Source organism: Microbispora hainanensis (assembly GCF_006874475.1).
Classification (GTDB): domain Bacteria; phylum Actinomycetota; class Actinomycetes; order Streptosporangiales; family Streptosporangiaceae; genus Microbispora; species Microbispora hainanensis.
Genome location: NZ_VIRM01000018.1, coordinates 1 through 110,708 on the forward strand (window position 1 = coordinate 1; position 110,708 = coordinate 110,708).

A 110,708-nucleotide genomic window follows, 5' to 3' on the forward strand; every position below is an offset into this window, starting at 1 on the left:
TAGCAGCCGCCTCTCAATCCAGCAACTCAGGACGGCGAGCGCTCAGGGCACGGCGGGCAGTCACATAGCGATCGTGGAACTCCTCGGCGAGGGCCTCTCTGCGATAGCGCTGGCGTAGGACGCGGTCGAGGTCTCCGACTCGGTTGACGAGGTCGGTGAGGGATTTACGTTCGATGTCGAATGCGGCCATGCCTTGCTCGACGGCGGCATCAAGGTCTCCGCGTCGGGCGTGGACGATTCCGAGGTCTATGTGAGCGTCGGCGACTCGCATGGGGGCGTTTGAGGTGCCGTCTGGGCGGGTGTGCATCTGGATCGTTTCCAGTGCGTGTTCCTCGGCCCGGTCGTTGTCCTCTAGCCAGGTGTATGCGGTGGCGGCGTAGAAGACCCACTTGGCGTGGTCGAACACGAAGTGGTGGTCCGGGTTTTCGGGGATCGGCAGTTTGGCGAGGATGTCGGCTCCGCGTGAGAGCGCCTTGTCGGCTTCGCGGCGGTCACCGATGCGGGCCAAGCCGCGGGCTTCCTGCAAGGTGAGCTGAACCTGTGCGCTGGATTGGCCGGCGAGGGCCTGGCCTTGGCGGGCGGCCGTGACAACGTCCTCGTATCGGCCTTCGACGAGGGCGAACCATGCGGACATCTCGTGTGCCCAGCCCATGAGTTCGCCATGTCCGACCTGGCGGCCCATCTCGTAGGCGGCCTGGCGGGCCGTCTCGGCTTCCTCGCGCTCGCCCAGGTCGTAGTGGACGCAGCCGAGCAGGGCGGTGAGCCATCCGGTGATGACGAGTAATTCGCGGTGCTGGTCGAGTGTGATCCTGCCGGACAGGAGCCGGGTCACCTGAGCGAGGCGCTTTTGTGTCCGGTCCCGCAATGTCGCGGCGGGGACAACCGGGTAGGCGCGGCACAGCAGGTCGACGGCCTCGGCGAGGGCTTCGAGAGTGCCGGTGCCGACATCGGACGCCTGGAGCTGCTGCGCGAGTTCCATCGTGCCGTACAGGTCGGCCTCGGCCCGCAGCGCGTCGACCGGCATGACGTGTGCCTCGATGAGGCGGCTATTGCCGTTGACTCTCTTTGTGGGGGAGAAGCCGAGATCTTCGGGCTGTAGTCCGGTGGCTTGAGCCAGCGCGAGCCGGAATGGTGCGCGAGGCCAGGAGACTTCGCCGGCCTCCCATCGCCTGATGCGTTCTTCATCGACGGCGAGGCGTTCCTTGATGCCCACAGGAGTGCGGTTGATCCGTTCGGCGAATTCGGCGCGGGTGAGCTGTTGCGCGTTGCGCCATGCGCGGAGTTGGACATTCGGGATGCTGTCTGGCATCTCGGGGTCTTCCTCCCGTCGGGGGGTCATCAGGGGGTTAAGAGGGGGCTTTTCGGGGGTCCTATCGCGCTCGCTTTGCCGGTGGACTTGCCATCAACCAACCACGGTACGTCAAGCGGCTTCCCGCCACAGGGAACGCCGGATGAACGAGGAGATGGCGACGGTGACCCGGCCAGACGAGAACAGCGAGGCAAGACCCTGTCCTTCGTGTCGGGGGCGTGGCACCAAGCGGTGCCATTCACGCCGTCAGCTCGTCGTCGGCGGCGACACCAGTGACGATCGCAACTCGGGTGGGGAGCGGGAGTGCCTCGACTGCCTCGGAAACGGCCGGGCCGAAGGGAGCGGAACATGAACCCGATCGAGGTTGCGGCGGTGGACTACATGAACCGAAGCGACGAGGCGGACAAGCTCATCCGACTGCGTGACGCGCTGACCCGGCTCAGCATCAACGCCGAGCTGCGCGACAACAACACGGCGCTGATGGTCAACCCGCCAAGTGGGCGGGGCATGCCGGTGTGGGTCTTCGTCGGCTACGGCGGCCAGTACTACTCATGGAACTCGGCAGGCAGGCGGCACCCGGTGTCCGATCTGGAGGGCGCCGCGAAGGCGATAGCCGCCTACATCTGCCGCTGAAGCGGGCGCGGCGAGGCAGTGAGCCGACGACGGGTCGGCAGCCATCAATCCCTGCCTCGTCGCGCCCTTTGATCTCCGGCAGGGCCACAGTGACTCGCCCCCGTGTCCCCCGTGTGGCCCTGCCGGTCCCCTCCTCCCGGACTGCGAGTGCAGCCGAACGAGGTGACAGAAGCATCGAGCCGGTCTAGGCTCAAACTTGGTAAAACAACCTGTCGGCTGCTGGACGGTCGTGATGTCTCTAGAGTCCGTGCCTCCGAAGTATGCACAGCTTGTGCAGACGCTTCAGCGGCGTATCGAAGCGGGGGACTACCCTCCCGGAACCCTCCTGCCGAGCGAGAATCAGCTCATCAATGAGTTCGGCGTCTCCCGTCCGACCGTCGTGGCGGCCCTGCGCGTGCTCCGGGAACAGGGCTGGATCGAGTCCCAGCAGGGCAAGGGCCGTTTCGTGCGGGGCCGCCCTGCCCTCGCCTCGCTCGAACAACCCCGGCCCGGCCACGCCTACCTCACCAGCGCCGAGACGCCCTCGGCCGAACTGCTGGAAGTCGGGGCGGTAGCCGTACCGAACAGGATCGCCGCTCTGCTCGACCTATCGCCCAAGAGTAAGGCGTTCCTTCGTCGCCGACTGGTCTCGCGCGGTGATGAGCCTTCGGAGATCGTCTCGTTGTGGCTGCCCCTGGACCTGTCGGAGGGGACGAACCTCACGAGCGCCGAGCCGCTGGCCCAGGGCGTCCGCGAGCATATCCAGGCGCGTAAGGGCGTGCGGTTCGATCACGTCATTGAGCAGATCACGGCACGGATGCCTACTTCTGACGAGGTCAAGCGGCTCGGCATGCCCAAGAACACGCCGGTCCTCGATGTCTATGCGGCTGTACGTGACCCTGGTGGCCGGCCCCTTGCCGTGCTGGTTGTCGTGCTGCCTGCCGATCGTCACGAGCTGGAGGATGCCTATCCCATCGGGTAGGGACGCCTCACCTTCGGAGCCCACTTAGCTTAGGCACTTGACCTAGCAAGTGGGCTCTCTTATGCTCAAGGCACTCGATAGGTTAAGTGCCTATCAGTCGAGAGAGGAGGATGCCCGATGGCTCTACAAGGTCCGATCCCCGTCAGCTTCGACATGGTCTTCCCGCACGGCTGCTACCTCGTCGGTGAGGTGGAGGCGGTCAAGGACTTCGACGCCTCGACCAACGGCCGATTCGTGCAGGCGCGGGACAAGCAGAGCGGCGAACTGGTCTGGCAGATCGCCGTCATGGACGCCGACCCCCAGGTCAAGCCCGCTCAGAAGACCGTCGCCGTAAAGATCATCGCGCCCGTCCAGCCGGTGCCTCCGGCCCCGGTCGCGGGCCTGCCCTTCACGCCGGTCGAGTTCGACGGCGTCACCGTCACCCCGTACGTCAACGGAAACGGCCGCCTGGCCTACTCCATCCGCGTTCGGGAGATGCGTTCGCCTCGGACGGGTGGGGCCAAGGCCGGACACGCGGGCGGCAAGGAGGCGGCGGCGTGAACTGGCGGCCGTACACGCACCTATCGATGTCGATCGACCCCGGCGAGCGTCCCCGTATCGGGATCTCGTTCTACGCCTCGATCACTCGGGCGCGGGCTCGGGTGCTGGAGTCCGGGCGGCCGTACCTGGTCCTGGAGTCCGACGAGGCGGACGTGACGGTCTCGACCACCGGGGCTGCCGGACCGGTGACCGCGGAAGACCTGGACATCGCGCGGCAGATCTTCAACGCCGCCGCGCGGTACCTGGCCGACTGCGAGCGCCTGCACGCCGAACACGCCCAGGCCACCGACTCGGCGGCCTGACACAAGGACGGGGCCGCTGGAACTGGCATTCCAGCGGCCCCCGGATCTCTCACACACGCCAATGCCTGAGAGGACACCAAGCCTAATGTTCAAGAAACTTCCCGGCGACGAGGCGCGAAACCTCGTCTCCACCACCCCAGACACGGCCGTGGTCTTCCGCCCGGCCGTCATGCAGACTCCCGCCATCGTCACCCTGGTGATCTGGCTGTCCCGGCTCGTCGCGGGCCTGGTCCGCCTGGTCGTGCGGCATCCGGTCGCCGTGGCCGTCCCGGTCGGCCTCGGGGTCATCTGGACCCTGTACGGCTGGCGCCTGGCCCTCGTGATGGCCGGGTTCCTGCCCTCGGCCGGACTGTCCTGGCTGCTGCTGGATCGCGCCTCGTTCCTGCGGCTGGTCGGCTGGCCGTTGCTGGCCTGGTGGCGGTTGGTCGCCGTCTACCGGCGGCACTGGCAACCCGTCATGGTCGTCTCCGGCCTCGGACGGCACATCCGAGGCCGCGACTACCTGCCCCGCCTGATCCGGGTCGAGTGCGACGGCTGGGCCGACCGCGTCAGCGTGAAGATGCTCAACGGCCAGGCCGTCACCGACTGGGCCGACCGCATCGAGCACCTGGCCCACGGCTTCGGCGCCCCCTCCTGCCGGGTGGCGGTCGCGCGGGCCGGGCGGCTCGTGCTCACCTTCCCCCGGCGCGACCCCCTCGCCGAACCCCTGCCCGCCGTCCCTGTCCCCGAGACACCTTCGGTGGGGCCGGTCGAGATCGGCCGGTGCGAGGACGGTACGCCGCTGCGGCTCAAGGTCCACGGCACCCACGTGCTGATCGCCGGGGCCACGGGTGCGGGCAAAGGCTCCTACCTGTGGTCGACAATCCGCGGCTTGCTTCCCGCGATGCGGGCGGGCCTGGTGCAGGTGTGGGCGCTCGACCCCAAGCGGATGGAACTGTCCTTCGGCCGTCCCCTCTTCGGCAGTCGGTACGCGGCCGATCCGAAAGAGTGCGCCGACCTGCTCGACGAGGCGGTCTCGGTGATGCAGGAGCGGGCCGACCGGTTCGCCGGCCTCCAGCGCTCCCACACTCCAACCGTGGCCGACCCGTTCGTCCTGGTGCTCGTGGACGAGGTGGCGTTCCTGACCGCCTACCAGCCCGATAAGGGCCTTCGTCAGCGCATCACGGCGGCCCTGGCGACCCTGACCACGCAGGGCCGGGCGGTGGGCGTCGGGGTCATGGCCGCGCTTCAGGACCCGCGCAAGGAGGTCATGAACATCCGCAACCTGTTCCCCGACAAGATCGCCCTCCGGCTGGACGAGTCGGAACAGGTGGACATGGTCCTCGGCGACGGCGCCCGCGACCGGGGCGCACTCGCCGACCACATCTCACCCGTCCCCGAACGCGGCGCGGGCGTCGGCTACATCCGGCTCGAAACCTCGCCTGATCCGGTGCGGGTGCGTGCGGCCTACGTCTCCGACGCCCACATCCGGGCGATGGTCGCCGAGTTCGCGGGGGTGGGCCGATGATGCGCCTGGCTCACATCCTCGACGGACTGCGCTGCTCGGGCTGCGGGGCGCTCGATGTGCTGTGGCTCGACCCGGTGCGCGGCATCGTCGAGTGCCACGAGTGCGGCGAAAAGGCTGCGGTGATCGTCGATGGCCTCGGCCCGGCGGACCTCCTCGACCCCGTCGGCGTCTGGGACGGTGACCGGTGACTAACCCGCAGGATCGCTCCACCCCCCGTGCTGTGCGGATGGCTCAACCGCTGGCCCGTGAGGTCGTGGAAGAGATCGCCAAGCAGTACGGGGTGTGTATCCGCCCGGTCCCGCTGCGGCGGCAGGACATCCTCACCGGACAGGTTGAGGTCATCGACGTCCCGTGCGGAGCGACGCTGGAGAGCAAGTGCCCGCCGTGCGCCAAGCGCAACCGGCAGCTTCGGCGGGCGCAGTGCCGGGAGGGCTGGCACCTCGACCACGAACCCGTGAACCTGCCTGACAACGCTGATGAGTATCAGCGTCACCTCGTGGAGCTGCGGGCCGATGCTCAGGCGTGGCGGGATAAGGTCGAAAAGGCCGGCGGCGACACCACCGACCTGGACGCCGCCATCGAGGACCTGGACGAGGAGATCAACCGCGCGGGCATGCGCGGCAACGTCCTCGGCCGCACCTCCGGCAAGCGCACGCGCTCGACCAAACGGCGGCAGGACGCCCCGGACCTGCCCAAGCGGCAGATGACCAAGACCACCCTCGGGCGGACCTTCACCGGCTCGGACGGCAAGACCTACCGGCCGTCGATGTTCGTCACCCTCACGCTCCCGTCGTATGGGCGGGTGCTCGACGGGGCGCCCCTCGACCCGGACCGGTACGACTACACGCGGGCGGCCCGCGACGCGCTGCACTTCTCCAAGCTCGTGGACCGCTTCGTGCAGAACCTCCGCCGGGTGGCGGGCTATGACGTGCAGTACTTCGCCACGGTCGAACCACAAAAGCGGCTCGCGCCGCACCTGCACATGGCGATCCGCGGCACCCTGCCCCGCGCGGAACTGCGGCAGATCATCGCCGCGACCTATCACCAGGTGTGGTGGCCCTCGACTGATGACGTGCGGTTCGACGGTGACCACCTGCCGGTCTGGGAGGACGGGGCCGGCTACCTCGACCCAACCACCGGGGAAGTCCTGCCGACCTGGGAACAGGCCCTCGACGCTCTCGACGCCGACGAGGACGCCGAACCCTCGCACGTGCTCCGCTTCGGCGACCAGCTCGACATACAGAGCGTCCTCGCCGGAACCCCGGACGCCGACCAGCTCATCCAGTACCTGTCCAAGTACCTCACCAAGAGCCTCGGCGACGCCCTCGGCACCGACGACCCACGCCGCAAAGCACACGCCGAATGGCTGCTCGACGCCCTGCGGTTCGAGCCGTGCGCGCCAACCTGCCCGAACTGGCTCCGCTACGGCGTCCAGCCCAAGGGCGCCAAGCCCGGCATGGCTCCCGGCCGGTGCAGGGGCAAGGCACACAAGCCTGACCACCTCGGCTACGCGGGCCGCCGTGTCCTCGTCTCGCGCAAGTGGTCCAACAAGACCCTCACCGAGCACAAGCAGGACCGGCGTACCTGGGTCCTGGAAGCGCTCGGCCTGCCTGACGAGCCAGTCGGCCCTCACCGCTACATCTGGCGGCCCGTCAAGCCGGGAGATCCCGACCTGGCCCCCATCGGCGTCCGGCTCCTGCGCTCGGTCCATGAACGGCAGCGCTGGCGTAACCACCTGGCCCGGCTGGAAGCCGAGGCAGACGGACAAGTTCTTTCGGCAACTGAAGGGAGGGCGGCATGAGGAAAGACGACAAGTTGATGACGGTCCCCGAAATCCTCGACGAGCTCGGCGGCATCTCCCGCCGGACCTTCTACCGGTGGCGTGAGACCGGTAAGGCTCCCGAGGGCCTCAAGCTCCCCAACGGCGAGATCCGCATTTACCGCAGTGAGTTCGACGCCTGGCTTGAGAGCCTGCGGGAGGCTGCGTGAACGCCTCCTATGACGTGAAGTTCTTCGAGACCTACCGGAACAAGTCGAGCAAGACGCCGTCCTACGTCGTTCGATGGCAGGTGGCCGGCAAGCGGTCTTCGAAGACCTACCGGACCAAGGCTCTCGCTGAGAGCTTCCTGTCGGACCTGCGCCAGGCGGCCAAGCGGGGAGAGCCATTCGACGTCGACAGCGGTCTACCCGCCTCCATGATCAAGGCCAAGAGCGCGCGGACCGTCTTCGACTTCGTCCGGGCCTACATGGATATGAAGTGGCCCCACGCTGCGGCGAAGACGCGCGACAGCATCTCTGACGCGCTCTCCACCGCGCTCCCCGCCCTAACCAAGGATCGTCCGGGCCGACCTGACGCCGAGACCCTACGGACCGCGCTCCGTAAGTGCGCCCTCATCCCGGCGGACAAGAGGCCGGAGCCATCCCCGGAGATGGCGCGGGCGGTCCGCTGGCTCGAAGGTGCGTCCTTCGACCTGGCCGACCTGAACGAGACGAAAACCGTGCGACTTGCCCTCGACGCGCTCGCGCTTCGCCTCGACGGCCAGGCCGCTAGCGCGAACACCATCAGGCGGAAGCGGGCCGTCCTCCATGCGGTCCTGGAGTACGCGGTTGAGCTGGAAGAGCTGCCGTCCAATCCACTGCACAAGATCAAGTGGAAGCCCCCGAAGACGACCGAGACCGTAGACCCTCGCGTCGTCGTGAATCCGCGGCAGGCCGAGGAACTGTTGACCGCTGTGACCTACGTGGGCAAGCGCGGCCGGGGCCGACGGCTAATGGCCCTGTTCGCCTGCATGTACTACGCCGCGCTTCGGCCCGGCGAGACGGTCGCCCTCCGACAGCAGGACTGCCATCTTCCGGCAACTGGCTGGGGCCGTCTTCTCGTCGACGTGTCGCGTCCCGAGGTCAATACGCAGTGGACTGACAGCGGCGACGCTCACGAGGAACGCGGGCTCAAGCATCGAGGCCGGGACGACGTACGGCCGGTGCCCATCCCCCCGGCCCTGGTGAAGATCCTTCGGCAACACATCGAAGAGTTCGGGGTCGGCTCGGACGGGCGGATCTTCCGCAGTGAGCGCGGCGGGGTCGTCGCCTCGACGGCCTACACGGAGGTGTGGCAGGAAGCCCGCAAGCTTGCCTTCACCCCTGCCCAGGTCTCCTCTCCCCTGGCTCGTCGGCCGTACGACCTCCGGCACGCGGCCGTCTCTCTGTGGCTCAACGCGGGCGTCTCTGCCCCCGACGTAGCCGAGCGGGCCGGGCACAGCGTTGACGTCCTCCTGCGGGTCTACGCGAAGTGCCTCGACGGCCAACAGGACATCGCCAATCGGAGAATCGATGACGCCCTTGTGGCGTGACGCCTGATCGTGCACGGTGGGGCCCCTCGGGGCCCCTTCGCATCTACAGGCGCGGGTCTGGGGAGCCTCTTGATGAAGCTCAGACGCTGCCAACCCAGGCCGTAGCACTGGGATGCAGCTCCTCGCCTAGATGCCGCCACACCGTCCCAGCCACTGCCGCCCTGCGCTTGAGGTAGTCTTTGCAATACGACTCGGCGCACCATATGCCGATAGATCACCCCACGCAGCACCGGAGCCAACTACGTATAACTGACCACCGCGCCAATCCTTGACTTTTTAGCGTGATCTTTTACTAACTGATTTTTATTTATTCAGTCATAGTTTGAGATCATTTTTTCTAAGTCAAGCGGGCGTTGTCCGTCTCCACGCTCGTGGACGGCGGTAGGTCACCAGGGAAGCGATCCCTGGTCGGTGCGAGGAAGACATGCAATGTCGCAATTCCCCCTATGGCTTCGCGTGATGGTTGCGGCCCTGATCGCATTGCCTCTGCTGGTAGTGGTGCTGGCTTTCGCCCCCGCTCTACTGATCTCGGTGGCCCTGCCCCTGGAGCGGCGCAACTGGTTACTCCAAGTACTGGACCGCTTCGTGGCATGGGTCAAGGCGATCTTCTCGGGCGGAATCGAGGATGACGAGAAAGAAGAGCCGGAGGCATAGCATGACTGAGCCCTGCAACTATGGGGCTCCTACCTTCACATTCAGCCACAATGACGCGGGAAGATCTTTATCCGATGTGTGGCACTCCCGCGCCGGCGAGGTAATGGCCAATACGCAGGACCATCGAGCGGTCCATGCACAGGGCCTCGACCGCTTTTCGGGGCACCCAGCGAACCTCTGGCGCCTCGCTGCTCGGGGTGGGCTTGCCGGCTATGGCGCGGGCGGTCAGCACGATGGAGAACTCCTGCCGGGCCTCGCCGTTACTGGTGTAGAGGATCACGTGCCTGGGGTCGGTGTAGATGCCAACCAGGCCCGTGATCTCGCACAACACGCCGGTCTCCTCGTGGGTCTCCCTCACTGCGGCTTGTGGGAGGGACTCGCCGAGGTCGATCGCGCCGCCGGGGACGGCCCAGTTGCCGTTGTCGCTTCGGCGGATCAAGAGGATGTCGCCCGCCTCGTTGGTGACGACGACATTGACGGACGGCACCAGGCTGTTCGGAGCAGGTGCTTGGGGGTCGTCGTAGAAGTCGATCCGGCGCGCCATGGTCACGACGCTACCGATACAGGAGCCCTCCCACCCCGGAAGGCTGTACAGGTAGACGCTCGCCGCGTCCTCCCGGCTCATCGGTAAGCCTCGCGCATGCTTGCTGCGAAAGAGCGCGCGCGACCTGCGGAAACGCCGCCAAGATCATTGCACGTATATTGGTGGACCGGCGACAGACGGGGGCTCAGAGTGGCCTACGGCTGCACAGGGCCGGAAAGCAGAAGAGGCCCCGGAGGGCCTCTGAGCTGCTGTTCTGCTGGTGGCAGGTCCAGGGTTCGAACCTGGGTAGGCTGAGCCGACGGTTTTACAGACCGCTCCCTTTGGCCACTCGGGCAACCTGCCTTGTCTTCCGCTCGTCGCGGCGACAGGTAGAAGAATAGCGGACTTCCCGGGTGCACGTGACATGGGTTTCGCCTCGCCCCTCGCGTGGCCGGCGGAGGGTCCCGGAAACCCGGAAGCGGGCGCGGCGGTGCACCGGCCATAGTGGGACGGTGATCAGACAGGCCGAGCCGGCGGACCTCGCGGCCCTGGCGGAGATCGAGAGAGCGGCGGACGGGATGTTCGTGCCGCTCGGCATCGTCTTCCCGCCGGGCACCACGGTGATCGAGGAGTGCGACGATCCCAGGCGTGTCATCGTGGCCGGTCGGCCGCCGGTGGGATTCGCCCTGCTGGGGGTGGTCGACGGCCTGACCCACCTCGACCAGATCGCCGTACATCCCGATCATGGCAACCAGGGCATCGGAACCCGGCTTCTCGACGCCGTCTGCGCGGCGGCCACCAGGGCCGGCAGCGCCGCGGTGACGCTGACGACCTTCCGGGACGTGCCGTGGAACGCCCCCTGGTACGCCCGGCGGGGCTTCCGCGTCGTACGACCTCACGAGTGGGGGCCGGAGCTCACGGCGCTGATCGAGCACGAGCGGGCCCTCGGCATAGAGGTGGCTCCTCGCGTCGTCATGAGGAAAGACCTCTGATCACATCGGGGGCCACTAATCTCGAAGGGCAACGGAGAGAGGACACGGACACCGATGGCCGACAGCAGTTTCGACGTGGTGAGCAAGATCGACCGGCAGGAGGTCGACAACGCCCTGAACCAGACGGTCAAGGAGGTCGGGCACCGCTTCGACTTCAAGGGCACGGGCGCGAGCATCTCCTGGTCGGGGCAGAAGGACATCGAGATCAAGGCGAACAGCGAGGAGCGGGCGAACGCGGTTCTCGACGTCTTCAAGGAGAAGATCGTCAAGCGCAACCTGTCCCTCAAGATCCTTGACGCGGGCGAGCCGAAGCTGTCGGGCAAGGAGTATCGCCTGATGGTGTCCCTCAAGGAGGGCATCGACCAGGAGAACGCCAAGAAGATCTCCAAGCTCATCCGGGACGAGGGCCCGAAGGGCGTGAAGGCGCAAATCCAGGGCGAGGAGCTCCGGGTCAGCTCCAAGAAGAAGGACGACCTCCAGCAGGTCATCTCGCTGCTCAAGGGCAAGGACCTCGACATCGCCCTTCAGTTCGTCAACTACCGGTGAGACGCGTCACAGCGCGACACTGACGGAAAGGCCCTGACCTGCGGGTTCAGGGCCTTCGTCGTTTCCGCGCACCGCCCGGCCATGACTACTTGGTTGCCCGAAGCAACGATCAACATATGATTGCTTAGGGAAACTAAGTTTGATCAACACGGGGAAGGACTTCGATGGCGACAGCGAAGACGAGGGAGACGCCGCCGGGCACGGCGGCCCCCGCGATGACGCACCGGGAGATCCTGGAGGCGCTCTCGGGGCTGATGCTGGGGTTGTTCGTCGCGATCCTGTCGTCGACCGTCGTGTCGAACGCGCTCCCCACGATCACGGCGGATCTGCACGCGAACGAGACCACCTACACGTGGGTGATCACGGCGACCCTGCTCGCCACGACGGTGTCCACCCCGATCTGGGGCAAGCTCGCCGACCTGATGAGCAAGAAGCTCCTCATCCAGCTCGGGCTGACCGTCTACGTCATCGGCTCGGCGATCGCCGGTCTGTCGCAGAATCCGACCATGCTGATCGCGGCACGTGTGATCCAGGGCCTCGGCGCCGGCGGCCTCACCGCGCTGACCCAGGTCATCATGGCGGCGATGATCTCGCCCCGGGAGCGCGGCCGCTACTCCGGCTACCTGGGCGCGGTGTTCGCCGTCGCCACGATCGGCGGCCCGCTCGTCGGCGGCCTCATCGTCGACACCTCGTGGCTCGGCTGGCGCTGGTGCTTCTACGTCGGCGTGCCGTTCGCGGTCCTCTCGCTGATCGTGCTGCAGAAGACCCTGCACCTGCCGGTCCTCAAGCGCGACGTACGCATCGACTGGGGCGGCGCGACGCTGATCACCGCCGCGGTCTCGCTGCTGCTGATCTGGGTCTCCTTCGCCGGCACCAAGTATGACTGGCTGTCGTGGCAGACCGGCGCGATGGTCGGCGGCGCGCTCCTGCTCGCGGTGCTCTTCCTCGTGGTCGAGTCGAAGGTGAGCGAGCCCATCGTCCCGCTGCGCCTGTTCCGGACCCGGACGGTCAGCCTCAGCGTGGTCGCCAGCGTGCTGGTCGGCGTCGCGATGTTCGGCGGCACGACCTTCCTCAGCCAGTATTTCCAGCTCGCCCGGGGCGAGACGCCCACGGTGGCCGGCCTGATGACGCTGCCGATGATCCTCGGCCTCGCGCTCTCCTCCACGGTCTCCGGGCAGATCATCACCCGCACCGGTCACTGGAAGGTCTTCCTGGTCTCCGGCACCTTCTTCCTCACCGCCGGGTTCGCCCTGATGGGCACGCTGCGGTACGACACCGACTATTGGCTCGTCGCGATCTTCATGTTCTTCGTCGGCATCGGCATCGGCATGAGCCAGCAGAACCTCGTCCTCGCGGTGCAGAACCAGGTGCGCGCGGAGGACCTGGGCGCGGGCAGCTCGGTGGTCTCGTTCTTCCGCTCCCTCGGCGGCGCGATCGGCGTCTCGGCCCTCGGCGCCCTTATGGGCGACCGCGTCAAGCACTACCTGGAGGACGCCCTGGCCGCGCTGGGCGTGCAGGGCGGCACCGGCCAGGAGAGCGGCGCGATTCCGAAGCTCTCCGCGCTGCCCGCCCCGATCCGCACGGCGGTGGAGAGCGCGTACGGCCACGGCATCGGCGACCTGTTCCTCTACGCGGCGCCGCTCTCCCTCCTCGCGCTGATCGCCGTGCTGTTCATCAAGGAGGTCCCGCTGCGGACCAGCGCGATCACCGTACGCGCCGACGCGGCGGAGACCGGCGAGACCCCCGAACCCGAGATCGCCCCCCAGCGGAACGGCGCCGTGACCGGACGCCACGCCCAGCGAGACAGGCAGCAGCACGACAGGCAGCGGCCGATCACGGTCGAGGCCGAGCCGGCGACGCCTAACGGCCACGCCGCCACGCAGCCCCAGAACGCACAGGCCCTGAACACACAGACCCTGAGTGCACAGCCCCTGAACGCACAGCTCCTCACCGCCACGCAGGCCCAGCCGTACGCCGTGCCGGCGATGGAGTCGCGCGAGCCGGGCGGTGTGGACATCCGCGGGTTCGTCAAGGGCCGGGACGGGGTGCCCGTGGGCCGCGCCACGCTCACGCTGATCGACGTGCGCGGCCACCAGCTCGGCCGTACGGTCACCCGGGACGACGGGGGCTACGCGCTCCAGGCGCCCGGCAGCGGGACGTACGTGCTGATCGCGTCGGCGGGCGACCGGGAGCCGCAGGTCGCGACGCTGGTCGTGGGCGATCAGCCGGTCGACTTCGACATGGTGCTCTCGGCCTCGGGCCGGCTCGTCGGCACCGTACGCGGGACGGACGGGACGCCGGTCGCCGAGGCGGTGGTCGTCGTGACCGACGTACGCGGCGAGGTCGTGGCCAGCAGCGCGACCGACGTCCAGGGCGGCTTCTCCTTCTCCGGCATCGTGGCCGGCACCTACACGCTCACGGTCAGCGGCGCGGCCTACCGTCCCTCCGCCGTGCCGATCGAGGTGCTGGGCACCGGCCAGACCCGGCACGACGTCGTGCTGCTGCCCGGCGCGCGGGTGCGGGGCACGGTCCGCGTCAAGGACGGCGTGCCGCTGGCCGACGCCAGGGTCACGCTGCTGGACGCCGCCGGCAACGTGGTCGGCGTGGCCACCACCGGCGAGGACGGCGAGTACGCCTTCACCGACCTGACCGGCGGGCAGTACACGATCGTCGCGAGCGGCTACCCGCCCGTGGCGAGCACGCTGAACCTGGGCGGCGAGGGCGACGAGCCGTACGACGTGTGGCTGGGGCACGAGCGATGAGCGTCTCCGAGACGGCGCCCAGGGGACTGCACGCCCTGGTCAGGAGCAAGGACGGCTGGGCCGTGCGGCACGCGGTCGTCACGGTGACGGACACGACCGGCCGGCAGGTGGCGCGGGCGGAGGCGGACGCCGACGGGCACGTCGCCACCGCACCGCTGCCGCCGGGGGTCTACACGGTGGTCGCGACCGCGATCGGGTACGCGCCCGCCGCGTCCACCGCGATCGCGACCGCCTCGGGAGCCGCCGAGGCCGGCACGCTGGTGCTGGCCCGGCAGGGCGGCACCGCGCTGCCGCCGCCCGGCGTGTGGACGATCGACCCCGAGCACTCGAAGATCTCGGCCACGGCCCGGCACCTCGGGCTGAGCAGCGTGCAGGGGCGGTTCACCGAGTTCTCCGGCCGGATCGAGATGGGCGCCACACCGGAGGAGTCGTCGGTGGCCGCCGAGATCGCCGCCGGCTCCATCGACACGGGCAGCCGCATGCGCGATGATCACCTGCGTTCCGCGGACTTCCTCGACGTCCCGGTGCACCCGGTGATCACCTACCGGAGCACCGGGCTGTCCCCGGCGGGCCCGGACCGGTGGACGGTGCACGGCGTGCTGACGCTGAGCGGCGTCAGCCGCCCGGTCGATCTCGACATGACCTACCTGGGCACAGGCCCGGACCTGTGGGGTGGCCTGCGGGCGGCGTTCCACGCGGTCACCGAGCTGCGCCGCGAAGAGTTCGCGATGACCTACAACCAGGTCGTCCAGGCGGGGATCTCGCTGATCGGGGCGACACTGAAAGTAGAGCTGGAAATCCAGGCGGTGCGCGGGTAAACCCCCTGCCACACGCAGTCAGGAGGAGGCAGGCCATGACGGAGGCGGAGATCGCTCCCCGACCGCCCACGGCCGGCGAACACGAGGCGTACTGCGCGGTCGAGCGGCAGCTCGCCATCCTGCTGCGGCGCGCGAACGCGTTCTCCGCCGGGATGGGGCGCAAGGTGCATCCCGAGCTGGACCCCGGCGCGTACGGCCTGCTGGTCCGCATCGAGCAGAGCTCGCCGATGCGGTCCAGCGACCTGGCCGCCTACCTTCGGGTCGGCCGGGCGACGATCAGCCGACAGCTCAAGGGGCTGGAGGAGCTCGGGCTGATCAGCCGCAGCCCCGACCCCGAGGACGGCCGGGCCCACCTGCTGGCCCTCACTCCCGAGGGCAGCAGGCGGCTCCACGACGCGCGGTCCGCCCGCGAGGGCCAGCTCCGCACGCTGCTGGCCGCCTGGCCGGAGGAGGACGTACGGCTGCTCGGCCGGATGCTCGAACGGTTCAACATGCTCACGGAAGGCCTGAATCTCTGACCTCACGTTTCACGTACGTTACGAGCAACAACCCATGTGGTGGCCAATCCGTCATAAGGGACGCTTAAACTGCGCCTCAGACGTTTTCGCACCACAGCAAGGAGGCCGGTGTGGCTCCCTGGTCCATTTATCGGAAAGCGGCGAGCATCGGGGCGGTGGCTCTGGCGGCGACGCTCACCGTCACCGCCTGCGGGAGCGACTCCGCCGACTCGGGCACGGCGACGGCCTCGGCCGCTCCCGGCGGTGTCGCCCTCGTGAACGCCGGAAAGATCACCACCTGCACGAACATCCCGTACGAGCCGTTCCAGTTCAACCAGGGCGACAAGGTCGTCGGGTTCGACGTGGACATCGTCGACCTGGTCGCGAAGAAGCTGGGCGTGACCCAGGACATCGTGGACATCGACTTCGCCGCGATCAAGAGCGGCGCCGCGCTGAACGCCCGCAAGTGCGACGTGGCCGCCGCCGGCATGACGATCACGCCGGAGCGTCAGCAGAACCTGTTGTTCTCCGAGCCGTACTTCGACGCCACCCAGGCGCTGATGGCCAAGAAGGGCAGCGGGATCACCTCGCTCGACGACGTCAAGGCCAAGAACCTCAAGCTGGGCGCGCAGGCGTCCACGACCGGCCTCGACTACGTCAAGAAGCAGGGCTTCGAGCCGATCGAGTTCGCCGACTCGCCCAAGGAGCTGCTCGGCCTGCAGACCGGCCAGGCGGACGTGATCGTGCAGGACCTCCCGGTCGTGCTGACCTGGCTGAAGAAGGCCGACGTCGGCGAGAAGTTCGAGCAGGTCGCCAGCCTCGACACCGGTGAGCAGTACGGCATCGGCATGAAGAAGGACAACACGGCGCTCAAGAAGGTCGTCGACGAGGTCCTCGCCACCGCCAAGTCCGACGGCACCTACAACGAGATCTACAAGAAGTGGTTCGGCACCGAGCCCGGCGGCGCGTCCGGCGGTGGTTCGGGCGCCGAGACCGGAACCGAGTCGCCCGCCGCCGGATCATGAGTGTTGTGACCGAGCATCAGGCGCCCTCCCCGGCTGAGCCCCGCAAGGGGCTCAGCCCGCGCAAGAAGCAGCGCATCAGCCGGGTCGTCCAGTACGCCGTGCTGGTGGTGGTCTTCGTCGTCCTGGTCGCGCTGGCCGACTGGAAGGCGATCGGCGAGTCGTTCCTCAACCTCGAGGTCGCCGGAAAGGGCCTGCCCGACCTGTTCACGGTGGCGTTGCGCAACACCGTGATCTACACGCTGTCGGGCTTCGCGCTCGGCTTCGTCGCGGGTCTGGTGCTGGCCCTGATGCGGCTGTCCTCGGTCGCGCCCTATCGGTGGCTGTCGGTGATCTATATCGAGATCTTCCGCGGCCTGCCGATCCTGCTCATCTTCCTGATGATCGGGAGCCTCCCGCTGGCGTTCCCCGGCTTCGAACTGCCCGGCGGCGTGTACGGCAGTGCCGCGCTGGGGCTCGGCGTCGTCTCGGCGGCGTACATGGCGGAGAACTTCCGGGCGGGCATCCAGGCGGTGCCGAAGGGGCAGATGGAGGCGGCGCGGTCGCTCGGCATGCCGCACATGCGGGCGATGATCACGATCATCATCCCGCAGGCGATCCGGATCGTGCTGCCGCCGCTCACCAACCAGCTCGTCATGCTGCTGAAGGACTCCTCACTGGTGCTGATCCTGGGCGTCACGGCCGCCCAGGTGGAGCTGGCGAAGTTCGGCAACGACCAGTCCTCCACGTACGCCAACCCCACGCCGATCCTCGTGACCGGTCTGACGTACCTGCTGATCACGATTCCCCTCGGGTATGTCGCGAGGCGGCTGGAAGCGCGTCAGGGAGCGGGCCGATGAGCACCGTCGAGATCAAGAACCTGCACAAGTCGTTCGGCAGCCTCGAAGTGCTGCGCGGCATCGACTTCACGGTCGAGAGCGGCCAGGTCGTCTGCGTGATCGGGCCGTCCGGCTCGGGCAAGTCCACGCTGCTGCGCTGCGTGAACCTGCTGGAGCAGCCGACCTCCGGCACCGTGGTCGTGGACGGCGTCGACCTGACCGACCCCGACGTCGACATCGACGCCGCCCGGCGGCACATCGGCATGGTGTTCCAGCAGTTCAACCTGTTCCCCCACCTGACCGTGCGGCGCAACGTCACGGTCGCCCAGGAGCGGGTGCTCAAGCGGCGCAAGGACGAGTGCGACCGCGTCGCCAGGGAGAACCTGGAGAAGGTCGGCCTGATCGAGAAGATCGACGCCTACCCGCCCCAGTTGTCCGGCGGTCAGCAGCAGCGGGTGGCGATCGCCCGCGCGCTCGCCATGAACCCCTCGCTGATGCTGTTCGACGAGCCGACCTCCGCCCTCGACCCCGAGTTGGTCGGCGACGTGCTGTCGGTCATGCGCCAGCTCGCGGAGGACGGCATGACCATGCTCGTCGTCACCCACGAGATGGGGTTCGCCCGCGAGGTCGCCGACCGTGTCGTGTTCATGGACGGCGGCGTGATCGTCGAGGACGGGCCGCCCGAGCAGGTCATCGCCGACCCGCGGCACGAGCGGACCCGCGAGTTCCTCAGCCGCGTGCTGCACCCCGGCGTCTGACGTCCGGAGCACCCCCTTCGTGGAACAATGGCGTACTTCGATGGGGGTGATGGGCGGGTGGGCGCGCTCTCGGAGCAGGTGCGGGCGGCGATCGCGAGCAATGTGCGGCACGCGCGGCACACGCGCGGGCTCAGCATCCGTGACCTGGCGGACCGCTCCGGCTTCAGCAAGGCGCTGCTGTCGCAGATCGAGCGCGGCCTGGCCAACCCCACGGTCGAGGTGCTGGCGGGGCTGGCCGAGTCGCTCGACCTGTCCTTCTCCGACATCACCAGGACGCCCTTGTACGAACCGCAGGTGATGCGCCGCGCCGGGGACGGCGCGGCGCGCACCCTGCTCAGCTCCCTCGACCGGCGGCGCTTCGAGCTGTACGAAACGCCGCTGCCACCGGAGCACGCCCATGAGAGCGCGCCACACGGGCGGGGGTCGGAGGAGTTCGCCTACGTCCTGTCCGGGTCCGTGACGCTGGAGGTCGCCACCTACGAGGTCCGTCTTGAGGTGGGGGACGCCGTGCGGTTCTCGGCCGAGGCCGAGCACGGCTATCGGACCGGTGCGGAGCCGGCCCGGCTGCTGACGCTTGTCTCCATGCCCTCCGACTGACGGGTCATCTCAGCGCGATCATGCTCCGGTAGCTCGGCCGGCCATACCACGCGAGCCGGTCCAGCGTCGCGGCGGGCAGCGGCAGGTCGAGCGCGTCGAGGTAGGTCTCGCCCAGGTGGGCGTCCGTCCAGGGATCGTTGACGTGGAAGACGTCTCCGTCCACCCCGTGGACGGAGATCCAGTGCGGGCAGCTTTCGTCGTGCATACCGAGTTGCTCGATCAGCACGAGCGCGATCCCGCCGCCCTCGACCACCGCGCGGAGCCGGTCGAGGTCGAAGGCGACGGTCTCCACGCCGATGCCCCGGCGGGACAGCTCGGCGCGGAACCCCGTCTGGATGAACCGCCGCAGCTCGCGCTCCTCGTCCGTATGGCACAGCTCCAGCAGGGTCGGGGCCTCGGTGGACAGCAGCACCTCCGGAGTGACGCCCCGGCCGGCGGCGGCGAGCGCGAGGCCCAGGGGGTCGCAGCCGGTCACCGTGGTCGCCTCGCGCCACAGCCGCAGCTCCTCCTCTCGGGAGGGCTCTCCCCCCAGCCCAAGCCCGGCCAGGGCCATCTGCAGCGCCACCGGCCCGCAGGTGAAGTCGGTGGTCTGGCGCATGTACGGCAACGCCCGCGCGGGCGGCCGCTCGCGCCAGCGCACCTGGCCATGACCCGTTTCCGCGCCGCCGACGACCGGGCCCGCCCAGGTGGGCACCGGCACCTCCCGGTAGCCCTGGCCCAGCGAGCGTTCCCACGCGGCATCCCGCGCCGCGAACCAGCGCTTGACCGCCACCGCGCCCTCTCGCCAGGCGCGCTCCTCGATCACCCGGACGAGCGCGTCGGCGACCGCGTCGTCGTGCGCCCACACGTCCACGATCTTCCGGTACGCGGTGAGCGGCCTGTGCACCTCGAACGCGGCCCCGGTCAACGTCCCGTCCTCCGTACGGGCCGTGACGAGCGTGCGCACCTGCACACCGCCGGCGAGCCGCCAGCGGCGCAGCAGGCCGGCGGGCACGGCGTCGAGTCCGTCGGCGACGGAGGCCACGTCCCCTGTCACGGGCAGCACGTCGACGCGTAGTTCGGTCATCAGGGTCTTCACTCCGCTCGGGTCGCCGCCGGCACGGACGCCAGCAGCCGTTGGGTGTACTCGTGGGCAGGGGCGCCGAGCACGTCGCCGACCGGCCCGGCCTCGACGACCCGGCCGCGGTGCATGACGTACACGCGGTCGGCGACCTGCCGCGCGACGGCCAGGTCGTGGGTGATGAACAGCAGGGTCAGGCCCAGGTCGCGGCGCAGGTCCGACAGCAGGTTGAGCACCTGGGCCTGGACCGAGACGTCGAGCGCGGAGACGGGCTCGTCGCAGACCAGCACCTCGGCTCCGGGTGCGAGGGCCCGTGCGATCGCCACGCGCTGCCGCTCGCCGCCGGACAGCGCCTGGGGTCTGCGCCGGGCGTACGCCGCGGGCAGGCCGACCAGATCGAGCAGGCCGGGCACCTCCGACCGAGGACGGCCCGCCGCCCTGAGCGCCTCGGCCAACGAGGCGCCGACGGTGAGGCCGGGGTTCAGCGCCGAGTACGGGTCCTGGAACACGTACTGCACCCGCCTCGGGCCGGTGGCCCGGCCGGCGAACGCGACGCTTCCTCCGTCGGGCCGTTCGAGGCCGACCACGCACCGTGCGAGGGTGGTCTTGCCGGAGCCGGACTCGCCGACCACGGCGACCGCCTCCCCCGCCGCGACCTCCAGGTCGACCCCGTCGAGCGCCGGCGCCGCCGAGCCGGGGAACCGCTTGATCAGCCCGCGTACGGTCAGCAGCGCGGGCGACGGGCCCGCTTCCTGAGGAACGGCCGTGGCGGGGGGAGTCTCAAGAAGGGGCACGGCGGGAGGGGCCGCGGCGGGAGGGGGCACGGCGGGAAGGAGCACGGCGACCGGGCGCACGTCCGCGGGCCGCACGCACGCCACCCGGTGCCCGCTGTTTCCTGAGCCATCGGCGACCTCCGCCAGGGCCGGCTCGGCCGTACGGCACACCTCGGCTGCCAGATCGCACCGGTCTGCGAACGCGCAGGCGCCGCTCACCGCGTACGGCCGGGGCACCGAGCCGGGGATCGTCGGCAGCGCCGGCAGGCGGTGGGTGACGGGCGGGTCGCAGGCCGCCAGCCGGGCCGTGTAGGGGTGCGCGGGCCGGTCCATCACTTCGGCCGCCGGGCCCTCCTCGGCGAGCCGCCCGGCGTACATCACCATGATCCGGTCGGCCCTGGCCCGGGCGAGCCGCAGGTCGTGGGTGATCAGGATGAGGCCCATCCGGCGCGCCCGCTGCAGCCCGGCGACGAGTTCCAGGACCTCGTGCTGGGTCGTCACGTCGAGGGCGGTGGTCGGCTCGTCCGCGATCAGCAGGCCGGGACCGGCGGCCAGCGCGGCGGCGATCGCCACCCGCTGGCGCATCCCGCCGGAGAGCTGGAAGGGATAGCGTCCGGCGGTCTCGGCGGGCAGCCCCACCTCGGCCAGCAGGCGGGCGACTCCGGCGGCGCGGCCGGCGCGCGGCAGCGCCCAGCCGATCTGCTGGCCGCAGCGGTGCACCGGCGAGAGCGAGGTGAACGGGTCCTGGAGCAGCAGCGCGATTTCCGAGCCCCGGATGCGCTGCCAGGGCGTGCGCCCGGCCAGGTCGTACGCCTGCCCGGACAGCTCCAGCCGTCCGGTGGCGTGCACGCCCTCGGGCAGCAGGCCGGTCAGCGCCCTTGCGGTCATCGACTTGCCCGAGCCGGACTCGCCGACGATCGCCACCGTCTCCCCCGGCGCCACCGTCAGGTCGACTCCCGCGACGAGGACGCCGGCCGCCGAGGTCACCCGTACGTCGCGGGCGTCAAGCAGCGGAGTCACCGGGTCGTGTGTCATCGGGCCACCACCCTGCGGTCGAGCAGCTCGGACAGCCAGTCGCCGAGCAGGTTCACCGCCGTGGCGGTGAGGATGATCAGCACGCCGGGCACGACCGCCGCGAGCGGGTTGTCGCCCAGCAGCGCGCGCCCGTCCGCAAGCTGGCGTCCCCAGTCCGGTGCCCCGGGCGGCACGCCGAGCCCGAGGTACGACAGCGACGACAGCGCGACCAGCGCGAACGCCACGTTGAGCAGGAGGTTGGCCACCACGATCGGCACGATGTTGGGCGCGATGTGCCGGAACATGATCCGCATCGGCCTGATGCCGAGGATCCTGGCCGACTCGATGTAGGGCCGGGGTGTCTGCTCCATCACCGCGCCTCGTACGAGCCGCACGTCGGACGGCGAGAACAGCACGATCAGCACGGCGACCGTGATCCAGTAGCCGCGCCCCACGATCCCGGCGACCACGATGGCCAGCAGCACGGACGGCAGCGCCAGCAGCAGGTCGGCGTAGCGCCCGGCCAGCATGTCCACGACCCCGCCGCGGTAGCCCGCGAAGGTCCCGAGCATGACCCCGATCACCATCGAGCCCACGGCGACCACGATCGGACCGGCCAGCGCCGAGCGGGCGCCCGCGAGCGACAGCTGCAGGATGTCGCGGCCGAGCTGGTCGGTGCCGAACAGGTGGCCCTCGACGCCCGCGCCGACCACACCGAGGTAAACGTCCTGGTCGAGAGCGTGCGGCGCGAGCAGTTCCCGGCCCGCCGCGCACACCGCGACGGCCGCGAGCACGACGGCGGACAGGATCGCCACCACCGGCGGCCGCCTCTTCGTCCTTGCCTTCACCGGTCTCATCGCCGCACCGCTCTGGCCCGTACGCGCGGGTCGATCGCGAGGTACGACAGGTCCACGGCGAGCGCGGTCGCCGACACGACCAGCGCGACGACGAGCGTCAGCGCCTGCACCACCGGGATGTCCTTGAACAGCACCGACTCCTCCATCAGCGAGCCGAGGCCGGGCAGCGCGAAGGTGACCTCGATCAGCACGGTCCCGCCGAACAGGTAGGCCACCATGAGGCCGAGGCTGGTCACGATGGGGATCGCCGCGTTGCGCAGCACGAGGCGCAGCACCCGCCGCTCGGACAGGCCGCGTCCCCGGGCGAACGTCACGTAGTCCTGGTCCAGCTCCCGGATGACCGCCGCCCTGGTCAGCTTCACGACGAAGGCGCCGAGCCCGAACGCCAGCGCCACCGCCGGGAGGACGAGATGCCAGAGGGCGTCGAGGAACCCCTCGCCGGTGCCGTAGACGGGGAACCAGCCCAGTCCCAGGGCGAAGACGTACAGCAGGATCAGGCCGACCGCGAAGCCGGGCGCGCTGACGCCGACGACCGAGGCCGCCACGAGCATCCGGTCGAGCGGCCGCCCGCGCCGTAGGGCGGCGGCGATCCCGGCCGGGACGCCGGCCAGGACCGACAGCAGGAACGCCAGCCCGGCCGTGGCCGCCGTGATGCCGGTCCGGTCGAGCAGCAGCGGCCCGACCTGCCCTCCCGTGCGGATGGACGTGCCGAAGTCGCCGGTCATCGCGTGGGACAGCCACCACCAGTACTGCGCGAGGAACGGCTCGTCCAGGTGGTGCAGCTCGCGGATCCCGGCCAGGGCCTCCGGCGTGACGTTACGGGTGCCCAGCAGGTTGCGGGCGACGTCACCGGGGGCGAGATACAGCAGCGCGAAGACCAGCAGCGACAGCGCGAGCAGCAGCGCGAGCGTGGCGGCGGCCCGGCGCAGCGCGAAGGCGAGAACGGTGCCGTTCACTTCGCCGCGTAGACCTGCTGCGGCCAGTCCGCCAGCAGGGTGTAGGAGGTGTAGTCCCTGACGCCGATCGTGCTGCCGAACGCGGTCGCCGCCTGGCCCCACCAAAGCGGCAGGTACGCGAGGTCGGCGGCCTGCGCGGTCTGGGCCTCGATCAGCAGCCCGGCCCTCTTCGCCGGGTCGGCCTCGGCGGCGGCCTTCGCCATCGTGGTGGCGATCGCGTCGTTGACGTACTTGGCGGGGTTGGCCTCGCCGAGGAACCAGGTCGCGAGCTCGCCGGGGTCGCCGGTGGTGTTGAAGTACCACATGTAGCTCAGCGGCGGGAACTCGTTGAGCTCCGCCAGCCACTGCTCGATCGGCAGTTCCTTCACCTCAAGCGTGATACCGATCTTCTTCAGGTCGGCGGCGAACGCCTGCGCGGCCGTCCCCAGGTGCGGGCCGGTGTTCGGGTAGGACAGGCTCGCACCGAACCCGTTCGGCACCTTCGACTGCGCCAGCTCCTGCTTCGCCTTCTCCAGGTCGTACGGGTACTGGGGGACGGCGGCGAGCCGCCGCGTCGCCTCCTGCGGCGTCCAGAGCCCGCCGAACTGCTCGGGCGTGGACATCGCCGTGGCGACCTGACCGTGCCCGCGCAGGATCTTGTCGACGATCGCCTGGCGGTTCACCGCATGGGCGACCGCCCTGCGGACGTGCACGTCGTCGAACGGCGCGGCCTTCGTGTTGAAAGTCAGCCCGGCGTAGGAGCGATCGGGCGCGTAGACCACCCGGGTGGCGGAGGCGCTCTCCCACTGACGCGACTGGGCCAGCGGCACGTTGAGGGCCATGTCGGCTTTGCCGGCCTGCCACGCCAGCAGGCGCGTGTTGTCGTCCGGCACGAACTCGAACCGGATCTTCGCGATCTTCGGCCGGGTTCCGTGCCAGGTGTCCGCCCGGGAGAACTCGACGTAGGAGTCGGGGACGAACCCGGTCACCGTGTACGGCCCGGACCCGACGGGGAGCGACTGCGGGGTGCCGAACCCGCTCTTCGCGCGCTCCCACGCGGCCTTGGGGGCGATCCACAGGGCGTCGGCGTTGGACGGCAGCCAGGCGAAGGCCTCGTCGGCGGCCTTGGCGGTCAGGGTGATCTCGGCCTCACCGGTCTTCTCGGCCTTCCTCAGGTTGGCCCAGTAGGCGGCCGTGGCGGGCGAGACCTTGGCGTCCCTCGCCATCTCGATCGAGTGCAGCACGTCATCGGCGGTCACCGGGGTGCCGTCGTGGAACCGGGCGTCCGGACGGAGCCGGTAGACGTAGGTGGTGGGCGACGTCCGCTCGAAGCCCGATGCCAGGGCGGGAACGATTTTCCCCGTGGTGTCGACGCCGACGAGCCCCTCCATGCAGATCCCGGCGACGTAGTAGTTGAGAATGCCCGACTCCTGCCCGGGATACAGGTTCGACAGCGAGCCGGGAAGCGACACCCGGAGCACCTCGATCTCCTTGCCGGTGTCCGTACCGGCGGCGGCGCTTCCGCTCGACGCCTTCGAGCCGGCCGACGGAGACGGCGCGGCGCCGCAGGCCTCCAGCAGCGCCGCGGCCGTGAGCATGGTCATACCGGTGATCGTCGTCCTGAGGAATCCCCGGCGGGTGTGGACGCCGCGCTCGTCCGTTTCTGCCATGGCGCGCCTTCCCTGTGACCTGGTTTGTCTACCAGTCAGCCCCAAATGGATAGATGTAGTAAACACCACGGAACGCCGGATCTTCCATCCCTTTCCCCACCAAATGTGTAGAGATCTTGACGTGGCCCCCTGGGGACGGAACGTCGGCGTCGCATGGTGTGTCTCCACCGCCACGGCGTCGTCCCGCCACCGTCCGGTCCGCCCTGCCGAGCCCTGCGAGCTCGCGGCGCCACCCGGCGTCACGGATGGCTTGCTCGTGTCACCGGCGGTAGCCGGCCATCCGCTCCAGACGTGCGATCCGCGCGGCGACCGGCGGGTGGGTGGCGAACAGCCGGCCGATCCGGGTGCCCCGGAACGGATTGACGATCATCATGTGGCCGGCGGAGGCGAGCCTGCCGTTCTCCGGGAGCGGCAGCCTCCGGACCTCCATCTCGATCTTGCGCAGCGCGGAGGCGAGGGCCAGCGGGTCGCCGGTCAGCCGTGCGCCCGCGTCGTCGGCCGCGAACTCCCGTGAGCGTGCGATCGCCATCTGGATCATCGTGGCCGCGACCGGGCCGAGGATCATCACGAGGATGGCGCCGAGGAACCCCGGGCCTTCGTCGTCGTCGGACCCGAAGAACAGGCCGACGTACCCGAAGTAGGTGATCATCGTCGCGAGCGCGCCCGCGACCGATGAGATCAGGATGTCGCGATTGTGGATGTGCGACAGCTCGTGGCCGAGCACACCCTTGAGCTCGCGCTCGTCCAGCAGCCCGAGAAGGCCGTGTGTCACGCACACCACCCCGTCACGCGGGTTGCGCCCGGTCGCGAACGCGTTGGGCTGCATCGTCGGCGACACGTACAGGCGGGGCATCGGCGCGCGGGCCTCGGTGCACAGCTCGCGGACGACGCGGTAGAGGGCCGGCTGTTCCACCTCCGCCACGGGCCGGGCCCGCATGGCCGACAGCGCGATCCTGTCGGCGCAGAAGTAGGCGACGCCACAGACCGCGAGGGCGGCCACGACCGCGATCCGGGCGCCCATGCCGCCTCCCAGCCAGGCCCCGATGACCAGGAGCGACGCGGACAGCGTCCCCAGCAGGACCGCGGTGCGCAGGCGGTTGTGATGCACGCCTCCTCCTCCCGGTTCGGTGTGGCCGGCTCGGACGTCCAGCTCCGGCATCCGGCGCGGTGAGTCCAGCGCGGTGAGTCCAGCGCGGTGAGTCCAGCGCTGTGTGTCCGGCCGGAACGTCCGGCTCGGGCGTCCAGCCCTACCAACGCGCATGGCCAGGACGAACGTTCCCCGTGACACGCCTCACCCTGAGACGGACAGCACCACCTGCGGGGCGACGGAGAAGACCACGGTGACGGCGACCGTGACGGCGACGGCGACCCCCGCCGCCGCCCGCGCCGAGACCGTACGGCTCTCGCCCGCCGCGGGCGGCGCGAACAGCCGGGCCGTCCAGGAGATGTAGTAGTAGAGCCCCGCCACCGTGTTGGCCGCCATCACGAGGGCCAGCCAGCCGAGCCCGCCGTCCACCACGGCCCGGAAGACGACGATCTTCGCGAACAGGCCGGCGAGCCCGGGCGGCAGCCCGGCCAGGCAGACGAGGGCGAAGGCGAGGGACAGCCCGGCGGCCGGGCTCCGCAGCGCCAGCCCCCGATATGCCTCCAGGTCCTGGCCTTCGGGCAGCCGCGCCACCAGCAGGACCACGGAGAAGGCGATCAGGTTCATCGCCGCGTAGAAGACGAGATAGGCGACCGACGCGCCGACCGCCGCACGGGGGGCCACGGCGTAGACCGCCAGCGGCGCGAGGATGTAGCCCGACTGCGCCACCGACGACCAGGCCAGCAGCCGGACGGCGGCGCGCTGCCGCATCGCGAGGACGTTGCCCGCCGTCATCGTCAGCGCGGCGACGACCGCCACTCCCGGCGCCCACACCGCCGCCTTTCCCGGCAGCGCGTACGTCAGCAGCAGGATCAGCCCGGCGAAGCCCGACGCCTTCGACACCACCGACAGCAGCGCCGCGACCGGGACCGGGGCGCCCTGGTAGACGTCCCCCGCCCAGAAGTGGAACGGCACCGCGGCGATCTTGAACGCGAAGCCCGCGGCCACCAGCACGATCGCCACCACCGTGACCCGGGCCATGTCTCCGGCGGTGGCCCCGGCGGTGCCCCCGGTCATGCCGTCCGACGTCCGCAGCGCGGCGTCGATCCGGTCGAGGTGGACCGAGCCGGTCACCCCGTAGAGCAGCGAGACGCCGAACAGCGTGATCGCGGTGGAGACCACCGAGACCAGGAAGAGCTTGAGGGCCGCCTCGGCGGCGCGGCAGTCATGGCGTCGGAGCGCGGTCAGCGCGAAGACCGGCAGTGAGACCAGCTCCAGCGACACGACCAGCATGATGAGGTCACGGGAGGCCGGCAGCAGCACCGCCCCGGTCAGCGTGGCCAGGAGCAGGAAATACCACTCCCCCGCCGGGATCCGGCCGCGGTCATCAGGCCCGGCGTCGCGTGACGTGGCGATCTCCGTCATCGACAGCAGCACGACGATCACCCCGGCGGCCAGTACGACCGCCGCGATGACCAGGGAGAAGCGGTCGGCGACGAACGAACACGACGCCGCGACGGCCCGGCCCGTGGCGGCCTGACCCGTTGCGGCCTGGCCCGGAGCGGAGGCTCCGCCGAGTGAGGCGGGGACGCAGAACGTGCGCCGGGTGCCGCCGCTCGCGGCCTGGACGGCCACGACCGACAGGGCGGCCATCAGGCCGCCGAGTGTGACGAGACCAAGCAGCCGCGCCCCGCCGGGGCGGGCGGGCAGGAACGCGTCGAGCAGCAGCACGAGCCCGGCCACCAGCGCGAGGACCAGCGGCGCCGCCACGGCGGCGTAGTCGATGGACTGGATCACGCCGCCGCCCGTCATGGCGCCACCCCCGATCCGAGGAGCGACTGCACGGCGGGCGTGGTGACGGCGAGCAGAGCCTTCGGCCACAGGCCGAACAGCACGATCAGCGCCACCAGCGGAAGCCATGCCGCCAGTTCGTGGGCCGTGGCGTCCCGGAAGGGCCGCCGCCCCCGGCCCGGCTCCGCCCCCTCTCGAGTGCCCACCCCGACGGCCGCCCCGACCGCCGCCCCGGCGGCACCCGTCGCACCCGGCCGCACCGGTTCGAGAGGCACCGGTTCGAGAGACGCGGCGGGTTCGAGAGGCAGGGCGGGTTCGAGAGGCAGGGGTTCGAGAGGCGCGGCGGGTTCGAGAGACGCGGCGGGTTCTGGTGGCCCGGCGGGCGAGACGGTTTCGACCGCCCGGCCATGCGTCACCCGCGAGAGCATGAGCAGGAAGTAGGCCGCGGTGAGCACCGTGCCGAGCCCTCCGACGGCCATGAACACGAGGAACAGCGGCCGGGAGAGCGCCGCTGCCGGCCGGTACGCGCCGAGCAGCGCGAGCATCTCCCCCCAGAACCCGGCGAGGCCGGGCAGGCCCAGCGAGGCGACGCAGGCGAAGGTCAGCAGCGACCCGACGTACGGCAGGCGGCGCAGCATCCCGCCGCCCAGCCGGACCATGTCGGCCGTGCCGTAGCGCTCCTTGACGGCTCCGGCAAGGAAGAACAGCAGGCCGGTGATCAGCCCGTGGGCGACGTTGGCGAACAGGGCGCCGTTCAGGCCCACCGGCGTGAGCGAGGCGAACCCGAGCAGCACGAAGCCCATGTGGCCGACGGACGAGTAGGCGATCATCCGTTTGAGATCACGCTGGGCGAGGCAGGCGAGCGATCCGTACGCGATGCCGGCCACGGCGAACGCGCCGAGCCAGGGAGCCAGGGCCGCCGCCCCCTCGGGGAGCACCGGGATCGCGATTCTGGCGAAGCCGTACGAACCCATCTTGAGCAGCACGCCCGCGAGCAGGACCGAGCCCACGGTGGGCGCCTCGGTGTGCGCGTCGGGCAGCCAGGTGTGCAGCGGCCACATGGGCGTCTTCACCGCCAGGCCGAGACCGATGGCGAGGAACGCGAGGATCTGGGCCGACCGGGCGATGCCCGAGCCGTGCCGACCGGCCAGCGCGACCATGTCGAGCGTGCCGGCCTGGGTCCAGACGACGAGCAGGCCGATGAGCAGGACCGCGGAGCCGAGCAGCGTGTAGAGGATGAACTTCACGGCCGCCTGCCGCCGGCCCGCGCCGCCCCACAGGGCGATCACGAAATACATCGGGACCAGCACGACCTCGAAGAACACGAAGAACAGCAGCAGGTCGAGGGCGAGGAACGTGCCGAGCATGCCGACTTCGAGCACGAGCAGCGTGACGACCAGCCCACCCGTCCGGCCACCCTCAGGCGGATGCCCCGCGAGGTGGACGAAGCACAGGAACGTGAGCAGCGCGGTCAGCACGACGAGCGGCAGCGAGACGCCGTCCACGCCCAGGTGGAACCGCAGGCCGAGGCCGGGGATCCAGGGCTGATCGGTCTGCAGTTGCATCTCGGCGGGGCGGGCGTAGTCGAAGACCGCGGCGAGCGCGACGGCGAGGACCAGCACCGCCGCCGAGACGGCGATCCCCCAGGCCACCGCACTGTCGCGTACGGCCGGGACGAAGGCGGCGAGGGCCCCCAGCAGTGGAACGGCCACGAGTGCGATCGGCAACCAGCTCACGTCGTCACCACCGCGTCACCACCAGCGCCACCGGGGTGACCACCGCGAGGAAGCCACGCGCCACTGTGGGGAACCCCGGCACCACCGCGGGGAACGCCGACACCACTGTGGGAAACCCCGGCACCACCGCGAAGAAACCAGGCACCGCCGCGGAGAGACCACATGCCACTGCGGGAAAGCCACGCGCCGCCATTTGGGACCCGCGCGTCACTGTTTCGAACCCGTCATGTCAGCACCACCGCCGCGACCGCGATCAGTACGAGCCCGGCGAACAGGCCGGTGACATAGAGCTGCGCGTTGCCGTTCTGGGCAAGCCGCACCAGGCCGGAAAGGCCGAGCGTCGCCCGGCCGGAACCGCGGACCGCGCCGTCCACCACCCGCGCGTCCGTACGGACCACCGCCCTGGCCAGGCGCAGGACGGGCCGGGCGACCAGCGCCGCGTACGCGGCGTCCACGTAGAAGGCCCGCTCGCACGGCACCCGGAACGGCCCGAGCAGCCGGGCCGGATCCTGCTCCGGCGCGGAGCGCCACAGGGCGTACACGATCCCGGCGCCGAGCAGCGCGACGGCGAGGCTGACAGCCGCCGGCCCCCACTCGACCTTTACTCCGGCCGCCGACCCGGCCGCCGATCCGGCGAGGCCGAGCAGCAGGGCGGGCACGGCCAGCACGCCGGCCGGCCACAGCATCGACCGGGGCGCCTCCCGGCCGTCGAAGACGTGGGCGACACCGGGCGGCGGCTCCGCGAGCGGCTCGACCCGGGCGGGACCGAAGAACGTGCGCAGCCAGGCCCGGGCGGCGTACGCCCCGGTCACCCCCACGGTCAGCAGCGCCGACGCGTACACGAACGGCTGGGCCGGCCCCGTCCCGTGCTCGACGGCCGAGAGCACGGCGTCCTTGCTGAAGAACCCGCTCGCGGGCGGCAGCCCGGCGAGCGCGGCGAACCCGATGGTCATCGTCCAGAACGTGATGGGAAGAGCGCGGCGCAGCCCGCCCATGTGGCTGATCAGGTTCGACCCGACGTGGTGGATCACCAGGCCCGCGCAGAGGAACAGCAGGGCCTTGAACGCGCCGTGCGACACCAGGTGGAACATCGCCGCCAGGTCGGACCCGGCGGCCAGCGCCGCCCCCATGTAGGCGAGCTGGCTGATCGTCGAATAAGCCAGCACGCGCTTGAGGTCGTCCTGTGCGAGCGCGGCGAGGGCGGCGCCCAGCATGCCGACGGCGGCGACCACGCCCAGCACGTCGAGCGTGGGCGGCGCCGCGAGGAAGGCGGGATAGAGCCGGGCGACGACGAAGATCCCGGCCGCCACCATCGTGGCCGCGTGGATGAGCGCGCTGATCGGGGTGGGACCGGCCATCGCGTCGGGCAGCCAGGTATGCAGCGGCACCTGCGCGCTCTTGCCCGCGACCCCGGCGAGCAGCAGCAGCGTCGCGGCGATCAGCGTGCCCTGGGGAATGTCGGCGCGCAGCACGTCGTCGATCCGGAAGCCGCCCGCCGCCGTGCCGAGGACGAAGATCCCGAACAGGAAGCCGACGTCGCCGAGCCGGGTGACCAGGAACGCCTTCACCGCCGCCCGGGAGTTGGCCCGGTCTTCCCACCAGTGCCCGATGAGCAGGTAGGAGCACAGCCCCATGATCTCCCAGCCGGCGTAGAGGACGATCAGATCCCCCGCGTAGACGACCAGCAGCATGGCGCTGGTGAACAGGCTGACGAACGCGCTGTAGGACGGGTAGCGGGGTTCGTCCCGCATGTACCCGACCGAGTAGACCTGCACCGCCAGCGCGACCACGACGACCAGGATGCCCGTGAGCACTGACAATCCGTCGTCCCGCAGAGTCAGGGAGATCGGCACCGACCCCGTCTCGACCACTGTCAGCGTGCCCTCGACCCGGCCGGGGAGCAGCTCCGACCAGAAGCGCCCTTCCGACGTGCCCGCTCCCCCCGCCAGCGAGGCGGCCAGCCACACCGTCAGCGCCGCCGACACCCCGCCCGGAACGATCGCGAACCACGCCGCCCGCCGGTACGCCACCCGTTCCGCGCGGGGGCCCAGGTTCCGCGTGCCGAGACGGGTCGCCAGCAGCCCCGCGGCGGCGGCGGCGAACGGCAGCAGCACGATCAGAGCGACCACGGCGATCACAAGGCGTCCTCCCCGTCCAGACGCCCCGAGCCGGGTGCGCGTACGACTTCGGCGAGCGCCCGCAACCGGTCGACGTCGACGGTCCGGCGTGTACGGAAGACGGCCAGCACGATCGCCAGCCCCAGACCCAGCTCGGCCGCGGCGATCACGATGACGAACAGCGTCAGCACCTGTCCGCCGTGCAGGCGGTCCCTGAGCCAGACGTCGAAGGCCACCAGGTTGAGGTTGACCGCGTTGAGCATCAGCTCGACCGACATCAGCACGAGGATCGCGTTGCGCCGGGCCAGCACGCCGTACACACCGATGGAGAACAACAGGGCGGAGATCACCACCGGGTAGACGACGTGCACCTCGCTCACCGCCTCCGGGCCGTCAGGCTGCTCGATAAGGCCGATAACCGGGTCATTCCCGCCCCCTGATGTCCGTACGGGACAGGACGATCGCGCCGATCAGCGCGGCGAGCAGGAGCACCGACAGCGCCTCGAACGGCAGCACCCAGGTGCGGAAGACGCTCGCTCCCAGGGGTTCGGCCGCCCCCTGCCCGGGCTGGAGCGGCGCGTACGCCGAGCGGAAGCCGGTGATCACCACGGTGACGAGGACGGCGGCGGTCGCGACGGCGACGAGCGCGGCGGCCCACCGGTTGCCGGAGTCGAGGCCCGCCGAGGGCCCGATGGGCGCGCGGGTCAGCATGATCCCGAACAGCAGCAGCACCACGACCGCGCCCACGTAGATGAGCACCTGCACCCAGGCGACGAACTCGGCGGTCAGCACCAGGTAGCCGCCCGCGAGCGCGCCGAAGCAGACGACCAGCCACAGCGCCGCGTGGACGAGCTGCCTGGTCGTGACGACCAGCAGGGCGGAGCCGACGGCGACGGCGCCGAGCAGCAGGAAGACGATCTCAGGCCCCGAGGGCGGCCACAACCCCGGCGCCTGGGAGGTCATCGCTCCCCCTCGGGCCCGTCCTTCTTCTCCGGTGACGACGGGCCGTTCTTCTTGGGCAGCGAGCCCGGCGGCCGGATGGAGCGGATGTCGCGCATGGCTCGGGGCGGCTCACGACGCGGGCGACCCTCCGCACTCTTCGCGGGCTCCGCCGCCGGTTCTCTCTCGGCCTCCTGAGCCGCGGACGCGCCCGCGGCAGGTCTGTTCGCCGGCGCGGGCGGTGCCGTACGGCGGGCCGGCGCCGGGCGGGACGCGGCCGACAGTTCCTTCGGCGGCTCGGCGCCGACCTCGTGGGCCGGTGGCGGCGGCACGGTGGCCGCCCATTCGCCCAGCCTGTCCTTCTCGTGGAGAAGATCGCGAATGTCGTACTCGGCGTACTCGAACTCGGGCGACCAGAACAGCGCGTCGAAGGGGCACACCTCGATGCAGATGCCGCAGTACATGCACAGCGAGAAGTCGATCGCGAAGCGGTCGAGCACGTTGCGGGCGCGCGGGCGGCCGCCCTCGGGCGCCGGCAGGGTCTCCTTGTGGGAGTCGATGTAGATGCACCAGTCGGGGCACTCGCGGGCGCAGAGCATGCAGACGGTGCAGTTCTCCTCGACCAGGGCGATCACGCCCCGGCTGCGGGCGGGCAGGTCGGGGTGGACCTCCGGGTACTGCTGCGTCTCGGACTTCCGCAGCATGTGCCGCATGGTCACGGCCAAACCCTTGGCCAACCCTTCTCCTGGTATGTGCGCCACCTGCTCATCATCGCGCACTATCGGCGGCGAGTGAACGTGTGACTCCATCCGGGCTGTTTTCCACATCGTCCACACCGTCATCCCCAGGGTTGTCCACAGGATGTGGGGCGAAGGGGGCAGCGCAGACACCGACAAATACGTATCGTCTGGACCATGAACGGCTATGGGGGGCCGGGAGGTTACCCGCCCGGACCGCAAGGACCACACGGGCCGCAGCACGGACCACAGCATGGGCCACAGCACGGACCACAGCACGGACCACAGCACGGACCACAGGGGCCGCAAGGACCGCCGTACCGGCCCCAGGGACCGCACGGACAGGGACCACAGGGCCAGGAGCCGCAGAACCCGCACCGGCAGCGGGGGCCGGGACCGTACGGGCAGCAGTGGCCGGGCCCTCACGGCGCCCACCCGGCGCCGCCCGCGCAGCCACACGTGCCGCCACCCGCACAGCCGCACGCGCACTCGCCCGTGCCGCCGCCCCCTCCACCACCGATGCCGCCGACGCCGCCGTCCCCACCGCCGCCCGTGCAGCGGCCTTCCAGCGCCCCCAGCTACCTGTGGGCGCTCGCCCCGCTCTACACCTGCGGCTTCGGCGCCCCCTTCAGCATGCTGTACGCCGCCATCCGCAGGCGCAGCTGGGGGTACGGAGCCGCCGCGGCCGGATACGCCACGGCCACCGGCGCCTGGATCTACCTGGTCGAGCTGTACGAGGACACGCAGGAGCCGGCTCTGGTGTCCCTCTTCATGATCTTCTGTATGCTCGGTCCCTGGCTGATCGGCACCGTGCACTCGCTCGCGGTCAGGCGACAGGTCTTCGGCGACGTCCCGCCGTACGAGACCGCCAACGAGCAGGCGATCGCGCTCGCGCAGCACCGCCGCGCCCTGCGGCAGCAGGCCAGGGAACTGGCGGAGCGGGATCCTGTCATGGCGCGCGAGCTGCGGATCGGGCGGCCCGACCTGCCCCGCCAGTACGACGACGGCGGCCTGGTCGACGTCAACCACGCCCCCGCCCCGGTGATCACCAACCTGCCGGGCCTGACGCCCGCGCTCGCCGAGCAGATCGTGCGCGTACGCGACCAGGTCGGCGGCTTCGTCTCGGCCGAGGACGTATCCGCCGCTGCCTCCCTGCCCCCGCACCTCACCTCCGACCTGGCCGAATATGGCATTTTCCTCCCATAGTTATTCGGTAATCCCGATGGTCGTCGCGCATATCCCTGGCTGAGCGATCGGTGTTTCCTTAGGCTTTACGGTGCGTCAGCGTGAGAGACGGGAGGGCCGGTGACGTCATCCGAGATCGTCGAATGCAGGGCGGACATGGCCGCGGCCGCGACCTCTGTGCGGGAGATCCTCCAGGCGCTCACCGCCGTCCCCGCCTTGTTCGGCGACCACACCTGGCAGGGCCCGGCGGCCGACCGCTGGGCCGCCGGCTGGAACGCCCGGAAGACCCAGCTCACCAGGCTCTTCGACGCCGTGCTCGCCGAGCAGCCGCATCTGATCGCCCGTGTGGAGGAGGCGGAGCGCCGCAAAGCCGCCTCGTAGGCCGCCGCACCGGGAAGGATCGCCGTGGGGGACTTCGTCGGAGTCGATCCCGAAAATCTCAAGGAGCTGACCAAAAGGCTGGAACAGCTACACGAACTACTGGCCCGGCATAGTCCCCTCATACAGCAGAAAATGCAGAAATGGGGAAGTGAAGTCGCGGTCACCTCATTGCCCGGCCTCATCGCCGCCGCGCTCGACGACGTACGTGATATGGACGCCCGCACGACCAGGGCGTACGAACTGGCGAGAGAGCAGGGCTGGAGCGTGCTGAGCCGTGCGCCCGGCCTTCCCGGCCTCGCCTTCGACCGGCCGCCCAGCGTACGGCTCGACTGGGAGGCCACGGGACAGAGCGGAAACCAGGGCAAACGCGACGCGGAGACGCTGGCCGCCGCCCTCGCGGCCAAGAACCCCGAGGAGGCCCGCACCGCCCTCCTGGGACTGCCGGAGAGCCTGCAGCGGCACCTCGCCGACGAGGACTACCAGGCGGCCTTCTGGGCCGGAGCAGGCCCGCTCGCACTGCGCGCCGCCCGTGCGTTGTACGAACGAACGGGAAGCGCGCTGTTCAGTGCGGAGAGCGTGAGCGTGCTGCGGGCGCTCGGGGCGTCCCTGGCCGCCGCCGGCCAGATGCGCGTAGGCACGGGCAAGGACCGCCGCCCGTTGCTGCCCGACGCGACCCGCGCCGCCCTCGCCGCGAACTCCGACCCCTGGTCGGTCGGCATGCTGGTGAAGTACGGCCCCGAGGGCAGGTCATGGGACTCCCGCCTGCTCGCCGACCTGACCCGAGCCATGCTCGACGCCCGCGCCGCCGGAAAGACGATCTGGCCGCCCGCCCGCGGCCCGCTGGAGACCGACGCCGACGCGTCACGCCACCAGCGGCTCATGGCGGAGTACGACGCCGTGGGGGCCGTCCTCCAGCGAGCCGCAGAGAACGGCATGGCCGCCCGCCACGCGCTGGGCGATCAGGCCACCGGCCTGAAGTACGCCCGGATGCTCGTCAGCGACTCCTGGCACACCCCCGGCTACGACCCGGGGCCCTTCCTGAGCTCATACGCACACCCGGGCGGCGTGCTTCCGCCCACCGGCCAGGTGGACCTCTCCGCGCCCACGGCGGCCTTCCTCAAGGCCGCCGTGTCCGCGGAACGCGGCACCTCCGCCGACGCCAAGGAATCCGCCTGGTCCGTCGTCCACATCGTCCAAGCCACCGCCGAATTCTCCAAGCTCCACCCGCAGACGGTGCTGCCTATCCAGATCCGCCAAGCGTTGACCTACACCATCGAGCGTTACCTGCCCGACTTCGCCAAGTCCGTGGGGCATGACTTCACCGCTCAGCCGCTGCCGAAGGAGAACGATCCCGCCAATCCGTGGACGGTCGTGGTCAGGAACAGCGAACTGGAGGCGATGCTCGCTCAGGCGCTGCGGGCGCCAGAGGACTTCGGCCGTCTGAAGGGCACCCTCAACGCGCGCGTGGCGGTCGCCGTCGCGGCCACCATCAAGGATCCATCCGATGCGGATTATCTGAGCGAGATAGCCGGTCTGTACGGAATGGTGCAGCGTCTGCAGAACGATCGGCACTTCGCCGACGAGCAACTGCGTGACGAAGAGGAGACGCGAAACCAGACAGCTCTCGCGATTTTGGCCGGAGGTTTCGGCGCCCTCAGCTTCAGCAATCCATGGGGACCTGGAACCATCGCGCAGTTTTTGACAGGGGGTTCCGCGCCAGTTGTGAACGAGTCGTTCGACACGGACCACGCGTTGCGCGCACTCAAAGACAATGCGGATGCCTTCCGCAAGCAGGTTCTGCAGATCGAGGTTCCCGTGGTGCGGGGCCTCATCGCTTCGGGGGCGCTTCACCCGCCGCGTGACGCCTCTTGGTACACGAACGGCAGGTTGACGCCCAACGCCGAATTCGTCGAGTGGCTCAGCGATCACGCAGAGACCTCCTATGGCGGCAGGACCCTGCTTCAGTGGATCAGGGCCGCGCAGGAAGCGATGAGGATGCAGCAGTGAGGGCTTTGAAGGCGGGGACCGTGGTTCTCCTGTTCATGGCGTTCGCCCTGTCCGCCTGCACAAGGGACGAAGAGCCGCACAGACCGGACGACGAAGTGCAGCGGCGTGACCAGGCGCTCGTCGCCGTGGTCCAGTGTCTTGTGGACCACGATCGCATCCCTGACGCCCACCTCCGCGACCAGCCGTGGCTCGTGCGGGACAAGGTTCGGGGAAGCGCGGAACTCGTCGAATGGCTCAGCAGCCATCGCGACACTGTCTACGAGGGCAAGACGTTGCAGGCGTGGGAGGACGAGGCGACGGCGGGGTGGCCGGGGTGGAGGTGTCCGTTGTGATCGGGCTCAGGCCGTAAGGACCCGTACGACTCCGGTGAGGGCGAGCTGGAGGAGGGCGAGGGGCACCAGGACGGCCCAGGCGAACTTCTGCAGCTGGTCCTCGCGCATCCGGGGATAGCTGACGCGCACCCATATGACGACGAAGGCCAGGGCGAAGACCTTCAACAGCGTCCAGACCGGGCCGGGCAGGAGGGGGCCCTGCCAGCCGCCGAGGAACAGCACGGTCGTCAGCGCGGACAGCACCACGATCCCGGCGTACTCGGCCAGCATGAACAGGGCGAAACGGAACCCGGCATACTCGGTCATCGGGCCCATGATGATCTCGGATTCCGCGATCGGCATGTCGAACGGCGGCCGGCGCAGCTCGGCCAGGCCGGCGACGAAGAACACGAAGGCCCCGATCGCCTGCCAGGGCAGCCACCACCAGCGCCACTGCTCGGCGATGCCCTGCAGGGACAGCGTGCCCGCGGCCATCGCCACGCTGGAGGCGGCGAGCACCAGCGGCAGCTCGTACGACATGAGCTGGGCGGCGGCCCGGATGCCGCCGAGCACGCTGTATTTGTTGGCCGAGGCCCATCCGGCCATGATCGCGCCGAGCACGCCGACGCCCATCACCGCCAGCACGAAGAACAGCCCGGCGTCGAGGTCCACGGCCGCAAGCCCGGGGCCGACCGGGATCACGACCATCACGACGAGGTACGGCACGAGCGCCACCGCGGGGGCGATCGCGAAGACCCGCCGGTCGGCGGCGGCCGGGATGACGTCCTCCTTCTGGGCGAACTTCACGCCGTCCGCGAGGAGCTGCGCCCAGCCGTGGAAACCGCCGGCGTACATCGGCCCGAGGCGGGACTGCATGTGGGCCATGGCCTTGTGCTCCATCTGCCCGACGATCAGCGGCAGCAGCAGGAACGCCGCCACCACGACGACCAGCCGGACCGCTATGTCGAGCACCTCGGCCATGACGCCCCTCTCACCCGGAGGCCCAGTCGGGTGGCACCCCCGGCGGCAGCATCCTGCGGCGGCTCGGCGAGCCGTGGCCGGACTCCCCCGGTTCCTTGGCCCCGGGCCAGGCCTTGGCGACCCGGGCGGCCAGCACGAAGTCCTTGCGCAGCGGGTGGCCCTCGAAGCCGTCCGGCAGCAGCAGCGGACGCAGGTCCGGATGGCCGTCGAAGACCACGCCGAACATCTCGTATGTCTCCCGTTCGTGCCAGTTCGCCCCCCGGAAGACGCCGGTGGCGGTCGGCAGGCGGGGGTCCGCGCGCGGCACCCGGGTGCGTACGAGCAGGTGGGCGAACGCGACCGGGTCGAACACGTGGGCCACGACGGCGAACGCCTCGGGCGGCTCGTCCACGGCGGTCAGCCAGTCGAAGAACTCGAACCCGGCCGAGCGCGCGAACGCCAGCGCGTCGATCCACTCGCCGGGGTCCACGTCGAGCACGTCCTGCCCGAACGAGTCGGTGACGCGCGAGCCGTAGCGCTCGCGCACGGCGCGGGCGCTCATGCGTCCGCCTCCGGCAGGTAGCGGTCTTCGAGCGTCTCGCCCGCGATCTTCTCCTGGAGCTTCATGATCCCGTGGAGCAGCGCCTCGGGGCGGGGCGGGCACCCGGGGACGTACACGTCAACCGGGATGATCTGGTCCACGCCCTTGGTGACGCAGTACGAGTCCCAGTAGGGCCCGCCCGAGTTGGAGCAGGCGCCGAACGAGATGACGTACTTGGGGTCGGGCATCTGCTCGTACAGCCGGCGTACGGCGGGAGCCATCTTGTCGGTCACTGTGCCCGACACGATCATCAGGTCGGCCTGCCGGGGGCCGTTGGCGAACGGGATCACCCCGAAGCGGATGAAGTCGTGCCTGCTCATCGACGTGGCGATGAACTCGATGGCGCAGCAGGCCAGCCCGAAGTTGAAGACCCACAACGAGTAGCGCCGGCCCCAGTTCAGCACGAACTTCATCGGCTTGGGCGCCAGCCTGGACGCCGGCCCCACCGTGGGCATCGGGAGATCGTTCACGGGCATGCGGTCACCGCCATGCCGTCCATTGTCCTCCCCCGGGCCGGTCGGGTCACGTCCAGCCCAGCACCCTCTTGCGCCAGGCGTACAGGATGCCGAGCGCGATGAACGCGAGGAAGACGAACATCTCCACCAGGGTCGTCATGCCGTACCCGGGGGCGGCGAAGACGGTGGCCCAGGGGAAGAGGAACACGGCGTCGACGGCGAAGACCACATAGAGGTACGTGAAGACGTAGTAGCGGATCTGCGACTGCGCCCAGCCCACGCCCACGGGATCGACCCCGCACTCGTACGTCGTGAGCTTCTCGGGCGTCGGCCGGCTGGGACGTAACATCCGGTTCACGAACAGGCCGCCCGCGAAGATCGCTATGCCGACGAGGAAGAGGACGACGACCACGGCATATGAGCCGAAGTATCCACTCATACCGCCTCCCGGTCTCGAGGATAACCCCGGCACGATCTCAAGGGTTGAACACCTGACGGTCACATCCGAGTCCCCCGCATATAGTTGAGGATCGTGACCCGAATCAAGCTCGTCGCCCGTCTGCACCTGGACCTGTGCCGGCTCGCGTCGGGCCTGTGTCGCCCGGATGGTTCGCGAAGCTGACGGTGCGCCGCCCCCCGGCGGCCGAGGCACCACGGGAACGCGCCACAGGTGCGGAAAGTCCCGGCAGTGCGCACCCCAAGTGCGCATCTGCGAAAAACCAGCGTGACCCCGATGGATCTAGCATGGACATGACAACGTGCCACCAGCAGGCAGGCTTGGGCGCGTCAAGGAGGACTGAGGAGCTGTGACCAAGCAGGTTCAGCAACTCGACCGCGTGATCATCCGGTTCGCGGGTGACTCCGGCGACGGAATGCAGCTCACCGGTGATCGGTTCACGGCGGAGACGGCCCAGTTCGGCAACGACCTGTCGACGCTCCCCAACTTCCCGGCGGAGATCCGCGCTCCCGCCGGCACCCTCCCCGGGGTGTCGAGCTTCCAGTTGCACTTCGCCGACCACGACATCCTGACCCCCGGCGACGCGCCCAACGTGCTCGTCGCCATGAACCCCGCCGCGTTGAAGGCGAACCTCGGGGATCTCCCCAAGGGCGCCGACATCATCGCGAACACCGACGAGTTCACCAAGCGCAACCTGTCCAAGGTGGGCTACGACGGCAACCCGCTCGAAGACGACTCGCTGGCCGAGTGGCGCCTGCACGCGGTGCCGCTGACGTCGCTGACGGTCAAGGCGCTCGAGGGCTTCGACATCTCCAAGAAGGACGCCGAGCGGGCCAAGAACATGTTCGCGCTCGGTCTGCTGTCGTGGCTCTACCACCGGCCGACCGAGGGGACGATCCAGTTCCTGGAGGCCAAGTTCGCCAAGAAGCCGGAGATCGCCAAGGCGAACATCGCGGCCTTCCAGGCGGGCTGGAACTACGGCGAGACCACCGAGTCCTTCTCGGTGTCGTACGAGATCAAGCCGGCCACGCTCCGGCCGGGCACCTACCGGAACATCTCCGGCAACCAGGCCCTGGCGTACGGGCTGATCGCGGCGTCGGTGCAGTCGAAGCTGCCGCTGTTCCTCGGCTCCTACCCGATCACCCCGGCGTCCGACATCCTGCACGAGTTGTCGAAGCACAAGCGGTTCGGGATCCGGACGTTCCAGGCCGAGGACGAGATCGCCGGCGTGGGCGCCGCCCTCGGCGCGGCCTTCGGCGGGTCGCTCGGCGTGACCACGACCTCGGGCCCGGGCATCGCGCTCAAGGCCGAGACCGTGGGCCTCGCGGTGACCACGGAGCTGCCTCTGATCATCGTGGACGTGCAGCGGGCCGGGCCCTCGACGGGCATGCCGACCAAGACCGAGCAGACCGACCTGCTGATGGCGATGTACGGCCGCAACGGCGAGTCGCCGGTGCCGGTGCTGGCGGCGGCCACGCCGTCGGACTGCTTCACGATGGCGATCGAGGCGGCGCGGATCGCGCTGAAGTACCGCACGCCGGTCATGCTGCTGTCGGACGGCTACCTGGCCAACGGCTCGGAGCCGTGGCGCATCCCGGACCTCGACGAGCTGCCGGACATCTCGGTGCTGTTCACCACCGAGCCCAACGGCGACGACGGCACGACCTACCTGCCTTATCGGCGTGACCCGGAGACGCTGGCCCGCCCGTGGGCGGTGCCCGGCACGGCGGGGCTGGAGCACCGGATCGGCGGCATCGAGAAGGCCGACGGCACCGGCAACATCTCCTACGACCCGGACAACCACGACAAGATGGTGCGGCTGCGTCAGGCCAAGATCGACGGCATCGACGTGCCCGACCTGACGGTCGACGACCCCGACGGCGACGCCCGGGTGCTCGTGCTCGGCTGGGGCTCGACGTACGGGCCGATCGCGGCGGCGGCCCGCCGGGTGCGCGCGGCGGGGCACAAGGTGGCCCAGGCGCACCTGCGGCACCTCAACCCGTTGCCCGCCAACACCGGCGAGGTGCTGCGCTCCTACGACAAGGTGCTGCTGCCGGAGATCAACCTCGGTCAGCTCGCCATGCTGCTGCGGGCCCGTTATCTGGTCGACGTGATCAGCTACAACCGGGTGCGCGGGCTCCCGTTCAAGGCCGCCGAACTCGCCGCCGTCATCCAGGACGTGATCGAAAGTGACTGAGACGCTCAACGGGAAGGGCCTGGCCCTGATCCCGCGTACGGACGCCAAGCAGACGCTGAAGGACTTCAAGTCCGACCAGGAGGTGCGCTGGTGCCCGGGCTGCGGTGACTACGCGATCCTGGCGGCGGTGCAGAGCTTCCTGCCCGAGCTGGGGCTCAAGCGCGAGAACATCGTCTTCGTCTCCGGCATCGGCTGCTCCTCGCGGTTCCCGTACTACCTCAACACCTACGGCTTCCACTCGATCCACGGGCGGGCGCCGGCGATCGCGACGGGCCTGGCCACCTCCCGGCCCGACCTGTCGGTGTGGGTGATCACGGGTGACGGCGACGCGCTGTCGATCGGCGGCAACCACCTGATCCACGCGCTGCGCCGCAACGTCAACCTGAACATCCTGCTGTTCAACAACAGGATCTACGGCCTGACCAAGGGGCAGTACTCCCCGACCTCCGAGATCGGCAAGATCACCAAGTCGACGCCGATGGGCTCGCTGGACAAGCCGTTCAACCCGATCTCGCTGGCGCTCGGCGCCGAGGCCGGGTTCGTCGCCCGGACCATCGACAGCGACCGCAAGCACCTGCAGAGCGTGCTGCGCCAGGCCGCCGAGCACCGGGGCGCCTCGCTGGTGGAGATCTACCAGAACTGCAACATCTTCAACGACGGCGCCTTCGACACGCTGAAGGACCCCGGCACCCGCGACGAGATCACCGTCCGGCTCGAACACGGGCAGCCGATCGTCTTCGGCACCGGCGACAACGAGCGTGCCGTACGGCTGTCGCCCACGGGCGGCGTCGAGGTCGTGCGCCGTGCCGAGATCGCCGACAGCGAGATCCTCGTGCACGACGCGCACAACCCCGACCCGTCGCTCGCGTTCGCGCTGTCGCGGCTGGACGAGCCGGCGTTCGATCACGTGCCGATCGGCGTCTTCCGCTCGATCGACCGGCCGTCGTACGACCAGCTCCTCAACGAGCAGGTCGAGACGGCCACGGCCGACAAGGGCGCGGGCAGCCTCGCCGACCTGCTCCACGGTGGGGACACCTGGACCATCGGCTGAGCCCACCACCAGAGGAGGGACCCGTCTTCGGACGGGTCCCTTTTCGCATTAGCGGCCCCGAACATTGTTCTCGCCGTCAACCCCGCTCTCGACCGGATCGTCTCCTTGCCGATACGCAGCATGATCGAGCATCCAGGGAGAGCACACATGGCCCGGCCCCCTTCCTCCGGACCACCGTCACCCCCACGACCGGAAGAACCACCATGGGCCGGAAAGAGGGTCCTGGTCACAGGAGCGTCGGGATTCATCGGAAGCCGTCTCGCCCTCCGGCTCGCCGGTCTGGGCGCCCAGGTGCACGCCGTCAGCCGACGTCCCGCACACCGGCAGAACCCGGGCCGGGGGGAACAGGCGACCTGGCACGCCGTCGACCTCCGCGACCGGGAGACGACCGGGACGCTGCTCCGGGAGACACGGCCGGACATCGTCTTCCATCTGGCCGGTGAGGTCGACGGCGCGAGAGAGACCGACCTCGTGCTGCCCACACTGGAGAGCAACCTTCTGGCCACGGTGAACCTGCTGAGTCACGCCGCGGCCCTCCCCGGGATCCGGGTGGTGCTCTGTGGCTCCAGTGAGGAACCCCGGCCCGCGAACGAGCAGTCGCCGCCCCCGTCGCCGTACGCGATGGCCAAGTGGGCGGCCACCGGCTACGCGCAACTGTTCCACCGGTTGTGGGGCGTTCCGGTCGCCGTGCTGCGGCCGACCATGGTCTACGGGCCCGGCCAGCGGGACGCCCGGAAGCTTGTGCCATACCTGGCGCAGTCCCTGCTGCGCGGTGAGGAGCCAGGTCTCACCAGCGGGAGCAAGCGGGCCGACTGGGTGTACGTGGACGACGTGGTCGAGGCGTTCGTCCTGGCCGGCGAGACCGACCGGGCCGCCGGGCAGGTGCTGGACATCGGCACGGGGGTTCTCACCTCTGTGCGGGAGACCGCGGAGATGCTCTTCCACATCTCCGGCACCGCACTCCGGCCGCGATTCGGCACGGTCGCCGACCGTCCCCTCGACGTGGCTCAGACCGCCGACGTCGGGCCGGCCGCCGAAATCCTCGGCTGGAAGGCCTCGGTCGGTCTGGAAGAAGGGCTGCGACGGACGCTGGCCTGGTATGCCGAGCGTGCGTGGGCGTAGGTAACAGAAGACTCCAGAAAGGCGATAGCCGTACCGTGACCGTTATCTTCTCAGGTCCCCTTCTGACGGACGAAGAACGCCGCACACGCCTCTACGAAGGGCACGTCTTCCTGTATCCGGCCCGTCCCGAGTCCCTGGCGCTGATCGAGTTCGCGCGGGAGTTGATCGGCGACGCGTTCGGCGGGTTGGACCCGGAAACGGCCCAGTATGAACTGCCCGTGGAGAAGTTCGCCGCGATCCTCGCCGAGCTCAAGCCGAAGTTCATCCATCACCCGCGCGCGAAGGAACTTCTGCGGGCGCTGTTGCTCTCCTTCGGCTGCGACGCCGATCGGACGTATTTCGACGTGCCGAGGATGCGGTCGTCCACCTCCGACGACTACCTCACCACGGGGATCGCCTACGCGTTCCACCCTCACCGGGACACCTGGTATTCGGCGCCGCTGAGCCAGGTCAACTGGTGGATTCCGATCTTCGAGGTCGTGCCCGAGAACGTGATGACGTTCCATCCGCGTTACTGGAACACCCCGGTCAAGAACGGGTCCGCGCGCTACGACTATTACGAGTGGAACCGGATCAGCCGCTTCAACGCCGCGCAGCACATCGGCACCGACACGCGGGAGCAGCCCAAGCCCGAGGAGCCGATCGAGCTGGAACCCCGGGTGACGGTCGTGCCCGAGCCGGGCGGCATCCTGATCTTCTCCGGCAACCAGTTGCACTCGTCGGTGCCGAACACGTCGGGCAGGACCCGTTTCAGCATCGACTTCCGCACCGTCAACCTGGACGACGTCATCGCACGGCACGAGGCGCCCAACGTCGACTGCGCGTGCACCGGCACGACGCTCCGCGACTTCCTGCGCGTCTCCGACCTGGAGCGGATGCCGGAGGACGTCGCGCTCTCCTACGAGGGCAAGGGCTGATGACCGTTCCGGCATCGGGCGGTTCGCGCGTGCCCCGAGGAGCCCCCGCAGCAGAGAGGCCCCGCCCATGAGCCGTCTGAACGCCCTGCGCAACCGCTTCGTCGACGCTCCCGGCTCACTGGGAGCGAAGGCGCGGGCGCGGCGGTGGAGCTGGTTCGCCGAGTGCTTTCCCGACCTCGACCGGATGAACGTGATCGACCTCGGAGGGACGGCCGGGGCCTGGCTGCGCGCCCCGGTCAGACCGGCCGGCGTGCACATCGTCAACCTGGAGAAGCCGCCGCCGGACCTGCCGCCCTGGCTGCGCGCCGACGTCGCGGACGCCTGCGACCTGCCTGCCGCGATCCGGAGCGGCACCTACGACCTGGTCTTCTCCAACGCGGTGATCGAGCACGTGGGGGGTCACCAGCGTCGGCAGATCTTCGCCGACACCGTGCACTCCCTGGCCGACCGGCACTGGGTGCAGACGCCCTACCGCTACTTCCCGGTCGAGCCGCACTTCCTGTTCCCCGGCTTCCAGTTCCTGCCGCTGACGGCCCGTACGGAGATCCTCCGCCGCTGGCCGCTCATCCACACGCCGACCTCCGACCGGGAGGCCGCGCGGCGCATCGTGATGGACGTCGAGCTGCTCAGCGTGACGGAGATGCGGCACTATTTCCCCGGCTCGCGAATCCGGTTCGAACGGCTGGCCGGCCTGGTGAAGTCGGTGATCGCCTACAAACGCGCCTGACGCCGGACGCCGACGAGCGGCCGGGCTCCGCCGGGGCCCGGCCGCTCGTCGTCCTCACGACTTGCCGGGGTTCACGGCCCCGCCGTCCTCCCAGGTGTTGCCCCGCCAGACGTTGCCGGGGCCCTCGTGGTCCCAGTAGGCCACCGGGCCCGCGTGCCCGCCACTGGGCCACACCTGGCGGCTGAAGACGTTGTCGATGACCTTGACGTTCGACGACGTGCCCTTGGTGCCGGCCCCGGCGTACAGCGCCCAGCCGCCGCCCGCCAGCAGGTTGCCCTCCACCGTCACGTCCCGGATCACGCCGAAATCCTGGAACAACGCGATGGCGCCGGTCTGGTCGAGGGTATTGATGACCGTGTTGTTCCGGATGATCAGCTGTGTGCCCTTGGCCGGCGCGCTGGTGCTCATGATCATGTCCGTGTGGTCGCCCGGGTAATACTTGGGGTCATGGAGGTAGGAGTCCTCCACCACGCCCTGCTCGGTGCAGATGCCGTTCGAGATCGTGTGGATGTCCACCCGCCGGATCGTGATCATCCTGCCCTGGTTGAGGATGCCGAACTGGGTGCGCACCTTGCCGTTGCCGAAGACCTCGACGTCCTCGACCGTCAGCCCCGAGCGGCCCTCGCGCTGGAGGATCCCCCAGTAGTCCCGCTGCCCGCGGACCCGCGTGTTCCGGATGGTCACGTTGTCCGCGTCCACCGTGATGTCGCCGTAGACGTCGAGGCCGTCGATGACGGTGCCGTCTTTCGTGATGACGAGCGAGTCGGACCTCTTCAGCGTGGCACCCGCCGGGACACCCGTGGTGCCGGGGCCCGGCCATTCGCCCGTACGGGGCGGCACGGGCGCGTCCGAAGGCGTCGGAGAGGGACGGGCGGACGCGGACCTCGACGGCGTCGGCGAGGGCCGGTCCGGGACGGGGGTGCGCGACGGGCTGGGCGACGGGCCGTGCGTCGCACTGTGCGAAGGCGTCGCACTGTACGAGGGTCTGGCACTCCGCGACGGGACTGCACTGCGCGAAGGGGTCGCACTGTACGAGGGGACTGCACTGCGCGAGGGGACGGCGCTGGGAGAGAGACTGCGCGTGGGATGCGGCGTCGGCCGCAGGGTCGGCCACAGGGTCGGGCGCAGGGTCGGGCGCAGGGTCGGCGAGAAAGTGGGGCGCGTCGTCGGACGCAGGGTCGGCCAGGAAGTCGGACGCGTCGTCGGACGGCGGGTCGGCCAGGAAGTCGGACGCGTCGTCGGACGGCGGGTCGGCCAGGAAGTCGGACGCAGGGTCGGCCAGGAAGTGGGACGTGTCGTCGGACGGCGGGTCGGCGACTCGTCCGGTGAGGGGCCGGCCGGGATGCCCGGACGCGGGGAGGCCGACAATCTCGCCGTCCAGGACACCCTCGGGGTGGGCCGCGGGGTGGGCCGGTGTCCTCTTCGCGGTGGCAGGGTCGTCCACCAGGTGACCGCCGGATATGGGTTCCGGGTCCGCCGGCCCGTGGGAGCCGGCGTCGCCCCTTCGCGGCCGCGGCGCGAGGAGGGCGTCGCCCTGACCGCCTCGGCGCCGGCCGCCCGCGGTTTCGCCTGCGCGTCCTGCTCCGCGCCGTCCCGCGCACCGTCCCGCGCACCGTCCCGCACGTCCGCGCCCGTGAGCGCGGCCGTCCCGTCGGACGCGTCCTGGCCGCCGATACCGCATCCGCCGGCGAGGACGGCGAGGGCGGACAGACTCGCCACGACCAGCAGCCCGTTTTTCCGGATGTCCTTATATATCCGCACAGTCGACTCCTTCCGGATAACGGTTATGCCGACTGTCCGCCTCTATAGGGGGAGGCTCCTTCGGGAGGGTAGCCACACCCGACACACAATGTGGGCTGTTTTCGCAAAAGGAACCATTTTCAGCGCAATCTACCTGCGCCCCAATCTGCACATCAATCGCAATGGGGCGACAAGGGGCGTTATTCGGGCGTTACCTTCCCGCCGCCGCTTTCCCAGGCGTTGTCCCGCCAGACGTTCCCGCGGCCGTGGGCGTCCCAGTAGGCCACCGGGCCCGCGAATCCACCCTTGGGCCACACCTTGCGGCTGAAGACGTTGCCGATGACCTTGACGTTCGACGAGGTGCCCTTGGCGCCCGCCCCGGCGTACAGCGCCCAGCCGCCGCCCGCCAGCAGGTTGCCCTCCACCGTCACGTCCCGGATCACGCCGAAATCCTGGAACAGCGCAATGGCACTGGTCTGGTCGAGCGTATTGATCGCCGTATTGTGGCGAATGATCAATTCGGTTCCCCGGGCGGGCGGCCCGGACGACATGATCATATCGACGTGATCGTCTTTGTAGAGCTTCGGATCATGGACGTAGTTGTCCTCGATGAGGCCCTGCTCGGTGCTGATGCCGTTGGAAATCGTGTGGATGTTCGCCCGCCGCACGGTGATCATCACACCCTGGTTGAGAACGCCGAACTGCGTGCGTTCCCTGCCGTTGCCGAAGATCTCGACGTCCTCGACCGTCAGACCCGAGTGGCCCTGCCGCTGGAGGATTCCCCACCAGCCCGGAGTGCCGCGAACCCGGGTGTTGCGGATGGTGACGTCGTCGGCCTCGACCGTGATCGCGCCGTTCACCTCCAGACCGTCGATGACCGTGCCGTCCCTGGTCACGGTGATCGGCCCGGACGGGCGCAGCTTCATCCCCTTCGGCACTCCGGTGTTGTCCGGCCCCGGCCACGCCGCCGGTCGCGACGGTGAGGGCGCGGGGCTCGGCGTGGTGCGAGCCGACGGCGTCGCGGAGGGGGTGGGGCGCACCGGGCCGCCGTCCGTGGTCGCCTGGCACGCGGTCTGCGAGGTCACCAGTACGGCTCCCGCGAGCAGGACCGCCGTATGTCTCGTCACCGCCCGGCGCACGCCGGGCCGCTTCCGCGGTCGATGCGAACGCACCGGCATGACGTGATGCGACTCACCGCGCTCTCCCCCCTGCGCCCGTCGTGCGGGCATGTCCACGCCGTGCATCCTGGCGGATCTCCGGCCGCCATCACCGTACCGGGAGGGTCCGCGCCACGCCGGGAACATCGGCGGCGCGCCTCCGGCACCCCGTCCGGCTACGCCCCGCGGTCGCGGCTGAGCAGGTCCACCAGCGCCGGAGGCGTCCAGCGCTTCACCGTCTGACGGAAGCTGCTCTTCCACTGCTCTCCGGGCCGCTGCTTGAAGAGGGTCGTGTGGTCCGTGCCCGCCTCCTCCTCCGGCCGGCCGTTCGTGTAGTAGTACAGCGCCATCGAACGGCGGGCGCGGTCGTCCGGGCACGTCAGCGGGTCGGGATGCCCGTGGTTCGCGTCGTCGGTCGTCGCGAAGACGACGAAGCGGTTGAAGACCGGCAGGATCTTGTGCTCGCACCGGGTCATGTCCTTGTCCCAGAGCTGCAGGTGACCGCCGTAGTCCTCTTTCCAGTCCTTGTTGAGGTAGAGCAGCCCGTTGAGCCGGCGGTCGAGGTCGAGCCTGCGATGCCGGTTGAAGTCGGCGTGCACCTTCAGGAAGCCGCCGGGCTTGATCTGGTGCAGGCCTCCGCCCTCCAGGTGCGGATCGGAGACGAGCTGCGTGATCCCCGTCAGCCGTTCGAGGAACTCGACGAACACCTGGCCGTTGAACTCGGCGAGCAGGTGGCGGGTCGCGGGGCCCATCCGCTCGGTGTCCGACAGCGCGAGCTTGATCTCGCGCGAGCTGTCGAACTGCTGCCAGCTCGCGTCGCGCGGCTCCGGGAACTCCTCCAGGATCGGCTCCAGCACACCGGGCGGCAGGAAGTCGTCGATCACCACGTGCCGGAACGGCGCGGCGTCGAGGAAGTCCTGACGCCGGCGGTCGGCCAGCGGGAACAGATCCTCTCGACGGAAGGTGAACGCCTGGGTCTCCTGCATCGATCTCTCCCTCGCCGCCGGCTGAAAGGTGCCTGTCTCGATCGGTCGCCCCCGTGCTCGCCACCGCGCGACCCGCCACGAGCTTCCCCGGGCGGCTCGGAACGGCAAGGCTCCGACTGGAATATCGTCCGGCGAATCCGCCCGTGTTACAGCACCTGGTTCCCGCATTGCCACGTTCCACCGGCAACCCGGGGCGAAGATCGCGGAATGCGTTGCCTGCCGGATTCACCGCCCTTAGCATGCGCCTGGCGGGCAGTTCCCGACCCCCCGGAGGGCCGCATGTCCGAGACCCCGCGGATCGCGGTCGTCGTCGTGACCTACAACAGCGCGGGCGTGCTGGCAGAGTGCCTGCGGTCGCTCGCCGCGGGCGCGCGGGGCGCCGACCTCGTGCGGGTCGTCGTCGCCGACAACGCGTCACGGGACGAGTCCGTGCCGCTCGCCGAGAGGGCCGGAGCGATGGTGGTGCCGCTGGGCCGCAATGCCGGCTACGCGGCGGGCATCAACGCGGGCATCGCCGCCCTCGACCGCGAGGGACACCTCGACCGCGTCGACGCCGTCGCCATTCTCAACCCCGACTGCCGCACCCGGGAGGGAGCGCTCGCCCGTCTCGCCGCCGCACTGCACGCCGCCCCCGGCCGCGGCATCGCCGTACCCCGGCTGGTCAGCCCGGACGGCCACACCCATCCCTCCCTGCGCCGTGCCCCCACCGTACGCGGCGCGCTGGCCGAGGCCGTGCTCGGCGGACGGCTCGCGGACCGCGTCGGGCGGCTCGGCGAGGTGATCACCGATCCCCGCCGGTATCGGACGCCGGGCGCCGCCGCGTGGGCCACCGGGGCCGCTCTGCTCGTCTCCGTGGCGGCCGTACGCGACCTCGGGCCGTGGGACGAGTCCTTCCTGCTCTACAGCGAGGAGACCGAGTTCGCGCTGCGGGCGGCCGATCGGGGTTGGGCGCTCTGGTACGAACCCGAGGCCGTGGTCGAGCACATCGGCGGAGAGGCGAACGTCAACCCTGTGCTGGCCGCGCTGCTGACGACGAACCGGGTGCGGCTGTTCCGGCGGCGGCGCGGGCCCGTCGCCTCCTTCGCCTTCTATCTGGCCGTGGTTCTCGGCGAGGCACTGCGCACGCTCGCCGGCCGGCGTACGGCACGGGCCTCGCTGGCGGCCCTGCTGCGGCCCTCCCGGCGCATGCGGGTGCTGCCGCAATGAGCGGGCGGGCGGCTCGGCGGAGGCGGCGTAACGGCGGGCCCGCCCGCCGCGACTACAGACATGTGAAAGTGACGCGACTCGCCCTGGAGGGCGTGCTGCTGTTCGTCCCCACGCCCCACCATGACGAGCGCGGCTTCTTCACCCGGACCTTCGACGCCGCCCTCGCCGCGGAGCACGGGCTCGACCCCGCCGCCTTCATCCAGGACAGCCAGTCACGCTCCCGCAGGGGCACCATCCGCGGCATGCACGGCCGTTCGGGACGTGGCGAGGCCAAGCTGGTCCGATGCGCCCGTGGCGCCGTCCTTGATGTCCTGGTGGACGCCAGGCCCGGCTCTCCGACCTTCGGCCACCATCTGACGGTGCTGCTCGACGACGAGACGTTCGCCCATCTCTACGTGCCTCCGGGCCTCCTGCACGGTTATCAGGCGCTGACCGAGGCCGACGTGTGCTACCGCATCGACCGGGAGCACGACCCGTCGGAGGACCTCGCCGTGCGATACGACGACCCGGATCTGGCGCTCCCGTGGCCGCTGCCGGTCGGCGCGATCAGCGGCCGGGACCTGTCAGCCGGCTCCTGGGCCGGCCTGTGCGACCGCCTCGGGACGTAGCCCGGCATGCCCCGCCACCGTCGTGGGCGGGGCGGAGGCCCGGGCGGCGTTCTCCGCCTTCAGCGTGCGCAGCAGCGCGCCGGCGGCCCCGATCAGCAGGAACATCAGGCTGGTCACGCCGGGATAGGACAGCAGGTCGAAGGTGGCCGCGCCGACGAGCGGAACCAGCAGGCAGGCGGCGATGGTCAGGGCCAGGTTGCGGACGTTGGGATCGCCGCTGAGCCGCCGCGCGCGCAGCGCCACGATCACGCCGCAGACGATGACGCCGACGAAGCCCACCACGCCGACCACACCGGTCTCCACCAGCGAGAGCAGATACTGGTTGTCGAACACCTGGTGCTTGTAGGGATACCAGGTCCCGATGCCCCGGCCGAAGACCGGATGCTTGGCGACCTCCGACAGCGCGAACGGGTAGTCGTGCGTGCGGTAGAGGATGCTGTCGTCGGAGCCGGCGTTCGCGAACAGGTTGTAGAAGGTGCCGAGCAGCCCGGGGGCCGCGGCCTTCATCACGCCGAGGAACACGGCGAGCGCCCCCAGGCTCACCAGGCAGCGCTTCAGCGGCCAGCCGGTGAACAGCACCACGCCGACCACGACCATCCCGAGCACGGCCGACCTGGAGACCGAGAACATCAGCCCGGCCGCGATCAGGGCCGCGCACAGCCACCAGCGCCGCCACGGCTCGCCTCGATCCCGCGCCTGCAGGGCGAAGTGCGCCGCGAACGGCAGGACCATCGAGCAGAAGACGCCGAACTCGATCGGGTGGCCCAGCGTCGCGGCCACCCGGCGCAGATCCGCCCGCGACATCACGGTCTCGGTGCCCTCGACGGAGGTGTGCCGGAACCCGGGAAGGGACATATAGGTCGTGGGGTCGAACTCCAGCAGATACTGGCACGTGGCGACGACCGACACGATCGCCCCGGCCACCACGACCGTCTTGAGCACGAAGTCGAGCCGGTCCCGTCCCCTGACGCCGTCGCACATCATGAGCACGAGCCCGATGTACCCGGCGAACAGCACCAGGGAGTGGTCCGCCAGGTTGAGCTCGTCCGAGGGCAGATATCCGAGGCTGGCGAAGCCGTAGCAGGTCAGGAACGCCATCCCGTACGCGAAGATCGCGGTGCGGACGGGGTTGGCGCCCTTGGCGGCGCCGAGAGTGGTGGTGAACTGCGCCAGGAGCCAGACGAGGAGGAGCAGGAGGGCGAGGACGTCGGCGAGCGCCAGTGACATCGGCAGCCCGCGCAGGACCAGCCGAGCCGGGATGAGCAGCAGGGAGAGCACGAACAGGCAGACGAGCGTCGCGCCGTCGGCGTGCCGGCGTGATCCCGGCAGCGGGCTGTGGATCCTCACGGGACTCCCGATGGTCACGGCTGTCAGTGCCGGAGCAGCGGCGCCGACGTCGTCCGCGTGCCGGCGGGGTAGGCGGATCCGTTGAGGGGCGCCTGCGGCTTCGCGGTGCCGGAGCGGCGGGCGCGGCGCGATCGCGCCCAGCTTTCGACGGCGAAGGCGGCGGCCATGCTCAGGAACAGGCCCATCGCCAGCGCGACGCACGCCGCCCGCAGCCTGCTCCCCGTCTTCTCCTCGGGGGTGGTCGGCGGCACGACCTCGAACGCCCTGAGATAGGTGGCCCGCGGCGCGCCCAGCGCCCGCTGCTGCTCGATCAGCTTCTCCTGGGCGATCTTGCCGAGCCGCGCCACCACGTCATGAGCCTCCTGCGCCGTCGGAGCCTCCGCGGAGATGACGACGAACGGCAGCGTGATCATCAGCTCGGGGTTGGTCGTGCCGTTGCTGATCTTGTAGGTGGTCCGTCCGCCGGGCGTCACGCCCACCTGCCGCGCGACCTCGCCCGTGCTGAGACCCTGGATGAGGATCGAGGCGGAAAGGCCCAGCCCGCTGTCGATGTTGACCAGCGGGTTCGTCACCGGGTTGGGGAACTTGGGATCCGCGGGCAGGCTCCCCCCGTCGCGGGGGACGGTCAGCACGAGGCTCGAGGAGCACACGAAGGTCTTCGGGAACATGACGTAGACGCCGGCGGCCCCCGCGAGCACGAGCACGAAGACGGGGAAGGTGACGTACCACCGCCGGAACAGGACCAGGACCGTCGCCCAGAAATCCATGGGTCAGTCCTTGTCGTCGTCCGTGCGCGCGTCTCTGGTCACACGCGCGAAGCGACGGTCGTCGGTGCGCAGCGCCTCGGCCGCGTCCTTCCCCTTCACCGGCTCCGTCACGACGACGATCTCCTGGGTGTCCCACAGGACCACGTCCACGTCGTCGTCCTCGTCCTCGTACGCGGGGACGACAGGAGCGACGGGAGCGGCGGGAGCGGCGGGAACCGCCGGGGGCGCGGCGGCGGCCGGCGGCGCGGGGTCGCGCGGGAACGGCGGCGCGGGGTCGCGCGGGAACGGCGGGGCGTCGCGGAGCAGCGGGCGCCCGCCTCGGCGCGTCAGGGCGTAGACCAGGCCGAGACCCGCGCAGGCGACCAGAAGACCGACGCCGATCCCCAGCTGCCACCGGGTGGAGATCATGGCCTCCGGCTTGGAGGGCGGCACGATGTTGGCCACCGTGAGATAGGTCGACGGCGGGGCGCCGAGCGTCTGCTGCCATCCGGTCAGCTCGTCGCGGACCCGCCGCTGCGCCTTCGTCAGAACACTGGAGGCCGTCTCCGGGGACGGCGCCACGACGCGGATGTAGATGTACGGCCCGCTGATGTCCAGAACTCGGGGGTTGCTGCGCCCGTCGTCGATCGTGATCGTCGTGGGCCCGTCCTTGGGCGCGCCGAGCTGGGTCCACACGTCCTGCGTGTTCATCGACTGGATGACGATGCTCGCGGCCGTCTTCAGCGCGTCGTTGAACTGCAGGAGCGGGTTGCCCCGGGGCAGCGGGCGGTTCGGGTCGCGGGAGTAGACGCCGCCGTTCACGGGCGTGGCCAGCACCAGCGAGGTGTCCGCCTCATAACGGGTCGGGGCGACGAAGAAGGTGGCCGTGCCGGCCAGGATGGAGACCGCGAGCAGAGGGAGCCCGATCGACCACTTCCGCAGGAGACCGGCGATCGTCGTCCAGAACTCCACGTATCCCCCCGGCCTGTTCAGTGCCATCGGCCTGCCAGCAGGCGTCCGGACCCTGCTTGGATGACATCGCCACGCGCGGCTGTCGCGTTACAACGTTCCGATGTCCCGCGCCGGATGGTTACATTCGGCGGGATCCCCCCGATATACGTTGCGGCGACCGGTCCGGGCGACGACGGGAGTGCGGCGGATGGAGTCCACTGCGGGTCAGGCGACGGCTCCGTCCACCCGGGCACACGCTCCCGCGCGCCTGCCGGGCCTCGACGGGATCCGCGGGATCGCGGCCCTTTTCGTGGTCCTGCACCACTGCTGGCTGCTGTCCTTCCCGGGCTTCCCCGCCGACACGGGCCCCGCCTGGGCCGGCTGGCTCGTCTACGGGCATCTCGCGGTGGTGATGTTCATCGTCCTGTCGGGGTTCTCACTGGCGGTCTCGCCGGCCAGGTCGGGCTGGCGGCTGAACGGCCTGCGCCGGTTCGCCTACCGGCGGGCCTGGCGCATCCTCCCGCCCTACTGGGCGGCCCTGCTGTTCAGCCTCGTGGTCGCGTGGACGCTGATCCCGCAGCCCGGGCAGGGCAGCCCGACCGCGAAGTCCGTCCTGGTATACGGCCTGCTGGTCCAGGACCTGTTCGGCTCACCGAGCCCCAACGGCGCCTTCTGGTCCATCGCGGTGGAGGCGCAGCTCTACGTCGTGTTCCCGCTGATGCTCCTCGTGCTGCGGCGGGCCGGCGCGACCGTCCTGCTCGCCGCCCTGACCGTCGTCGTGGCCCTCGTCGGGCTGCTCGCGCCGTACGTCCCCGCGGTGGACCTGTTCATGCGGCTGACCCCGCAGTTCGCGGTGCTCTTCGCGATCGGCGCGGTCGCCGCGGGAACGGCGGCGGCCATGACGCCGGGCGTCACGGCGCGCGGGGAAGCGCACGAGGACGTGTCTCCGTGGCCGTCGCGTCTGCCCTGGCTGGCCCTGGCCGCCGCGGCGCCCGTCGTCCTGCTGATCGTCCTACGCGGTCCCGCATGGACGGTCGCGCACTACTTCTGGGTCGACCTGGCCGTCGGCCCGGCCGCGGGTCTGCTGCTCGCCTCCGTGGCGGCCGGTCGGCCCCGGCCCCTCGTGCGGCTGCTCGACACGCGGGCGCTGCGCCGGCTCGGCTCGTTCTCCTACAGCCTCTACCTCATCCACGCACCGATCGTGGTGGTGGTGAACCGCATGGTCCTGGCTCCCCGTCTCGTCCCCGGCGTGACGACGTTCCTGGCCACCCTCGTGCTGACCGTGCCGCTCGCGCTGCTCGCGGCGTGGCTGTTCGCGTCGGTCTTCGAGCTGCCGTTCCAGCGTCACCGCGGCTGGGGGGCGTTGCGGGCGGCGGTCCTGCGGCGGTAGCCGCCGCCCGGTTCCTCCCTAGAGCGGCAGCTCCGTCTGGCTGTCGGGACGGCCGACGTACCGGCCGTAGTCGGGGTGGTCGAAGCGGTGCAGCGCGACGATGTTGTCGTTCCACGGCGCCGGTACGGCACGCTTGTGGCGCAGGCCGTTGATCGGAGCGATCTTGAGGTTCTCGTTCGCCTCGTTGAACTCCCTGATGGCCCGCAGCTCGCCGACGTAGTCGTTGTGCAGGATCTGGTCGTCGTCGCCGACGGTGTCGTCCATATAGCAGAAGACGCGGGGCAGGAAATACTTGTGGTCGCCCGTGAAGATCCTCAGCGCGGCGGCCGTGGAGGAGTAGAAGTCCACGTCGACGGAGACGAAGCCGATCGGCGCGGGCCGCCTGTCGTCCAGGAACTCCACCACCGTGTCCGCGATGTTCCCGAGGACCAGGTGAGCCTCGGGCAGGCGCCCGCGCAGGGCCTCGACGTCCATGCTGAAGTCGCCCTCGCGCCAGATGTAGGGCAGGTCGCGGTAGTCGGTCGGCTTCGGCAGGCCCTCGCCCGTGTCGAAGCCGTACACGTCGATGCGCACACCGGTGGCGGCGGTGGCCAGCCGTGCCTGGCGGCTCATCTCGACCAGGCCCGCGCCGCCCGCGACGCCGAACTCGACCACGCTGATGCGGTCGACGCCGAGCCGCCTGGCCAGTTCTGCCGCCTGCTGGACGCCGTACGCGTAGTGCGGCCGGGGGAACAGATCGAGAGCGCAGCGCAGCTCGTACGAGCCGAAGGGCAGGCGGCGCATGACGGCGAGAACCGACCGTCCGGGCTGCATCAGCACCCGGACGAGGCGTATCACGTTCCGGTCGAACCCGCTTCGCGGCGAGGACGTCATAGTGGGTCGGCCTTTCTTCTGGTCGCGTGGTTGGATTGCGGCCGCCGTGTCCGGGGTCAACCTCCCAGAAGGCGAACGGCGAGACCGGTGAGCTTGCGGCCGCGGTGGGCCAGCACCTGGCGCTGGCGGCGCCCGTAGATGCGGGCCAGCACGGCCCGGCCCCGGCGGCGCTGCTCGGGGGTGAGATCCATGGCGCGCAGCGCCCGGTACATCGCGCGGAACTGGAGCGTGTTGGCGAAGTGCGCGGTCCACGCCGGCACGCCGAGGGCCCGGGCGATGTGCGGCAGCCGCTTCCAGCGCAGATTGCGGTGGGCCAGCACCTCGGGGACGTGACCCCACGGCCCGGTCAGGGCGAGCACGGTGGCGTACACCTCGTCCTCGCGGATCATCACGGGTCTGCGGATGCCCACCACCGCCGCGCGCCGCATCATGCCGTACAACGGGTCGAGGCGCATGTGCTCGGTGGTGACCGCGTCCCACAGCTCCGCCAGCCGGTCGACGGGGTCGCCGGAGAGCATCCCCGTGCCCTGGTAGGTCGGCCGGTGAACCGACCCGTCCGGGCTGGTGTACGCCGTGTCCGAGGTCACCAGGATGAGCCGCTCGTCGGCCAGCAACGGCTCGAGCGACCGGGACACGCAGTGGGGCTCGAGACGGTCGTCGTCGCCCATCCAGCGGAAGAACTCGCCCCGCGCCAGCCGCAGCACCTCGGTGAAGTTGCCGACGATGCCGATGTTGCGGGGCTGGCGGTGGTAGACGACCCGGGAGTCCTCCCGGGCGAGCCGCCGGCACAGCTCCTCCGTGCCGTCCGTGGACGCGTTGTCCGAGATGACGACCTCGAGCCGTTCGTGGTCCTGGGCGAGAACGGACCGCACGGCCTCCTCCAGCCGGTCGGCGCCGTTGCGGACCGGTATGCCGATGGAGACGAGTCTCTGTGAATCCGCCACCTCAGTGCTCCTTCGCCGTCGCCTCGACCGGCACCGGATGCCGGTGACCGGCGGGCAGCCGGTCCATCACATGGCCGCCCACCGTTCTCATCTGGTGCAGCGGCACCGCGACCAGAACGTAGACCAGCAGTCCTCCGGCGCCTGCGACGACGAGCTGGAGGAACTGGCTGCCCCCGGTCAGCGCGGCCAGGCCCACGGTGACCGCGAACGACACCGCGGCCCCGGCGAACGGTCGCACCAGCTGGGGCAGGATCGGCCACAGCCGCACCCCGGTGCGCTGCACGGCGAGCATCGCGAGCGGGAGGGCCACCAGCAGCGCGGCCGCCGCCTGGCCGACGGCCGCGCCTCGGATGCCGTCGAGGTGCGTGCCCACGATCACGGCGGGGATCAGGGCCACGCCGTACCCCAGGTTCATCCAGACGGTGGAGCGCGTGGCGCCCTGCCCGTTGAGGATGTCCAGGGCGAAGGAGGTCAGCATGCGCACCACCATCAGCACCGCGAGGAACCGCAGGACGCCGGCCGCCTGCCCCCACTTGTCGCCGTACAGGAAGTGGATGAGCGGGTGGGCGAGCACCGCCATGGCCACGGCCAGCGGCAGGATCGCGGTGACCAGCATCGGCACCGATTTCTGCACACCGAGCGACAGCGACTGCTCGTCACGCTCGGCGAGACGCGAGAAGCCGGCGATGGACACCGAACGGATCGCGGTGCCGATCAGGCCGGGCACCCAGCTCGACACGTTGAAGGCCATCAGGTAGAAGCCGAGCCAGTCGGGCCCCATGATGGCGCCGACGATGATGTAGCCGACATTGAGCAGGACGACTTCCAGGGCGATGCCCGCGGCGGAGGGGATGCCGAACCACAGCAGCCTCTTGGCGACGCCCCTGTCGAATCCCAGGCGCCAGGGCAGCCGGGCGTAGGCGAGCATGAACACGCCGGTGACCACGGCACCGGCCACCTGCCCCCAGGCGAAGCTGTACGGCCCGGCGCCACTGGCGGCGAGGGCGATCGCCACCGGAGCGTTCACCAGGAACCCCGCCAGGATCGCCTTGGCGCTCTTGCCCACGTGGAACCTGCGCAGCAGTGTCGCGCTGCGCACCGCGGTCACGGCCTCGATGAGGATGACCGCGGTGAGGAGCCGGACGACCGGGGTGGCCTCCTCGCTGCCCGCCAGGCTGGAGAAGTACGGCGCGCCCACGAAGAACACGCCGTACAGGGTGAGGGCGGAGATCATCGACAGCGTGGTGGCGGTCGGCGCGACGTCCTCCAGCCTGCCCCGCCACTGCACCACCGCCGCCATGACGCCGATGTCCTTGACGACCATGACGAACTGGGTCGCGGCCAGCGCGACCGCGTAGATGCCGAAGTCCTCCGGGGACAGCAGACGGGCCAGGACGAGGCCCATGAGGAACGACCCCGCCCGGGTCGTCAGGGTGCCCAGCAGGCTCCAGCCGAGCCCGCGTCCGGCCTTGCGGCCGATATCCCGCAGGTGGGCGGCCTCGCCGTCCGGCGGCCCGGCCGGTTCCCCCGGTTGCTCCGGCTGCTGTGGCTCCTCTGGCTCCGCGTCCTGGCTCTCTCGCATCGGCACTCCCCGATTCCTAGTTCTCCTCGGTGACCCGCTCCAGCCAGATCTCCCGCCAGAACGGCACGAACGCCCGCGGGCAGTTGGCCTTGTAAACACCCGCGCAGACGACGCCGTCGAGGACGATGCAGGGATTCTTCATCTGCAGCATGCGCCCTGTCTTCTCGTCGATGCACCGTTCCACGCGCGCGGCGACCCGGGCCACACGCCCGCAGTAGCGCGCCATCTCCTCCTCGAACCCCATGCCGCGGTTGAGCCGCTTGGTGTCGAGCGTGGCGACGATCGCCTCCCGTGATTTGACCCGCACGAGCTCGCCCGGTTGCAGGTCGCTCAGCTCGGTCGGGGTCGTGGTGTTCGGGCCGGGCGGCACGAAGCCCCACGCCATGCCGTTCCTGAACCGCAGCCGGGGAGGCAGACTGCGGCTCGCCCTCTGTAATCGGTTGAACAGCCCGAAGAAGAGCGTGCGGAGGGTGGCCAGGACGCCGGCGTTGCCCACCCGGATGTCCGTGACGTACTGGCCGAGGGCCCTGAAGGGCAGCGGCTCGGGAGCGGCGCGCAGCAACTCGGTCGCCTGGCAGCGGTAGCGCACCTCGCCGTCCGGCGCCGGCTCCCTCCGGGAGTTGATCTCCAGCAGGGGCAGGCTGCGTACGCGCTCGGGTGGGGCATCGGGCGCGGGCCCGCCCGGATCCACCCGTTTGAGCCATGCCTCCTTCCAGTAGAGCGAGCACGAGGTCTGGCAGCCTCCGTGGGCCGAGCCGTCGCAGCGCGACCCGGCCAGGTGCACGGCGTCCCGCATCCGCCGCATACCCGTGCCGGTCACGGTGTCGCACAGCTTGTGGGCCACCTTGTGCACCGTCATCCGCCGCCCGCAGAAGGACAGCATCTCCGGCATGAAGGGCAGGCCGTCGAGCTCGCCCTTCTCGTCGAGTGTGGCCATGATCTCCTCGACGCTGCGGACCTCCACCACCTCGCCGACCGTGAGGCCGAGGGCCTTCGGTCGTGCGGAGGCCTCGAACTGCGTCATCCGGCTACTCCTTCACGAGTCCCGCAACCAGCAGAGCCTGGGCCGCGTCCGCCACCACGTCGAACGACAGTCCAGAACGTTCCGAGATGTCGAGCAGGCTGTGCGCGCCGTCGGACAGGTTCAGCACCCACAACATCGCCATCTGCGCCTGTTTCGTGTCGCTGCGCCCGCCGAGCGACTCGTACAGGCCGCGCCTGCCCAGCTGGGGCTCACCGTAGGGGCTGAGATTCACGTAGGTGCGGTTGCGCTCCAGCACCTCGAAGGCCTTCACGCAGGCGTCCAGCGTGTCCCGCATCGCCTCCTCGGTGACGAAGTCCGGATCGTCGGCCGAGGTGTGATACTCCGGATAACCGGCGTACGGGGTCCTGGTCAGGCAGCCGACCGGCAGGTCGAACCCGGGCGAGCAATACTGCCGCTCGTCGTAGCCGTAGGGGGAGAAGTCCACCAGCGTGTGCGGGCGGTCGCGCAGGACGTGGGCGAAGACCCGGTCGATCTCGGCGTCCCCCCGGCGGCTGCGCTTGTAGGTGATCGGGCCCCGGTCTCCCGCGCAGGCGAGCACGATCCCGTGCCTGATCCGATCGGTTCTGTCCCGGTTGCGCGCCAACCAGGCGATGGAGCCGATGGTGCCGGGAGCGAACAGGAAGCGGTAGGTGTAGCGCCGCTCCTCCTGCGCCAGCAGCCCCGCCAGGCGGGTCGCCACCGCGACGCCCGCCAGGTTGTCGTTGGCCAGCGAGGGGTGGCAGACATGGCACGAGATCAGGACCTCCTCCGCGCTGCGGCCCGGGATCACGTGCTCGCCGTACGTCAGGTGCCCGTCGGCGAGCGTCGAGTCGATCCGCACCTCGTACGGCCCCGGCCCCATCCCGGCCAGCGTGTCCTCGCTCAGGCAGAACCCCCACGTCTCGGCGTAGTAACTGGTCCGGTACGGCACCAGGCCGGGCCGGCCGGGAAGCGTGTGCAGATGGGGGCGGAGCTCCTCCAGGGTCATGGTCGCCGACACCGGCACGCTGTAGCCGACCACGTGCAGGTTGGAGGCCGCGAAGTCGACGATCCGGGTCCCGGAGGAGTCCTTGATGTAGGCGTCGCGGATGTTCCATTCCTTGGGAATGGTCCAGTCGAGGACCTGCGTGCCCGTGGGCACTTCGCTGATCTCCAGCGGGATCGACTCGCCGATGATCTCCAGAGTGCGGCGCAGGCCGGATCCGGTGATGCTGCGGCACAGCGGATAGAGCCGCTCGACCAGCGCGTGCATCTCGCTCATGGGCGCAGCGAGGAGTCGACGGCGCCGGCCTCCCGACGGTCGGACAGGCGGGCGAGCCGGGTGAAGCGGCGCTCGAAGTCCTCCTTGGTCAGCCCGTGCTCGCGGTAGGCGTCGACCAGCTCCACGGCGCCGTCCTTGACCGACCAGCGGGCCTCGTATCCGGGAAGGGCGGCCCTGATGCGGGAGAAGTCCACCCGGTAGGAGCGCGGGTCCGCCCCCGCCTCGCCCGTGATCACAAGACGTGCGCCGGGCACGGCCTCGACGACCTCGGCCGCGATCTCCGCCACAGTGAGGTTGTTGCGCTCGGTGCCCACGTTGAACGCCTTCGCGTGCACCGCCTCCCTGGGCGCGGCCAGCGCGGCGGCGAACGCCTCCGCGATGTCCCGGGCGTGGACCAGCGGGCGCCAGGGCGTCCCGTCCGACAGCACGCGCACCTCCCCCGACAGGCACGCGTGGCCGACCAGATTGTTGAGCACGATGTCGGCCCGCAACCTCGGTGAGAAGCCGAAAGCCGTCGCGTTGCGCATGAAGACGGGGGTGAAGTCGTCGTCCGCCAGCTCGGTCAGGTCGTCCTCCACCCTGACCTTCGACTCCGCGTAGGGGGTCACCGGCCGGAGCGGCGCGTCCTCGTCCAGCAGGTCGTCGCCGCCCGACGCGCCGTAGACCGAGCAGGTGGACGCGTACAGGAACCGGCGCACTCCGGCGTCCCTGGCGAGCCGGGCCAGCCGCGAGGAGGCGTAATGGTTGATGTCGTAGGTCAGCTCGGGGGCCAGCGAGCCGAGCGGGTCGTTGGACAGCGCGGCGAGGTGGACGACGGCGTCGAACCCCTCCAGGTGCTCGGGCCGGACGTCGCGCAGGTCCACCGCGTACGTCTCGGGGTCGGCGGGCGGAGGGCCGAGCACGCAGTCGGCGAACAGCCCCGAGTCGAGGCCGGCCACCTCGTGGCCGGCCCGGGCGAGCACCGGGGCCATGACCGTGCCGAGATAGCCCTGGTGTCCGGTCAGCAGTAGCCGCATCAGTTCTCCAGGTCGAGAGTGAGCTTGTCCACGTGGAATGCCTCGGCGTACCGCGCGTGGCACTCGATGCCGCGGATGCGGGCGAGGCCGAGGAAGGCTTCCGGGTCGTACCAGGGGCGGTGCCGCTGTGAGGGGTAGTGGCTCTGCAGCAGGCCGGCCTTCTCCTCGGCCACGGCGGGGGTGAGCGGCTGGTAGACCGCCGGCCGGCCGAGGTCGCCGTCCCACTTGACGATCTCGTAGCCGAGAACCAGGTGGTCGCGGAAAGCGGTCGGCACCAGTTCGGCGAGGCCCCGGTGATCCTGGTGCAGGTCGCCCCGGTGGGGGGCGACGACCAGGTCGGGGTCGCCCGCCGCGCGCAGGTCCTCGACGGCGTTCTTGGCCTCGTCCCAGTGGGCGGGCAACCGCCCGTCGGGCAGCTTCAGCACGGTCAGCCGCAGGTCGGCGCCGGGGCAGAAGGCGGCGAGCGCGGCCCGTTCCTCGTCCTCCCGCTCGGTTCCGCCGCCGGACAGCACCAGGGCGTCCACACGGACGCCGGGGTGCGCGGCGCAGAGGGTCAGCAGCGTGCCGCCCGCCCCGATCGCGATGTCGTCGCAGTGCGCCGCGAGTGCCGCGATCCTGCGCAGGCGGCCCGGTCGCAGCCCGATCACTCGTGCTCCCACAGCGCCCACGGCCGGTCGCCGCGCGCCCACGCCTGGTCCAGCTCCAGCCGCTGGTTGACGGTGTCGCTCGGCCGCCAGTATCCACGGTGGGGGTAGGCGAGCAGGCGGCCGCGCTTGGCCAGCTCGGCGCAGCCGTCGGCCACGAGGTCGCCGTTCAGGGGGATGTGGTCGAAGACCTCCTGGCGGAGGACGAAGAAGCCGCCGTTCACCCACAGCGGCATCTCGCTGACGGGCGTGATCGAGCCGACCCTGCCGTCCTCGCCCACGTCCACACAGTGGAAGGTGTTGGACGGCGGGACCACCATCATCGACGCCCCGGCGTCCGCGGCGCGGAACCGCTCGATGATCTCGGACAGCGGCGCGTCGGTGAGTACGTCCGCGTAGTTCGCCAGAAAGATCTCATCGCCCTCAAGATAGGGGCGCACCCGGCGAAGCCGCTCTCCAATGGGCGAATCCACCCCTGTGTCCACGAGGGAGATCGACCAGTCGGAGATGTCGGTGGACAACAGGTCCACCCGGCCGTTGCGCAGGACGAAATCGTTGGACGCCGTTTCCTGGTAGTGCAGGAAGTAATTCTTGATGTGTTGCGCGCCGTATCCGAGGCAGAGGACGAAATCCCGATGGCCGAAATGCGCGTAGTAACGCATCACATGCCACAGCAGAGGACGGGGGCCGACGAGCTGCATCGGCTTGGGAATGTCCCCGCCGGGGAGGTCGCTGCGCATCCTGGTGCCCCGGCCTCCGCAGAAGAGGACGACTTTCACACGATCTCCAGTCGGGGGATCGGGAAGACCAGCCGGCCTCCCCACTCGCGTACGTACGAGAGCTGGGCGGTCAACTCCTCCCGCAGGTTCCACGGCAGCACCAGCACGTAGTCGGGGCGGTCGGCGGCGATCTGCTCCGGCGGGAGGACGGGGATCCGCGCGCCGGGGGTGAACCGCCCGTGTTTGTAGGGGTTCCGGTCGACCGTGTAACGCAGCAGGTCGGGACGGATGCCGCAGTGGTTGAGCAAGGTGTTGCCCTTGCCGGGGGCGCCGTAGCCCACGACCGTCCTGCCCTGTGCGGCGGCGTCGAGGAGGAACGTCAGCAGCTCCCGCCGGACCCGCGCCACCCGCTCGGCGAACTGGGCGTACCCGGACAGCTCGTGCAGTCCGGCGGCCTTCTCCGCCGCCAGCACCTCGGCCACGCGCGGGCTCGGCTCGGCGCCGAGCTCCACCGGGCGGGCCCACAGCCGGATCGATCCGCCGTGGGTCGGCAGCAGCTCGACGTCCACCAGGGCGAGCCCGCCGCTCGCGAGCGCCCGCTCGGCCGAGGCGACCGTGTAGTACTGGAAGTGCTCGTGGTAGATCGTGTCGTACTGGTTGAGCTCCACGAGGGTGAGCAGGTGCTGCACCTCGATCGAGACCCAGCCCCGGTCGTCCAGGAGCGCGCGCAGCCCCCGGGTGAAGCCGATGACGTCGGGGATGTGCGCGTAGACGTTGTTGGCCACGACGAGGTCGGCAGGCCCGTGCTCGGCCCGTACGGCGGCGCCCGTCTCCGGCCCGAGGAACGCCGTGAGCGTCGGCACCCCGTTGTCCCTGGCCGCCTGGCCGACGTTCACCGACGGTTCGATGCCGAGGCACCGGATGTCGCGTTCCACAACGTGCCGCAACAGATAGCCGTCGTTGCTCGCCACCTCGACCACGAACCGGGGGCGCAGCCGCTCGGCCGCGTCCGCCACGAACCGCCGCGCGTGCTCCACCCACGAGGTGGAGTACGACGAGTAGTAGGCGTACTCGGTGAAGGTGTCCTGCGGCGTGATGAGCGCGGGGATCTGGGCGAGCCAGCAGTCGGTGCACACCCGCAGATGCAGCGGATAGGTGATCTCCGGCTCGTCGAGCTGCCGGGCGTCGAGGAACCGCTCGCACGGCGGTGTCGCGCCGAGGTCGACGACTCCGACGAGGCTCGCGGACCCGCACAGCCGGCACGTCGTCATCAGGACCTCCTCCGACCTCTCGGGGAACTTCGCGCCGGCCGTTTTCCAGACGAATTCCGGGCAGGCGTAACCGACAGAAACTGAGCTGGCATTTTCCCCCCAGCATCGGAGTCCGACAGTCATAAGTCGGGCGTTGGACGGCGAGCGTTACAAGGCGCCTGTGTCATGCTTCCGGTTCATGGAGCGGATGAGTATCGAGGGAGCGTGGAGCTTCACTCCGCGAATCCACAGCGACATCCGGGGTGACTTCCTCGAATGTTTCAGGGCGGCGGAGTTACGCGAGGCGATCGGGCACGGCATGGAGCTGGCCCAGGCCAACTGCTCGGTTTCCCGGCGCGGAGTGCTGCGCGGCATCCACTTCGCGGACGTACCGCCCGGCCAGGCCAAATACGTGACCTGCGTCTCCGGGGCCGTGCTCGACGTTGTGGTGGACCTGCGGGTGGGCTCGCCCACCTTCGGCAAGTGGGAGGGGCTCGTCCTCGATGACGTGTCCCGGCGCGCGGTGTACGTGTCGGAGGGCCTCGGCCACGCGTTCGCCGTCCTCAGCGAGCAGGCCACCGTGCTCTACCTGTGCTCCCAGCCGTACGCGCCGGGGCGCGAGCACGGTGTGCACCCGCTCGATCCGGAGATCGGCGTCGACTGGCGGCTCGGCGGTGAGCCGGTCCTGTCGGACAAGGACGCCGCGGCGCCCACGCTGAGCGAGGCGCTGGACTCCGGGATCCTCCCGAGATATCGGCTCTCCTGACCTGGCGCGCGGGCCCATACTGCTCCTGTGACGAGCGTCGTGATCCCCGCGCACAACGAGGCTCCGGTCCTCGGCCGCCTGCTCTCCGGGCTGCTGGACGACGCCCGGCCGGGCGAGTTCGACGTCGTGGTGGTGGCGAACGGGTGCACCGACGAGACCGAGCCGGTCGCGCGGGCGCACGGCGTGCGCGTGCTGAGCACGCCGGTGGCGTCCAAACGCGAGGCGCTGCGTCTCGGCGACCGGGCGGCCCGCGGCTTTCCCCGGCTCTATGTGGACGCCGACGTCACCCTGAGCACCGCGGGGGCACGCGCGCTCGTGGCCCGTCTCGGCGGTCCGGGCACGCTGCTCGCGGCGGCGCCGGAACGCGATCTGGCGCTCGCCGGCCGGCCCTGGACCGTCCGCGCGTACTACGCGATCTGGACCCGCCTGCCGCACGTGCGCACGGGACTGTTCGGCCGCGGGGTCATCGCGGTCACCGAGGAGGGCAACGACCGGATCCGCGCGCTCCCGCCGGTCATGGCCGACGACCTGGCCGCCTCCCTGGCGTTCGGCGAGGGCGAGCGGGTGGTCGTGGCGGAGGCGCGGGCCGGGATCCAGACCCCCCGGACGTTCGCCGACCTGCTGCGCCGCCGCGTCCGTGCGGCGACCAGCGTGAGCGAGCTGGAGCGCGAGACCGGTCCGGGCGGGCCGTCCGCGCGCACGAGCCTGGGCGACCTGGTCCGTATCGCCGCGCGGGAGCCGTGGCTGCTCCCGGCGGCGGCCGTCTTCGCCTGCGTCACCGTGCTGGCGCGGCGCAGAGCGCGCCGCGCCGTACGGGCGGGCGACTACACGACCTGGCTGCGCGACGAGAGCAGCCGGGCCCCGGGATCATGACGGACGCAAGGTCATGACGGACGCCGGGGCTCGAACAGCCACGCGTACAGGAGCCAGCCCAGCTCGTAGGGCCGGCATTCGCGGTCGACGGCGACCGGCGGGTAGAACCGGTCGAGGGTGGCGAGCCGGGCCGCCGGACGGGTGCGCGTGGCCACCGCGCGCAGGCCGCGCACCAGCTTCTTCGGGTCCGCCCTGGCCGCCTTCCGCCAGGTGAGGCTCAGCCGCTCGTCGACGAGGGACTCGTCGGACTCGGGCCGCTCGCTCATCCAGCGCACGCCCTCGCCGATCTCGTCGAGGTAAGCGGTGCCCCCGGCGTCGGCGAGGTCGAGCAGGGCCATCGGGGCCATCGCGAGCTGGTGGACGCTGTAGACGGGATACCCCTCGACCACGGCTCCGGTGCGGGCGTCGTAGTGCCACCACCACTGACCCTCGGCGCCCTGGGCCGCGCAGATCCCCGCGGCCACCTGTTCCGCGGCCGCCAGGGCGTCGGCGTCCCCGACGGCGGCGTGCAGCCGCGCCAGCGCCTGCAGCGGATACACCTGGTCGGCGAAGCAACCGACGTGCGCCCGATACCAGGGCACGAGCGGCCCGGACGACGGACCGAGCACGTGCCGGTAGAGGCGGTCGGCGGCCAGCCCGCCGAGCAGCCGGGCCCGGGCGCGTTCCAGCCTGCCGTCCAGCTCGGTGCTCGCGCCCAGCGCCGTCCTGGCGGCGACGAGGGCGGCGAGCTCCCACGCGGCCTCGACCGTGTAGACCTGCCCGGAGGAGGCGAGCCGGTCGATCCCCGCCAGGTGCCGCAGCGCCTCCTCCAGCCCCGGATGCCCGGTCTCCGCCGCCGCCCAGCAGATCAATGCCGCGTCGCCGAGCCCGCGCACGCCGGGCAGCCGTTCGACGAGGCGCCCGGCCAGGTCGGCGGCGGTGTCGCCGGTGAGCGCGGCACGCTGCCGCTCCTCCGGGAGCGTGGCCACACCGAGTGCGACGATCGCCGAATAACGCACGCTGCGTCCCTCCGCGACGGCGTCCCACGTGCCGTCGGGCCGCCGCGCGCCCCTGCGGGTGAACACGAACTCGCCGTCCACGTAGCCGGGCGGCAGTCCGCGCACCGCCAGGTCCACCATGGCCGGCAGCAGGCCGGCCGGCGCGCCCGGGCCCAGCAGGGCGATTCTGCGGTGCTGCGTCACGTTGTCACTCCAGAGAGTCGGCGGAACTCGCGAGACGGCCGCGGTCACGAATCAGTCCCGCGGCCACGAGGAGGAGGAACCTCCCGTTGGTCTTCAGATATCGAGGGCCGAGGCGCACCGGCTCCTGCAGCAGGCGGTACAACCACTCGAACCCGAGGCGCTGCCAGGAGCGCGGCGCCCGGCGGGTGCGTCCGGACAGCACGTCGAAGGCGCCGCCCACCCCGTGCACGACCTTCGCGCCGGTGGCCCCGCCCCAGTCCCGGACGAAGATCTCCTTCTTCGGCGAGGTCATGCCGAGGAACAGCAGGTCGGCTCCCGACAGCGCGATCTCCTCCGCCACCCGCGCAGAGTCCTCGGCCGGGAAGTAGCCGTCGCGGTATCCCGCGATCCGCAGGCCGGGGAAGTCGCGCCGCACCCGCTCGACCAGCAGGGCGAGCACCTCCGGCGTGGCGCCCAGGAAGTACGGCCGGTATCCGCGCCGCTCCGCTTCGGCCAGCAGTTCGGTGAACAGGTCGATCCCGGCCACGCGTTCCGGCAGCCGGTGGCCCAGCAGGCGTGCGGCCCACACGACGGCCTGCCCGTCGGCGAGGACGAGGTCGCAGTCGAGCACCGACCGCCGCAGCTCGGGGTCCCTGCGCATGGTCACGATCTTCGCGGCGTTCACCACGCCGATGTCGAGCCGTCCGCCGCCGTCCACCGCCTCCACACAGGCGGCGACGACCTGCCGCATGGTCAGCGCGTCCAGCGTCGTGCCCAGCACCGACCGCCTCTGTGCCCGTCCCGGCGCCGTCATCGCAGGGCGGTCCTGTCCACGGCGTGCGTCACCGATCCGTCCACGAAGCCCCACCGTCCATGAATGCCGTCACGGGATGCCGTCCATGGGTTATCGCGCGGACGCCCGCGAACGTCACAACCCTCCGGAGCCGACGAGCCGGGGCCAGGCGTCGCGCAGCGCCTCGCGCCAGTCCCGCATCGGGGCCAGCCCCGCCCTCGCCCATGCCTCGTGCCCGAGGACGCCGTACGTGGGGCGCCGGGCGGGGCGGGGGAAGTCCCGGCTGCTCGTGGGCCTGACGCGATCCGGGTCGGCGCCGAGCAGGCGGAAGATCTCCCGGGCGTAGCCGTACCACGTCGTCTGTCCGGCGTTCGTCCCGTGGTAGACGCCGGGGGGCGGGCTCGCGCGCACCAGCCGCACGATCTGGGCCGCCAGGTCGGCCGCCCAGGTGGGCTGGCCGCGCTGGTCGTCCACCACGCGCACCAGGCCGCCACCGGCGGCGAGCCTGATCATCGTCTTGGCGAAGTTCGGCCCGTGCGCGCCGTACAACCAGGCGGTGCGGACGACGTAACCGCCGTACCGCAGGGCGGCCTGTTCGCCCGCCGCCTTGGTCCGCCCGTACGCGTTGACCGGGTTGACCGGCGCGTCCTCGGCGTACGGCGTCCGCGCCGTGCCGTCGAACACGTAGTCGGTCGACAGGTGGACGAGCATCGCGCCGAGGCCGGCGCACGCGGCGGCGAGCGGGCGCACGGCGTGGCCGTTGACCGCCAGCGCCTCCCACTCGCGGGTCTCCGCCTCGTCCACGGCCGTCCAGGCGGCGCAGTTCACCACGACGTCCGGTTTCCGCGTGCGGACGGCCTCCCGGACGGCCGCCGGGTCGCGCAGGTCGAGGTCGCGCCGCGACAGCGCGGCGACGTCCTCGTCCTCGCCGGCCAGCAGCGCGGTGAGTTCGGCGCCGAGCATGCCCGCGGCGCCCGTGACCAGCCATCTCATGGCGTCGCCGTCACCGGGCCCCCGCCCGCAGCGGTTTCCACCACGACGGGTTGTCGGCGTACCACCGCACGGTCGCCTCCAGGCCGTCGTCGAAGGACACCTGGGGCGCGTAGCCGAGGGCGCGCAGCTTCCGGTCGTCGAGGGAGTAGCGGCGGTCGTGCCCCTTGCGGTCCTCGACCCGTCTGACGAGGTCCGGTGAGGCGCCGATCAGGTCGAGGAGGCGCTGAGTGAGCTCCAGGTTGGTCAGCTCGGCCGTGCCGGCCACGTGGTAGACCTCCCCCGGCCGGCCCACCTCGGCGACGAGCTGGATGGCCCGGCAGTGGTCGGACACGTGGATCCAGTCGCGGACGTTCCCGCCGTCGCCGTACAGGGGGACGGGCCTGCCCTCGATCAGGTTCGTGACGAACAGGGGGATGACCTTTTCGGGGTACTGGTAGGGCCCGTAGTTGTTCCCGCACCGCGTGATGGAGACCGGCAGCCCGTGGGTGACCGCGTACGCGCGGGCGATCATGTCGCCGCCCGCCTTCGAGGCGGCGTAGGGCGAGCGCGGGGCCAGCGGGGCGTTCTCGTCCCACGATCCCGTCTCGATCGACCCGTAGACCTCGTCGGTGGAGACGTGGACGACGCGCCTCACCCCGGCGGCCAGACAGGCGTCCATGAGCGTCTGCGTGCCCAGCACGTTGGTCCGCACGAAGTCCGCCGCGCCGTCGATCGACCGGTCGACGTGGGACTCGGCCGCGAAGTGGATCACTATGTCGTGGCCCGGCACCACCTCGCCGAGCAGGCCCGCGTCGCACACGTCGCCGTGGACGAAGTCGTACCGCCCCTCCACCGGGGCGAGGTTGGCGAGGCTGCCCGCGTACGTGAGCCGGTCGAGCACCGTGACGGACGCCCCGGCGAAGGCCGGGTATCCGCCCGTGAGAAGCGTCCGGACGTAGTGGGAGCCGATGAACCCGGCGCCGCCGGTGACCAGTAACTTCACAGAAGGTCCATACCTGTCTTCGAGCTCGGACGGGAAACGGATTGAGCCGGACGGGCCGGGCGCCCGCAGGGATCAGGAACTGATCTGGACCCTGCTGTGGTCCCCGAGCACCAGCCGGTGCGCCTTCGGCGTGTCCGGCGCCGGAGTGATCTCGACGTCGTGGCCGATCAGCGAGGCCTCGATCCGCCTGACCCCCTCGATGGACGAACGGGCGAGCACGATCGAGTATTCGATCTCGCTGCCGCTGACCACGCAGTCGGCGCCGATCGACGTGAACGGGCCGACATACGAACGGTCGATGACGGTCCCCGGACCGATGACCACCGGGCCGACGATGCGCGAGCGGCGCACCGAGGCGCCGGCCTCCACCACGATGCGCCCGATGAGCTCGCAGTCCTCGGCGTGGCCGTCGACCCGGTGCTCCAGGGATTCCAGCACCAGCCGGTTCACCTCGAGCATGTCGGCGACGTTTCCGGTGTCCTTCCAGTATCCCGAGATGACCGCGGGCTCGACCTCATGGCCGGCGTCGATGAGCCACTGGATGGCGTCGGTGATCTCCAGCTCCCCCCGCCAGGACGGCTTGAGCTCCGCCACGGCGTCGTGGATCGCCGGGGTGAACAGATAGACGCCGACCAGGGCGAGGTCGCTCTTCGGCTCGCGCGGCTTCTCCTCGAGGCCGACGACCCGGCCGTCGCCGGCCAGTTCCGCGACGCCGAACTGGCGGGGATCGGACACCCGGGTGAGCATGATCTGCGCGCTCGGGCGCCGTTGCCGGAACCGTTCGACCAGGCTCTCGATGCCGCCCACGATGAAGTTGTCGCCCAGATACATGACGAAGTCGTCGTCGCCGAGGTAGTCGCGGGCGATCAGGACGGCATGCGCCAGCCCCAGCGGCGCCTCCTGCCTGAGGTAGCTCGCCTGCAGGCCGAACCGGGACCCGTCGCCCACCGCCGCCTCGATCTCGTCCTGGGTGTCGCCCACGACGATGCCGACCTCGCTGATGCCGGCCGCCGCGATCGACTCGAGACCGTAGAACAGGACGGGCTTGTTGGCCACCGGGACGAGTTGCTTCGCGCGCGTGTGGGTGATGGGCCGCAGCCGGGTGCCGGATCCGCCCGCGAGCACGAGGGCCTTCATGTCAGTAGGCCCCCCTGCCGCTGGTGACCGCGGACCACGTCTTCCACAGGATCTGCAGGTCGAGCAGGAGCGACCAGTTCTCCACGTAACGCAGGTCCAGCCGGACCGACTCCTCCCAGGACAGGTCCGATCTGCCGCTGACCTGCCACAGTCCGGTCATGCCCGGCCGTACGACGAGGCGCCGGTGCACGTCCGTGCCATACCGCTCGACCTCCGCGGGCAGTGGCGGGCGCGGCCCGACGAGCGACATCTCCCCGCGCAGCACGTTGAGGAGCTGGGGCAACTCGTCCAGCGAGTAACGACGCAGCAGCAGGCCCACACGGGTGATGCGTGGATCGTTCCGAATCTTGAACAACACGCCGTCCGATTCGTTGGACGCGGCCAGCACCGGCCTGAGCCGCTCGGCGTCCATGACCATGGTCCGGAACTTCAGCATGTGGAACTCCCGGCCGTACCGGCCGATCCGGGTCTGCCGGAACAGGGCGGGGCCGGGGCTGGTGGCGCGCACGACCGCCGCGATGGCCAGCATCGGGAAGAGCAGGACGAGCAGGGACGCGGCCGCCACGAACCTGTCGAAGCCGTTCTTGACGAGCCTCCGGGAGCCTTGGAGGTCGGGGTGCTCGACGTGCAGCAGCGGCATCCCCGCGACCGGGCGGACGCTGATGCGCGGACCCGCGACGTCCATCAGCGCGGGGGCGACGAACAGTTCGGTCCCCCGCGACTCGATCCCCCAGGCGAGGCGGCGCAGCGCGGCACCGTGGAGTTCGGGACACGCGAGGACCGCGACCGCCTCCGCGTCGACCTTGTCGACCACGGCGGGCACGTCCCGGAAGTCTCCGAGCACGGGCACGCCGTCGATGGCGGAGCGCTGCTTGCGATACTGCGTGCTCGGCACGCAGGCGGCCACCACCCGCATGCCGTGGTACGGCTGCCGCCTGAGCTGCTGCACGAGCTCGCGGATGGACTGCCGATGCCCCACCGCCACGACCGGCCGCATGTACCGGCCCTTCATGCGGAGCCGATGCAGCCGCTTGCGCATGCGGTGCCGGGTCAGCAGCGTCAGCACCGTGACGAGCGGCAGCATCGCCATGACGTAGCTGCGGGCGACGTTCGTCTGCGTGAGGTACGCCCCGATCGCGACGGCCGCGATGAGGCCCAGACCCGCCTGGGCGACCGAGCGGAACTCCTCCGTCCCCTCACCGTGGGCGCGTCCGCGGTAGCCGCCGGCGACACCCACGACCAGAGGCCAGGCGATCGTCAGGGTCGCGCCGAACACGAGGTCGTACATCGGGATGAAGGCGCCGAACCACAGCCGCGTGCACTCGACACCGGCGAGGGCGACGACGGCGCAGAGCAGATCTCCGGCCAGAAGGATCTTCGAATAGGAACCCGACGACACGCTCACCGGCAGCCGCACATGGACTTCGCGGGGTAACTCCCCCGATTCCGCCAACTCCGTTTGCGATTCCATCTCACCGCGCCTAGGTAGTCGGACCGTCCAGGTGATTGACGCCTCTGGCGTCCCAAAGGTTGACCCATGACTCACCCATTTGAGGGCGTGCCCGCACGAGGATGATGTTAGACAGCGACCGATCAGTAGGGAACGTAAGCCACCTGTCCACAATTGGTCGCAATGACCCCGCGTGAAGGACTTGACGGGAACGGTCCAATATGGCATCACCGGCCCCCGAGCATGGCATATGTCGCCACTAGAGCCGGTGCGCAACACGCCTGGACGGGTACCTCACACCGCCGGGAAGACCGGAGCGGCGGGCTCGCGTATGAGCGAATACCTACCTGCCTGCACCTCGAAAATGCTTTTTGGTCGAATCGACTCCGGAATCGGACTCGCCTTTACTCGCCGATTCAATGAAACCGGAATGAGATGCCGATTGGACGGGCCGGCGGCCAGGACTTCTAGTCGTATTCCAGGTCGGGGAGAGGGGAGGGCGGCTCCGGGCTGCGCCACACGACGACGTAGTCCGACCGCGCGCTCGCGACCGCCGTGCTCAGACGTTCGAGGTCGAAGTCGGGCAGGTAGCGCAACCGGGCCAGGAAGTTCGCGTCCGTCGCCGAGTGCGGCACCACGCACCCCTCGCCCTCACGGTCGAGAAGGACGATGAAGACGTCCTCCGGGTGGCCGGGCGGCTCCTTCTCGCCGTGGCCGCCGACGCGTACCTCGACCACGTCCTCCCAAGCGAGTGCCTCGACGCTGCCGTCGGCGTAGTGACGTGTCACGCCTTCTTCGGTGACGTACACATAGGTGTCCGGCACAGGGTTCCCGTGCATGGCCGCGATTGTGACGACTTCAAGCGGCATGGTGCAAGAGAATCGGCACCCAGGAGAGCCGTGCAAGAGAATCGGCACCCAGGAGAGCGGCGCAAGAGAATCGGCACCCAGGAGAGCGGTGCAAGGGAATCGGCACCGGGGAGAGCACGGCGGGCGAATCAGGCGTGCCGCCACCGCAGGTGCTCGCGCACCGCGCGGACGGCCGCGTCCGCCGGTCCCTCGGTGATGACGCGCAGCAGCGCGGCGTGCTCCACGGCGAGCTCTCGGGGATCCTCGTAGGCGTGCCTGAGCCCGACCAGCCCGAGGCGCGTCTCGGCGGCGAGCGTGGCGTACAGGCGCTCAAGGCGGGGGCTGCCGACGGCGGCGACGAGCGCCTCGTGCAGCGCCATGTGCTCGGCCACCACGGCCGCCCAGGGCGCGCCGGCCGGCAGGCCGGACAGGCGGTCCAGCGCCTCCTCCGCCGCCGTCACGCGGCGCCCGGCGACGGCCCGCGCCATCAGCTCCTCCAGCGGCGCGCGCACGTACATGAGGTCGGCGAGGTCGGCGGAGGTGAGCACCGGGACGTACGCGCTGCGGTTGCGCTCGCGCCGCAGCAGTCCCTCATGGACGAGCAGCGCCAGCGCCTCCCGGACGGTGGGGCGGGCCACGCCGTATCGGGCGGACAGTTCCTGCTCGGGCAGCGCGGCCCCCGGCTCGATGTCCCCGGACAGCACCCGCTCGCGCAGCGCGGCGGCGAGCGCCTCGACGGTGGAGACGGGCCTCAGGGTGGTCACGTGCCGAGCCTAGTGGGGGCTCCGGGCCGGCGCCTTCGGCGGTGCGGCGGCGTCCAAGTCGGCATCCAAGTCGGCATCCAAGTCGGCGTCCACGTCGGCGTCCGCGGTGGTGTCCACGTCGGCGTCCGCGGTGGTGTCCACGTCGGTGTCCAAGTCGGTGTCCACGGCTGTGTCCACGGCTGTGTCCACGGCTGTGTCCGGCGTACGCGCCCGGGCGGGCAGCGCCACCACGACCAGCCCGAGGGCGAGCAGCACCAGACCGGCCCACGAGACGAGGGACAGGTGCTCGCGCAGCGCCACGACGCCCAGCAGGGCCGCGACGGCCGGCTCGGCCAGCGCGAGCGTGGCCGCCGTGGCGACGGGTGTGGTGCGCAGGCCCCGGCCGTACAGGAGGTAGGCCAGCCCCGTCGTGGCGCAGCCGAGGTAGAGCGCGGTGAGCAGGCCGCCCGGGCTCGCGAGCCAGCCCGGGCCGGTCAGGGCGAGCACCGGCAGCATGAGCACGGCCGCGCCGCCGAACATGACGCCCATGACCGTCCCCGACTCCATGCCCCCGCCGATGGCCCGGGCCGCCACGACCGCGTAGAAGGCGTACAGGAGCCCGCCGAGGAGGGCGAGCGCGACGCCGCCCGCGTCCACGCCGCCCGTTCCCCGCCCGCCGGTGACGAGCACCGCGCATCCCGCGACCGCGGCGGCCGTGGCGAGCGCCCAGCGCCCGCTCGGCCGCTCGTGCCCGACGATCCAGGACAGCAGCCCGGTGAAGACCGGCCCGCTGCCGATGGCCACCACGGTGCCGACCGCCACGCCCGTCCTGCCGACGGCGGCGAAGTAGCACAACTGGTAGGCCGCGACCGCGGCGGCTCCGAAGATCAGCGACCGGCGCAGCGGCCCGCGCGCCGGAACGTTCCGGCCAGGGGCGCGGCGGTGCGCGACCAGCGCCAACGCCCCCAGCAGGGCCCCGCCGAGCACGAGCCTGGCCGCGGCCAGCGAGACGGAACCGGCGGTGGCGAGGGTGCCCACGGTGCCCGCGGTCCCCCACAGGACGGCCGCCGCCACCACGGCGAGCGGGCCCGATCGTGAGTTCATGGGAGGATTGTCTGACAACTAGACAGGCATGAGCAAGCAATTTCCCCCCGGAACGTTGAGACTGTCCCGATATGGGCTGTGGCCCAAGTCGTTAGGAACGATCCCTGGTGACGGGACTCACCGATTGCTATGGTTTCGCCACTGTTAACACATATGTAACCGACGGGCAGGTCTAATGGCTGGTCGGAAACGGTCCATCCGCTTCAAGATATTCGCGATTCTGCTGGTGCCTGTGACCGCCCTGGTGGTGATCTGGGGGTTCGCCGCCAAGCTGACCATCGAGCAGGGGCAGCAGCTCCTGCGCATTCAGAAGGTCTATGACAACGTCGTCTCTCCCGTCGCTGAAGCCATCAACGAGCTGCAGACCGAGCGGTTCGTGTCGGTGAGCTACCTCGCCTGGCGCACCTCGTCGCTGCGCACCGATCTCCAGGTGCAGCGCCGCAAGACCGACGCCGCCGCCGTCGTGCTGACCCGCCTGTCGGAGCAGGCCAGGGACGAGACGCCTCCCGCCATGTGGGACCGGGTCCAGGACCTGATCCGGCAGATGGAGCGGCTCGACGTCCTGCGCGGCCAGATCGACGACCATCGGCTCACCCGCCTCGACGCGATCGAGGAGTACAGCTTGGTCGTCGAGACGGCCCACCAGGTGTACGACCGGCTGATGATCTCCCCGGACATCGACATCATCGAGCAGGCCAAGGCGCTCATCCTGATCACCCGCAGCCGCGAGCTGGTCAGCCAGCAGTCCGCGCTCGTGCTGGGCGCGCAGGCGGCCGGGCGGATGACGCAGGACGAGCGCGACGCCTTCTCGGGCATGGTCGGCAAGCGCCGCCTGCTCTACCAGCTCGGCACGAGCCAGCTCGACGCCGGCCTGCTCAAGCAATACGGCGCGCTCAACTCCACCCCGGTCTACACGGCGTTCATCGCGCTGGAGGGCGACGTGATCGCCCGGGTGCGGCCGGGTCAGCCGCTCCCGCCGGAGGCCATCGCCTGGCCCACGACGGCCCAGGCCCTGACCCGCCAGCTCACCGAGACGACCAACGCCGCCGCCGACGCGACCGCCGCCAGCGCCGCGCCGCTGGCGCGGAGCGTGCTCTGGGACATCGGCGTCGTCGGCGGGCTCGGCCTCGCGGCCGTGCTCGCGACCGCGTTCATCTCCTTCCGGTTCGCCCGAACGGTGACCGGCGAGCTGAGCACCCTGCACCAGGCCGCGGCCGACCTGGCCGGGCGGCGGCTGCCCGACCTCGTACGGCGGCTGCGGCGCGGCGAGGACGTCGACGTGGCGGCCGTGACGCCGCCGGTGGTCCGGGCCAGCAGCACCGTCGAGGTCGAGAACCTCGGACGCGCGTTCACCTCCGTGCAGCACACCGCCATCGAGGCGGCCGTCGGCCAGGCCGAGCTGCGCAAGGGTGTCAACAAGGTCTTCCTGAACCTGGCCCGGCGCAGCCAGTCGCTGCTGCAGCGCCAGCTCGGCATGCTGGACGGCCTGGAGAAGGAGATCAACGACCCCGACCTGCTGGAACGGCTGTTCGGCGTCGACCACCTCACCACCCGCATGCGCCGCCACGCGGAGGGCCTGATCATCCTGTCCGGCGCCGTCCCCGGCCGCGGCTGGCGCAGACCGGTGCGGCTGTACGACGTGGCCCGCGCCGCCACCGAGGAGGTGGAGGACTACCTGCGGGTGGACGTGAACATGCCGCACGGCTACTCGCTCGCCGGCAGCAGCGTCACCGACGTCGTCCACCTGCTCGCCGAGCTGATCGAGAACGCCACGGTCTTCTCCCCGCCGCAGACCCGCGTGCAGGTCAGGGGGGAACTGGTCGCCCGGGGCTTCGCCATCGAGGTCGAGGACCGCGGGCTCGGCATCCCTCCGGAGGAGCTGGCGCACCTCAACGCGCGGCTCGCCGACCCGCCGGAGTTCGACCTGGCCGACAGCGACAGGCTCGGGCTGTTCGTCGTCGGGCTGCTGGCCCGGCGGCACAACATCCGCGTCTCCCTGCGCACCTCGCCGTACGGCGGGACGAGCGCCGTGCTCCTGCTCCCGCAGGAGATCGTGGTGGAGAACGACACCAGGGAGCCGGTGGTCGAGCGCCTCGCCCAGCCGGACACCCCGCCCCCCGCCCTGGCCCTCACGCCGCCGATCGGCGGCGGCGCCCAGGACTCCCTCCCCCGCCGGGTGCGGCAGGCCAGCCTGGCGCCCCAGCTCAAGCCACAGCTCAAGCCACAGCTCAAGGAGGAGCGGGGCGACCTGTACTCCTCCTTCCAGGCGGGCTGGCAACGCGGTCAGGAGGACTCGTGACCGAACACGAGGACGGGCCGCTGCTGCGCCCCTACACGCTCACCCGTGGCCGTACGCGGCCGAGCGGGCCCGACTTCGACCTGATGACCGTGATCAGGACGGCTTCCGCGGCGTACAGCGGGATCTCCGGGCTGGCCCCCGAGCACTGGCGGATCCTGCAGCTGTGCCGGGTCCCGCTTTCCGTGGCCGACCTGGCCTCGGATCTCGGCCTGTCGCTCAACGTCGTACGCATCCTGCTGAGCGACCTGCGCGACCAGGGGCTGATCACCGCGCGGCCGCAGGCCACGGTCGCCCAGCTGCCCGAGGAACGCATCCTCCGCGAGGTGATCCAGGGACTCCAGGCGCTGTGAGGCGTCAGGAGTCCTCCTCACAGGACTCGATGAGCCGCTGCACGTGCCAGCGGGCCGGTGTCGTCAGCTCGTCGACGTAGCGGTCCAGCAGGGCCGCGCACGCCGTCGCGTCGGCGGTCTCGACCGGCGGCAGGACGAGGATCTCCTCCTCGCCGTCCAGCACAAGGCCGCCCCGCACGCTGAACATCCCCTCGCCGGCCGCGACGGCGGTCTCGAACACGAGGTCGTGCCCCGGGAGCGCCAGCGCGGCGCCGAGCCGTACGACGGGCCCTGCCAGGTCGGAGACGGGCTCGGCGCGGACGTGGGGGAAGAAGTCGCGGGAGACGGACCGCCCCATCTCGCTGAACCTCGCCGCCGTTCGCATCAACGCTTTCAGGAGTTCGGCGGCGACCTGACTGTTGGCGTCCACCCCCGCAGGGTAGATCACGGAAAGTTGCGGTTTGGCCAAATATTTAGGTTGGACCGGAGATTTGGCCGGAAAGGGCGGCCTCAGCGGAAGGCGTAGCACTCCACCTCGGCCCGCCGGCGGGTCAGCCCGCCGCCCACCGACTCCTCGACACAGGCGCGTTGCGGAGCGCTGAGTTCGAGCACGCCGCAGACGCTGACCCCGGAATAGGTGCGGCAGTCGAGGGCCGGGTTGAACGCGCCCACCCTGTACTGCTCGCGCGCCTGCGTGAGGCAGCGTTGCCGGACCTCCTTCGTCTTCGCGTAGCGGCATTGGCCGATGAGGATGTCGTACTGCTCCTGGCTCACCTCCTGGCGCTTCACACCCCCTTTGGGCGGCGCGGGCGCCTGCGGTGCACTCCCGGCCCACTGGCCGGTCCTCGGGTGGCCGCCGGTTTCGGTGGCCACCGACGCGACTGCGGCGACCGTGCCGAGCATGGTCATCGCAGCGAGCAGGGCGACAGCGACGATCTTTCTCATGGCGATCCTCCCGGTCAGGAACGTACCCACGGGCGAACGGCCGCTCCCTGCGCCGCGCCGCTCCTCACATGCACGGTCGTGACCAGGCGTCACGCCCGCGCCACGGCCGCACTACACATAGTAAACAGATCATTGCCAAGTGTGACAGAAGACGATCAAGGGTAGGTGTGGCCACGGAGCCGACGGGGACGGCGTTCGCGCCATTCACACCCGATTCCCGGTTCGAAATCCGGTCATTTCCGATAAGACGGAGCTTTTACGTGCGATTTGTTCACGCAATCACGACAGGTGCGCTGGTTCTCACCGGGCTCACGGTCACCGGCACGTGCGCGAGCGCGCTGGCCGACGGGGGCCCGCAGACCGCGTCCCCAGCCGTCGTCGACGGCTACCAGATCGTGACGCTGCCCAACGCGAACGTGCCGAACTTCACCCGGCGCACCGTCTACTGCCCGCAAGGCAAGCGCGCCGTGGGCGGCGGCGGCGAGGCGCAGGGCAGCGACGCGGTCCTCGTGGGCAGCTTCCCCACCCCGGACGGCACCGGATGGATCGCCCTCGGCCGGCAGAACTACTACAACACCGTCGGCATCAGCGTCTACGCCATCTGCGCCAAGGCCTGATCATCGTGCAGGGGAGCGGGCGGCGCCCGCTCCCCTGTGTCGCTCCGTTTTTCGTCAGGGAGTGCGCAGGCGCGCCGCCGCCGGGCTCGCGGCCGGCCCGATGAAGGCGGCAGAGGCCCCGCCCAGCGCCAGGCGGGCCGGCAACGCCGTCGTCCGGCTCTGCCGCGCGGCGCGCGCGAGCCCGCCCACGGTCAGCGTCCCGTCGCACGGCCACTCGTCCGTACGCTCGCCCGACCTGTCCCACACGGCAAGCGGGCCGTCCAGGCGCGCGGCGAGCAGATACTGCAGCGGAGTGCGCGGCAGGAACACCTCCGCGTCGGGCGTCGCACGCCGTACGGCCCGGGGCAGCACCGGCTCGCGCAGCCGCACCAGCGTGGCGGGCTCGGCACGCTCGACCAGCGCGCGGATGTCCGGTGCGGTCAGGTTCGCCAGCTCCCGTGCCATCGAGACGTTCCTCACCAGCACGCGCACCGGTCCGGCCGCGCCGTCCATGCGAGCCAGCGCCCGCTCCGACGTGGCGTCGCAGACGACCTGGTCGGCGAACAGGTCGTGCACGCCGGCCACTCCCCCGGCCCGGATCGCCGCCACGGCCGCGGTCAGCGCGCCGGCGCCCGTGGCCGCCTGCCACCGGAGGGCGGGACCGCAGGCCGCGCACCCCGTCGCGACGGACGCGGACCTGCGGACGTCCGGCTCCCGGCTCTCCCGTCCGCAGTCCTCGCACAGGACGACGGACGGCGGCCCGGCCGCGGGCGGGCGGCAGTCGTCGCAGCAGACGAGCGGGGATACAGATACCTGCGGCCGGCCCGGTCGAACAGCTCACGCACGCAGGCCGCACAGAGCCCCCGCCCACTTCGCCGAGCGCCGGGGGAAGCGGAGATGACCATGGAAGCGGCACTGCCCCCGGCCTGCCCCTCTAATCACGGCCGTCACACCGATGCCGTGCGGCCCCTCAGCCGTCGGCGAGGGCGCGCAGGGCCGGGCGGAGCGTCTCGGCGATCCGTTCCGGGGACGCGTCGCGCAGGGCCGTGAGGCCGAGCAGCTGATGGGCGATCGTCACGCCCAGCATCGTGCTGACCATCAGGGCCGCCCGCAGCTCGGCGTCGCCGGCGTCGAGCGCGCCCGCCAGTTGCGCCACCTGCGCGTCGAGCCTGCCGCGCACCTCCTCGGCGGCGTCAGGATGGGTGAGCATGGAGCGCATCATCGCCACAGTCGCCTGCGGCAGCGGCCCCATCTTCATGCCGATCCTGCCCAGCAGCTCCTCGACCGGCTCCAGCTCGCCGTCGAGCGGCGGGATCGACGGGATCCGCACGGCCTGCTCGAACAGCTCCTGCTTGGACCCGAAGTACTGCATGACCAGGGCCGGATCGACCTCGGCGGCGGCCGCCACGGCCCGGATCGTGGTGCGCTGGAAGCCGCGCTCGGCGAAGATCGCGCGCGCGGCCGACAGGATGCGCTCCTCGCTGCGGCGCCGGCGCTCTGCCCGGCTCGTCGGCGTCCCCTCCACGCGTCGACTCTACCGGTGTTGACCCGATCGGCCCGTTCGCTCTACAGTCGTTGAGTCAACAACTGTTGAGCGAAGCCCCGAGCGATCGGAATGAACGAGATGCCACTCACCCCACGCGAGGTCCTGGCCCGCTATCACCGGGCGATGGCCGGCAGGTCGGCCGACGACCTCGCCGACCTCTACGCCGCCGACGCCCTGCACACGTTCCCGTTCCGGACGCCGCTGTTCCCCGCCCGCCTGGAGGGACGGGAGGCGGTCCGCGCCCTCTATCGGGCGGCGTGGGGCGCGACCCCCGTGCGGATCGCCGAAATCCACGACGTCGTCGTCCACGAGGCGGCCGACCCCGAGGTCGTCATCGGGGAGTGGGAGGGCACCGGCACGATCGAGCCGGACGGCCGGCCGTTCCGGGCCACGGGCCTGCTGACCCTGCGCGTACGGAACGGCGAGATCGTGGACGCACGCGACTACATGGACGTGTTCGGCACCTACAACGCGATGGGCCGGCTGAAGGACGTCGTGGCCGCCGCGGAGAGCGCCACGGCCACGGGCTGATCGGGGTCACCCGTCCGCGAGCGCGGCCACAATGGTGCCCATGACGATCTCGGGGACCGTGGTCCGCCGGGCGGAAGCGGCGGACGCCGCGGCCCTCGTCCGCCTGCGCGCCGTGATGCTGGAGGACATGGGGGCGGACGTCGGAGACGAGAGCGCGCCCTGGCGGGCGGCGGCCGAGGCGTGGTTCAGCCGGCGGCTGAGCGATCCGGGGGACTTCGCCGCGTTCGTGGTGGACGACCCGGAGCTCGGCGTGGTGAGCTGCGCGGCGGGCACCTGTGACTCCCACGCGCCGGGGCCGACGAACCCGAGCGGCCTGCAGGGCCACGTCTTCAACATCTGCACCGACCGGCGCCGCCGCCGGCTCGGCCTCGCCCGCGCCTGCCTCGACGCGCTGCTCGCCTGGTATCGCACCGAGACGGAGGTCCGGACGATCGACCTCAACGCCACGTCGTACGGGATCGAGCTCTATCAGTCCCTCGGGTTCGGCGCGCCCCGCTATCCGGCTCTCCAGCTGCGGCTGGGCCCGCCGCTCGGCCGCGGTTTCGCCGCTCGCTAGAGGTCGAGCCGGTAGCGCACGGTGCGGTGCGTCGGCACGTAGCCGAACGCGTCATTGATGGCCCGCATGTGCGCGTTGCCGTCGGCGGTGTCGGCGAGCAGCCCGCCGAGGTCCGGGTGGCGTTCCCGGACCAGCCGGATCATCTCGGCCTTCATCCAGCGGCCGAGGCCGCGCCCGCGGTGCTCGGGAAGGACGCCGGTGCCGTAGTGCTGGCCGTCGCCCTTGCCGTCGCCCGCGACCACCAGCTCGGTGAAGCCCATGATCGTCCCGTCGGCCTCGTCGACCGCCGCGACGGTGTGCAGGAGCTCGCCGCGCCGCGCTATCGCCTCGGCGGCGGCCCTGACCCGGGCGACGTCCCAGGGCGCCGGCCTGTAGTCGAGGCCGTCCATCGGCATGTCGTCCATGGCGCGGCGGGACGCGGCGAATGTCTCGGCCAGCTCGTCCGGGACGACGCCCTCCCAGGAGACCAGCCGATATCCCGGATGCGGTTCCGCGAGGGCCGCGGCGACGACGGCGGGGTCCACACCGGCCAGCGGCAGGCGGGTGAACGTCAGGCCCAGCGCCGGGCGGAAGCCCCGCGCGGCCAGGAACGCCTCTCCGGGGGCGCCGGCCACCGCCTCCGCGGTAACACACCGGCGGCCCTCCTCACGCGCCGCCGCCAGGGCCGCGGCGAGCAGGCGCGACCCCACCCCGGCACGGCGCTCGGCCGGATGGACGTGCAGGTCGAGCTCGGCGAGATGCTCGTGCCCGGCGGCGGTGAACAGGCGCAGGTACGCCGATCCCGCCGGTGCGCCGTCGGGCCGGGCGGCCAGCCAGGCCAGGCGGTGGCTCGATGTGCCGGTGTGCGGATCGACCAGACGGGTCAGCTGCGAAGACATGAGCGCACACCGTAGCTTTCCGCCCACTCGCCGATCAACAGGGTTAGCGGAACTCCTGCGACGGCAGGGCGGACAGGATCCGCAGCACCCGCACGAACGCCTCCCTGTCGTCGTCGGGCAGCCGGGACAGCAGCCGTTCCTCCATCCGGCGGATGCCCGCCTGGGCCGCGTCCCGCAGGCGGCGGCCCTCCGGGGTGATGGACAGGAGCCGCACGCGGCGGTCGGCCGGGTCCGGGCTGCGCTCGATCAGCCCTCTGCGCTGGAGGTCGTCCAGGACGCGGATGATGCGTGTCTTGTCCGCGCCGATCGACTCCGCCAGCGCGGCCTGCGTGCGCACGGGCCGTTCGTCGAGGCCCAGCAGCACGCCGTACGCCCACATCGACAGGCCGTGCTCCCGCAGGATCGGCGTCTCCGCGGCCATCAGCGCCCTGGTCAGGGGGATCGCCATCGCGGCGAGATCGGGGCGGTCGGGCATGCCCCACAGCTTAGACATTGACAGAAAATAAGCGTGCGCATATCGTCTGCGTGCGCTTACGATTTGGAGGAGAGATGGACATCCGGGAGCTGGACCGGCGGGCCGTGCAGGCGAGCGTCGACATCGTGGCCGAGGTGCGGCCGGGCGACCTGGCGCGCCCGACCCCCTGCGCGGGCTGGACCCTGGGCGGCCTGCTCGCGCACATGACCGCCCAGCACCTCGGCTTCGCCGCGGCGGCGGAGGGCCGCGGAGCCGACCTCGACGTGTGGCGGGAGCGGTCCGCCCCCGATCCGGTCTGGGCCTACGCCGCGGCGGCCGAGCGCGTCACCGCCGCGTTCGCGGTCGAAGGGGTGCTCGACCGCGGGTTCGTCCTCCCCGAAGTGGGGGTGGACGCGCCGTTCCCGGCCGTGCAGGCCATCGGGTTCCACTTCATCGACTATCTGGTCCACGGGTGGGACGTCGCCCGCGCACTGGGGATCGCCTACGACCCCGCGCCCGACCTCGCCGAGGCCGCCTGGCCGATCGCACTGGCGGTGCCGGACGGCGACTATCGCGAAAGGCCGGGCGCGGCGTTCGCGCCGAGCGTGCCTGCCGCTCCCGGCGCCTCCCGCTTCGACCGGATCCTCGCCCGCCTCGGCCGGACCCCCGCTCCCGCTCCCGCTCCCGCTTCTGCTCACGGTCACGATCACGGGAGCAGCAGACCCCAGTAGAGCGCCCACGGCAGGAACAGTGCGCCGCCGCCCAGCAGCAGCCCGAGACGGAGCCGCTCACCCCTGGTCCCGGCCCGCCGCCACGCCAGGACGGTCCGTACGGAGGCGGCCACGGTCGTCAGCGCCAGGGCCTGCAGGGCCAGCCAGACGACCGGGCGGCCGAGCAGCACCGGCCCCGGCGCGGCCAGCTTGCCCCCGGTCATGAGCAGATAGAACAGGAAGGCGAACGACCCGAGCACCGCCACCAGCCCGGCGGCGCTGACCACACGCGGCGCGGCCGGCGGGGCCGTACGGGCCCGCCCGCGCAGCCGCCGGACGAGGGCGGTCACCGGGTAGGCGGCGAACGCGGCGATCAGCAGCAGCATCGCGGCCAGCTGCACCGTGGCCGACTCCCACGGCGCCGGACGGTCCACCGGCACGGTGGACGACGCCTGCTCGGGCGCGGGGCCCGAGACGCTCGCCAGCGGCGGCCGCCCCGCGACGACCTCGCGGACCCAGGAGCCGACGAGGTCGGCGTACCCGGGGGCGAGGGCGGGAAGCCGGGTGACGCCGCCGTCGGGCGTGAGGTGGGCGGCGTGGTCCGCCCCCGGGAAGAACCGGAACGTGTAGTGCCGGTTGCCGCCCTTCTCCAGGGCCCGCGCGAAGATCGGCGGGGTCTCCTCCGGCGGCGTCAGCAGGTCGTGGACTCCCCAGACGGCGAGCACGGGCTGCCGCACCGCGGCGAGGGCCGGCTCGGGGTCATACCAGGGCTCGGGAAACAGGCCGCCGTCGGCGATCGCCCGATACAGGGCCGGCTCGGTCCGGTCCACCAGCGATCCCGCGACCCCCGCCTTGCGCAGGCCGGCGGCGACGGCCCAGGTCTGCTGGCGCAGTGGCGGGAGCGCGTTGGCGCCGACGACCACGACGAACGCGACGTCCCGCGATCGGGAGGCGGCGAGTGGCGCGACCCAGCCGCCCTCACTGAGCCCCCAGACACCCACCTTCGCCGGGTCCACGCCCGGCTGCGACCGCAGCGCGGCCACCGCGCCCAGCGCGTCGTCGGCGAGCGCGGAGTAGGAGCGGTGGAAGGTCGAGTAGCCCTCCGATCTCTTGTCGTAGACGAGCACGGACATGCCCGTGCGGGCGAACGCCACGGCTTCGCCCATCAGTTTGGTGCGCGGCGTGCCGGTGCCCGCCCCGTGGACGAGCACCATGCCGGGGCGCCCGGGTGCCGCCTTCGCCTGCGACAGCACGGTGCCGTGCAGGGTGAGGCCGCCGCTTCCGGCGAAACTCACGTCTCTTCCGGTCAGATCGGCGGGAACGGCGACCGCCTCCCCGATGGCGGGGGACGGCGGGGCGGCGGCAGCCGCAGTGGCGGACGGTGGACCGGCAGCCGCCGCGGGGGCCGCCGTCAGGGTGAGAGCGAGGCCGATGGCCAGAGCGATTCGACGCATATTGCCGAAGCTAGTCTGCAGAGACTTCTCGGCAAAGCGATCTCTGCAGATATCGTTCTGGAGGACTAGGGTGATCCTCATGGAGGACGAGGAGCCGTTCCTGCTCGACGATCCGGGCCGACTCAAGGCGCTGGCCCACCCCATGCGGCGGCTCATCCTGCGCCACCTCGCCATCCACGGGCCGGCGACCTCCACGACGATCGGCGAGCTGCTCGACGCGAAGACCGGCACGACCAGCTATCACCTGCGCCAGCTCGAGAAGTACGGCTTCATCGAGGAGATCCCCGAGCGTTCGGGCGGCCGGGAGCGCTGGTGGCGGAGGGCGCGGACGCCACGCGACCTGCGCGCGCCGGCCCCCGCGCAGCTCGCCCCCGAAGACCGCCCGGTGCTCGAGGAGTTCCATCGCGTCGGCTTCGAGGAGGACCGGGCGCTGCTCGAACGCTTCCCCGAGGCCTACCGGCGCGACCCCGAGTGGGCCAACGGCTCGCGCGGTCTCGGTTGGATGACCAAGGAAGAGTTCGCCGAGTTCTTCGACGCCTACATCGCGCTGCTGCTGAGGTACAGCCACCGGGCGCAGGACGCGCCGCCCGGCGCCCGGCCCCTGTACATCCGGATGTTCGCCCTCCCCGCCGACGAGTCCTGAGTCCCCCTGGACTCACGCGGCCCAGCCCGCGAGCTGGGTTATCGTGAAAATGCCGTCAATGGACGCCAATGTCCGGATTAGTCATGCCGGCACCGCGCATGCGTACCGACGGCCGCTCTCGTCAGGAGGAAGGGAACGTCCGATGTCCGAAGTGCTCCTAGCCGTGGACAGGCTGAGGCAGGCCATCAACCGTCATGACCTCGACGCCTTGGCGCAGTGCTTCGACGAGCGGGCCGTTCTGGTGTCCCCCGACGGCATCGCCGAGAGCAGGGAGGAGATCGCCTCCTATTACGGCCAGTGGCTGGAGGCGTACCCCAACATGGTGATCACTCCGCAGTCGGTGACCATGTTCGGAGACACCGTGGCGGCGGAGTTCACCATCACCGGCACCCACAAGGGGCCGCTCCTCTTCCCCGGCGGGGAGGTTCTCGAGGCGACCGGGCGGCCCGTCATCCTGCGCTCATGCAGCTTCTCCACTGTGGAGGACGGGCTGATCCTCAGTCACCGGCTCTTCTACGACCAGTTGGAGGTGGCGGCCCAGCTCGGCGGCCGTCTCTCTCTCGACGGCAACGCCCCGTAGTGCTCCGTCACGGCGCGGCGGCGCCCGCCGGACGCTCTGCGCGGGCCGTGCGCCGGACGTGGGCCGGGGACACGAGTGCGAGCAGCAGCAGGAGCGCGCAGGCCCAGGCGAACCAGTCGCCGAACCTCGTGTAGAGCGTGCCGGCCGAGCCGGCGGGCAGCGTGGCGATGACGGACACGACGGGCGCGTCCGCGCTGTGCGCCTCGGCCAGGATCCGGCCGTTGGGGTCGCTCACGACCAGGTCGCCGTCGCGCGCCGCGCGCGCCACCGTGAGCCCGTTCTCGACGCCCCGGGTGACCGCCATCCTGCCGTGCAGCCAGCGGTCCCGGTCGAAGTCCCAGGCGGGCACGAACATCGTCGTGGCGCCGCTCCTGCGGTAGTCGCGCACCAGGCCGGGCAGGTCCAGGTCGAAACAGATCGCGATCCCCCAGCGGGAGCCCGAACCGGGCACGAAGGCGTCGCGGTCCCCGGGCCGGAAGTCGCCTTCCAGCCCCGGGATGAGGTGGCGCTTGAAGTACTCCACCGGCCGGCTCCCGTCGGCGGGCACGTCGACGGCCGTGTTGCGGAGGCCGCCCGCCCCCTTGAGGACCAGCCCGGCGATGATGTCGACGTGGTGGTCCGCGGCGAGCCGCGCCAGCGGCGCCACCAGCTCGGGCAGCGTCGCGTCGTCGGCGGCGAAGACCTTTTCCGGCATGACCACGACCCGCGCGCCGCGCGCGGCGAGGTCGGGGATCCGCGCCGTGTACGTCCCGAGCAGGGCGCGTCCCTCCGCCGAGCCGACCGGGACCCAGCCGCCCCGGTCGGCGGCCAGCAGCGCCACCTTCTCCGCACCCGGCCCATCCCCGCCCCGGCCGTCCCCGTACGGCGTGCGCAGCCGCCAGGCGCCGTACCCCATCGCCAGGGCCAGGACGACCACGGCGGTCACCGTTACCCGCAGCCGCCCGGCCGCCCTCGGGGCGGACAGCGCGGCGACGGCCGCGGGAACCCCGACAAGCAGGAAGGTGATCCCCCACGGTCCGGTGACCGAGACGGTCTGCAGCACCGGCAGGACGTCGGCCTGGGTGTAGGCCAGGCTCCACCACGCCCCGTTCGGCGACAGCACCGAGACCGCGTACTCGACCACGACCCAGGCCGCCGGCACGACGGCGGCGGCCGACAGGGCACGGCCTCGCAGCATCAGGGCCCGTGACAGCAGGACGACCAGCCCGAACAGCAGCGCCGAGCCGACGAGCATCGACACGACCATCGGTGGCGGGATCCGCACCGTGCCGAGGAAGTAGCCCCACATCGCCGTCTCACCGCCGAGCCAGGCGGCCGACGCCGCGAGGAACGCGGTGCGGGCGCCGGTGCGATGAGCGAGGACGAGCACCGGCAGCGGTGCGAGCCAGGTGACCCAGGGCACCGGCGTGAGCCCGGTGCCGAAGTGGAACAGCGTCGCGGACAGCGCCGTGGCGGCGAGCGCCACCACCAGACGCCGAATGGGTGGATTCATCGAGCAGCCTCCTTCTCCAGCCGCCCCGACCCTCTGGCACCCGGCCCCGACGCACATCACCGGCGAGAGCGAACCGGGTGCAGGTCGCGGGGACCGGAACCGCTCGGAGCCTGGTGGCATCGCGTCTCACTCGAAGGAGTGAGACGATCATCGCCCGGGCGGTGGAGGCGGCCGCGGGCGCGACCCGAATACCCTTGCCGGGTTCCCTCCGACAACCTCCGGAGCCGGCCATGCGGGCGAGCATCCTCAGTCCATCGAGGGCCGACGTCGCGATCGCCGTCGTCGTCACCGTGATGACGGTGACGCCCGTGCTCGTCCCCCATCGGCAGCCGTGGTGGGCCGTGGCGCTCGCCGTGCTGATGTCGGTGCCCGTGCTGTGGCGGCGCCGCGCCGTCCTGTCCGCCGGGGCGGTCGTGGGCTGCGCCACGACGGCCTTGTCGATCGCGATGAAGTCGCTGCCGCACTCCGGGGCTCTGGTGCTGCTGCTGCCGTACGGCGTGCTGGTGTGCACCTACACGTTCGCGGCGGCGGATCTCTCCCGGGTGCGGCGCGCCGCGGGCATCGCGGGGCTCGTCGCGGGCGTGGCCGTGTCGCTCGTCGTCCCGCACGAGAACCTGGAGACCTACCGTTATCTCCTCACCGCGATCGTCGCCGCGTACGCCGTCGGCGTGGGCGCACGCGCCCGGCGGGCCGTCCGGGACGCCGAACGGGAGCGCGAGGCCCGCATCCGCGAGGAACGCGCCGCCGCCGTCGCACGCGAACGCACCCGCATCGCCCGCGACATGCACGACATCGTGACCCATTCGGTCGGCCTCATGGTGATCCAGGCGGAGACCGGCCCGCTGGTGGTGCGCGACCATCCGGAGAAGGCCGAGGCGGTCTTCGAGGCGATCGCGGCGGCCGGGCGCGACGCGATCGGCCAGCTCCGCCTGATCCTCGGCGCGCTGCGCGCGGGCGAGACACCCGGCGGCCCGGCTCCGGCGCGGGGGCCGCAGCCGGGGCTCGACGCCCTGCCCGGTCTGCTGGACAACGCCCGCCGGGCCGGCCTGGAGGTCTCCGCAGACGTACACGGCGAGCCGCGGCGCCTGCCCTCCGACGTGGACATCGCCGCATACCGGATCATCCAGGAGGCGCTGACCAACACGATCCGGCACGCTGGAGCGAGCGCCGTCCGGGTGGGGCTCCGCTGGTCCGGTGACACCCTGGACGTCGAGGTCGCCGACGACGGGCGGGGCGCGCGGGAGCCACGGGAGGGACACGGCATGATCGGGATGCGGGAGCGGGTCGCGGCGTGCGGCGGCCGCCTGGCCGTGCGGGCCGGAAACCCGGGTCTCACCGTGACCGCGACCCTGCCGATCGGCTGACGGCATGCTGCGCGTGCTCGTCGCCGACGACCAGGACCTGTTCCGCGGCGGCTTCGCGATGATCCTCGACGCCCATGACGACATCACGGTGGTCGGCGAGGCGGCCGACGGCGCCGAGGCCGTCGCGAAGGCCGTCGAGCTGGAACCCGACCTGGTGCTCATGGACATCCGCATGCCCGGCATGGACGGCGTCGAGGCCACCGGCGAGGTGTGCCGCAGGACCGGCGCGAAGGTGCTGGTGCTGACCATGTACGACGTCGACGAGTACGTCTACGACGCCCTGCGCGCCGGGGCAAGCGGCTTCCTGCTCAAGGACGTGCGGCGGGACGACCTCGTGCGCGCCGTCCGCCTGGTCGCCGGCGGGGAGTCGCTGCTGGCCCCGGCGATCACCCGGCGCCTGATCGCCGAGTTCGTCGGCCGCGGCCGCGCCCGGCCCCGGCTGCGGCAGCGGCTCGGCGAGCTGACCGACCGGGAGATGGACACGCTGCGGCTGCTCGCCCGCGGCCGGTCCAACGCCGAGATCGCCGCGGAGCTGGTGGTCACCGAGCACACGGTCAAAAGTCACGTGAGCAACCTGCTGACGAAACTCGGCCTGCGCGACCGCGCCCAGGCCGTCGTCTTCGCGTACGAGTCCGGCCTGGTGGTCGCCGGTGATCAGGAAATGCCGTGAACCGCGCGCCGTCAGAGCGTGATCGCGCCATGAATATTTCACCGAATCCGGCGGCGGGCGGCGGGTCTCGCGCGGAGTTTTCCGAGGTGCCGCGCGATCCCGGCTGATTCGGCACGGAACGGAAGATTTCCGCTTCGGCGAATCGTGTACACGAGCCGGGCCATTGCCGAATCTGGGAAGCGTCGGCCCCCATGCGCGAACCCCTGCTCGAGAACCCCTGCTCGAGAACCCCTGCTCACGAACCTCGTGCGCGCACCGGGGCGGGAGCCGGCACGCCAGAGCCGGTCACCGCACCCCTGGAGACGATCCCATGCCCTTCGGCCACCAACGGTCAGTCCGCAGAATCCTGACGGCCGCCGCGGCGGCCGTCCCCCTCGTGGCGGCGGCCCTGGCGACACCGCTCCTGGGCGCGGCGCCCGCCGAGGCCGCGGTCACCTGTCAGGTGACCTACACAAGCACCCAGTGGGGCACGAACTCGGGCGGCTTCACGGCCGGGGTCACGATCAGGAACACCGGCGAAGCCCTGACCAGCTGGAAGCTGACCTTCACCTTCCCCGGCTCACAGAAGCTCACGCAGGGCTGGTCGGCCCGGTGGACCCAGTCCGGCAACCGCGTCGTCGCCGGCAACGAGTCGTGGAACGGCGCGGTGGCGTCCGGCGGGACGTTGCAGCCCGGGTTCAACGGCTCCTGGACCGGGAGCAACCCGCCGCCGACGGACTTCGCCGTCAACGGCGTGCCCTGCCAGGTCGTCGTGCCGGGCACGTCGCCGAGCCCGTCCCCCAGCCCCAGCCCCAGCCCGAGCCCGAGCCCGTCCCCCAGTCCCAGCCCGAGCCCGAGCCCGTCCCCCAGTCCGAGTCCGAGCCCGGACGTACCGGTGGACAACCCGTTCCTCGGCGCCCAGGGGTACGTCGACCCCGCTTGGGCGGCCGACGTGGAGTCCTCCGCCACGCGGGTGGACGACGCGACCGCGCAGAAGATGCGCGGCCTGGAGCAGACGCCCACCGCGGTCTGGCTCGACCGGATCGCGGACGTCACCGGCGGCTCCGGAGTCACCCGTACGCTGAAGGACCACCTCGACACCGCCGTCGAGCAGGGGGCCGGCTACATCACGCTCGTCCTCCACAACCTGCCCGACCGCGACTGCCGGTCGCTGGTCTCCGACGCCGAGCTGCACGCGCAGGAGAACGGCCTCAACCGCTACAAGGCGGAATACGTCGACCCCATCGCCGCGCTCCTGGCCAGGCCCGAGTATCGCGACCTGCGCGTCGCGGCCGTCATCGAGCCGCATGCCCTGATCGACCTCGTCGTGGGACGCTTCAGCATCTACCCGTGTGACCAGGCGGCGGGGTCGGGCGTCTACGTGACGGGCATCCGCTACGCCCTCGACAAGCTCGCCCCCCTGCCCAACGTCTACACCTACCTCGACGCGGGCAGCGCGGGATGGGGCGGCTGGGACGAGAACTTCAGCGCGTTCACGAACCTGATCACCGACACCGTGAGCGGCACGGCGGCGGGCCTGAACAGCCTCGACGGCATCGCCACGAACGTCGCCGACTACGTCCCCCTCGTGGAGCCCTTCCTGACCGACGCGAACCAGACCGTGGCCGGCGTGCCGATCAAGCAGAGCAGGTTCATCGACTGGAACCCCTTCCTGCACGAACGGGACTACGCCCTCGCGATGCGGACCGCCCTGATCGCCAAGGGCTTCTCCAGCGCGCTCGGCGTGGTCGTCGACACCTCCCGCAACGGCTGGGGCGGGCCCGACCGGCCCACGGAGGTGAGCACCTCGCTCGACATCAACACCTTCGTGGACCAGAGCCGCATCGACCGGCGTCCGTCGCGCGGCGCGATGTGCAACCAGAAGGGCGCGGGGCTGGGGACACGGCCGATCGCCGCTCCCGCCCCCGGCGTCGACGCCTACCTGTGGATCAAACGGCCCGGCGAGTCGGACGGCGCGGGCGGGCCGATCCTGCCGGAGGACTCCGACCGGCTGCTCGACGGCACGTGCGACCCCACCGGCTCCCTCGGGCCCGTGTCGGACTCGATCCGGCCGACCGGCGCCCTCCCCAACGCGCCGCTGCCGGGCGACTGGCACCACGAGCAGTTCGTGATGCTGGTGAACAACGCCTACCCGGCGCTGTGAGCTTGCGGTGCGTCCTCACCTGTCCGTCCGGCCCAGGAGCACCTGCGCGTCGGCGCCGATCGGCGTCTGGGCCGAGGTGTCCACCTGCGAGGTGATGTCGATGCCGTTCCTGAGCTGACTCCACAGGCCGAGGATGGCCGCCGTCTGCGCGACGATGAGCGCGACCCCGCTGCCCGCCGTACCGAGCCGGTAGACGACGGCCACCGGGGTGAGCCGCGACGCGAGACCGCCCGGGCGGGTCTGGAGGGTCCGCGCGTCCATGAGGACGGCCACGACGGTCAGCACCAGGAACAGCAGCAGCACCCGCACGAGCGAGCCGCGCACGGGGGCCTGGCCGATGACGTTGTTCAGCATGGCGTGGGCCCCCGTCGCCGCGGCGTACGCGAGGACCGGCACGACCCCCTTGAGATAGCCGCGCCTGCCGGGCAGGCGGCGCCACAGCGCGCCCAGCACGAAGCCCGCGACCGGCCAGATCAGCAGCCCGCCGATCAGGTCGCCGGCCAGGCCGTAGAACCCGTTGGGGTCGCCGAGCCGGTCGAGCCAGCCGTCGTGCCCCCGGCTGTCGGTGCTCCACGTGGCCCAGATCAGGAACACGGCGGCGGGCGCGCCCACGTAGGACGCGTATCGGGCGGCGAGCCGCGCGTTCGCCCACCACGTCACGCCCGGGCCGCGCGACAGCGCGACGTCGAGCGGGCTGAGCCCGTCCTCCCTGCCGGGGTCGAGGCCGATCTCCATGCGGAGGCCGCGGATGCGGTCGACGACCGGCCCGAGCTCCTTGGTGTGTTCCTCGTCGTCGAGCTCCCCCGCCGCCCAGCGCCGCCGCAGCCCCTTCTCCCGCTGCTCCAGGTCGCGATACTCGTCCACGATCATCGCGAGCCTGCGGCGGGACACGCCCGGGTCGGCCACCTCGGCCCGCCGCGTCAGCCGCAGCAGCAGGGGCAGGGGCAGCGCGGCCAGCCCCACGAGCCCGGCCAGCGGAAAGGGCATCCCCGCGTACGTGTTGAGCCACCTGATCGTGCCCACGACGAACAGGAACACCAGGAGCGACAGGGTGGACGGCGCGACGGAGTCCGTACGCCGCCCGTGCAGGCGGAGCAGCAGCAGAAGCAGGAGCACCACCAGCGGCCACATCAGATAGGCGAGGCCGCGCAGCAGGAAGAAGGGCGACATCGCCGTGACCGGCACGAAGCCCGAGGTCCGCAGGCCGGCGACGACCGCGTGGGCCACGTAGGCGAGGGCGAGCAGCGCGAGGCCGGGGACGCTCCAGCACAGCAGGACGCGCACGGCGCGCGGCGTCCGGCCCCGGACGCGGGCGGCCCGGGCCGCGATGGCCCACGCCGCCCCGGTGAGCAGCAGCGCCGTGACGACCGACGGCGCGACCCACAGGGCGTCCGACGGCGGGTCGCCGAAGAGCCGGGCGGCCAGGAGCGCCAGCCCGCCCACGACGGCGAGCGCCACGCCGGCGAACACCGGGCCGGCGAACACCGGGCCGGCGAACACCGGGCCGGCGAACAGGGGGGGCCTCCACCGGAGCCCGGTGCGCGCCGGCCTCCACACCGCCAGGCACAACGGCACCGCCACCACGAGGATCGCCAGCATGTCCGGCACGTGGAACACGCCGGCCAGGAAGAGCGTGCCGGTCAGCGCGCCCACGGCCAGCAGTGTCTCCGTCGCCGTGATCATCGCCAGGGCGCCGAGGGCGATCCGGATCAGGAGGCGCTCGTCCCGGTCGCCGGAACGCCGATAGAGCACCACGAGCAGCCCGGCCAGCAGCAGGTAGGGCAGCGCGAAGCCCAGGTAGGTCGCGACCATGAGCGCGTCCTGCCCCCGCAGCTCGCTCCAGCGCTGGAACGCCGACCGCGCCGACAGCGGCACGGCGACCTCGACCCGCGGTGCGGCGGTGGCGTCGCGCCAGACGTAGACGCCGCCGGGGAGCACCTCCGACGGCAGGGGCGTCACGGTGCGGGCCCGGGACTCCGGCGTCTTGACGACCACGGTCCGCCATCGCGCCCCGGCCAGCCCGGGCGGCAGGTCCCCGGGCGTGGGCAGCAGCGCCACGAACCGGGTGTCGCCGGACGTACGGCTCGACCACAGCCCGGCCGGCTCCCCCCACTCGGTGTGGTACAGCTCCAGCGGGGTCTCCTGGGTGACCTGGACCACGACGTCGGCGCCGTCGTCCGGCATCGTGACGCTCGGCGTGCCACCGTCCGCGCCGTTCGCGCCGGACGGCAGCAGGCAGCCGACGGCGCGCCCGTCGCCGAGCAGGGCGGCGGCCCCCGGCCAGTCGCGCGGGACGCCGACGCGCGTCGTGCTCGTCATCACGGGGGTGTCGTGGCCGCGTTCCGCGACGGCCACCGACGTCTCCACCCACGACGAGCGGGGAGGCCCGAACCCGCAGGACGTGTCGTCCGCGAGCGCCGGGCGCGGGCTCAGCGCGCACAGACCGAGCACCACCAGGATGAGCAGCGCAACCGCGATGGGCCTTGTTCCGGCATTCGTCGTCCGCCGCCGCACAACCGACCTCCCGTACGCGATCGCTCCCGAAGGGTGAGTCGCGCGAAAGGCCGGAACGGTTACGGATCTCCGCCTGCCAGGCCTCTCGTCAGGGACCGGTCAGACGGCGCTCGCCCTTCGGGGTGATCACGTAGACCTGCCAGGTGTAGTAGGCGTAGTAGTTCCTGATGTCCCGCTTCATCTGGCGTGCGTGCAGCAGGACCGCGTCCACGTACGCGTTGGAGTGGTTGTAGGCGTACAGCGCGCGCCGATAGTCGCCGGGGGCGCCCGACGCGTGGAGGTAGTTGGCCGCGCCGAGCAGAGCGTCGCCCGTGTCGTCGATGTCGCCGCCCATGCCGTACGCCTTCCAGGTGCCCGGCATGAACTGCATCGGGCCCTTGGCGCCCACGTAGCTCGGCGAGCGCACCCGCCCGAACTTGGTCTCCACGAGCATCACCGCCGCCAGCACCTCCCAGTCGACGCCGAACCGGCGTTCGGCGCGCCGGAAGGCGGCGAGCAGGGCGTCGGCGGGCTCGGCCGGCCTGATCTTGATCTTGATGGGCCCGCTGACGGGGTGGGCGAGGGAGAGCAGGTCGCGGATGGCCGTCACGTTGTCGCGCGCCCGCGCGGCCGTGTCCTTCGGCAGCTTGGCGTAGGTGCGGGACGCGACCCCGGGATTGCGGGCGAGATAGCGGTAGACGCGCTGCTCGTACAGGGACAGCAGGACCACCGGCTCGGGCGCCTCCCCCTTCGCGGGGTCGCCCGTACGTCTCCAGTCGTCGATCGCGTCACGCAGCCGCCCCACCGTGTGGGCGAGGGCGTCGGCCAGTCGCTTGGGGTCCTTGGGGATCGCCGCGTCCGGCCCGGGCAGGTCCCCTGCCGACGGTTCCGGGCTCGCGAAGGACCGTTCCGGCGCGGTCGGGGTCACGCGCTCGCGGGGAGCGGCCGAGGCGGCCTCGCCCGCCGCGCCCGCGCATCCCGAGAGCGGGACGACGACGACGGCGAGCACGGCGGCCAGGAGCGTACGGCGCGGCGGCAGCAGGTTCACGGCAGGCTGATCGTTCATCGTCACCAACGTATTCCCAGCGGTGACGATCCATGTCCTCTTCACCGGGATGCGACGCCCGTTGTGAGAAAGTGTTTTACGGCCGACCCATTTTTCCCCTCCGCGGAATTCGGTGTTGACTAGCACACTTATCGCCCACTAATCGTCGTCACGTGCGACTCCCCCGCGTGAAATTCGAACACCGACCGCACCGATACGAGGACGGCACCATTCGCATCGGCGGCGAGATTTACGGGATCGCCGCCGAAATCGCGGACCCGGACGGCTGGGTGTGGACGGCCCTCACTCTGATGGACGGCACCCGTTCTCGCGAGGAGATCGCCGAACGGCTGCGCCTGGCCCATCCGGAGCTGCCGGACGCGACGTCGGTCGTCGAGGAACTGGCGGCCACCCGATATGTGGAGGACGCCGCGGCGGCGGCGCCCGCCGGGCTGAGCGAGCGCGAGCTCGACCGCTACAGCAGGAACCACGCGTTCTTCCGCACCGTCGACGCCGTCCCGCGCGCCCACGGCTGGGAGGTCCAGGTGCGGCTGAAGGCCGCGCGGGTCGTGGTGCTCGGCCTGGGCGGCACGGGCTGCCACGCGGCCTGGGCCCTCGCCGCCGTCGGCGTCGGCACGATCCACTGCGTGGATCCCGACCTGGTGGAGCTGTCCAACCTCAACCGCCAGGTGCTGTACGGCGAGGCCGACGTGGGGCGCCCGAAGGCGGAGGCGGCCGTCGACCGGCTCAGGAGCGTCAACTCCGACATCACGGTCACCGGCGAACGCCGCCGCATCGGCAGCAGGCGCGAGCTGGACGAGCTCATCGCCGGGTATGACGCGCTCGCCCTCTGCGCGGACCAGCCCACGGGGCACGGCCTCAGGGTGTGGGCCAACCGCGCCTGCGCCGCAGCGAACATCCCCTGGGCCGGTGGCGGATACAGCGGACCGCTGGTCACCGTCGGGTGTTTCGCGCCGGGTGCGGGCGCCTGCTACGAGTGCCTGAGCAGCGGCGAGGAGGCGCGGCGCCGTCCCGGCACGCCGGTGAACCTCGGCGGGCCCGGCGTGATCGCCACCTCGGCGGGCGTGTCCGGCCAGCTCGTCGCCCACGCGCTGCTGGGGCTGCTGACCGGGGTGCCCGTGCCGCCGGTCGGCACCATCCAGGGCGTCAACCTGATCGCCGCGGACCACCACGTGTGGGTCCGGCATCCGCCGCGCCCCGGCTGCCCGGTGTGCGGGACCCGGGCCATCGGCCCGGCACACAAATCGACGCGGGAAATGACCGAAAAAGACGCCCACTGAATAAAGAGACAGAGGTCTTGACCGCTCCGGTCAACAGACGAATCATGAACGCGTTCTCTCGAGAACATCCATGTTCTCTCCCCTCCAGAGAGGAATCGGATGAACACGAACGAGCACGAGACCGAACCCGTCGACGAGGCGGCCGCACCACCGAAGACGAAGATCACCATTCGGCTTCTCGACAAGATCGAGACCACGACCAGCAGCAACAGCGTCGGCAACTGACGAAGTGCCGGCCGCGGCGTACGGGGTGCCGCGTGGCCCCTCGCGCGCCGCGGCCGGTGCGAGCCCGCACACGCCGTAGCCCAGGGAGGGAAGGGTGGCACACGCCGGAGACGTCTTCGACGACATACGGCAGGCCGAGGCGCCGGTGCTGTCCGCCGACGCCTACCAGGCCGAGTTCGCCGAAGAGTTCGAGCGGTCCACCGAGGGGGTGTGGAAGCTCGAACGCGCGCAGGAGTTCTTCGAACCCGACGTGGCGAGCTGGCGGGCGATGATGGCGGGCGAATGGGAGCGGTCGCTCGCCATGCTCGACGAGCTGCGGGAGGCCCTCGCCGGCTACTACCGGACCCGGCCCCAGGCTCACCGGGTCCGCGTCGTGGAGACGCCGTTCACCCCCTATCTCCAGTGGGAGCTCAACGTCCTGGCCGTGCGGGCCGCGGCGGGCGAGCGCCCCCGGGCGCTCCACGCCGACGCCGTACGGGAGCTGGAGCGCGACGGGCCGCTGCCCGAGATCGTCGTGCTCGGCTCCTCGCTGCTCTACGAGGTGCTGTACGACGAGATCGGCGGCCACGTGGGCGCGCGGAGGATCACCGATTCCCGCCTCGTCGGCCGCTGCCTGGCCGCGATCAAGGAGCTTTACGGCCGGGCGGAGGACATGCGGACCTACGTCGAGCGAGAGGTCGCCCCGCTGCCGCCGCCCACGATCTCCGGACGTACGCGCGAGCTCCTGCCCCGCTTCTCCCACCACACCGGGACCTTCCGCCCCTGACACCGGCCGTACGCCGTGGAGCCCACGTCTGGAGGTCACGGTGACCCAGGACTCCGGTGAGACGAGGGCCCGCGCCGAGGTCCGGCTGCGCGACCTCGCGTTCCGCCGGGACGGCGACCAATGGATCGTCGGCCGTCCCGGCGGCGAGGACTTCGTCGCCGTGCCGTACGAGGGGATGCGGGCCATCCGGCTGCTGTCGGCGGGCGCCACGGTCGAGGAGACCGAACGGCGGCTGCACGCCGAGACAGGCGTCCACCTCGACGTCCGCGGTTTTGTCCGCGTCCTCGGCGAGCTCGGCTTCCTCGACGAGCCCGGCGGTCCGGTCGCCCTCCCCCGGCGTCCGACCTTCCCCTGGCTGCGCCCCGAGCACGTGCGGTGGACGCTGCACCCGCTGGTCCACCTGCTGGTCGCGGTCCTGGTCGCCGCCGGAATCGTGACGGCGGTCGCGCGCCGGGACACGCTGCCGGGCTGGCACGACCTGCTGTGGAACGCGCACGGCACGCTCGTGCTCGCCTCGCAGATCGCGGCCGGCTGGACGTTGATCTTCCTGCACGAGACGGCCCACCTGTCCACCGCCAGGGCCGCCGGGGTGCCGGGCAGGATCCGGCTCGGCACCCGGCTGCAGTTCCTGGCCGTCCAGACCGTGGTGTCCGGCGTGTGGCTGGCCGAGCGGCGCGTCCGCCTGACCGTCTACCTCGCCGGAATGGCCGTGGACGCCGCGGCCTGCTCGGCCGCGCTCCTGCTGACCGCCGCTGTGGGGCGCCATCCCGCGCTGTCGCTGGTCGCGCTGACCTCGCTCACCATGCTGGCCACGCAGTTCCTGGTGTTCATGCGCACCGACGTCTACTTCCTGCTCCAGGATCTGAGCGGGTGCCGCAACATGTACGGCGACGCCTCCGCCTACGTCCGCCACCTGGCGCTGCGGTCGCTGCGCCGTCCTTCCCCGGACCCGCTGGCCGGGCTGCCGCGCCGGGAGCGCCGCAGCCTCCGGGCGTACGCCGCGCTGCTGGTCGTGGGCACCACGGCCTGCCTGGGGGTGGCGTTCGCGGTTACGGGGCCGGCGACGCTGACACTGCTCGGCCGGGCCGCGAACACGCTGATCGCCCCCGCGGATCCGCTCGCCGCGCTGGACGCCGCGGCGGTGCTGCTGTCCGTGGTCGCGTTCCAGGCGGTCTGGGCGCGGGCGTGGTGGCGCAGGCACGGCCCCCGCGTACGGCGCGCGCTGCGCCGGCGAGCCGGTCAGGACCCCGCGTAGGAGCCGGTGGTCAGCTCCTCGATCAGCCCGGGGCCCGCGGGGGACCAGCCGTACAGGCGGCGGGCGCGCGAGGCGTCCAGCGGCGACGAACGGGTGAGCGTGGCGGCGAGCGGCCCCATCGCGGCGGTTCCCTGCTCCAGCGTGAGCGACACGGCCTGGGCGCCGGTCAGGGCGGCGGCGGCCTCGGCGATCCGCCGCATCGGGGTCCGCTCGGCCGACGCGGCGTTGACGACGGCACCCGGCCCGCCGTGCTCCAGCGCGGCGACGTACAGCGCCGCGAGGTCGTCGACGTGCACCGACGACCACTCGTTGGCGCCATCGCCGATGTAGGGCACCATCCCGTTCTGCCTGCCGGCGCCGATGAGCCCCTGGAGCAGGCCCGACCCGCCGCGCCCGTAGACCAGCGCCGCCCGGATCACCGTGCCCGCCACGTGGCCGGCGTCGAGGACCTGCCGCTCGCCGAGGACCTTGTAGGGCTGGGGCGACGTCTCGGGGGCGACGGGGTGGTCCTCGTCCACGGTCGCGCCCTGCCGGTCGGGGTAGACCAGGCCCGTGCTGGTGTAGACGAACCGGCCGCCCGCGTTCAGGCCGTCCAGCAGCGCCGCGAGGGCGTCGCGCTCGATGTCGCCCATCTCGGGATCGGTGTAGTCGACGGCGGTGTGCACGACGGCCTCGGCCGCCGCGGCGGCGCCGCGCAGGGCGGCGAGGTCGCGCAGGCTTCCGGACACCGCCTTGGCGCCCAGCGCTTCGACCCGCTCCCGGGCCCGGCCGGACCGGGCCAGGGCGACCACCTCGTGCCCGGCCCTGACGAGGTGCTCGGCCACGGCTCCGCCGACGTAGCCGCTCGCACCCGTGATGAGAACGCGCATGATCACATGCCTTCCGTGAGGTCGTGACCGGCGGCGCGTCACGCGTCAGCCGCCGGTCGATGCCATCCCCACCGTCGCCTGCGCCGTCCGGCACAACCAGGGACCAGGAGTCCGTGGCTGCGCGGTCCGCGCGGCCTTTTTCCGACGTACCGTCGCAGGTATGGACAAGCACGGCCTGGCGACGTTCCTGCGCGGCAAGCGTGAGCAGGTCGGTCCCGCCGACGTCGGCCTGCCCGAGGGACGCCGCCGCCGCACGCCCGGCCTGCGGCGCGAGGAGGTCGCCCAGCTCGCGTACATCTCGGTGGACCACTACGCGCGGCTGGAGCAGGCGCGGGGCAGGCACCCGTCGCGGCGCGTGCTCGACGCCATCGCCCGCGCCCTCCGCCTGTCGGACCAGGAACGGGCCCACCTGTTCGACCTGGCCGGGGAGCGGGAGGAGAGCCGGTCTCCCGAGCCCGTACGCGAGGTGCGGCCGAGCACGATGCAACTGGTCAACCGGCTGACCGACGCCGCCGCGATCGTCGTGGACGACACCTGCCGGGTGCTGGCCTGGAACCCGCTGGCCGCGGCGCTGTTCGAGGACTTCTCCGCGCTGGCGGGTCAGGAGCGCAACGTCATCCGGCGCTACTTCCTGCACCCCGACCCCGAGCGGCGGCACTACGGCATGGGCGTCTCGGAGCGGTTCGTCGTCACGGCGGTCAGCTATCTGCGCGTCGCCCTCACCCGCTATCCCGGCAGCCCCGAGCTGAAGAGCCTGGTCGGCGAGCTGCTGGCCGGGAGCGGCGACTTCGCCCGCCTGTGGAACTCCCAGCGGTTCCACATCGAGCGGCACCTGCACCACACCGTACGGCACCCGCGCGCCGGGCAGATCGAGCTGGACTACGACGTGCTGACCGTGCCCGACCAGGAGCAGCAGGTGGTCATCTTCACCGCCGAGCCCGGGTCTCCCGCGTACGAGTCCCTGCAGTTCCTCAAGGTCGTCGGCGCCGAACAGGTGGGCGCCGAGCAGGTGGCCGCCGAAGCCTGACCCCGCCCGCGATGCCGCGGCGCGCGGCGCCGCGCGATGCGGTGTAAAAAGTTCTGTACATCAAGTCAAAGACAGATTACCTTGAAGGTGTCAAAGATTTTGTACACCCGAAGGGAATCGATCATGACTCACGAGGAGAAGCGCGCCTGGATCCGGCTGATCGTCGCCGTGATCGCCTACACCGCGTACGTCGTCGCCATCCTCAGACGGGCGGACGGAGGCCCGTTACCCGACGTGCCGTACGCCGCCGCCCTGCTGTGGACGATCGGCGGGGCGATCGCCGCGGCGATCCTGGCCGAGATCGGGATGGCGATCGTCAACCCGCGGGCATCGCGCGTGATCGACGCCCGCGACAGGGAGATCGGACGGTTCGGCGACTACACCGGCCAGGCGTTCGTCGCCATCGGCGCGGTCGCGGCGATGCTCATGGCCGTGGCCGAGTGGGACAGGTTCTGGATCGCCAACGTGATCTACCTCTTCTTCGTCCTGTCGGCGGTCCTCGGCGACGTCACCAAGATCATTCTCTATCGCAGGAGCGTTCCGACGTGGTGAAGCCCACCCATGTGACGAACCGCATCCGCGTGCTGCGGTTCGCCCACGACGAGATGACCCAGGCCGAGCTCGCCGAGCGCATCGGCGTGACCAGGCAGACCGTCATCGCCATCGAACAAGGGCGTTACTCGCCGTCTCTGGAGATGGCGTTCCGGATCGCCCGGGTGTTCGGTGTCCCGCTCGACGACGTGTTCCAGTATCCCGACCTCCCCGAGGAGACGAAGTGAAGGCCATCGTCCAGGACACGTACGGCCCGGCCGACGTGCTCGAACTGCGTGACGTCGACCGCCCCCCGATCGGCGACGAGGACGTGCTCGTCGAGGTCCGCGCCGCCGCCGTCGACCCCGGCGTGTGGGTCCTCATGACCGGCCGGCCCTACCTCGTGCGCGTTGCGGGCTTCGGAATGCGCCGGCCCAAGGTCAAGGTCCGGGGCCGCGACCTGGCCGGGGTGGTGACGGCCGTCGGCGCCCGCGTCACCCGCTTCCGGCCCGGTCAGGAGGTGTACGGCACCTGCGAGAGCGGCTCGTACGCCGAATACGCGAGCGCGCGGCAGAGCAGGCTCGCGCCGAAGCCGGCGGGCCTCACCTTCGAGCAGGCCGCCGCGGTGCCGGTCTCCGGCATGACGGCGCTGCAGGCCGTCCGCGGCGTCGCCCGCGTCCGGCCGGGCCAGCGGGTGCTGGTGATCGGCGCGTCGGGAGGCGTGGGGTCGTTCGCCGTCCAGCTCGCCAAGGCGGCCGGCGCGAGCGTCACCGGCGTGTGCTCGGCGGCGAACGCCGGGCTCGTGCGATCGCTCGGAGCCGACGACGTCATCGACTACGCCCGCGAGGAGATCGACCGCGACGGCGCACGTTATGACGTCGTCGTCGACACCGCGGGCAACCGGCCGCTGTCCCTGCTGCGCCGCGTCCTGACCCCGCGCGGGACCCTGGCGATCGTCGGGGGCGGCCATGTGGCATACCGCTTCACCGGAGGCATGGGACGCACCTTCCGGGCGCCGCTGCTGTCGATGGTCACGGGGTCGATGTTCAGGGGGCAGCGGCTGCGCCCGGTGATGTCCAGGGATCGCGCCGATCACCTGGAGGAGCTCACGCGGCTCATCGAGTCGGGCGCCGTCACCCCCGCGGTCGACCGCGCCTATCCCCTGGGCCAGGCGCCCGACGCGATCCGCCACCTCATGGAAGGCCACCCCGCCGGCAAGGTCGTCGTCACCGTCTGACCCCTCAAGGAGTGCCTCAAGGAGTCCCTCAAGGAGTCAGGGGCATCCGGCGGGCGCGGACGACGCGACGGCTGATCCGCCAGCCATGGTCGCCGCGCACGAGCGTGTCCTCGTAGGTCACGCTGCCCGTGGTCCCGTCGGCGTTGACCCCGAGGCCCTTCGAGATCGCTCGCGCCCCGCCGTCCGCCGCCTCGGTGACGACGATGTTGGTCACGTGATGGGCGACCGGGTTCCCCGCGCCCAGGGCGAGCGCGGCGTCGCGCAGCGCCGCGAGCCCGACGATCACTCCGCCACCGAGATCACCGACGTCGTAGACCACGTCGGGCACGAACACCTCGCGCAGGCCGTCGAAGTCCCCGCCGTCCGTGAGATGGCCGTGCAGGTTGATCAGGTCCGCGATGGCCGCGCGGTCGTCGGCAGTCAGGGTCATCGTCCTCCGCCGTTCCGTCCAAGTGGGGAGCTCCCCGGTCAGGGCTGTTACCCCAAACGGGGAACTCCCCAGATAGCAAGAGAGCGGATAGCAAGAGAAGGGAGTGCGGATGACATCGCACGATCCTGAGCCCGCGCCCCCCGGCCGTACGCGCAGGGCGGACGCCTCGCGCAACGCCGCACTGCTGCTCGCCGCCGCACGCGAGCTCGTCGCGGAGTCGGGGCCGGAGGTCGCGCTGGACGAGGTGGCGCGGCGGGCCGGCGTCGGCAACGCCACCCTGTATCGGCACTTCCCCACCCGCGCCGACCTGCTCGTCGCCGTGTACGCGGACGAGGTGGCGGAGTTGTGCCGCCCGTGCGCCGGCCCGTCCCCGGCCGACGCGCTCTTCTCCTGGCTGGACGCGTTCGTCGTGCACGTCGCGACGAAGCGGCCGCTCGCCTTAGCGGCCACGGAAGGTCCCACCGGCCGTCGCAGCGCGTTGTTCGACCAGTGGCACGCCTCGATCCGCGCCACCGCATCCGACCTGCTGCGGCGGGCGCAGGACGCCGGAGCCGTACGGCCCGGCGTCACCGTGACCGACCTGCTGGCCCTCGCCGGCGGCGCGGCACTCACCGGAACCGACGTGGCCCACGCCCGGCGGCTCACCGCGCTCCTGCGCAGCGGCCTGGAAGCCGGCGACTGAGGGTTCGGCTCCTCGGGCGGGAACGGGTCTGGCGAAAAGTGATATCACTTTGCTAGTGTCGTGCTAGACACCGAGGAGAAGAGATGACAGACCTGCAGATCTCCGTCGACATGCCGGCCCCCCAGACCCACGAGCGGACGGCGTGGGCGACAGCCGGGTGGCCGCTGCTGGTCCTGGCCCTGATCGGCCTGCTGAGCCCGTTCGCGCTGATCCCGATAGGAGCCGTCGTCGCGGCCGGCGGCAGCGGCGGCACGGGGGCGGCGCTGATCATCGCCGGGGTGCTGCTCCTCCTGGCGGCCGTCGTGGTCCTCACCGGGCTCACCGCGGTCGCCCCCGGCGAGGCGCGCGTGATCCAGCTGCTCGGCCGCTACGTGGGCACGGTCCGCACGCCCGGCCTCCGGTTCGTCGCTCCCTTCACCCAGAAGCGCCGGGTGTCGACCCGGATCCGCAACCACGAGACCGACATCACCAAGGTCAACGACGCCGACGGCAACCCGATCGAGATGGCAGCCGTGGTCGTGTGGCAGGTCGAGGACACCGCGAAGGCCGTCTTCGAGGTCGACGAATTCGTGGAGTTCGTCGCGTTCCAGACCGAGACCGCGGTGCGTCACATCGCCGGCAGCTACCCGTACGACGGGCACGACGACATGCTGTCCCTGCGGCAGAACGCCGAGGAGATCACCGGCCGCCTGTCGGCCGAGATCCAGGCCCGGGTGGCCTCCGCCGGGGTCAAGGTCATCGAGTCGCGCATCACCCGCCTGGCGTACGCCCCCGAGATCGCGCAGGCGATGCTCCGCCGCCAGCAGGCCGGAGCGATCGTCGCGGCCCGCCAGCGCATCGTGGACGGCGCGGTCGGCATGGTCGAGGCCGCCCTGGCCCGCCTCGACGAGCACGACGTGATCGAGCTCGACGAGGAGCGCAAGGCCACCATGGTCAGCAACCTGCTCGTCGTCCTGTGCGGCGACCGCGACGTGCAGCCCGTGGTGAACACCGGCTCCCTGTACCACTAGACCGTGGCGACCGAGAGAAAGAGCATCCTGCTCAGGCTGGACCCGGCGGTGCACGACGCGCTGGCCCGCTGGGCCGGCGACGAACTACGCAGCACCAACGCCCAGATCGAGTTCCTGCTGCGCCGGGCGCTGTCGGAGGCGGGACGGCTGCCCGGCAACGCCGGTCGCATCCCCCGGCGCGGCAGGCCCGCCAAGAAGGAGGCCCCGCCTCCGGAGACTCCCACCGCCGATCCGCCCGCCGCCGATCCACACGACGACTGAGAGGAAGGCAGCTCCGTGGACGTTCCCCGCTCCCTGACGGCTCAGCTCTACCTGCTGGCCTACGACCCCCGCAAGGAGCGGGTGGTGACGAACTTCCGCTTCCCCTACCTGCTGCGCGCCGCCGCGCTCACCGACCTGCTGCTGGCCGGCCGGATCGCCGACGACGGCGGCAAGGTGCGCGTGGTGACGGAGGAACGGCTCGCCGACCCGGTCCTCGACGGCCTGCTTCAGCAGATCGCCCGGTCGGGGCCCCGGCCGTGGCGGCACTGGATCGGCAAGGACGCCCGCGCGACGGTCCGGGCGGTCCGCGACGAACTCGAGACGGGACGCTGGGTCAGGGTCGAGCTGCGCCAGCCCTTCCTCGTCTTCAACAGGAGCCACGTCCGCGTACGCGACCCCCGTGTGGTGAAACGACTCACGACGCAGGTCTCCGCCGCTCTCACCGGCCCGGTCTCCCGGGTCGGGGACCGGGAGGCCGCCCTCATCGGCCTGGCCGCGGCGGCGGAGCTCGGGACGATCCTCCCGCGCGCCAGGCGGCGGGCGCACAAGCAGCGCATCGCCCTGCTGTCCGAACGCGGCGGCCCGGCGACCCCGGCCCTTCGCAAGGTCATCCAGCAGGCCCAGGCCATGAGCGGTGGCTGAGGGGCGGGCCGCATGGTGCCGTCTGCCGTGGGTTCTGCCGGGGGGTTTGCCGTGGGGTTTGCCGATCCGGCAACAGGATGCGGACGAATGGCCAGGTCGGCGGGATGATCGGTGGCAGCTCTCGCGGAGCGGACGAGGCCCGGAACCAGGAGCACCGCCGCCGGCAGGAGCACGCCACCTGGAGGAAACGCATGTCGCACCACGTCCCAGAGATCACGCATCGTACGGTGTCCGTGCCGGGCGGCCGGATCCATGTCGCGGAGCAGGGCATCGGACCGCTGGTGCTGCTCGTCCACGGCTTTCCGGAGTCGTGGTACTCCTGGCGCCATCAGCTTCCGGCGCTCGCGCAGGCCGGATATCGGGCCGTCGCGCTCGACGTCCGCGGCTACGGCCGATCCTCGAAGCCGGCCGCGGTGGACGGCTACCGGATGCTCGCCCTGGTGGAGGACGACGTCGCGCTGGTGCACGCCCTGGGCGAGGAGTCCGCGGTGATCATCGGTCATGACTGGGGCTCGAACATCGCGGCGACGTCCGCCCTGCTGCACCCCGAGGTGTTCCGCGCGGTGGGGCTGCTGAGCGTGCCCTACGCGCCGCCCGGCGGCCCCCGTCCCACCGACGTCTTCGCCCGGATGGGCGGTGACCAGGAGTTCTACATCTCCTATTTCCAGGAGCCGGGCCGTGCCGAGGCCGAGATCGAACCCGACGTGCGGGGCTGGCTCGCGGGCCTTTACGCGGCGCTGTCCGGCGACACCATGCCCGGCCCCGACGCTCCCGACCCGCACTTCGTCGGCCCCGGGGCGACGCTGCGCGATCGGTTCCCCGGCGGGCCGCTGCCGTCCTGGCTCACGGAGGAGGACCTGGAGGCGTACGCCGGGGAGTTCGAACGCACCGGCATGACCGGCGCGCTCAACCGCTACCGCACCATGGACCGCGACTGGGAGGACCTCGCCGGTTTCCACGGCGCCCCCATCAAGCAGCCCTCCCTGTTCATCGGCGGCAGTCTGGACGCCTCCGTGACCTGGATGGCCGGCGCGATCGACGCCTTCCCGGATACCCTTCCCGGGCTGGTCTCCTCCCACCTGCTGGACGGCTGCGGCCACTGGGTCCAGCAGGAACGTCCCGACGAGGTCAACCGGCTCCTGACCGAATGGCTCGACGCCCTGCCCACCGCGTGAGGACACGCTCGGCCCGCGCCGCCGGACCTGTTCACCCGCCGCAGGTGCGGAGCATGTTGAGCAGGGCGACCCTCTCCTTGCGGGTCACGAAGAGCCGGTAGTGGTGCTTCACCGAGATCCACGAGGTCGCGTAGCGGCACCAGTAGGCGCGGCGCGGCGGACGCCAGCTCTGCGGTCCCTGGCCTCCCTTGGCGATGTTGACGGAGTGGCTCACCACGACCAGCTCGGGGCGGCTCACGTCGTTGGCGAACGCGCGCCGCTTCGCCTGGCTCCATCTCTTCGCGCCGGAGCGCCAGGCGTACGCCAGGGGCACGACGTGGTCGACGTCGATCTGCTTCACGCTCTTCAGCACCTTGCCGTCGTACGGGCTGTGCCAGACGCCCTTCACGGCCTGACACGCCCCGTTCCTCCGTACACCCCGGCCCTGGCGGGCGAGAACCAGCTCTCGTGCGTCGCACTCCCCCTTGTGGTGCGCCCATCGCGGCTGGAACCGCCGGTGGCTGTAACCGCGCAGCGACAACGGCTTGGCCACCTTCAGATCCGCCAGCATGCGGCGGGCCGACGCCCCCGGGTGCGCCCGGCCGCGGGCGTCGGCGGCGGCCTGCGGGGCGACCGCGACAGCGGTGATCGGGAGGACGGCCAGGGAGAGAGCGGCGGCCTGGAGGGTGCGAGGTACGGAGATCATGCGTTCAGCCATATCAGTCCCTCCCCGTGGCGCGTGACGATATGCGTGGGGCACCGGGGATCTTCGGGGAATGTCCGGCGATCGCCGATGGTTCCAAGCCCACGGAAGTTGAACATTCAATTAGGAGGCGGCCATGCCCGCTGTCACCGCCGACACCCTGACGCTGCCCCGCGTCGCCGCACCGGATCCCGCCGTCGCGGCACCCCGCCCCGTTCGCTCGGTGACGACCGCGCCCAGCGGCTTCGAGGGCGAGGGCTTCCCCGTACGGCGCGCCTTCGCCGGAGTGCCGCAGCAGGTGCTGGACCCGTTCATCCACATGGACCAGATGGGCGAGGTGGAATACGCCCCCGGCGAGCCGAAGGGCACGCCGTGGCACCCGCACCGCGGTTTCGAGACCGTCACCTACATCATCGACGGCGTCTTCGAGCACCAGGACTCCAACGGGGGCGGCGGCACCATCACCAACGGCGACACCCAGTGGATGACCGCCGGGGCCGGCCTGCTGCACATCGAGAAGCCGCCGGAGCACCTGGTGGTCTCGGGCGGGCTCTTCCACGGCATCCAGCTCTGGGTGAACCTTCCTCGCGCGCACAAGTTCCACCTGCCCCGCTACCAGGACATCCGGGGGCGCGAGGCGGCGCTGCTGGCCTCGTCCGACGGCGGCGCGCTGCTGCGCGTGATCGCCGGGGACCTGGACGGGCACGCCGGCCCGGGCGTCACGTTCACCCCGATCACGATGGTGCACGCCACCGTCAGCCCCGGCGCCCGGCTCGACCTGCCGTGGAACCCGGAGTTCAACGCCCTCGCCTACGTGCTGGCCGGTCAGGGCACCGTGGGCGACGAGCGGCGGCCGGTCCGCAAGGGGCAGCTCGCCGTCTTCGGCCCCGGCGGGTCGCTCACCCTCGCGGCGGACACCGCCCAGCCGCAGGCCGAGCCCAATCTGGAGGTGCTGCTGCTCGGCGGGCGGCCGATCCGTGAGCCGGTCGTGCACTACGGGCCGTTCGTGATGAACACCCGCGCCGAGATCCTCCAGGCGATGGAGGACTACCAGGCGGGCCGCCTGGGCGTCATCCCCGCCGAGCGGGTTCCGCACGCCGACGGACCCCTGACCACGACGGACTGACCCCCACCGGCGCCCGCCGACCGCGCGGGCGCCGGTAGAAGGCCGGCCGAGGAGCGTGCCGGGCACGCTAGCGCGCCCACCCGCCGCTCGGCCGGCCTTACGCGGCGGAGCCGCGATTTCCGCCGTCACTCCGTCCCGAGCCGCCCGCTGATCGTGCGCAGCGCTTCGAGGAGATCGCGGGCCGACGGGGCCTGCTCGGGATCGACGAGCCACTGGGACGCCATGCCGCCGAGCAGCGCCTGATAGAACGCGCCTACGGCCATGGCCTTGCGTTCGTCCGCCGCCGGATCCAGATGTTCGAAGATCGACGCCAGGCCCAGCTTCGCCTGCCGGTTGGCGGCGGCGAACGCCGCGCGCAGCTCCGGCTGCCGGTCCATCTGGGCGATGAGCTCGAACTGGATGGCCCACAGCGGCCTCATCGCGGCGAACGACTCGATGATCCGCGTCCAGGTCGCCTCGAATCGCTGCACGGGCGAGCCGTCGAGTGACGCGTCCGCGGCCAGGGTCTGCTCGATCTCCTTTCCCCATTCCTCCATCGCCTCGATGAGGGCCGCGTCGAGCAGGGCCTTCGTCGATCTGAAGTGATAGCCGATGGCGGCGAGGCTCGTGCCGGCGGCCGCCGCGATGTCACGCGCGGTGGTGCCGGAGTATCCCTTCTCCATCAGGCACCGCTTGGCGCCCGCGAGCAGATCTTCCCGGTTTCCCATGCTCAGAGCCTAGCGTACGGTTCATACAAATGTCTTGGACATTCGTGCTAGACAGGCGATTAAGACGCTTGTACAGTTCCTGGCATGA

117 protein-coding genes, 1 tRNA gene and 1 pseudogene (1 of these 119 running past the window's edge) are annotated in these 110,708 nt (G+C 71.1%); 60 read left to right on the forward strand and 59 right to left on the reverse strand.

Annotated elements, in window-relative coordinates; all coding sequences use genetic code 11:
• Positions 1 to 13: 13 nt before the first annotated feature.
• Entirely contained in the window at positions 14 to 1,309 is a 1,296-nt protein-coding gene (locus FLX08_RS16405) for a helix-turn-helix domain-containing protein (protein ID WP_167530448.1), read from the reverse strand.
• A gap of 348 nt (positions 1,310 to 1,657) precedes the next feature.
• Between FLX08_RS16405 and FLX08_RS16410 the strand changes: the two genes are divergently transcribed.
• From FLX08_RS16410 to FLX08_RS16455, 10 genes are all read left to right on the forward strand, one after another.
• Entirely contained in the window at positions 1,658 to 1,942 is a 285-nt protein-coding gene (locus tag FLX08_RS16410) for a hypothetical protein (protein WP_142619729.1), read from the forward strand.
• 271 nt (positions 1,943 to 2,213) lie between these two features.
• A complete protein-coding gene (locus FLX08_RS16415; protein WP_208761503.1) occupies positions 2,214 to 2,903 on the forward strand; it encodes a GntR family transcriptional regulator in 690 nt (229 codons plus the stop codon).
• Between the two features lie 117 nt (positions 2,904 to 3,020).
• The gene (locus FLX08_RS16420; RefSeq protein ID WP_142619731.1) at positions 3,021 to 3,443 is read left to right on the forward strand and encodes a plasmid replication, integration and excision activator; all 423 of its coding nucleotides are present in this window, start codon (positions 3,021 to 3,023) and stop codon (positions 3,441 to 3,443) included.
• The gene (locus tag FLX08_RS16425; protein WP_142619732.1) at positions 3,440 to 3,745 is read left to right on the forward strand and encodes a hypothetical protein; all 306 of its coding nucleotides are present in this window, start codon (positions 3,440 to 3,442) and stop codon (positions 3,743 to 3,745) included. Before FLX08_RS16420 ends, FLX08_RS16425 begins: the two co-directional genes overlap by 4 nt.
• A gap of 85 nt (positions 3,746 to 3,830) precedes the next feature.
• On the forward strand, positions 3,831 to 5,252 hold the full coding sequence (locus FLX08_RS16430) for an FtsK/SpoIIIE domain-containing protein (protein ID WP_142619733.1): 1,422 nt from the start codon (positions 3,831 to 3,833) through the stop codon (positions 5,250 to 5,252).
• The gene (locus tag FLX08_RS16435; protein ID WP_142619734.1) at positions 5,249 to 5,440 is read left to right on the forward strand and encodes a hypothetical protein; all 192 of its coding nucleotides are present in this window, start codon (positions 5,249 to 5,251) and stop codon (positions 5,438 to 5,440) included. The genes FLX08_RS16430 and FLX08_RS16435 overlap by 4 nt, the downstream gene beginning before the upstream one ends.
• 38 nt (positions 5,441 to 5,478) lie before the next feature.
• Positions 5,479 to 7,053, forward strand: coding sequence for a replication initiator (locus FLX08_RS16440; protein WP_167530449.1), 1,575 nt, complete (start codon positions 5,479 to 5,481; stop codon positions 7,051 to 7,053).
• Positions 7,050 to 7,241: a helix-turn-helix transcriptional regulator gene (locus FLX08_RS16445; protein ID WP_142619736.1), complete on the forward strand. Its 192-nt coding sequence runs from the start codon at positions 7,050 to 7,052 to the stop codon at positions 7,239 to 7,241. Before FLX08_RS16440 ends, FLX08_RS16445 begins: the two co-directional genes overlap by 4 nt.
• Positions 7,238 to 8,602: a tyrosine-type recombinase/integrase gene (locus tag FLX08_RS16450; RefSeq protein WP_142619737.1), complete on the forward strand. Its 1,365-nt coding sequence runs from the start codon at positions 7,238 to 7,240 to the stop codon at positions 8,600 to 8,602. Before FLX08_RS16445 ends, FLX08_RS16450 begins: the two co-directional genes overlap by 4 nt.
• 429 nt (positions 8,603 to 9,031) lie before the next feature.
• Positions 9,032 to 9,256, forward strand: coding sequence for a hypothetical protein (locus tag FLX08_RS16455; RefSeq protein ID WP_142619738.1), 225 nt, complete (start codon positions 9,032 to 9,034; stop codon positions 9,254 to 9,256).
• A gap of 67 nt (positions 9,257 to 9,323) precedes the next feature.
• On the opposite strand, the gene FLX08_RS16460 is transcribed toward FLX08_RS16455, so the two are convergent.
• Positions 9,324 to 9,800: an NUDIX hydrolase gene (locus FLX08_RS16460; protein ID WP_142619739.1), complete on the reverse strand. Its 477-nt coding sequence runs from the start codon at positions 9,798 to 9,800 to the stop codon at positions 9,324 to 9,326.
• Between the two features lie 257 nt (positions 9,801 to 10,057).
• Positions 10,058 to 10,142: transfer RNA gene (locus FLX08_RS16465), tRNA-Tyr, on the reverse strand.
• 149 nt (positions 10,143 to 10,291) lie between these two features.
• Here FLX08_RS16465 and FLX08_RS16470 point away from each other — a divergent pair.
• The 9 genes from FLX08_RS16470 (at position 10,292) to FLX08_RS16510 (ending at position 18,589) form a co-directional block, all read left to right on the forward strand.
• On the forward strand, positions 10,292 to 10,771 hold the full coding sequence (locus tag FLX08_RS16470) for a GNAT family N-acetyltransferase (RefSeq protein WP_244312688.1): 480 nt from the start codon (positions 10,292 to 10,294) through the stop codon (positions 10,769 to 10,771).
• 54 nt (positions 10,772 to 10,825) lie between these two features.
• Positions 10,826 to 11,317: a YajQ family cyclic di-GMP-binding protein gene (locus FLX08_RS16475; RefSeq protein WP_142619740.1), complete on the forward strand. Its 492-nt coding sequence runs from the start codon at positions 10,826 to 10,828 to the stop codon at positions 11,315 to 11,317.
• Between the two features lie 164 nt (positions 11,318 to 11,481).
• Positions 11,482 to 14,079: an MFS transporter gene (locus FLX08_RS16480; RefSeq protein ID WP_208761504.1), complete on the forward strand. Its 2,598-nt coding sequence runs from the start codon at positions 11,482 to 11,484 to the stop codon at positions 14,077 to 14,079.
• The gene (locus tag FLX08_RS16485) at positions 14,076 to 14,897 is read left to right on the forward strand and encodes a YceI family protein (protein ID WP_142619741.1); all 822 of its coding nucleotides are present in this window, start codon (positions 14,076 to 14,078) and stop codon (positions 14,895 to 14,897) included. Before FLX08_RS16480 ends, FLX08_RS16485 begins: the two co-directional genes overlap by 4 nt.
• A 35-nt stretch (positions 14,898 to 14,932) precedes the next feature.
• Positions 14,933 to 15,415, forward strand: coding sequence for a MarR family winged helix-turn-helix transcriptional regulator (locus tag FLX08_RS16490; protein WP_142619742.1), 483 nt, complete (start codon positions 14,933 to 14,935; stop codon positions 15,413 to 15,415).
• Between the two features lie 110 nt (positions 15,416 to 15,525).
• Complete coding sequence (locus FLX08_RS16495) at positions 15,526 to 16,419, forward strand: ABC transporter substrate-binding protein (RefSeq protein ID WP_142619743.1); 894 nt, start codon at positions 15,526 to 15,528, stop codon at positions 16,417 to 16,419.
• Positions 16,416 to 17,255, forward strand: a complete 840-nt coding sequence (locus FLX08_RS16500; protein WP_142619744.1) for an amino acid ABC transporter permease — start codon at positions 16,416 to 16,418, stop codon at positions 17,253 to 17,255. The genes FLX08_RS16495 and FLX08_RS16500 overlap by 4 nt, the downstream gene beginning before the upstream one ends.
• Positions 17,252 to 17,992, forward strand: a complete 741-nt coding sequence (locus FLX08_RS16505; RefSeq protein ID WP_142619745.1) for an amino acid ABC transporter ATP-binding protein — start codon at positions 17,252 to 17,254, stop codon at positions 17,990 to 17,992. The genes FLX08_RS16500 and FLX08_RS16505 overlap by 4 nt, the downstream gene beginning before the upstream one ends.
• 27 nt (positions 17,993 to 18,019) lie before the next feature.
• Positions 18,020 to 18,589, forward strand: a complete 570-nt coding sequence (locus FLX08_RS16510; protein WP_142619746.1) for a helix-turn-helix domain-containing protein — start codon at positions 18,020 to 18,022, stop codon at positions 18,587 to 18,589.
• A 4-nt stretch (positions 18,590 to 18,593) separates the two neighbouring features.
• Here the strand turns inward: FLX08_RS16510 and FLX08_RS16515 are convergent, their stop codons facing one another.
• The 13 genes from FLX08_RS16515 to FLX08_RS16570 form a co-directional block, all read right to left on the reverse strand.
• Positions 18,594 to 19,655, reverse strand: a complete 1,062-nt coding sequence (locus FLX08_RS16515; protein ID WP_142619747.1) for a peptidase C39 family protein — start codon at positions 19,653 to 19,655, stop codon at positions 18,594 to 18,596.
• A gap of 8 nt (positions 19,656 to 19,663) precedes the next feature.
• Positions 19,664 to 21,457: an ABC transporter ATP-binding protein gene (locus FLX08_RS16520; protein WP_142619748.1), complete on the reverse strand. Its 1,794-nt coding sequence runs from the start codon at positions 21,455 to 21,457 to the stop codon at positions 19,664 to 19,666.
• Positions 21,454 to 22,284: an ABC transporter permease gene (locus FLX08_RS16525; protein ID WP_244312689.1), complete on the reverse strand. Its 831-nt coding sequence runs from the start codon at positions 22,282 to 22,284 to the stop codon at positions 21,454 to 21,456. Before FLX08_RS16525 ends, FLX08_RS16520 begins: the two co-directional genes overlap by 4 nt.
• A 5-nt stretch (positions 22,285 to 22,289) precedes the next feature.
• Positions 22,290 to 23,249 (reverse strand): ABC transporter permease, encoded by a 960-nt coding sequence (locus FLX08_RS16530; RefSeq protein WP_167530450.1) that lies wholly within the window; start codon positions 23,247 to 23,249, stop codon positions 22,290 to 22,292.
• Positions 23,246 to 24,898 (reverse strand): ABC transporter substrate-binding protein, encoded by a 1,653-nt coding sequence (locus FLX08_RS16535; RefSeq protein WP_142619750.1) that lies wholly within the window; start codon positions 24,896 to 24,898, stop codon positions 23,246 to 23,248. The genes FLX08_RS16530 and FLX08_RS16535 overlap by 4 nt, the downstream gene beginning before the upstream one ends.
• Before the next feature lie 259 nt (positions 24,899 to 25,157).
• On the reverse strand, positions 25,158 to 26,006 hold the full coding sequence (locus FLX08_RS16540; protein WP_142619751.1) for a M48 family metalloprotease: 849 nt from the start codon (positions 26,004 to 26,006) through the stop codon (positions 25,158 to 25,160).
• A 183-nt stretch (positions 26,007 to 26,189) separates the two neighbouring features.
• A complete protein-coding gene (locus FLX08_RS16545; RefSeq protein ID WP_142619752.1) occupies positions 26,190 to 27,794 on the reverse strand; it encodes an NADH-quinone oxidoreductase subunit N in 1,605 nt (534 codons plus the stop codon).
• Positions 27,791 to 29,509 carry a complex I subunit 4 family protein gene (locus tag FLX08_RS16550; protein ID WP_142619753.1) on the reverse strand — a complete coding sequence of 573 codons (1,719 nt, stop codon included), beginning with the start codon at positions 29,507 to 29,509 and terminating at the stop codon, positions 27,791 to 27,793. The genes FLX08_RS16545 and FLX08_RS16550 overlap by 4 nt, the downstream gene beginning before the upstream one ends.
• Before the next feature lie 4 nt (positions 29,510 to 29,513).
• On the reverse strand, positions 29,514 to 29,654 hold the full coding sequence (locus FLX08_RS40670) for a hypothetical protein (protein WP_167530451.1): 141 nt from the start codon (positions 29,652 to 29,654) through the stop codon (positions 29,514 to 29,516).
• 79 nt (positions 29,655 to 29,733) lie between these two features.
• Positions 29,734 to 31,647: an NADH-quinone oxidoreductase subunit 5 family protein gene (locus tag FLX08_RS16555; RefSeq protein ID WP_142619754.1), complete on the reverse strand. Its 1,914-nt coding sequence runs from the start codon at positions 31,645 to 31,647 to the stop codon at positions 29,734 to 29,736.
• Positions 31,644 to 31,997: an NADH-quinone oxidoreductase subunit NuoK gene (nuoK, locus tag FLX08_RS16560; RefSeq protein WP_142619861.1), complete on the reverse strand. Its 354-nt coding sequence runs from the start codon at positions 31,995 to 31,997 to the stop codon at positions 31,644 to 31,646. Before nuoK ends, FLX08_RS16555 begins: the two co-directional genes overlap by 4 nt.
• Before the next feature lie 52 nt (positions 31,998 to 32,049).
• Positions 32,050 to 32,589, reverse strand: coding sequence for an NADH-quinone oxidoreductase subunit J family protein (locus FLX08_RS16565; protein WP_142619755.1), 540 nt, complete (start codon positions 32,587 to 32,589; stop codon positions 32,050 to 32,052).
• A complete protein-coding gene (locus FLX08_RS16570; RefSeq protein ID WP_208761505.1) occupies positions 32,586 to 33,269 on the reverse strand; it encodes a 4Fe-4S binding protein in 684 nt (227 codons plus the stop codon). The genes FLX08_RS16565 and FLX08_RS16570 overlap by 4 nt, the downstream gene beginning before the upstream one ends.
• A gap of 585 nt (positions 33,270 to 33,854) precedes the next feature.
• Between FLX08_RS16570 and FLX08_RS16580 the strand changes: the two genes are divergently transcribed.
• The 4 genes from FLX08_RS16580 to FLX08_RS16595 all read left to right on the forward strand — a co-directional run bounded on the left by FLX08_RS16580 (position 33,855) and on the right by FLX08_RS16595 (position 37,207).
• Entirely contained in the window at positions 33,855 to 34,508 is a 654-nt protein-coding gene (locus FLX08_RS16580) for a ComEA family DNA-binding protein (RefSeq protein WP_244312690.1), read from the forward strand.
• A 99-nt stretch (positions 34,509 to 34,607) separates the two neighbouring features.
• Positions 34,608 to 34,868 (forward strand): hypothetical protein, encoded by a 261-nt coding sequence (locus FLX08_RS16585; RefSeq protein ID WP_142619757.1) that lies wholly within the window; start codon positions 34,608 to 34,610, stop codon positions 34,866 to 34,868.
• 132 nt (positions 34,869 to 35,000) lie between these two features.
• Positions 35,001 to 36,875 (forward strand): hypothetical protein, encoded by a 1,875-nt coding sequence (locus FLX08_RS16590; protein ID WP_142619758.1) that lies wholly within the window; start codon positions 35,001 to 35,003, stop codon positions 36,873 to 36,875.
• On the forward strand, positions 36,872 to 37,207 hold the full coding sequence (locus FLX08_RS16595; protein WP_142619759.1) for a hypothetical protein: 336 nt from the start codon (positions 36,872 to 36,874) through the stop codon (positions 37,205 to 37,207). Before FLX08_RS16590 ends, FLX08_RS16595 begins: the two co-directional genes overlap by 4 nt.
• A gap of 6 nt (positions 37,208 to 37,213) precedes the next feature.
• Here FLX08_RS16595 and nuoH read toward each other — a convergent pair whose 3' ends face one another.
• From nuoH to FLX08_RS16615, 4 genes are read right to left on the reverse strand one after another with little or no spacing between them, the layout of a single operon-like run.
• Positions 37,214 to 38,167: an NADH-quinone oxidoreductase subunit NuoH gene (nuoH, locus tag FLX08_RS16600; protein WP_142619760.1), complete on the reverse strand. Its 954-nt coding sequence runs from the start codon at positions 38,165 to 38,167 to the stop codon at positions 37,214 to 37,216.
• A 10-nt stretch (positions 38,168 to 38,177) separates the two neighbouring features.
• Entirely contained in the window at positions 38,178 to 38,708 is a 531-nt protein-coding gene (locus tag FLX08_RS16605; protein ID WP_142619761.1) for an NADH-quinone oxidoreductase subunit C, read from the reverse strand.
• Positions 38,705 to 39,223, reverse strand: a complete 519-nt coding sequence (locus tag FLX08_RS16610) for an NADH-quinone oxidoreductase subunit B (RefSeq protein ID WP_142619762.1) — start codon at positions 39,221 to 39,223, stop codon at positions 38,705 to 38,707. Before FLX08_RS16610 ends, FLX08_RS16605 begins: the two co-directional genes overlap by 4 nt.
• A 46-nt stretch (positions 39,224 to 39,269) precedes the next feature.
• Complete coding sequence (locus tag FLX08_RS16615) at positions 39,270 to 39,641, reverse strand: NADH-quinone oxidoreductase subunit A (RefSeq protein ID WP_142619763.1); 372 nt, start codon at positions 39,639 to 39,641, stop codon at positions 39,270 to 39,272.
• 367 nt (positions 39,642 to 40,008) lie between these two features.
• On the opposite strand from FLX08_RS16615, the gene FLX08_RS16620 reads away from it, so the two are divergent.
• The 5 genes from FLX08_RS16620 to FLX08_RS16640 all read left to right on the forward strand — a co-directional run bounded on the left by FLX08_RS16620 (position 40,009) and on the right by FLX08_RS16640 (position 45,673).
• On the forward strand, positions 40,009 to 41,856 hold the full coding sequence (locus FLX08_RS16620) for a 2-oxoacid:acceptor oxidoreductase subunit alpha (RefSeq protein WP_142619764.1): 1,848 nt from the start codon (positions 40,009 to 40,011) through the stop codon (positions 41,854 to 41,856).
• Positions 41,849 to 42,907 carry a 2-oxoacid:ferredoxin oxidoreductase subunit beta gene (locus tag FLX08_RS16625; protein ID WP_142619765.1) on the forward strand — a complete coding sequence of 353 codons (1,059 nt, stop codon included), beginning with the start codon at positions 41,849 to 41,851 and terminating at the stop codon, positions 42,905 to 42,907. The genes FLX08_RS16620 and FLX08_RS16625 overlap by 8 nt, the downstream gene beginning before the upstream one ends.
• 147 nt (positions 42,908 to 43,054) lie before the next feature.
• The gene (locus FLX08_RS16630; RefSeq protein ID WP_167530452.1) at positions 43,055 to 44,029 is read left to right on the forward strand and encodes an NAD-dependent epimerase/dehydratase family protein; all 975 of its coding nucleotides are present in this window, start codon (positions 43,055 to 43,057) and stop codon (positions 44,027 to 44,029) included.
• 35 nt (positions 44,030 to 44,064) lie between these two features.
• Positions 44,065 to 44,946: a phytanoyl-CoA dioxygenase family protein gene (locus FLX08_RS16635; RefSeq protein WP_142619767.1), complete on the forward strand. Its 882-nt coding sequence runs from the start codon at positions 44,065 to 44,067 to the stop codon at positions 44,944 to 44,946.
• A 67-nt stretch (positions 44,947 to 45,013) separates the two neighbouring features.
• A complete protein-coding gene (locus FLX08_RS16640; RefSeq protein ID WP_142619768.1) occupies positions 45,014 to 45,673 on the forward strand; it encodes a class I SAM-dependent methyltransferase in 660 nt (219 codons plus the stop codon).
• Positions 45,674 to 45,727: 54 nt separating this feature from the next.
• Here FLX08_RS16640 and FLX08_RS16645 read toward each other — a convergent pair whose 3' ends face one another.
• Complete coding sequence (locus FLX08_RS16645; protein WP_142619769.1) at positions 45,728 to 46,513, reverse strand: right-handed parallel beta-helix repeat-containing protein; 786 nt, start codon at positions 46,511 to 46,513, stop codon at positions 45,728 to 45,730.
• Between the two features lie 1,100 nt (positions 46,514 to 47,613).
• Positions 47,614 to 48,273, reverse strand: a complete 660-nt coding sequence (locus FLX08_RS16650; RefSeq protein WP_142619770.1) for a right-handed parallel beta-helix repeat-containing protein — start codon at positions 48,271 to 48,273, stop codon at positions 47,614 to 47,616.
• A gap of 13 nt (positions 48,274 to 48,286) precedes the next feature.
• On the opposite strand from FLX08_RS16650, the gene FLX08_RS16655 reads away from it, so the two are divergent.
• On the forward strand, positions 48,287 to 48,598 hold the full coding sequence (locus FLX08_RS16655) for a hypothetical protein (protein ID WP_142619771.1): 312 nt from the start codon (positions 48,287 to 48,289) through the stop codon (positions 48,596 to 48,598).
• Positions 48,599 to 48,746: 148 nt separating this feature from the next.
• On the opposite strand, the gene FLX08_RS16660 is transcribed toward FLX08_RS16655, so the two are convergent.
• Positions 48,747 to 49,556 carry a 2OG-Fe(II) oxygenase gene (locus FLX08_RS16660; protein ID WP_142619772.1) on the reverse strand — a complete coding sequence of 270 codons (810 nt, stop codon included), beginning with the start codon at positions 49,554 to 49,556 and terminating at the stop codon, positions 48,747 to 48,749.
• A 279-nt stretch (positions 49,557 to 49,835) separates the two neighbouring features.
• Here FLX08_RS16660 and FLX08_RS16665 point away from each other — a divergent pair, with 279 nt between their 5' ends.
• The gene (locus tag FLX08_RS16665; RefSeq protein WP_142619773.1) at positions 49,836 to 50,762 is read left to right on the forward strand and encodes a glycosyltransferase family 2 protein; all 927 of its coding nucleotides are present in this window, start codon (positions 49,836 to 49,838) and stop codon (positions 50,760 to 50,762) included.
• A 68-nt stretch (positions 50,763 to 50,830) separates the two neighbouring features.
• Entirely contained in the window at positions 50,831 to 51,370 is a 540-nt protein-coding gene (locus FLX08_RS16670; protein ID WP_244312691.1) for a dTDP-4-dehydrorhamnose 3,5-epimerase family protein, read from the forward strand.
• Here FLX08_RS16670 and FLX08_RS16675 read toward each other — a convergent pair.
• From FLX08_RS16675 to FLX08_RS16685, 3 genes are read right to left on the reverse strand one after another with little or no spacing between them, the layout of a single operon-like run.
• Complete coding sequence (locus tag FLX08_RS16675) at positions 51,326 to 52,717, reverse strand: O-antigen ligase family protein (RefSeq protein WP_142619775.1); 1,392 nt, start codon at positions 52,715 to 52,717, stop codon at positions 51,326 to 51,328. The genes FLX08_RS16670 and FLX08_RS16675 overlap by 45 nt on opposite strands.
• A 23-nt stretch (positions 52,718 to 52,740) precedes the next feature.
• Complete coding sequence (locus FLX08_RS16680) at positions 52,741 to 53,484, reverse strand: GumC domain-containing protein (RefSeq protein ID WP_142619776.1); 744 nt, start codon at positions 53,482 to 53,484, stop codon at positions 52,741 to 52,743.
• 3 nt (positions 53,485 to 53,487) lie between these two features.
• Complete coding sequence (locus FLX08_RS16685; RefSeq protein ID WP_142619777.1) at positions 53,488 to 54,462, reverse strand: hypothetical protein; 975 nt, start codon at positions 54,460 to 54,462, stop codon at positions 53,488 to 53,490.
• Between the two features lie 160 nt (positions 54,463 to 54,622).
• Between FLX08_RS16685 and FLX08_RS16690 the strand changes: the two genes are divergently transcribed.
• A complete protein-coding gene (locus FLX08_RS16690) occupies positions 54,623 to 55,804 on the forward strand; it encodes an acyltransferase family protein (RefSeq protein ID WP_142619778.1) in 1,182 nt (393 codons plus the stop codon).
• An 18-nt stretch (positions 55,805 to 55,822) separates the two neighbouring features.
• Here the strand turns inward: FLX08_RS16690 and FLX08_RS16695 are convergent, their stop codons facing one another.
• The 9 genes from FLX08_RS16695 to FLX08_RS16735 form a co-directional block, all read right to left on the reverse strand.
• On the reverse strand, positions 55,823 to 56,641 hold the full coding sequence (locus FLX08_RS16695) for a hypothetical protein (RefSeq protein WP_142619779.1): 819 nt from the start codon (positions 56,639 to 56,641) through the stop codon (positions 55,823 to 55,825).
• 92 nt (positions 56,642 to 56,733) lie between these two features.
• Positions 56,734 to 57,621, reverse strand: a complete 888-nt coding sequence (locus FLX08_RS16700) for a glycosyltransferase family 2 protein (protein ID WP_142619780.1) — start codon at positions 57,619 to 57,621, stop codon at positions 56,734 to 56,736.
• A gap of 1 nt (position 57,622) precedes the next feature.
• On the reverse strand, positions 57,623 to 59,203 hold the full coding sequence (locus tag FLX08_RS16705) for an oligosaccharide flippase family protein (RefSeq protein ID WP_142619781.1): 1,581 nt from the start codon (positions 59,201 to 59,203) through the stop codon (positions 57,623 to 57,625).
• Between the two features lie 16 nt (positions 59,204 to 59,219).
• The gene (locus FLX08_RS16710) at positions 59,220 to 60,227 is read right to left on the reverse strand and encodes a hypothetical protein (protein WP_142619782.1); all 1,008 of its coding nucleotides are present in this window, start codon (positions 60,225 to 60,227) and stop codon (positions 59,220 to 59,222) included.
• Positions 60,228 to 60,231: 4 nt separating this feature from the next.
• Positions 60,232 to 61,488 carry a DUF4910 domain-containing protein gene (locus tag FLX08_RS16715; RefSeq protein WP_208761506.1) on the reverse strand — a complete coding sequence of 419 codons (1,257 nt, stop codon included), beginning with the start codon at positions 61,486 to 61,488 and terminating at the stop codon, positions 60,232 to 60,234.
• Entirely contained in the window at positions 61,485 to 62,504 is a 1,020-nt protein-coding gene (locus FLX08_RS16720) for an NAD-dependent epimerase/dehydratase family protein (RefSeq protein ID WP_142619783.1), read from the reverse strand. The genes FLX08_RS16715 and FLX08_RS16720 overlap by 4 nt, the downstream gene beginning before the upstream one ends.
• Complete coding sequence (locus FLX08_RS16725) at positions 62,504 to 63,151, reverse strand: PIG-L deacetylase family protein (RefSeq protein ID WP_142619784.1); 648 nt, start codon at positions 63,149 to 63,151, stop codon at positions 62,504 to 62,506. Before FLX08_RS16725 ends, FLX08_RS16720 begins: the two co-directional genes overlap by 1 nt.
• Positions 63,148 to 63,927, reverse strand: coding sequence for a glycosyltransferase family protein (locus FLX08_RS16730; protein WP_142619785.1), 780 nt, complete (start codon positions 63,925 to 63,927; stop codon positions 63,148 to 63,150). Before FLX08_RS16730 ends, FLX08_RS16725 begins: the two co-directional genes overlap by 4 nt.
• A complete protein-coding gene (locus tag FLX08_RS16735; protein ID WP_142619786.1) occupies positions 63,924 to 65,138 on the reverse strand; it encodes a class I SAM-dependent methyltransferase in 1,215 nt (404 codons plus the stop codon). The genes FLX08_RS16730 and FLX08_RS16735 overlap by 4 nt, the downstream gene beginning before the upstream one ends.
• A gap of 187 nt (positions 65,139 to 65,325) precedes the next feature.
• Between FLX08_RS16735 and rfbC the strand changes: the two genes are divergently transcribed.
• Together rfbC and FLX08_RS16745 are read left to right on the forward strand one after the other, a co-directional pair.
• Entirely contained in the window at positions 65,326 to 65,883 is a 558-nt protein-coding gene (gene rfbC / locus FLX08_RS16740) for a dTDP-4-dehydrorhamnose 3,5-epimerase (RefSeq protein ID WP_341874333.1), read from the forward strand.
• A 27-nt stretch (positions 65,884 to 65,910) separates the two neighbouring features.
• On the forward strand, positions 65,911 to 66,756 hold the full coding sequence (locus FLX08_RS16745) for a glycosyltransferase (RefSeq protein ID WP_142619788.1): 846 nt from the start codon (positions 65,911 to 65,913) through the stop codon (positions 66,754 to 66,756).
• An 11-nt stretch (positions 66,757 to 66,767) separates the two neighbouring features.
• Here the strand turns inward: FLX08_RS16745 and FLX08_RS16750 are convergent, their stop codons facing one another.
• From FLX08_RS16750 to FLX08_RS16790, 9 genes are all read right to left on the reverse strand, one after another.
• On the reverse strand, positions 66,768 to 67,937 hold the full coding sequence (locus FLX08_RS16750) for a hypothetical protein (protein ID WP_142619789.1): 1,170 nt from the start codon (positions 67,935 to 67,937) through the stop codon (positions 66,768 to 66,770).
• Between the two features lie 4 nt (positions 67,938 to 67,941).
• Entirely contained in the window at positions 67,942 to 68,730 is a 789-nt protein-coding gene (locus FLX08_RS16755; RefSeq protein ID WP_142619790.1) for a WecB/TagA/CpsF family glycosyltransferase, read from the reverse strand.
• 114 nt (positions 68,731 to 68,844) lie between these two features.
• Positions 68,845 to 69,702: a dTDP-4-dehydrorhamnose reductase gene (gene rfbD / locus FLX08_RS16760; protein ID WP_142619791.1), complete on the reverse strand. Its 858-nt coding sequence runs from the start codon at positions 69,700 to 69,702 to the stop codon at positions 68,845 to 68,847.
• A gap of 10 nt (positions 69,703 to 69,712) precedes the next feature.
• Positions 69,713 to 70,684 (reverse strand): dTDP-glucose 4,6-dehydratase, encoded by a 972-nt coding sequence (gene rfbB, locus FLX08_RS16765; protein WP_142619792.1) that lies wholly within the window; start codon positions 70,682 to 70,684, stop codon positions 69,713 to 69,715.
• Between the two features lie 72 nt (positions 70,685 to 70,756).
• Positions 70,757 to 71,821, reverse strand: coding sequence for a glucose-1-phosphate thymidylyltransferase (locus FLX08_RS16770; protein WP_142619793.1), 1,065 nt, complete (start codon positions 71,819 to 71,821; stop codon positions 70,757 to 70,759).
• A gap of 1 nt (position 71,822) precedes the next feature.
• On the reverse strand, positions 71,823 to 73,292 hold the full coding sequence (locus tag FLX08_RS16775) for a sugar transferase (RefSeq protein WP_142619794.1): 1,470 nt from the start codon (positions 73,290 to 73,292) through the stop codon (positions 71,823 to 71,825).
• A 446-nt stretch (positions 73,293 to 73,738) separates the two neighbouring features.
• The gene (locus FLX08_RS16780; protein ID WP_142619795.1) at positions 73,739 to 74,110 is read right to left on the reverse strand and encodes a hypothetical protein; all 372 of its coding nucleotides are present in this window, start codon (positions 74,108 to 74,110) and stop codon (positions 73,739 to 73,741) included.
• Between the two features lie 158 nt (positions 74,111 to 74,268).
• Positions 74,269 to 74,883 (reverse strand): GntR family transcriptional regulator, encoded by a 615-nt coding sequence (locus FLX08_RS16785; RefSeq protein ID WP_142619796.1) that lies wholly within the window; start codon positions 74,881 to 74,883, stop codon positions 74,269 to 74,271.
• A 9-nt stretch (positions 74,884 to 74,892) separates the two neighbouring features.
• Positions 74,893 to 75,966 (reverse strand): EamA family transporter, encoded by a 1,074-nt coding sequence (locus FLX08_RS16790; protein ID WP_142619797.1) that lies wholly within the window; start codon positions 75,964 to 75,966, stop codon positions 74,893 to 74,895.
• A gap of 232 nt (positions 75,967 to 76,198) precedes the next feature.
• Between FLX08_RS16790 and FLX08_RS16795 the strand changes: the two genes are divergently transcribed.
• Positions 76,199 to 78,265 (forward strand): sensor histidine kinase, encoded by a 2,067-nt coding sequence (locus FLX08_RS16795; protein ID WP_167530453.1) that lies wholly within the window; start codon positions 76,199 to 76,201, stop codon positions 78,263 to 78,265.
• The gene (locus FLX08_RS16800; protein ID WP_142619799.1) at positions 78,262 to 78,615 is read left to right on the forward strand and encodes a DUF742 domain-containing protein; all 354 of its coding nucleotides are present in this window, start codon (positions 78,262 to 78,264) and stop codon (positions 78,613 to 78,615) included. Before FLX08_RS16795 ends, FLX08_RS16800 begins: the two co-directional genes overlap by 4 nt.
• 4 nt (positions 78,616 to 78,619) lie before the next feature.
• Here the strand turns inward: FLX08_RS16800 and FLX08_RS16805 are convergent, their stop codons facing one another.
• Positions 78,620 to 79,024, reverse strand: a complete 405-nt coding sequence (locus FLX08_RS16805) for a hypothetical protein (protein ID WP_142619800.1) — start codon at positions 79,022 to 79,024, stop codon at positions 78,620 to 78,622.
• Between the two features lie 80 nt (positions 79,025 to 79,104).
• On the reverse strand, positions 79,105 to 79,539 hold the full coding sequence (locus FLX08_RS42115) for a hypothetical protein (RefSeq protein WP_244312692.1): 435 nt from the start codon (positions 79,537 to 79,539) through the stop codon (positions 79,105 to 79,107).
• Between the two features lie 260 nt (positions 79,540 to 79,799).
• Between FLX08_RS42115 and FLX08_RS16815 the strand changes: the two genes are divergently transcribed.
• The gene (locus tag FLX08_RS16815; protein ID WP_244312693.1) at positions 79,800 to 80,156 is read left to right on the forward strand and encodes a hypothetical protein; all 357 of its coding nucleotides are present in this window, start codon (positions 79,800 to 79,802) and stop codon (positions 80,154 to 80,156) included.
• A gap of 54 nt (positions 80,157 to 80,210) precedes the next feature.
• Here FLX08_RS16815 and FLX08_RS16820 read toward each other — a convergent pair whose 3' ends face one another.
• The 3 genes and pseudogenes from FLX08_RS16820 to FLX08_RS16830 form a co-directional block, all read right to left on the reverse strand.
• Complete coding sequence (locus tag FLX08_RS16820; RefSeq protein ID WP_142619801.1) at positions 80,211 to 80,744, reverse strand: Sua5/YciO/YrdC/YwlC family protein; 534 nt, start codon at positions 80,742 to 80,744, stop codon at positions 80,211 to 80,213.
• A 48-nt stretch (positions 80,745 to 80,792) separates the two neighbouring features.
• Positions 80,793 to 80,879, reverse strand: a pseudogene (locus tag FLX08_RS43395) (hypothetical protein); the annotation flags it as partial.
• Between the two features lie 226 nt (positions 80,880 to 81,105).
• Positions 81,106 to 81,660 carry a TetR/AcrR family transcriptional regulator gene (locus FLX08_RS16830; protein WP_142619802.1) on the reverse strand — a complete coding sequence of 185 codons (555 nt, stop codon included), beginning with the start codon at positions 81,658 to 81,660 and terminating at the stop codon, positions 81,106 to 81,108.
• 90 nt (positions 81,661 to 81,750) lie between these two features.
• Between FLX08_RS16830 and FLX08_RS16835 the strand changes: the two genes are divergently transcribed.
• Both FLX08_RS16835 and FLX08_RS16840 read left to right on the forward strand, forming a co-directional pair.
• Positions 81,751 to 82,212 (forward strand): nuclear transport factor 2 family protein, encoded by a 462-nt coding sequence (locus tag FLX08_RS16835; protein WP_142619803.1) that lies wholly within the window; start codon positions 81,751 to 81,753, stop codon positions 82,210 to 82,212.
• Between the two features lie 40 nt (positions 82,213 to 82,252).
• A complete protein-coding gene (locus FLX08_RS16840; protein ID WP_208761507.1) occupies positions 82,253 to 82,768 on the forward strand; it encodes a GNAT family N-acetyltransferase in 516 nt (171 codons plus the stop codon).
• Here the strand turns inward: FLX08_RS16840 and FLX08_RS16845 are convergent.
• Together FLX08_RS16845 and FLX08_RS16850 are read right to left on the reverse strand one after the other, a co-directional pair.
• Positions 82,765 to 83,646: a GNAT family N-acetyltransferase gene (locus tag FLX08_RS16845; RefSeq protein WP_142619804.1), complete on the reverse strand. Its 882-nt coding sequence runs from the start codon at positions 83,644 to 83,646 to the stop codon at positions 82,765 to 82,767. The two genes, FLX08_RS16840 and FLX08_RS16845, sit on opposite strands and share 4 nt — an antisense overlap.
• Positions 83,647 to 83,689: 43 nt before the next feature.
• Positions 83,690 to 84,139, reverse strand: a complete 450-nt coding sequence (locus FLX08_RS16850) for a MarR family winged helix-turn-helix transcriptional regulator (RefSeq protein ID WP_244312694.1) — start codon at positions 84,137 to 84,139, stop codon at positions 83,690 to 83,692.
• A 56-nt stretch (positions 84,140 to 84,195) separates the two neighbouring features.
• Between FLX08_RS16850 and FLX08_RS16855 the strand changes: the two genes are divergently transcribed.
• Positions 84,196 to 84,831 carry a TIGR03086 family metal-binding protein gene (locus FLX08_RS16855; protein WP_142619805.1) on the forward strand — a complete coding sequence of 212 codons (636 nt, stop codon included), beginning with the start codon at positions 84,196 to 84,198 and terminating at the stop codon, positions 84,829 to 84,831.
• Here FLX08_RS16855 and FLX08_RS16860 read toward each other — a convergent pair.
• Positions 84,807 to 86,264: an alpha/beta hydrolase family protein gene (locus tag FLX08_RS16860; RefSeq protein WP_142619806.1), complete on the reverse strand. Its 1,458-nt coding sequence runs from the start codon at positions 86,262 to 86,264 to the stop codon at positions 84,807 to 84,809. The genes FLX08_RS16855 and FLX08_RS16860 overlap by 25 nt on opposite strands.
• A gap of 79 nt (positions 86,265 to 86,343) precedes the next feature.
• On the opposite strand from FLX08_RS16860, the gene FLX08_RS16865 reads away from it, so the two are divergent.
• Together FLX08_RS16865 and FLX08_RS16870 are read left to right on the forward strand one after the other, a co-directional pair.
• A complete protein-coding gene (locus FLX08_RS16865) occupies positions 86,344 to 86,907 on the forward strand; it encodes an ArsR/SmtB family transcription factor (protein WP_142619807.1) in 564 nt (187 codons plus the stop codon).
• A 142-nt stretch (positions 86,908 to 87,049) separates the two neighbouring features.
• Positions 87,050 to 87,487, forward strand: coding sequence for a nuclear transport factor 2 family protein (locus tag FLX08_RS16870; protein ID WP_167530455.1), 438 nt, complete (start codon positions 87,050 to 87,052; stop codon positions 87,485 to 87,487).
• 7 nt (positions 87,488 to 87,494) lie between these two features.
• Here FLX08_RS16870 and FLX08_RS16875 read toward each other — a convergent pair whose 3' ends face one another.
• A complete protein-coding gene (locus FLX08_RS16875) occupies positions 87,495 to 88,979 on the reverse strand; it encodes a nitrilase-related carbon-nitrogen hydrolase (RefSeq protein WP_167530456.1) in 1,485 nt (494 codons plus the stop codon).
• Between the two features lie 230 nt (positions 88,980 to 89,209).
• On the opposite strand from FLX08_RS16875, the gene FLX08_RS16880 reads away from it, so the two are divergent.
• From FLX08_RS16880 to FLX08_RS16890, 3 genes are all read left to right on the forward strand, one after another.
• Entirely contained in the window at positions 89,210 to 90,343 is a 1,134-nt protein-coding gene (locus FLX08_RS16880; protein ID WP_142619810.1) for a sensor histidine kinase, read from the forward strand.
• A 4-nt stretch (positions 90,344 to 90,347) separates the two neighbouring features.
• Complete coding sequence (locus FLX08_RS16885; protein WP_142619811.1) at positions 90,348 to 91,013, forward strand: response regulator; 666 nt, start codon at positions 90,348 to 90,350, stop codon at positions 91,011 to 91,013.
• A gap of 310 nt (positions 91,014 to 91,323) precedes the next feature.
• Entirely contained in the window at positions 91,324 to 93,156 is a 1,833-nt protein-coding gene (locus tag FLX08_RS16890) for a glycoside hydrolase family 6 protein (RefSeq protein WP_142619812.1), read from the forward strand.
• A 15-nt stretch (positions 93,157 to 93,171) separates the two neighbouring features.
• Here FLX08_RS16890 and FLX08_RS40675 read toward each other — a convergent pair whose 3' ends face one another.
• Positions 93,172 to 95,670, reverse strand: coding sequence for a DUF6185 family protein (locus tag FLX08_RS40675; RefSeq protein WP_167530457.1), 2,499 nt, complete (start codon positions 95,668 to 95,670; stop codon positions 93,172 to 93,174).
• A gap of 88 nt (positions 95,671 to 95,758) precedes the next feature.
• The gene (locus FLX08_RS16910) at positions 95,759 to 96,715 is read right to left on the reverse strand and encodes a lytic transglycosylase domain-containing protein (RefSeq protein ID WP_142619815.1); all 957 of its coding nucleotides are present in this window, start codon (positions 96,713 to 96,715) and stop codon (positions 95,759 to 95,761) included.
• A 167-nt stretch (positions 96,716 to 96,882) separates the two neighbouring features.
• On the opposite strand from FLX08_RS16910, the gene FLX08_RS16915 reads away from it, so the two are divergent.
• From FLX08_RS16915 to FLX08_RS16925, 4 genes are all read left to right on the forward strand, one after another.
• On the forward strand, positions 96,883 to 97,995 hold the full coding sequence (locus FLX08_RS16915; RefSeq protein ID WP_142619816.1) for a HesA/MoeB/ThiF family protein: 1,113 nt from the start codon (positions 96,883 to 96,885) through the stop codon (positions 97,993 to 97,995).
• 99 nt (positions 97,996 to 98,094) lie between these two features.
• Complete coding sequence (locus FLX08_RS42945; RefSeq protein ID WP_280117107.1) at positions 98,095 to 98,220, forward strand: hypothetical protein; 126 nt, start codon at positions 98,095 to 98,097, stop codon at positions 98,218 to 98,220.
• Between the two features lie 94 nt (positions 98,221 to 98,314).
• The gene (locus FLX08_RS16920; RefSeq protein WP_142619817.1) at positions 98,315 to 98,986 is read left to right on the forward strand and encodes a DUF6879 family protein; all 672 of its coding nucleotides are present in this window, start codon (positions 98,315 to 98,317) and stop codon (positions 98,984 to 98,986) included.
• Between the two features lie 40 nt (positions 98,987 to 99,026).
• Positions 99,027 to 100,241 carry a hypothetical protein gene (locus FLX08_RS16925; protein ID WP_208761508.1) on the forward strand — a complete coding sequence of 405 codons (1,215 nt, stop codon included), beginning with the start codon at positions 99,027 to 99,029 and terminating at the stop codon, positions 100,239 to 100,241.
• Here FLX08_RS16925 and FLX08_RS16930 read toward each other — a convergent pair.
• Positions 100,226 to 101,110: an NAD-dependent epimerase/dehydratase family protein gene (locus FLX08_RS16930; protein ID WP_142619819.1), complete on the reverse strand. Its 885-nt coding sequence runs from the start codon at positions 101,108 to 101,110 to the stop codon at positions 100,226 to 100,228. The two genes, FLX08_RS16925 and FLX08_RS16930, sit on opposite strands and share 16 nt — an antisense overlap.
• Before the next feature lie 160 nt (positions 101,111 to 101,270).
• Here FLX08_RS16930 and FLX08_RS16935 point away from each other — a divergent pair, with 160 nt between their 5' ends.
• From FLX08_RS16935 to FLX08_RS16950, 4 genes are all read left to right on the forward strand, one after another.
• Positions 101,271 to 102,137 carry a helix-turn-helix transcriptional regulator gene (locus tag FLX08_RS16935; RefSeq protein ID WP_142619820.1) on the forward strand — a complete coding sequence of 289 codons (867 nt, stop codon included), beginning with the start codon at positions 101,271 to 101,273 and terminating at the stop codon, positions 102,135 to 102,137.
• A gap of 123 nt (positions 102,138 to 102,260) precedes the next feature.
• The gene (locus tag FLX08_RS16940) at positions 102,261 to 102,689 is read left to right on the forward strand and encodes a hypothetical protein (protein ID WP_142619821.1); all 429 of its coding nucleotides are present in this window, start codon (positions 102,261 to 102,263) and stop codon (positions 102,687 to 102,689) included.
• Positions 102,683 to 102,916: a helix-turn-helix transcriptional regulator gene (locus FLX08_RS16945; protein ID WP_142619822.1), complete on the forward strand. Its 234-nt coding sequence runs from the start codon at positions 102,683 to 102,685 to the stop codon at positions 102,914 to 102,916. Before FLX08_RS16940 ends, FLX08_RS16945 begins: the two co-directional genes overlap by 7 nt.
• Positions 102,913 to 103,905 (forward strand): NAD(P)-dependent alcohol dehydrogenase, encoded by a 993-nt coding sequence (locus FLX08_RS16950; protein WP_142619823.1) that lies wholly within the window; start codon positions 102,913 to 102,915, stop codon positions 103,903 to 103,905. The genes FLX08_RS16945 and FLX08_RS16950 overlap by 4 nt, the downstream gene beginning before the upstream one ends.
• 28 nt (positions 103,906 to 103,933) lie before the next feature.
• Here the strand turns inward: FLX08_RS16950 and FLX08_RS16955 are convergent, their stop codons facing one another.
• Entirely contained in the window at positions 103,934 to 104,335 is a 402-nt protein-coding gene (locus FLX08_RS16955; RefSeq protein WP_142619824.1) for a nuclear transport factor 2 family protein, read from the reverse strand.
• Between the two features lie 109 nt (positions 104,336 to 104,444).
• On the opposite strand from FLX08_RS16955, the gene FLX08_RS16960 reads away from it, so the two are divergent.
• The 5 genes from FLX08_RS16960 to FLX08_RS16980 all read left to right on the forward strand — a co-directional run bounded on the left by FLX08_RS16960 (position 104,445) and on the right by FLX08_RS16980 (position 108,105).
• Complete coding sequence (locus FLX08_RS16960) at positions 104,445 to 105,017, forward strand: TetR/AcrR family transcriptional regulator (protein ID WP_142619825.1); 573 nt, start codon at positions 104,445 to 104,447, stop codon at positions 105,015 to 105,017.
• A gap of 83 nt (positions 105,018 to 105,100) precedes the next feature.
• Entirely contained in the window at positions 105,101 to 106,027 is a 927-nt protein-coding gene (locus FLX08_RS16965; protein ID WP_142619826.1) for an SPFH domain-containing protein, read from the forward strand.
• A 3-nt stretch (positions 106,028 to 106,030) separates the two neighbouring features.
• Positions 106,031 to 106,288: a type II toxin-antitoxin system antitoxin gene (locus FLX08_RS16970; RefSeq protein WP_142619827.1), complete on the forward strand. Its 258-nt coding sequence runs from the start codon at positions 106,031 to 106,033 to the stop codon at positions 106,286 to 106,288.
• A 15-nt stretch (positions 106,289 to 106,303) separates the two neighbouring features.
• The gene (locus FLX08_RS16975; RefSeq protein ID WP_142619828.1) at positions 106,304 to 106,930 is read left to right on the forward strand and encodes a GOLPH3/VPS74 family protein; all 627 of its coding nucleotides are present in this window, start codon (positions 106,304 to 106,306) and stop codon (positions 106,928 to 106,930) included.
• 191 nt (positions 106,931 to 107,121) lie between these two features.
• Positions 107,122 to 108,105: an alpha/beta fold hydrolase gene (locus FLX08_RS16980; protein ID WP_142619829.1), complete on the forward strand. Its 984-nt coding sequence runs from the start codon at positions 107,122 to 107,124 to the stop codon at positions 108,103 to 108,105.
• A 31-nt stretch (positions 108,106 to 108,136) separates the two neighbouring features.
• Here the strand turns inward: FLX08_RS16980 and FLX08_RS16985 are convergent, their stop codons facing one another.
• A complete protein-coding gene (locus tag FLX08_RS16985; RefSeq protein ID WP_244312695.1) occupies positions 108,137 to 108,802 on the reverse strand; it encodes an HNH endonuclease family protein in 666 nt (221 codons plus the stop codon).
• A gap of 121 nt (positions 108,803 to 108,923) precedes the next feature.
• On the opposite strand from FLX08_RS16985, the gene FLX08_RS16990 reads away from it, so the two are divergent.
• Positions 108,924 to 109,913 carry a pirin family protein gene (locus FLX08_RS16990; RefSeq protein WP_142619830.1) on the forward strand — a complete coding sequence of 330 codons (990 nt, stop codon included), beginning with the start codon at positions 108,924 to 108,926 and terminating at the stop codon, positions 109,911 to 109,913.
• A gap of 125 nt (positions 109,914 to 110,038) precedes the next feature.
• Here FLX08_RS16990 and FLX08_RS16995 read toward each other — a convergent pair whose 3' ends face one another.
• Positions 110,039 to 110,620, reverse strand: coding sequence for a TetR family transcriptional regulator (locus FLX08_RS16995; protein ID WP_142619831.1), 582 nt, complete (start codon positions 110,618 to 110,620; stop codon positions 110,039 to 110,041).
• An 84-nt stretch (positions 110,621 to 110,704) separates the two neighbouring features.
• On the opposite strand from FLX08_RS16995, the gene FLX08_RS17000 reads away from it, so the two are divergent.
• Positions 110,705 to 110,708, forward strand: the 5' end (the start) of a protein-coding gene (locus tag FLX08_RS17000) for an FAD-dependent monooxygenase (protein ID WP_142619832.1). The gene runs 1,205 nt beyond the window's last position; the window shows 4 of its 1,209 coding nt (coding positions 1-4); the start codon lies at positions 110,705 to 110,707; its stop codon lies off the right edge, out of view.

What these genes read in the sequence shown, in the direction of transcription:
- FLX08_RS16405 (WP_167530448.1), bottom strand. Translation starts at nt 1,309, where the DNA reads ATGCCAGACAGCATCCCGAATGTCCAACTCCGCGCATGGCGCAACGCG.
- FLX08_RS16410 (WP_142619729.1), top strand. Translation starts at nt 1,658, where the DNA reads ATGAACCCGATCGAGGTTGCGGCGGTGGACTACATGAACCGAAGCGAC.
- FLX08_RS16420 (WP_142619731.1), top strand. Translation starts at nt 3,021, where the DNA reads ATGGCTCTACAAGGTCCGATCCCCGTCAGCTTCGACATGGTCTTCCCG.
- FLX08_RS16430 (WP_142619733.1), top strand. Translation starts at nt 3,831, where the DNA reads ATGTTCAAGAAACTTCCCGGCGACGAGGCGCGAAACCTCGTCTCCACC.
- FLX08_RS16435 (WP_142619734.1), top strand. Translation starts at nt 5,249, where the DNA reads ATGATGCGCCTGGCTCACATCCTCGACGGACTGCGCTGCTCGGGCTGC.
- FLX08_RS16440 (WP_167530449.1), top strand. Translation starts at nt 5,479, where the DNA reads ATGGCTCAACCGCTGGCCCGTGAGGTCGTGGAAGAGATCGCCAAGCAG.
- FLX08_RS16445 (WP_142619736.1), top strand. Translation starts at nt 7,050, where the DNA reads ATGAGGAAAGACGACAAGTTGATGACGGTCCCCGAAATCCTCGACGAG.
- FLX08_RS16455 (WP_142619738.1), top strand. Translation starts at nt 9,032, where the DNA reads ATGTCGCAATTCCCCCTATGGCTTCGCGTGATGGTTGCGGCCCTGATC.
- FLX08_RS16460 (WP_142619739.1), bottom strand. Translation starts at nt 9,800, where the DNA reads ATGGCGCGCCGGATCGACTTCTACGACGACCCCCAAGCACCTGCTCCG.
- FLX08_RS16475 (WP_142619740.1), top strand. Translation starts at nt 10,826, where the DNA reads ATGGCCGACAGCAGTTTCGACGTGGTGAGCAAGATCGACCGGCAGGAG.
- FLX08_RS16480 (WP_208761504.1), top strand. Translation starts at nt 11,482, where the DNA reads ATGGCGACAGCGAAGACGAGGGAGACGCCGCCGGGCACGGCGGCCCCC.
- FLX08_RS16485 (WP_142619741.1), top strand. Translation starts at nt 14,076, where the DNA reads ATGAGCGTCTCCGAGACGGCGCCCAGGGGACTGCACGCCCTGGTCAGG.
- FLX08_RS16490 (WP_142619742.1), top strand. Translation starts at nt 14,933, where the DNA reads ATGACGGAGGCGGAGATCGCTCCCCGACCGCCCACGGCCGGCGAACAC.
- FLX08_RS16500 (WP_142619744.1), top strand. Translation starts at nt 16,416, where the DNA reads ATGAGTGTTGTGACCGAGCATCAGGCGCCCTCCCCGGCTGAGCCCCGC.
- FLX08_RS16505 (WP_142619745.1), top strand. Translation starts at nt 17,252, where the DNA reads ATGAGCACCGTCGAGATCAAGAACCTGCACAAGTCGTTCGGCAGCCTC.
- FLX08_RS16510 (WP_142619746.1), top strand. Translation starts at nt 18,020, where the DNA reads ATGGCGTACTTCGATGGGGGTGATGGGCGGGTGGGCGCGCTCTCGGAG.
- FLX08_RS16515 (WP_142619747.1), bottom strand. Translation starts at nt 19,655, where the DNA reads ATGACCGAACTACGCGTCGACGTGCTGCCCGTGACAGGGGACGTGGCC.
- FLX08_RS16520 (WP_142619748.1), bottom strand. Translation starts at nt 21,457, where the DNA reads ATGACACACGACCCGGTGACTCCGCTGCTTGACGCCCGCGACGTACGG.
- FLX08_RS16535 (WP_142619750.1), bottom strand. Translation starts at nt 24,898, where the DNA reads ATGGCAGAAACGGACGAGCGCGGCGTCCACACCCGCCGGGGATTCCTC.
- FLX08_RS16545 (WP_142619752.1), bottom strand. Translation starts at nt 27,794, where the DNA reads ATGACGGGCGGCGGCGTGATCCAGTCCATCGACTACGCCGCCGTGGCG.
- FLX08_RS16565 (WP_142619755.1), bottom strand. Translation starts at nt 32,589, where the DNA reads ATGACCTCCCAGGCGCCGGGGTTGTGGCCGCCCTCGGGGCCTGAGATC.
- FLX08_RS16570 (WP_208761505.1), bottom strand. Translation starts at nt 33,269, where the DNA reads ATGCTGCGGAAGTCCGAGACGCAGCAGTACCCGGAGGTCCACCCCGAC.
- FLX08_RS16590 (WP_142619758.1), top strand. Translation starts at nt 35,001, where the DNA reads ATGCAGAAATGGGGAAGTGAAGTCGCGGTCACCTCATTGCCCGGCCTC.
- nuoH (WP_142619760.1), bottom strand. Translation starts at nt 38,167, where the DNA reads ATGGCCGAGGTGCTCGACATAGCGGTCCGGCTGGTCGTCGTGGTGGCG.
- FLX08_RS16605 (WP_142619761.1), bottom strand. Translation starts at nt 38,708, where the DNA reads ATGAGCGCCCGCGCCGTGCGCGAGCGCTACGGCTCGCGCGTCACCGAC.
- FLX08_RS16610 (WP_142619762.1), bottom strand. Translation starts at nt 39,223, where the DNA reads ATGCCCGTGAACGATCTCCCGATGCCCACGGTGGGGCCGGCGTCCAGG.
- FLX08_RS16615 (WP_142619763.1), bottom strand. Translation starts at nt 39,641, where the DNA reads ATGAGTGGATACTTCGGCTCATATGCCGTGGTCGTCGTCCTCTTCCTC.
- FLX08_RS16630 (WP_167530452.1), top strand. Translation starts at nt 43,055, where the DNA reads ATGGCCCGGCCCCCTTCCTCCGGACCACCGTCACCCCCACGACCGGAA.
- FLX08_RS16640 (WP_142619768.1), top strand. Translation starts at nt 45,014, where the DNA reads ATGAGCCGTCTGAACGCCCTGCGCAACCGCTTCGTCGACGCTCCCGGC.
- FLX08_RS16655 (WP_142619771.1), top strand. Translation starts at nt 48,287, where the DNA reads ATGACCGTGCCGTCCCTGGTCACGGTGATCGGCCCGGACGGGCGCAGC.
- FLX08_RS16660 (WP_142619772.1), bottom strand. Translation starts at nt 49,556, where the DNA reads ATGCAGGAGACCCAGGCGTTCACCTTCCGTCGAGAGGATCTGTTCCCG.
- FLX08_RS16665 (WP_142619773.1), top strand. Translation starts at nt 49,836, where the DNA reads ATGTCCGAGACCCCGCGGATCGCGGTCGTCGTCGTGACCTACAACAGC.
- FLX08_RS16680 (WP_142619776.1), bottom strand. Translation starts at nt 53,484, where the DNA reads ATGGATTTCTGGGCGACGGTCCTGGTCCTGTTCCGGCGGTGGTACGTC.
- FLX08_RS16685 (WP_142619777.1), bottom strand. Translation starts at nt 54,462, where the DNA reads ATGGCACTGAACAGGCCGGGGGGATACGTGGAGTTCTGGACGACGATC.
- FLX08_RS16690 (WP_142619778.1), top strand. Translation starts at nt 54,623, where the DNA reads ATGGAGTCCACTGCGGGTCAGGCGACGGCTCCGTCCACCCGGGCACAC.
- FLX08_RS16705 (WP_142619781.1), bottom strand. Translation starts at nt 59,203, where the DNA reads ATGCGAGAGAGCCAGGACGCGGAGCCAGAGGAGCCACAGCAGCCGGAG.
- FLX08_RS16710 (WP_142619782.1), bottom strand. Translation starts at nt 60,227, where the DNA reads ATGACGCAGTTCGAGGCCTCCGCACGACCGAAGGCCCTCGGCCTCACG.
- FLX08_RS16715 (WP_208761506.1), bottom strand. Translation starts at nt 61,488, where the DNA reads ATGAGCGAGATGCACGCGCTGGTCGAGCGGCTCTATCCGCTGTGCCGC.
- FLX08_RS16720 (WP_142619783.1), bottom strand. Translation starts at nt 62,504, where the DNA reads ATGCGGCTACTGCTGACCGGACACCAGGGCTATCTCGGCACGGTCATG.
- FLX08_RS16735 (WP_142619786.1), bottom strand. Translation starts at nt 65,138, where the DNA reads ATGACGACGTGCCGGCTGTGCGGGTCCGCGAGCCTCGTCGGAGTCGTC.
- rfbC (WP_341874333.1), top strand. Translation starts at nt 65,326, where the DNA reads ATGAGTATCGAGGGAGCGTGGAGCTTCACTCCGCGAATCCACAGCGAC.
- FLX08_RS16755 (WP_142619790.1), bottom strand. Translation starts at nt 68,730, where the DNA reads ATGACGGCGCCGGGACGGGCACAGAGGCGGTCGGTGCTGGGCACGACG.
- rfbD (WP_142619791.1), bottom strand. Translation starts at nt 69,702, where the DNA reads ATGAGATGGCTGGTCACGGGCGCCGCGGGCATGCTCGGCGCCGAACTC.
- FLX08_RS16770 (WP_142619793.1), bottom strand. Translation starts at nt 71,821, where the DNA reads ATGAAGGCCCTCGTGCTCGCGGGCGGATCCGGCACCCGGCTGCGGCCC.
- FLX08_RS16775 (WP_142619794.1), bottom strand. Translation starts at nt 73,292, where the DNA reads ATGGAATCGCAAACGGAGTTGGCGGAATCGGGGGAGTTACCCCGCGAA.
- FLX08_RS16780 (WP_142619795.1), bottom strand. Translation starts at nt 74,110, where the DNA reads ATGCACGGGAACCCTGTGCCGGACACCTATGTGTACGTCACCGAAGAA.
- FLX08_RS16790 (WP_142619797.1), bottom strand. Translation starts at nt 75,966, where the DNA reads ATGAACTCACGATCGGGCCCGCTCGCCGTGGTGGCGGCGGCCGTCCTG.
- FLX08_RS42115 (WP_244312692.1), bottom strand. Translation starts at nt 79,539, where the DNA reads ATGAGAAAGATCGTCGCTGTCGCCCTGCTCGCTGCGATGACCATGCTC.
- FLX08_RS16835 (WP_142619803.1), top strand. Translation starts at nt 81,751, where the DNA reads ATGAACGAGATGCCACTCACCCCACGCGAGGTCCTGGCCCGCTATCAC.
- FLX08_RS16840 (WP_208761507.1), top strand. Translation starts at nt 82,253, where the DNA reads ATGACGATCTCGGGGACCGTGGTCCGCCGGGCGGAAGCGGCGGACGCC.
- FLX08_RS16845 (WP_142619804.1), bottom strand. Translation starts at nt 83,646, where the DNA reads ATGTCTTCGCAGCTGACCCGTCTGGTCGATCCGCACACCGGCACATCG.
- FLX08_RS16850 (WP_244312694.1), bottom strand. Translation starts at nt 84,139, where the DNA reads ATGTCTAAGCTGTGGGGCATGCCCGACCGCCCCGATCTCGCCGCGATG.
- FLX08_RS16855 (WP_142619805.1), top strand. Translation starts at nt 84,196, where the DNA reads ATGGACATCCGGGAGCTGGACCGGCGGGCCGTGCAGGCGAGCGTCGAC.
- FLX08_RS16860 (WP_142619806.1), bottom strand. Translation starts at nt 86,264, where the DNA reads ATGCGTCGAATCGCTCTGGCCATCGGCCTCGCTCTCACCCTGACGGCG.
- FLX08_RS16865 (WP_142619807.1), top strand. Translation starts at nt 86,344, where the DNA reads ATGGAGGACGAGGAGCCGTTCCTGCTCGACGATCCGGGCCGACTCAAG.
- FLX08_RS16870 (WP_167530455.1), top strand. Translation starts at nt 87,050, where the DNA reads ATGTCCGAAGTGCTCCTAGCCGTGGACAGGCTGAGGCAGGCCATCAAC.
- FLX08_RS16875 (WP_167530456.1), bottom strand. Translation starts at nt 88,979, where the DNA reads ATGAATCCACCCATTCGGCGTCTGGTGGTGGCGCTCGCCGCCACGGCG.
- FLX08_RS16880 (WP_142619810.1), top strand. Translation starts at nt 89,210, where the DNA reads ATGCGGGCGAGCATCCTCAGTCCATCGAGGGCCGACGTCGCGATCGCC.
- FLX08_RS16885 (WP_142619811.1), top strand. Translation starts at nt 90,348, where the DNA reads ATGCTGCGCGTGCTCGTCGCCGACGACCAGGACCTGTTCCGCGGCGGC.
- FLX08_RS16890 (WP_142619812.1), top strand. Translation starts at nt 91,324, where the DNA reads ATGCCCTTCGGCCACCAACGGTCAGTCCGCAGAATCCTGACGGCCGCC.
- FLX08_RS16910 (WP_142619815.1), bottom strand. Translation starts at nt 96,715, where the DNA reads ATGAACGATCAGCCTGCCGTGAACCTGCTGCCGCCGCGCCGTACGCTC.
- FLX08_RS42945 (WP_280117107.1), top strand. Translation starts at nt 98,095, where the DNA reads ATGAACACGAACGAGCACGAGACCGAACCCGTCGACGAGGCGGCCGCA.
- FLX08_RS16930 (WP_142619819.1), bottom strand. Translation starts at nt 101,110, where the DNA reads ATGCGCGTTCTCATCACGGGTGCGAGCGGCTACGTCGGCGGAGCCGTG.
- FLX08_RS16935 (WP_142619820.1), top strand. Translation starts at nt 101,271, where the DNA reads ATGGACAAGCACGGCCTGGCGACGTTCCTGCGCGGCAAGCGTGAGCAG.
- FLX08_RS16940 (WP_142619821.1), top strand. Translation starts at nt 102,261, where the DNA reads ATGACTCACGAGGAGAAGCGCGCCTGGATCCGGCTGATCGTCGCCGTG.
- FLX08_RS16955 (WP_142619824.1), bottom strand. Translation starts at nt 104,335, where the DNA reads ATGACCCTGACTGCCGACGACCGCGCGGCCATCGCGGACCTGATCAAC.
- FLX08_RS16960 (WP_142619825.1), top strand. Translation starts at nt 104,445, where the DNA reads ATGACATCGCACGATCCTGAGCCCGCGCCCCCCGGCCGTACGCGCAGG.
- FLX08_RS16965 (WP_142619826.1), top strand. Translation starts at nt 105,101, where the DNA reads ATGACAGACCTGCAGATCTCCGTCGACATGCCGGCCCCCCAGACCCAC.
- FLX08_RS16980 (WP_142619829.1), top strand. Translation starts at nt 107,122, where the DNA reads ATGTCGCACCACGTCCCAGAGATCACGCATCGTACGGTGTCCGTGCCG.
- FLX08_RS16985 (WP_244312695.1), bottom strand. Translation starts at nt 108,802, where the DNA reads ATGGCTGAACGCATGATCTCCGTACCTCGCACCCTCCAGGCCGCCGCT.
- FLX08_RS16990 (WP_142619830.1), top strand. Translation starts at nt 108,924, where the DNA reads ATGCCCGCTGTCACCGCCGACACCCTGACGCTGCCCCGCGTCGCCGCA.
- FLX08_RS16995 (WP_142619831.1), bottom strand. Translation starts at nt 110,620, where the DNA reads ATGGGAAACCGGGAAGATCTGCTCGCGGGCGCCAAGCGGTGCCTGATG.